Origin of the sequence: Streptomyces sp. NPDC058289, from assembly GCF_042880975.1 — a bacterium.
Classification (GTDB): domain Bacteria; phylum Actinomycetota; class Actinomycetes; order Streptomycetales; family Streptomycetaceae; genus Streptomyces; species Streptomyces stoeckheimensis.
The window spans coordinates 1-112248 of sequence record NZ_JBHVYI010000016.1; the positions used below are offsets into that span (position 1 = coordinate 1).

General features: G+C 70.1%; 116 protein-coding genes, 4 tRNA genes and 1 pseudogene (1 of these 121 only partly in view). 89 read left to right on the forward strand and 32 right to left on the reverse strand.

The window, feature by feature from the left end; translation table 11 throughout:
- Positions 1–419: 419 nt before the first annotated feature.
- Entirely contained in the window at positions 420–3095 is a 2676-nt protein-coding gene (locus ACFVX6_RS10735; protein ID WP_389689990.1) for a fumarate reductase/succinate dehydrogenase flavoprotein subunit, read from the reverse strand.
- Between the two features lie 266 nt (positions 3096–3361).
- On the opposite strand from ACFVX6_RS10735, the gene ACFVX6_RS10740 reads away from it, so the two are divergent.
- Positions 3362–3580 carry a hypothetical protein gene (locus tag ACFVX6_RS10740; RefSeq protein WP_389689992.1) on the forward strand — a complete coding sequence of 73 codons (219 nt, stop codon included), beginning with the start codon at positions 3362–3364 and terminating at the stop codon, positions 3578–3580.
- On the opposite strand, the gene ACFVX6_RS10745 is transcribed toward ACFVX6_RS10740, so the two are convergent.
- The 6 genes from ACFVX6_RS10745 to fahA all read right to left on the reverse strand — a co-directional run bounded on the left by ACFVX6_RS10745 (position 3565) and on the right by fahA (position 9522).
- Positions 3565–4383: an ABC transporter ATP-binding protein gene (locus tag ACFVX6_RS10745; RefSeq protein ID WP_389689994.1), complete on the reverse strand. Its 819-nt coding sequence runs from the start codon at positions 4381–4383 to the stop codon at positions 3565–3567. The two genes, ACFVX6_RS10740 and ACFVX6_RS10745, sit on opposite strands and share 16 nt — an antisense overlap.
- A 342-nt stretch (positions 4384–4725) precedes the next feature.
- On the reverse strand, positions 4726–5730 hold the full coding sequence (locus tag ACFVX6_RS10750) for an ABC transporter permease (protein WP_389689996.1): 1005 nt from the start codon (positions 5728–5730) through the stop codon (positions 4726–4728).
- Positions 5727–7079: an ABC transporter substrate-binding protein gene (locus ACFVX6_RS10755; protein ID WP_389689998.1), complete on the reverse strand. Its 1353-nt coding sequence runs from the start codon at positions 7077–7079 to the stop codon at positions 5727–5729. Before ACFVX6_RS10755 ends, ACFVX6_RS10750 begins: the two co-directional genes overlap by 4 nt.
- 14 nt (positions 7080–7093) lie before the next feature.
- Positions 7094–7321, reverse strand: coding sequence for a ferredoxin family protein (locus ACFVX6_RS10760; RefSeq protein ID WP_030710222.1), 228 nt, complete (start codon positions 7319–7321; stop codon positions 7094–7096).
- A 40-nt stretch (positions 7322–7361) separates the two neighbouring features.
- Positions 7362–8132, reverse strand: a complete 771-nt coding sequence (locus ACFVX6_RS10765) for a GntR family transcriptional regulator (protein WP_389690000.1) — start codon at positions 8130–8132, stop codon at positions 7362–7364.
- 166 nt (positions 8133–8298) lie between these two features.
- The gene (fahA, locus tag ACFVX6_RS10770) at positions 8299–9522 is read right to left on the reverse strand and encodes a fumarylacetoacetase (RefSeq protein WP_389690002.1); all 1224 of its coding nucleotides are present in this window, start codon (positions 9520–9522) and stop codon (positions 8299–8301) included.
- Positions 9523–9663: 141 nt separating this feature from the next.
- On the opposite strand from fahA, the gene ACFVX6_RS10775 reads away from it, so the two are divergent.
- Complete coding sequence (locus tag ACFVX6_RS10775) at positions 9664–10470, forward strand: HAD family hydrolase (RefSeq protein ID WP_389690004.1); 807 nt, start codon at positions 9664–9666, stop codon at positions 10468–10470.
- Between the two features lie 53 nt (positions 10471–10523).
- Here the strand turns inward: ACFVX6_RS10775 and ACFVX6_RS10780 are convergent, their stop codons facing one another.
- Complete coding sequence (locus ACFVX6_RS10780; RefSeq protein ID WP_389690006.1) at positions 10524–11159, reverse strand: TetR/AcrR family transcriptional regulator; 636 nt, start codon at positions 11157–11159, stop codon at positions 10524–10526.
- 77 nt (positions 11160–11236) lie between these two features.
- On the opposite strand from ACFVX6_RS10780, the gene ACFVX6_RS10785 reads away from it, so the two are divergent.
- Positions 11237–11644, forward strand: coding sequence for a RidA family protein (locus tag ACFVX6_RS10785; protein ID WP_389690008.1), 408 nt, complete (start codon positions 11237–11239; stop codon positions 11642–11644).
- Between the two features lie 78 nt (positions 11645–11722).
- On the opposite strand, the gene ACFVX6_RS10790 is transcribed toward ACFVX6_RS10785, so the two are convergent.
- Positions 11723–13729, reverse strand: a complete 2007-nt coding sequence (locus ACFVX6_RS10790) for a CocE/NonD family hydrolase (RefSeq protein ID WP_389690010.1) — start codon at positions 13727–13729, stop codon at positions 11723–11725.
- 48 nt (positions 13730–13777) lie between these two features.
- Complete coding sequence (locus ACFVX6_RS10795) at positions 13778–15295, reverse strand: peptide MFS transporter (RefSeq protein WP_389690012.1); 1518 nt, start codon at positions 15293–15295, stop codon at positions 13778–13780.
- A 201-nt stretch (positions 15296–15496) separates the two neighbouring features.
- On the opposite strand from ACFVX6_RS10795, the gene ACFVX6_RS10800 reads away from it, so the two are divergent.
- The 4 genes from ACFVX6_RS10800 to ACFVX6_RS10815 all read left to right on the forward strand — a co-directional run bounded on the left by ACFVX6_RS10800 (position 15497) and on the right by ACFVX6_RS10815 (position 18744).
- A complete protein-coding gene (locus tag ACFVX6_RS10800; RefSeq protein ID WP_389690014.1) occupies positions 15497–16507 on the forward strand; it encodes a polyprenyl synthetase family protein in 1011 nt (336 codons plus the stop codon).
- Positions 16508–16784: 277 nt separating this feature from the next.
- Positions 16785–18017, forward strand: coding sequence for an outer membrane lipoprotein carrier protein LolA (locus ACFVX6_RS10805; protein ID WP_389690016.1), 1233 nt, complete (start codon positions 16785–16787; stop codon positions 18015–18017).
- A gap of 110 nt (positions 18018–18127) precedes the next feature.
- Positions 18128–18331, forward strand: a complete 204-nt coding sequence (locus ACFVX6_RS10810; protein ID WP_239516343.1) for a ribbon-helix-helix domain-containing protein — start codon at positions 18128–18130, stop codon at positions 18329–18331.
- Entirely contained in the window at positions 18328–18744 is a 417-nt protein-coding gene (locus tag ACFVX6_RS10815) for a hypothetical protein (protein WP_389690018.1), read from the forward strand. Before ACFVX6_RS10810 ends, ACFVX6_RS10815 begins: the two co-directional genes overlap by 4 nt.
- Before the next feature lie 108 nt (positions 18745–18852).
- Here the strand turns inward: ACFVX6_RS10815 and ACFVX6_RS10820 are convergent, their stop codons facing one another.
- A complete protein-coding gene (locus ACFVX6_RS10820) occupies positions 18853–20169 on the reverse strand; it encodes a M28 family metallopeptidase (protein WP_389690020.1) in 1317 nt (438 codons plus the stop codon).
- A gap of 192 nt (positions 20170–20361) precedes the next feature.
- Between ACFVX6_RS10820 and ACFVX6_RS10825 the strand changes: the two genes are divergently transcribed.
- Positions 20362–20760 (forward strand): DUF6193 family natural product biosynthesis protein, encoded by a 399-nt coding sequence (locus ACFVX6_RS10825; RefSeq protein ID WP_389690022.1) that lies wholly within the window; start codon positions 20362–20364, stop codon positions 20758–20760.
- Positions 20761–20843: 83 nt separating this feature from the next.
- Here ACFVX6_RS10825 and rarD read toward each other — a convergent pair whose 3' ends face one another.
- The 6 genes from rarD to ACFVX6_RS10855 form a co-directional block, all read right to left on the reverse strand.
- Entirely contained in the window at positions 20844–21803 is a 960-nt protein-coding gene (gene rarD, locus ACFVX6_RS10830) for an EamA family transporter RarD (protein ID WP_389690024.1), read from the reverse strand.
- A gap of 198 nt (positions 21804–22001) precedes the next feature.
- Positions 22002–23069 (reverse strand): 2-oxoacid:ferredoxin oxidoreductase subunit beta, encoded by a 1068-nt coding sequence (locus ACFVX6_RS10835; RefSeq protein ID WP_389690026.1) that lies wholly within the window; start codon positions 23067–23069, stop codon positions 22002–22004.
- Positions 23062–25080: a 2-oxoacid:acceptor oxidoreductase subunit alpha gene (locus tag ACFVX6_RS10840; protein WP_389690028.1), complete on the reverse strand. Its 2019-nt coding sequence runs from the start codon at positions 25078–25080 to the stop codon at positions 23062–23064. Before ACFVX6_RS10840 ends, ACFVX6_RS10835 begins: the two co-directional genes overlap by 8 nt.
- A gap of 143 nt (positions 25081–25223) precedes the next feature.
- A complete protein-coding gene (locus ACFVX6_RS10845; RefSeq protein ID WP_308313410.1) occupies positions 25224–25883 on the reverse strand; it encodes a response regulator transcription factor in 660 nt (219 codons plus the stop codon).
- Positions 25884–26190: 307 nt separating this feature from the next.
- Positions 26191–27495: a sensor histidine kinase gene (locus ACFVX6_RS10850; protein WP_389690030.1), complete on the reverse strand. Its 1305-nt coding sequence runs from the start codon at positions 27493–27495 to the stop codon at positions 26191–26193.
- Between the two features lie 1027 nt (positions 27496–28522).
- Positions 28523–29716 (reverse strand): sensor histidine kinase, encoded by a 1194-nt coding sequence (locus tag ACFVX6_RS10855; RefSeq protein WP_389690032.1) that lies wholly within the window; start codon positions 29714–29716, stop codon positions 28523–28525.
- Positions 29717–29871: 155 nt separating this feature from the next.
- On the opposite strand from ACFVX6_RS10855, the gene ACFVX6_RS10860 reads away from it, so the two are divergent.
- The 14 genes from ACFVX6_RS10860 (at position 29872) to ACFVX6_RS10925 (ending at position 43692) form a co-directional block, all read left to right on the forward strand.
- Positions 29872–30279 carry an NADH-quinone oxidoreductase subunit A gene (locus ACFVX6_RS10860; protein ID WP_250740903.1) on the forward strand — a complete coding sequence of 136 codons (408 nt, stop codon included), beginning with the start codon at positions 29872–29874 and terminating at the stop codon, positions 30277–30279.
- Positions 30270–30905 carry an NADH-quinone oxidoreductase subunit B gene (locus ACFVX6_RS10865; protein ID WP_389690034.1) on the forward strand — a complete coding sequence of 212 codons (636 nt, stop codon included), beginning with the start codon at positions 30270–30272 and terminating at the stop codon, positions 30903–30905. The genes ACFVX6_RS10860 and ACFVX6_RS10865 overlap by 10 nt, the downstream gene beginning before the upstream one ends.
- Entirely contained in the window at positions 30902–32443 is a 1542-nt protein-coding gene (locus ACFVX6_RS10870) for an NADH-quinone oxidoreductase subunit C (RefSeq protein ID WP_389690036.1), read from the forward strand. Before ACFVX6_RS10865 ends, ACFVX6_RS10870 begins: the two co-directional genes overlap by 4 nt.
- Positions 32440–33408, forward strand: coding sequence for an NADH-quinone oxidoreductase subunit H (locus tag ACFVX6_RS10875; protein ID WP_389690038.1), 969 nt, complete (start codon positions 32440–32442; stop codon positions 33406–33408). The genes ACFVX6_RS10870 and ACFVX6_RS10875 overlap by 4 nt, the downstream gene beginning before the upstream one ends.
- Entirely contained in the window at positions 33409–34014 is a 606-nt protein-coding gene (locus ACFVX6_RS10880; RefSeq protein ID WP_389690040.1) for a NuoI/complex I 23 kDa subunit family protein, read from the forward strand. It begins immediately after the preceding gene.
- The gene (locus ACFVX6_RS10885) at positions 34011–34601 is read left to right on the forward strand and encodes an NADH-quinone oxidoreductase subunit J (protein ID WP_389690042.1); all 591 of its coding nucleotides are present in this window, start codon (positions 34011–34013) and stop codon (positions 34599–34601) included. The genes ACFVX6_RS10880 and ACFVX6_RS10885 overlap by 4 nt, the downstream gene beginning before the upstream one ends.
- Positions 34601–34984, forward strand: coding sequence for an NADH-quinone oxidoreductase subunit NuoK (gene nuoK / locus ACFVX6_RS10890; protein ID WP_389690044.1), 384 nt, complete (start codon positions 34601–34603; stop codon positions 34982–34984). Before ACFVX6_RS10885 ends, nuoK begins: the two co-directional genes overlap by 1 nt.
- Entirely contained in the window at positions 34981–37026 is a 2046-nt protein-coding gene (locus ACFVX6_RS10895) for an NADH-quinone oxidoreductase subunit L (protein ID WP_389690046.1), read from the forward strand. Before nuoK ends, ACFVX6_RS10895 begins: the two co-directional genes overlap by 4 nt.
- Positions 37027–37064: 38 nt before the next feature.
- On the forward strand, positions 37065–38633 hold the full coding sequence (locus tag ACFVX6_RS10900; RefSeq protein ID WP_266960135.1) for a NuoM family protein: 1569 nt from the start codon (positions 37065–37067) through the stop codon (positions 38631–38633).
- The gene (locus tag ACFVX6_RS10905; protein ID WP_389690048.1) at positions 38630–40282 is read left to right on the forward strand and encodes an NADH-quinone oxidoreductase subunit N; all 1653 of its coding nucleotides are present in this window, start codon (positions 38630–38632) and stop codon (positions 40280–40282) included. The genes ACFVX6_RS10900 and ACFVX6_RS10905 overlap by 4 nt, the downstream gene beginning before the upstream one ends.
- Positions 40283–40548: 266 nt before the next feature.
- On the forward strand, positions 40549–41412 hold the full coding sequence (gene htpX / locus ACFVX6_RS10910) for a zinc metalloprotease HtpX (RefSeq protein WP_250740894.1): 864 nt from the start codon (positions 40549–40551) through the stop codon (positions 41410–41412).
- Positions 41409–41801 carry a YccF domain-containing protein gene (locus tag ACFVX6_RS10915; protein WP_274549068.1) on the forward strand — a complete coding sequence of 131 codons (393 nt, stop codon included), beginning with the start codon at positions 41409–41411 and terminating at the stop codon, positions 41799–41801. The genes htpX and ACFVX6_RS10915 overlap by 4 nt, the downstream gene beginning before the upstream one ends.
- Before the next feature lie 102 nt (positions 41802–41903).
- On the forward strand, positions 41904–42920 hold the full coding sequence (locus ACFVX6_RS10920; RefSeq protein ID WP_389690051.1) for a glycosyltransferase family 2 protein: 1017 nt from the start codon (positions 41904–41906) through the stop codon (positions 42918–42920).
- Positions 42921–43011: 91 nt separating this feature from the next.
- On the forward strand, positions 43012–43692 hold the full coding sequence (locus tag ACFVX6_RS10925; RefSeq protein ID WP_389690053.1) for an SMI1/KNR4 family protein: 681 nt from the start codon (positions 43012–43014) through the stop codon (positions 43690–43692).
- 15 nt (positions 43693–43707) lie between these two features.
- On the opposite strand, the gene ACFVX6_RS10930 is transcribed toward ACFVX6_RS10925, so the two are convergent.
- Positions 43708–44931 (reverse strand): APC family permease, encoded by a 1224-nt coding sequence (locus ACFVX6_RS10930; protein WP_389690130.1) that lies wholly within the window; start codon positions 44929–44931, stop codon positions 43708–43710.
- 48 nt (positions 44932–44979) lie between these two features.
- Positions 44980–46407, reverse strand: coding sequence for a SulP family inorganic anion transporter (locus ACFVX6_RS10935; RefSeq protein ID WP_389690055.1), 1428 nt, complete (start codon positions 46405–46407; stop codon positions 44980–44982).
- Positions 46408–46453: 46 nt separating this feature from the next.
- On the opposite strand from ACFVX6_RS10935, the gene ACFVX6_RS10940 reads away from it, so the two are divergent.
- Positions 46454–46627 (forward strand): hypothetical protein, encoded by a 174-nt coding sequence (locus ACFVX6_RS10940; protein WP_389690057.1) that lies wholly within the window; start codon positions 46454–46456, stop codon positions 46625–46627.
- Positions 46628–46647: 20 nt separating this feature from the next.
- On the opposite strand, the gene ACFVX6_RS10945 is transcribed toward ACFVX6_RS10940, so the two are convergent.
- On the reverse strand, positions 46648–47136 hold the full coding sequence (locus tag ACFVX6_RS10945; RefSeq protein ID WP_266905515.1) for a YajQ family cyclic di-GMP-binding protein: 489 nt from the start codon (positions 47134–47136) through the stop codon (positions 46648–46650).
- A 198-nt stretch (positions 47137–47334) separates the two neighbouring features.
- Here ACFVX6_RS10945 and ACFVX6_RS10950 point away from each other — a divergent pair.
- The 3 genes from ACFVX6_RS10950 to ACFVX6_RS10960 all read left to right on the forward strand — a co-directional run bounded on the left by ACFVX6_RS10950 (position 47335) and on the right by ACFVX6_RS10960 (position 48531).
- Positions 47335–47416, forward strand: a tRNA-Tyr gene (locus ACFVX6_RS10950).
- A 158-nt stretch (positions 47417–47574) separates the two neighbouring features.
- A complete protein-coding gene (locus tag ACFVX6_RS10955) occupies positions 47575–48006 on the forward strand; it encodes a hypothetical protein (protein WP_389690059.1) in 432 nt (143 codons plus the stop codon).
- A gap of 87 nt (positions 48007–48093) precedes the next feature.
- The gene (locus ACFVX6_RS10960) at positions 48094–48531 is read left to right on the forward strand and encodes a DUF3574 domain-containing protein (RefSeq protein WP_389690061.1); all 438 of its coding nucleotides are present in this window, start codon (positions 48094–48096) and stop codon (positions 48529–48531) included.
- Positions 48532–48701: 170 nt separating this feature from the next.
- Here ACFVX6_RS10960 and ACFVX6_RS10965 read toward each other — a convergent pair whose 3' ends face one another.
- Both ACFVX6_RS10965 and ACFVX6_RS10970 read right to left on the reverse strand, forming a co-directional pair.
- Positions 48702–49358 carry an SDR family oxidoreductase gene (locus ACFVX6_RS10965; protein WP_389690063.1) on the reverse strand — a complete coding sequence of 219 codons (657 nt, stop codon included), beginning with the start codon at positions 49356–49358 and terminating at the stop codon, positions 48702–48704.
- 54 nt (positions 49359–49412) lie between these two features.
- Positions 49413–50741 (reverse strand): amidohydrolase family protein, encoded by a 1329-nt coding sequence (locus tag ACFVX6_RS10970; RefSeq protein ID WP_389690065.1) that lies wholly within the window; start codon positions 50739–50741, stop codon positions 49413–49415.
- Between the two features lie 1920 nt (positions 50742–52661).
- Here ACFVX6_RS10970 and ACFVX6_RS10975 point away from each other — a divergent pair.
- From ACFVX6_RS10975 to ACFVX6_RS11020, 10 genes are all read left to right on the forward strand, one after another.
- Positions 52662–52734, forward strand: a tRNA-Thr gene (locus ACFVX6_RS10975).
- A 48-nt stretch (positions 52735–52782) separates the two neighbouring features.
- Positions 52783–52855 (forward strand) — tRNA-Met (locus tag ACFVX6_RS10980).
- A gap of 88 nt (positions 52856–52943) precedes the next feature.
- Positions 52944–53108 (forward strand): 50S ribosomal protein L33, encoded by a 165-nt coding sequence (gene rpmG, locus ACFVX6_RS10985; protein ID WP_003956487.1) that lies wholly within the window; start codon positions 52944–52946, stop codon positions 53106–53108.
- 116 nt (positions 53109–53224) lie between these two features.
- On the forward strand, positions 53225–53716 hold the full coding sequence (locus tag ACFVX6_RS10990; protein ID WP_389690067.1) for a MaoC family dehydratase N-terminal domain-containing protein: 492 nt from the start codon (positions 53225–53227) through the stop codon (positions 53714–53716).
- A 1-nt stretch (position 53717) separates the two neighbouring features.
- Complete coding sequence (locus tag ACFVX6_RS10995) at positions 53718–54149, forward strand: MaoC family dehydratase (RefSeq protein ID WP_389690069.1); 432 nt, start codon at positions 53718–53720, stop codon at positions 54147–54149.
- Between the two features lie 173 nt (positions 54150–54322).
- Positions 54323–54877, forward strand: coding sequence for a TetR/AcrR family transcriptional regulator (locus tag ACFVX6_RS11000; protein ID WP_389690071.1), 555 nt, complete (start codon positions 54323–54325; stop codon positions 54875–54877).
- A gap of 185 nt (positions 54878–55062) precedes the next feature.
- A complete protein-coding gene (locus tag ACFVX6_RS11005; protein WP_389690132.1) occupies positions 55063–56574 on the forward strand; it encodes a DHA2 family efflux MFS transporter permease subunit in 1512 nt (503 codons plus the stop codon).
- Between the two features lie 21 nt (positions 56575–56595).
- Entirely contained in the window at positions 56596–56865 is a 270-nt protein-coding gene (locus ACFVX6_RS11010; RefSeq protein ID WP_389690073.1) for a hypothetical protein, read from the forward strand.
- A gap of 92 nt (positions 56866–56957) precedes the next feature.
- Complete coding sequence (locus tag ACFVX6_RS11015) at positions 56958–58013, forward strand: UDP-N-acetylmuramate dehydrogenase (protein ID WP_351440552.1); 1056 nt, start codon at positions 56958–56960, stop codon at positions 58011–58013.
- Positions 58014–58030: 17 nt separating this feature from the next.
- The gene (locus ACFVX6_RS11020) at positions 58031–58447 is read left to right on the forward strand and encodes a hypothetical protein (protein ID WP_383948079.1); all 417 of its coding nucleotides are present in this window, start codon (positions 58031–58033) and stop codon (positions 58445–58447) included.
- Between the two features lie 36 nt (positions 58448–58483).
- Here ACFVX6_RS11020 and ACFVX6_RS11025 read toward each other — a convergent pair whose 3' ends face one another.
- Entirely contained in the window at positions 58484–59503 is a 1020-nt protein-coding gene (locus tag ACFVX6_RS11025) for an adenosine deaminase (protein ID WP_266955934.1), read from the reverse strand.
- A 256-nt stretch (positions 59504–59759) separates the two neighbouring features.
- The gene (locus tag ACFVX6_RS11030) at positions 59760–60986 is read right to left on the reverse strand and encodes a pyridoxal phosphate-dependent aminotransferase (RefSeq protein ID WP_266905489.1); all 1227 of its coding nucleotides are present in this window, start codon (positions 60984–60986) and stop codon (positions 59760–59762) included.
- 190 nt (positions 60987–61176) lie between these two features.
- On the opposite strand from ACFVX6_RS11030, the gene ACFVX6_RS11035 reads away from it, so the two are divergent.
- The 10 genes from ACFVX6_RS11035 (at position 61177) to ACFVX6_RS11080 (ending at position 74630) form a co-directional block, all read left to right on the forward strand.
- A tRNA-Trp gene (locus ACFVX6_RS11035) sits at positions 61177–61249 on the forward strand.
- 107 nt (positions 61250–61356) lie between these two features.
- Complete coding sequence (gene secE, locus ACFVX6_RS11040; RefSeq protein WP_030298162.1) at positions 61357–61638, forward strand: preprotein translocase subunit SecE; 282 nt, start codon at positions 61357–61359, stop codon at positions 61636–61638.
- Positions 61639–61722: 84 nt separating this feature from the next.
- Positions 61723–62682, forward strand: a complete 960-nt coding sequence (nusG, locus tag ACFVX6_RS11045) for a transcription termination/antitermination protein NusG (protein ID WP_389690076.1) — start codon at positions 61723–61725, stop codon at positions 62680–62682.
- Positions 62683–62852: 170 nt separating this feature from the next.
- Positions 62853–63287 (forward strand): 50S ribosomal protein L11, encoded by a 435-nt coding sequence (rplK, locus tag ACFVX6_RS11050; protein WP_053682632.1) that lies wholly within the window; start codon positions 62853–62855, stop codon positions 63285–63287.
- Positions 63288–63373: 86 nt separating this feature from the next.
- Positions 63374–64102 carry a 50S ribosomal protein L1 gene (gene rplA, locus ACFVX6_RS11055; protein ID WP_243333339.1) on the forward strand — a complete coding sequence of 243 codons (729 nt, stop codon included), beginning with the start codon at positions 63374–63376 and terminating at the stop codon, positions 64100–64102.
- Between the two features lie 228 nt (positions 64103–64330).
- The gene (locus tag ACFVX6_RS11060; RefSeq protein ID WP_389690079.1) at positions 64331–65266 is read left to right on the forward strand and encodes a hypothetical protein; all 936 of its coding nucleotides are present in this window, start codon (positions 64331–64333) and stop codon (positions 65264–65266) included.
- Between the two features lie 274 nt (positions 65267–65540).
- The gene (gene rplJ, locus ACFVX6_RS11065) at positions 65541–66071 is read left to right on the forward strand and encodes a 50S ribosomal protein L10 (protein WP_215023401.1); all 531 of its coding nucleotides are present in this window, start codon (positions 65541–65543) and stop codon (positions 66069–66071) included.
- Between the two features lie 110 nt (positions 66072–66181).
- Positions 66182–66562: a 50S ribosomal protein L7/L12 gene (rplL, locus tag ACFVX6_RS11070; RefSeq protein WP_385374967.1), complete on the forward strand. Its 381-nt coding sequence runs from the start codon at positions 66182–66184 to the stop codon at positions 66560–66562.
- Positions 66563–67150: 588 nt separating this feature from the next.
- Entirely contained in the window at positions 67151–70633 is a 3483-nt protein-coding gene (rpoB, locus tag ACFVX6_RS11075) for a DNA-directed RNA polymerase subunit beta (protein WP_243333342.1), read from the forward strand.
- Between the two features lie 97 nt (positions 70634–70730).
- On the forward strand, positions 70731–74630 hold the full coding sequence (locus tag ACFVX6_RS11080; protein WP_389690081.1) for a DNA-directed RNA polymerase subunit beta': 3900 nt from the start codon (positions 70731–70733) through the stop codon (positions 74628–74630).
- 107 nt (positions 74631–74737) lie between these two features.
- On the opposite strand, the gene ACFVX6_RS11085 is transcribed toward ACFVX6_RS11080, so the two are convergent.
- From ACFVX6_RS11085 to ACFVX6_RS11110, 6 genes and pseudogenes are all read right to left on the reverse strand, one after another.
- On the reverse strand, positions 74738–77194 hold the full coding sequence (locus ACFVX6_RS11085) for a YfhO family protein (RefSeq protein WP_389690083.1): 2457 nt from the start codon (positions 77192–77194) through the stop codon (positions 74738–74740).
- Positions 77195–77294: 100 nt separating this feature from the next.
- Positions 77295–77558: a hypothetical protein gene (locus ACFVX6_RS11090; RefSeq protein ID WP_383948051.1), complete on the reverse strand. Its 264-nt coding sequence runs from the start codon at positions 77556–77558 to the stop codon at positions 77295–77297.
- A gap of 116 nt (positions 77559–77674) precedes the next feature.
- Positions 77675–77887, reverse strand: a pseudogene (locus ACFVX6_RS11095) (hypothetical protein); the annotation flags it as partial.
- A gap of 45 nt (positions 77888–77932) precedes the next feature.
- A complete protein-coding gene (locus tag ACFVX6_RS11100) occupies positions 77933–78826 on the reverse strand; it encodes a peptidoglycan-binding protein (protein WP_389690085.1) in 894 nt (297 codons plus the stop codon).
- A gap of 261 nt (positions 78827–79087) precedes the next feature.
- Entirely contained in the window at positions 79088–79459 is a 372-nt protein-coding gene (locus ACFVX6_RS11105) for an ATP-binding protein (protein WP_389690087.1), read from the reverse strand.
- 13 nt (positions 79460–79472) lie between these two features.
- A complete protein-coding gene (locus tag ACFVX6_RS11110) occupies positions 79473–80171 on the reverse strand; it encodes a hypothetical protein (RefSeq protein WP_389690089.1) in 699 nt (232 codons plus the stop codon).
- A 302-nt stretch (positions 80172–80473) separates the two neighbouring features.
- Here ACFVX6_RS11110 and ACFVX6_RS11115 point away from each other — a divergent pair, with 302 nt between their 5' ends.
- The 5 genes from ACFVX6_RS11115 to tuf all read left to right on the forward strand — a co-directional run bounded on the left by ACFVX6_RS11115 (position 80474) and on the right by tuf (position 85707).
- On the forward strand, positions 80474–80944 hold the full coding sequence (locus ACFVX6_RS11115; RefSeq protein WP_389690091.1) for a helix-turn-helix domain-containing protein: 471 nt from the start codon (positions 80474–80476) through the stop codon (positions 80942–80944).
- Between the two features lie 405 nt (positions 80945–81349).
- Positions 81350–81721, forward strand: a complete 372-nt coding sequence (gene rpsL / locus ACFVX6_RS11120) for a 30S ribosomal protein S12 (RefSeq protein ID WP_007265893.1) — start codon at positions 81350–81352, stop codon at positions 81719–81721.
- A 3-nt stretch (positions 81722–81724) separates the two neighbouring features.
- Positions 81725–82195 (forward strand): 30S ribosomal protein S7, encoded by a 471-nt coding sequence (gene rpsG / locus ACFVX6_RS11125; RefSeq protein WP_215023410.1) that lies wholly within the window; start codon positions 81725–81727, stop codon positions 82193–82195.
- A gap of 39 nt (positions 82196–82234) precedes the next feature.
- Complete coding sequence (gene fusA, locus ACFVX6_RS11130) at positions 82235–84364, forward strand: elongation factor G (protein WP_266905471.1); 2130 nt, start codon at positions 82235–82237, stop codon at positions 84362–84364.
- A gap of 149 nt (positions 84365–84513) precedes the next feature.
- Complete coding sequence (gene tuf / locus ACFVX6_RS11135; protein WP_389690094.1) at positions 84514–85707, forward strand: elongation factor Tu; 1194 nt, start codon at positions 84514–84516, stop codon at positions 85705–85707.
- Between the two features lie 217 nt (positions 85708–85924).
- On the opposite strand, the gene rfbC is transcribed toward tuf, so the two are convergent.
- Entirely contained in the window at positions 85925–86524 is a 600-nt protein-coding gene (gene rfbC / locus ACFVX6_RS11140) for a dTDP-4-dehydrorhamnose 3,5-epimerase (RefSeq protein ID WP_266955895.1), read from the reverse strand.
- Positions 86521–87396 (reverse strand): glucose-1-phosphate thymidylyltransferase RfbA, encoded by an 876-nt coding sequence (rfbA, locus tag ACFVX6_RS11145; RefSeq protein WP_389690096.1) that lies wholly within the window; start codon positions 87394–87396, stop codon positions 86521–86523. The genes rfbC and rfbA overlap by 4 nt, the downstream gene beginning before the upstream one ends.
- A 104-nt stretch (positions 87397–87500) precedes the next feature.
- Here rfbA and rfbB point away from each other — a divergent pair, with 104 nt between their 5' ends.
- The 38 genes from rfbB to ACFVX6_RS11335 all read left to right on the forward strand — a co-directional run.
- Complete coding sequence (gene rfbB / locus ACFVX6_RS11150; protein WP_389690098.1) at positions 87501–88478, forward strand: dTDP-glucose 4,6-dehydratase; 978 nt, start codon at positions 87501–87503, stop codon at positions 88476–88478.
- Positions 88479–88567: 89 nt separating this feature from the next.
- Complete coding sequence (gene rfbD, locus ACFVX6_RS11155) at positions 88568–89437, forward strand: dTDP-4-dehydrorhamnose reductase (protein ID WP_389690134.1); 870 nt, start codon at positions 88568–88570, stop codon at positions 89435–89437.
- On the forward strand, positions 89434–90765 hold the full coding sequence (locus ACFVX6_RS11160) for a lipopolysaccharide biosynthesis protein (protein WP_389690100.1): 1332 nt from the start codon (positions 89434–89436) through the stop codon (positions 90763–90765). The genes rfbD and ACFVX6_RS11160 overlap by 4 nt, the downstream gene beginning before the upstream one ends.
- Positions 90766–90833: 68 nt before the next feature.
- A complete protein-coding gene (locus tag ACFVX6_RS11165) occupies positions 90834–91523 on the forward strand; it encodes a glycosyltransferase family 2 protein (protein ID WP_389690102.1) in 690 nt (229 codons plus the stop codon).
- Positions 91520–91969 (forward strand): DUF2304 domain-containing protein, encoded by a 450-nt coding sequence (locus ACFVX6_RS11170; protein WP_389690104.1) that lies wholly within the window; start codon positions 91520–91522, stop codon positions 91967–91969. The genes ACFVX6_RS11165 and ACFVX6_RS11170 overlap by 4 nt, the downstream gene beginning before the upstream one ends.
- 9 nt (positions 91970–91978) lie before the next feature.
- Positions 91979–92878 carry a glycosyltransferase family 2 protein gene (locus ACFVX6_RS11175; RefSeq protein WP_389690106.1) on the forward strand — a complete coding sequence of 300 codons (900 nt, stop codon included), beginning with the start codon at positions 91979–91981 and terminating at the stop codon, positions 92876–92878.
- 39 nt (positions 92879–92917) lie between these two features.
- On the forward strand, positions 92918–94732 hold the full coding sequence (locus ACFVX6_RS11180) for a hypothetical protein (RefSeq protein ID WP_389690108.1): 1815 nt from the start codon (positions 92918–92920) through the stop codon (positions 94730–94732).
- 117 nt (positions 94733–94849) lie between these two features.
- Complete coding sequence (locus tag ACFVX6_RS11185; RefSeq protein WP_389690136.1) at positions 94850–95989, forward strand: N-acetylmuramoyl-L-alanine amidase; 1140 nt, start codon at positions 94850–94852, stop codon at positions 95987–95989.
- Between the two features lie 62 nt (positions 95990–96051).
- Positions 96052–97182: a hypothetical protein gene (locus ACFVX6_RS11190; protein WP_389690110.1), complete on the forward strand. Its 1131-nt coding sequence runs from the start codon at positions 96052–96054 to the stop codon at positions 97180–97182.
- A 466-nt stretch (positions 97183–97648) separates the two neighbouring features.
- The gene (gene rpsJ, locus ACFVX6_RS11195; protein ID WP_003948644.1) at positions 97649–97957 is read left to right on the forward strand and encodes a 30S ribosomal protein S10; all 309 of its coding nucleotides are present in this window, start codon (positions 97649–97651) and stop codon (positions 97955–97957) included.
- A 14-nt stretch (positions 97958–97971) separates the two neighbouring features.
- Positions 97972–98616 carry a 50S ribosomal protein L3 gene (rplC, locus tag ACFVX6_RS11200; protein ID WP_112447750.1) on the forward strand — a complete coding sequence of 215 codons (645 nt, stop codon included), beginning with the start codon at positions 97972–97974 and terminating at the stop codon, positions 98614–98616.
- A 4-nt stretch (positions 98617–98620) separates the two neighbouring features.
- Positions 98621–99271 (forward strand): 50S ribosomal protein L4, encoded by a 651-nt coding sequence (gene rplD / locus ACFVX6_RS11205; RefSeq protein WP_327254486.1) that lies wholly within the window; start codon positions 98621–98623, stop codon positions 99269–99271.
- A complete protein-coding gene (rplW, locus tag ACFVX6_RS11210; RefSeq protein WP_030154694.1) occupies positions 99271–99594 on the forward strand; it encodes a 50S ribosomal protein L23 in 324 nt (107 codons plus the stop codon). Before rplD ends, rplW begins: the two co-directional genes overlap by 1 nt.
- Before the next feature lie 39 nt (positions 99595–99633).
- Positions 99634–100470, forward strand: coding sequence for a 50S ribosomal protein L2 (gene rplB / locus ACFVX6_RS11215; RefSeq protein WP_112447748.1), 837 nt, complete (start codon positions 99634–99636; stop codon positions 100468–100470).
- Positions 100471–100482: 12 nt separating this feature from the next.
- Positions 100483–100764, forward strand: coding sequence for a 30S ribosomal protein S19 (gene rpsS / locus ACFVX6_RS11220; RefSeq protein WP_023539342.1), 282 nt, complete (start codon positions 100483–100485; stop codon positions 100762–100764).
- 43 nt (positions 100765–100807) lie between these two features.
- Positions 100808–101155, forward strand: coding sequence for a 50S ribosomal protein L22 (gene rplV / locus ACFVX6_RS11225; RefSeq protein ID WP_007265904.1), 348 nt, complete (start codon positions 100808–100810; stop codon positions 101153–101155).
- Positions 101155–101997 (forward strand): 30S ribosomal protein S3, encoded by an 843-nt coding sequence (gene rpsC / locus ACFVX6_RS11230; RefSeq protein WP_266955875.1) that lies wholly within the window; start codon positions 101155–101157, stop codon positions 101995–101997. The genes rplV and rpsC overlap by 1 nt, the downstream gene beginning before the upstream one ends.
- 5 nt (positions 101998–102002) lie before the next feature.
- Positions 102003–102422, forward strand: coding sequence for a 50S ribosomal protein L16 (gene rplP, locus ACFVX6_RS11235; protein ID WP_030026326.1), 420 nt, complete (start codon positions 102003–102005; stop codon positions 102420–102422).
- The gene (gene rpmC / locus ACFVX6_RS11240) at positions 102422–102646 is read left to right on the forward strand and encodes a 50S ribosomal protein L29 (RefSeq protein WP_008739703.1); all 225 of its coding nucleotides are present in this window, start codon (positions 102422–102424) and stop codon (positions 102644–102646) included. Before rplP ends, rpmC begins: the two co-directional genes overlap by 1 nt.
- On the forward strand, positions 102646–102927 hold the full coding sequence (gene rpsQ, locus ACFVX6_RS11245) for a 30S ribosomal protein S17 (protein ID WP_243333368.1): 282 nt from the start codon (positions 102646–102648) through the stop codon (positions 102925–102927). Before rpmC ends, rpsQ begins: the two co-directional genes overlap by 1 nt.
- 124 nt (positions 102928–103051) lie before the next feature.
- Positions 103052–103420, forward strand: coding sequence for a 50S ribosomal protein L14 (gene rplN / locus ACFVX6_RS11250; protein ID WP_003956455.1), 369 nt, complete (start codon positions 103052–103054; stop codon positions 103418–103420).
- 2 nt (positions 103421–103422) lie between these two features.
- Entirely contained in the window at positions 103423–103746 is a 324-nt protein-coding gene (rplX, locus tag ACFVX6_RS11255; RefSeq protein ID WP_215023444.1) for a 50S ribosomal protein L24, read from the forward strand.
- Complete coding sequence (rplE, locus tag ACFVX6_RS11260; RefSeq protein WP_030388859.1) at positions 103746–104297, forward strand: 50S ribosomal protein L5; 552 nt, start codon at positions 103746–103748, stop codon at positions 104295–104297. The genes rplX and rplE overlap by 1 nt, the downstream gene beginning before the upstream one ends.
- Positions 104298–104302: 5 nt before the next feature.
- Positions 104303–104488, forward strand: a complete 186-nt coding sequence (locus ACFVX6_RS11265; RefSeq protein ID WP_003956452.1) for a type Z 30S ribosomal protein S14 — start codon at positions 104303–104305, stop codon at positions 104486–104488.
- Positions 104489–104711: 223 nt separating this feature from the next.
- Entirely contained in the window at positions 104712–105110 is a 399-nt protein-coding gene (gene rpsH, locus ACFVX6_RS11270) for a 30S ribosomal protein S8 (protein WP_008739698.1), read from the forward strand.
- Between the two features lie 20 nt (positions 105111–105130).
- On the forward strand, positions 105131–105670 hold the full coding sequence (rplF, locus tag ACFVX6_RS11275) for a 50S ribosomal protein L6 (protein ID WP_243333369.1): 540 nt from the start codon (positions 105131–105133) through the stop codon (positions 105668–105670).
- A gap of 2 nt (positions 105671–105672) precedes the next feature.
- A complete protein-coding gene (rplR, locus tag ACFVX6_RS11280) occupies positions 105673–106056 on the forward strand; it encodes a 50S ribosomal protein L18 (protein ID WP_030008471.1) in 384 nt (127 codons plus the stop codon).
- A 46-nt stretch (positions 106057–106102) separates the two neighbouring features.
- On the forward strand, positions 106103–106705 hold the full coding sequence (rpsE, locus tag ACFVX6_RS11285; protein WP_008739695.1) for a 30S ribosomal protein S5: 603 nt from the start codon (positions 106103–106105) through the stop codon (positions 106703–106705).
- The gene (gene rpmD / locus ACFVX6_RS11290; RefSeq protein ID WP_112447741.1) at positions 106705–106887 is read left to right on the forward strand and encodes a 50S ribosomal protein L30; all 183 of its coding nucleotides are present in this window, start codon (positions 106705–106707) and stop codon (positions 106885–106887) included. The genes rpsE and rpmD overlap by 1 nt, the downstream gene beginning before the upstream one ends.
- A 1-nt stretch (position 106888) precedes the next feature.
- On the forward strand, positions 106889–107344 hold the full coding sequence (gene rplO, locus ACFVX6_RS11295) for a 50S ribosomal protein L15 (protein ID WP_243333371.1): 456 nt from the start codon (positions 106889–106891) through the stop codon (positions 107342–107344).
- 186 nt (positions 107345–107530) lie between these two features.
- Positions 107531–108847: a preprotein translocase subunit SecY gene (gene secY, locus ACFVX6_RS11300; protein WP_389690117.1), complete on the forward strand. Its 1317-nt coding sequence runs from the start codon at positions 107531–107533 to the stop codon at positions 108845–108847.
- Positions 108847–109494, forward strand: a complete 648-nt coding sequence (locus ACFVX6_RS11305) for an adenylate kinase (protein WP_389690119.1) — start codon at positions 108847–108849, stop codon at positions 109492–109494. The genes secY and ACFVX6_RS11305 overlap by 1 nt, the downstream gene beginning before the upstream one ends.
- A 100-nt stretch (positions 109495–109594) precedes the next feature.
- The gene (gene map, locus ACFVX6_RS11310; protein WP_266912804.1) at positions 109595–110446 is read left to right on the forward strand and encodes a type I methionyl aminopeptidase; all 852 of its coding nucleotides are present in this window, start codon (positions 109595–109597) and stop codon (positions 110444–110446) included.
- Positions 110447–110632: 186 nt separating this feature from the next.
- Positions 110633–110854 (forward strand): translation initiation factor IF-1, encoded by a 222-nt coding sequence (infA, locus tag ACFVX6_RS11315; protein WP_003956442.1) that lies wholly within the window; start codon positions 110633–110635, stop codon positions 110852–110854.
- Positions 110855–110928: 74 nt separating this feature from the next.
- Positions 110929–111042 (forward strand): 50S ribosomal protein L36, encoded by a 114-nt coding sequence (gene rpmJ, locus ACFVX6_RS11320; protein ID WP_003956441.1) that lies wholly within the window; start codon positions 110929–110931, stop codon positions 111040–111042.
- Between the two features lie 201 nt (positions 111043–111243).
- Complete coding sequence (rpsM, locus tag ACFVX6_RS11325) at positions 111244–111624, forward strand: 30S ribosomal protein S13 (protein WP_053682609.1); 381 nt, start codon at positions 111244–111246, stop codon at positions 111622–111624.
- Between the two features lie 54 nt (positions 111625–111678).
- Positions 111679–112083 (forward strand): 30S ribosomal protein S11, encoded by a 405-nt coding sequence (rpsK, locus tag ACFVX6_RS11330; RefSeq protein WP_006376016.1) that lies wholly within the window; start codon positions 111679–111681, stop codon positions 112081–112083.
- 157 nt (positions 112084–112240) lie between these two features.
- On the forward strand, positions 112241–112248 hold the 5' end (the start) of the coding sequence (locus ACFVX6_RS11335; protein ID WP_008739666.1) for a DNA-directed RNA polymerase subunit alpha. Its footprint extends 1015 nt past the window's final position; 8 of the gene's 1023 nt are visible here — the first part of the coding sequence; its start codon is at positions 112241–112243; its stop codon lies off the right edge, out of view.

Sequence of the window (112248 nt, forward strand, 5' to 3'; positions counted from 1 at the left end):
GGTATCGGCCCTGTCTTTCAGCCGTCCGGCGTTTGAGGACCGGGGTCTGGGGCGGAGCCCCAGGGGGTCCGGGCGCAGCCCGGTACCCCCCAGCCCGTCCGGCGTTTGAGGACCGGGTCCGGGCTGGCCCGGGGGCACGCTCAGCCTCGCCGGCGTTTGAGGCGCGGGTCGGGGCGGAGCCCTGGGAACGGTGGAAGGGCGGGTAGGGGATTTCCCCCGCGCAGCGGCAAGGGTCGCCGTGGGGACTTTGCCCCGCGCAGCGGCGAGGGGTGCTGCGGGGACTTTGCCCCGCGCAGCGGTGACGGGTGCTGCGGGGACGTTGCCCCGCGCAGCGGCGAGGGGGCTGCGGGGGCTTCGCCCCCCCCGCAGCGGAGCGTCCGCGGCCGGGGCTGCGGGGGCATCGCGTGCGCCGGGCGGAGTTACAGGCGGGTGGCGTAGGCGCGGACGTCCGCGTCGGGGTCGGTGGCGGCCGTGGCCAGGGCCGCCGTGGCGGACGGGTCGGGGCGATGGGCCCGCAGGGCGAGCACCGCGGCCTTGCGGACGTCCGCGTTCGGGTCGGACAGCGCGAGGGAGAGGGGCGGCACCGCCACCGCGGCAGGGGCCGAGGACAGCCCGGCGGCAGCCCCCGCGCGGACCTGCCACGCCGGGTCGGAGAGGGAGGAGACGGCCCGCGCCGTGTGGCCGCCGGTGGCGGCGAGAGCAGCCAGCGCCGCCGCCCGGACCAGCGGGTCCGCGTCGAAGAGGAGCGGGGCCAGCGCGGGGCCCGCCCGGAGGGTGCCCAGTGCCTTGGCCACGGCGACCCGGACCTCCCGGGAGGAGTCCCCGGCGGCCGGAGCCAGCGCAGCCACCGCGTCCACCGAGACCAGCGCCCGCACCGCCTGGATGCGGACGTCCACGTCGGCGTCCCGCAGGGACAGCTCGTACAGGCCGGGCTCCCCGAGCCGCAGGACCCGTAGGGCTTCGAGCGCCGCCGACCGGACCGCCGGATCCGCCACCGCGAGGCCCGCCCGCAGGGTGGCGCCCAGTTCGGGGTCGGGCTCGAGCACCTCCAGCAGTTCGCGCAGCGCGGCCGCCGCGGCCGCGCGGACCGCCGGGTCGGGGTCGGCGAGCCGCCCCCCGAGGGCGGGGCCGGCCCCCGCCGGGACGGTTTCGCCGAGCACCGCCACCGCCGTGGCGCGGACCGCCGGGTCGGGGTCGTCCAGGTAGGGGAGGAGGGCGTGCAGGCCCGGGGCTTCCTCCGCGAGGGAGAGGAGTTCCAGGATCCGGGGTGAGCCCGGCGCGGATCCGGTGTCCCGGCCGGCCGCCACGGGGGCCGCCGCCCGGCCGTCGCCGCCCGCCAGGGCCACGCCGACCAGCTCGACCTCGCCCAGGTGCCGGGAGGGCCCGCCCGTCGGGATGAACTCCGGGACGGGGACGAGGTAGGGATCGACCGGGCGCGCCGTGAACTCCATGGCCCCGGACGGGGACTTGCGCAGGTCCAGGTGGTGCAGCCAGCCCGCGTCATCGCGCCGGGGGTGGTCGAGGCGCTCGTGGTACAGCCCCCAGCGGGACTCCGTACGGGCCAGCGAGGCCCGCGCCGCCATCTCCGCGCAGTCCCGGATGAAGGAGACCTCCGCGCAGCGCATCAGCTCGTGCGGGGTCGTGGCGCCCATCTCGCCGATCTCCCGCTCCATCCGGGTGAAGGCCTCCACGGCGAGGGACAGCTTCGCGCCCGTCTTGGGCGGGGCCACGTAGTCGTTCACGAACCGGCGCAGCTTGTACTCGACCTGCGGCTGGGGCGGGCCGTCCGGGTGGCGCAGGGGGCGGTAGATCAGCTCGTGGGCGGCGGCGAGCTGGTCGGTGGGCAAGTCGCCCTCGTACGGCTCGTACTGCGCGGCATCCGACCCCGCCAGGTCGCCGAAGACGAAGGCGCCGATCATGTAGTTGTGCGGTACGGAGGCCAGGTCCCCGGCCGCGTAGAGCCGGGGAACGGTGGTGCGGGCGTGGTCGTCGACGCGTACGCCGGAGGCCGAGTGGCCGCCGCACAGGCCGATCTCCGAGATGTGCATCTCGATGTCGTGCGTGCGGTAGTCGTGGCCCCGGTTCGCGTGGAAGGTGCCGCGGGTCGGCCGCTCGGTGGTGTGCAGGATCGATTCGACGGCGGCGACGGTCTCCTCGGGGAGGTGGCTGAGCTTGAGGTACACCGGGCCCCGGTCGGAGGCGAGTTCGGCGGCGAACTCGGACATCATCTGCCCCGACCAGTAGTCGGAGTCGACGAACCGCTCCCCGTGCCGGTTGACCTGGTAGCCGCCGAAGGGGTTCGCGACGTACGCGCAGGCCGGGCCGTTGTAGTCCTTGATCAACGGGTTGATCTGGAAGCACTCGATGCCGGTGAGCGCGGCGCCCGCGTGGTAGGCCATCGCGTAGCCGTCACCGGCGTTGGTGGGGTTCTCGTACGTCCCGTAGAGGTATCCGGAAGCGGGCAGTCCGAGGCGGCCGCACGGGCCCGTCGCCAGGATCACGGCCCCGGCGCGGACGGTGACGAAGGCGCCGGTACGGGTGTTGAAGGCGGCCGCGCCGATCGCCCGGCCGTCCTCGGGGGAGGTCAGGACGCGGACCGGCATGACCCGGTTCTCGATCCGGATCAGCTCGCGCATCTCGCGGCGGCGCAGCTGCCGGTAGAGGACCTTCTTGACGTCCTTGCCCTCCGGCATGGGCAGCACGTACGAGCCGGAGCGGTGGACCTGGCGGACCGCGTACTCGCCGTGCTCGTCCTTCTCGAACTTCACCCCGTACGACTCCAGGCGCCGCACCATGTCGAACCCGCGGGTCGCCGTCTGGCGGACCGTGGACTGGTCGACGATGCCGTCGTTGGCACGGGTGATCTCGGCGACGTAGTCGTCGGGCTCGGCGCGGCCCGGGATGACCGCGTTGTTGACCCCGTCCATGCCCATGGCGAGGGCGCCGGAGTGCCGTACGTGCGCCTTCTCCAGGAGCAGCACCCGCGCGCCGGCCTCGGCGGCGGTCAGCGCCGCCATCGTTCCGGCGGTGCCGCCGCCGATGACGAGGACGTCGCAGGTCAGTTCCTCGGCGTCGGCGATCGCGGGGAGGTCCATGGGGATGTCCACGGGGGGCCTTTCAGAGGGAGTCGAGTGGCTTGCTTCACGAGTGGTCGAGCCGTGACGGCGGTCGTTCACGCGTGCGGGAGGCGGGTGTTCAGGCCCGATCTGCTCGGGCCGGGTTCACGAGGACGGGAGGCCCCGGTGGCGGCCGGCTCCCCCGTGCGGGGGAGGCGGCCGGGACCTGCGGACGATCCCCGGGCACCGGATCGGGCGCGAGGATCGGGACGCACGCCATCACCCGTCCGGATCGGAGCCCCATCGTGCTGAAGTGGACCCTGCGCACGGTCGCAGTCCTCGCCATCGCCGCCGCCCTCGCCGGCCCGGTCGCAGTGCCCGCGCCCGCGGCGCCGCCCGAAGCGGCCGTCGCCGCATCCGCTGTCGTAGTTACGGCCGCGGCCGACCCGGGCCACGGGCCATCGGGGAGCGTGCTCGCCTCCGCCGTGGAGGAGAAGACGGAGGCCGGTCACCTGGTGGCCTGACCTCGATGCCCCGGCGCCTCCCGAACCGGTGCCGACGTGCCGTCCCTCCTCGTCTGCGAGGCCAGGTCGAGGACGTGCCGGCGCAGCGCGGAACGGTCCGCCGTCCGCGAGCGCGGGTGCGGTACGTCGATCAGCTCGCCGGTGGCGATGAGCGCGACGCGGTCGCCGAGGTGGAGGGCCTCGTCCACGTCGTGGGTGACGAAGACGACGGTGGCTCCGGTACCGGCGAGGACGGTGACGAGGAGGTCCTGCATCTCGGCGCGGGTCTGGGCGTCGAGCGCGCCGAAGGGTTCGTCCATGAGGACGGCGCGGGGCGCGGCCGCGAGGGCGCGGGCCAGCTGGACGCGCTGGCGCTGGCCGCCGCTGAGCTGGTGCGGGTGCTTGTGCGCGTGGTCGGCGAGTCCTACGCGCTCCAGCCAGTCGGTGGCGGTGCGGCGGCGGTCCGCGCGGGGCGTTTTGCGGATGGCCAGGGGGAGTTCGACGTTGGCGCGGACCGTGCGCCAGGGGAGGAGGGCGTCGTCCTGGAAGACCAGGGCACGGTCGGCGTGCGGGCCCGTGACCGGGGCGCCGTCCTGCTGGACTGCACCGCGGAGTGGCGGCAGGAGGCCGGCCAGGGTGCGGAGCAAGGTGGACTTTCCGCAGCCGGACGGGCCGACGACGGTGAGGATCTCGCCCGCGTTGACGGTCAGGTCGAGGCCGTCGAGGACGGGTGCGGTGGTGGGGTGGCCCAGGCTGACGCCGGTGAGGTGGAGGGCGGCGCCGGTGGGTGGGGCGGGGGTGAGGGTGCGTACGGACATGGTCATCCCTTCCTGTCCTGTGGTCGCCGTGGACTTCGGCGGCGTTGCCGTGCGGGTGGTTGGGCCCTGCGGGGCTGTCCCCTACCCGCCCTTCCCCCGTTCTCCGGGGCTCCGCCCCGGACCCCCGCGCCTCAATCGCCGGCGGGGCTGGATGTCCCAGGGAGGTGCGTGCACGTACACGGCGTGCACGTGGAGGCCGGCGCGGCCAAAATCCAGCCCCGTCGGCGATTGAGACGCGGGATCTGGGGCGGAGCCCCAGGGGCCTCGGGCGCAGCCCGGGCCGGACGGGTCAGGGCGGAGCCCTGGGAACGGTGGAAGGGCGGGTAGGGGACCCAGCCCGCGCAGCGCCTAGCCGGGCCCGCCGTCTGCGGCGGCCGGGGACGGGCTGCGCACGGCCGGGGCGGGAGACCCGGGTGGGGCGGGGGCCGGGCCGCGCGACTTCGGTTGGCGCGACTTCGGCTGGCGGGACTCCGGCCGGTCGGGGCCCACCCGGTCGGGGCCAGGGAGGCCGGCCCCAGGGAGGCCAGGCCCCGGCCAGCGGTGCCCCGGCCCGCGGGGGCCCGGGAGGCGGGGGCTGCCGGCCCCCGGGGTGCGGGACGGGAGCCAGCGGGTCAGGTGGCGGCCCGTGCGTTCGACTGCCGTCGAGGTGAGCCAGCCCAGGGCGCCGATCGTGGCCATGCCGACGAAGACCCCGGGGTAGTCCACGACCGTGTAGTCCTGCCAGGTGCGGTAACCGACCCCGTACTCACCGGAGATCATCTCGGCGGAGATCACGCAGATCCAGGACACCCCGATGCCGACCGAGAGCCCGCCGAAGATGCCCGGGAGGGCTCCGGGGAGGACCACCGAGAAGAGGATCCGGGCGCGGCCGCCGCCCATCGTCAGGACGGCCTCCTCCCACACCGGGGACAGCGCGGACACCGCGTGCCGGGTGGAGACGAGGACCGGGAAGAACGCCGCCGCGCAGGTGATGAAGACGATCCCCTGCTCGTTGGACGGGAAGAGCAGGATGGCCACCGGGACCAGCGCGATCGCCGGGATCGGGCGCAGGACTTCGAGGACCGGGCCCAGCAGGTCCGCCGCGAGCCGGGAGCGGGCGATCGCCGTGCCCGCCGCCACGCCCAGGACGGACGCCAGCGCGAAGCCCGTCACGATGCGCCGCAGGCTGAAGCCGAGGTCCTGCCAGTAGGGGCCGGTCGTCGCCCGGTCCGCGAACGTCGAGGCCACCTCGCCCACGGTCGGGAACTGCTCGAAGCGGAGCCACAGGTTGACGTCGAGGGAGGTCAGGAGCTGCCAGGCGAGCAGCGCCGCGGCGAGCGAGGCCAGCCGTAGGAGCCGGCGGCGGGCCGTCATGAGGCCAGGGTCCCGGCTTCGGCGAAGGAGACGATCCGCGCTCCGGACCCCGCGTGCTGGTCGGCGTACGCCTTCGCGCCCGACGGGGTGACGAACGCGCGCAGTTCGGAGCCCTCCGCCACCCAGACGGCCTTGTCGGCGAACCAGAGCGTGCCCGTCACCGCGTCAGGGACGTAGGCGGCCCGGACGCCTGTGCCGGCGGCCTTGAAGGCCTTCAGCAGGGCCGCCGGAGTGTCGAAGCTCTGGGTGCGGTTGCCCTCCTTCAGCCACAGCTCCGGGCGGCCCGGTGCGGCCGCCGGGTAGTCCTGGGTGCCCGCTGCGGCGCGCCGCAGCGGCTCCGGGTCCACGAAGGCGTCCACGTCGACGGAGTCCACCAGCTTCGCCGCCTTGAGGACGGGGACGTCCTCCTTCAGCGCCGCCAGCAGCTCGGGGCGCAGGGCCGGGTCGAAGGTGGCGATGCCGTTGGCCCCGTTGTAGAGGTACACCACCTCCGCCGGCAGCCCGGTCTCCTTGGCCACCGACTCGGCCGCCGCGACCGGCTGGGTGCGCAGGTGCTCGGTCGCCTTGCGCTGGGCCCGCAGGAAGTCCTCCAGGACCGCGGGGCGTTCGGCTGCGAACTTCTCGCGGACCGTGACCCCGTGGAAGGTCGGCAGGTTCAGCTCGGCCCCGTCGTACAGGGCCTTGGCCCGTCCCTCGAAGGCCAGTTGGCCCGGCCAGGCGACGAACTGCGACAGGGCGTCGACGCTGCCCGCCTGGAGGGCCGAAGCACCCACGCTGGGCTGCTGGTTGAGCTTCTCGATGCCCTTCTCGGGATCGATCCCGGCGCGCTGCAGGGCCCGTACGAGCGTCCCGTCGGCCGCCGAACCGACCGAGGTGGACACCTTCTTGCCCCGCAGGTCGGCGAGCGACTCCAGCTTCGCGTCGGGCGCGGTGACCACGGTGTTGAGGCCGCCGCGCAGGTTGTAGCCGGTGACGGAGACGAGGCGGGTGGGCTGCTTCAGCTCCTTGCCGCGCGCAGCATTGATGAGGAGGGGGAAATCGCCCATCGAGCCGATGTCGATCTTCCCGGCGGTCATCTGGGCGGTGATCGGGGCGCCGGTGGCGTAGTCCTGCCAGTCGACCTCGTAGGTGACCCCGTCCTTCTTGCCGCGCGCCGCGAGCTCCTGCTCGAAGTATCCGAGGGAGCGCAGGAGCGTACCGGCGGTGACGGTGTTGATGGTCTTGGACTGGTAGCCGACGGTCACCGTGACCGTCTTGCTGCCGCCGCCGCCCGTACCGGAGGACCCACCGCACGCGGTGGCCAGCGGGAGGATCAGCAGGAGGGCGGGCGCGAGGGTTCTCGTGCGCATCGGGAGAGGGCCTTTCACCGGAGCAGGTAGGGCATGTTGACGGTCACCGCGCCGGTGGGACAGCGGGCGGCGCACGGGCCGCAGTACCAGCACTCGTCCACGTGCATGTACGCCTTGCCGTTGTCCTCGCGGATCGCGAGCGAGTCGAGCGGACACATGTCGACGCAGAGCGTGCAGCCGTCGATGCACAGGGACTCGTCGATGGTCACGGGCACGTCGCCGCGCTGGGGGACCAGAGGCATGGCTGTCTCCAGGAAGGGGGGATGAGGGGGCTACGAGGGCTTACGCGCTGCGGTGCAGCAGGCCGCTCATGGTGATCCGGTCGCCGCGGAAGCGGATGAATTCCAGGTCCACGGGCCGGCCGTCGCCGAGGTGGGTGAGGCGCTCCAGCATCAGGACGGCGGCCCCGCGCGGGGCCTGCAGGACGGCGGCGGAGTGCGCGTCGGCGTTGACGGCTTCGAGGGTGATCTCGGCGTGGCCGAGCGGCTGCCCGGTCAGGAACTCCAGCAGCCGGAAGACGTCGGTGTTCTCCAGGTCGCAGCCGATCAGGTCCGCGCCGATGTCCAGGGGGACGTACGTGAGGTCGAGCGAGAGCGGCAGCCCGTTCAGGCGGCGCAGCCGCTCGATGTACAGCACGTCGGAGTGCTCGGGCAGGCGCAGCCGGCCGGCGACGGGGGCCGGGGCGCGGACGGGGCCGACGGTGCGGACCTCGTTGGTGACCCGGCCGTGTTCGTGGAGGGTTTCGGCGAGGCCCTGGAGGCGGTCGAGGCCGTGCGGGTACTTGGCGCAGACGATGACGGTGCCGACACCGGGGCGGCGCTCGACGAGCTGCTCGCCGCGCAGCAGGTCCAGGGCCTGGCGCACGGTGTTGCGGCCGGCGCCGTAGTCGGCGGCGAGGGCGTCCTCCAAGGGGAGGACGCCGGTGGGATAGCCGCCCGCCAGGATCTGGTGGCGCAACAGGTCGGCGAGCTGTCGCGCCTGGTCCGCGCGCAGCCGCCGGCGGCGCGCGGCGGCGACCGGGACGGTGTGTTCGCGGGTGCGTTCGGCTGGCATGGCACGGAACATACCGAGGGAGCCGGGCCGGTGGTGTTGCCGCAGTGTTGCGCCACCCGCGGGTGTCCGCGTACGGCTATGACCTGCGAGAACGGCGGGGCCGCGGAAAGATCCGCCACCCCGCCGTCGATGCTCGTCCCGCGATGTGGACGCGCATCCGTCTTGACTACATGGTGCCCACGATGCGGCCGGCGACCTCGCCGAGGCCCACGCGGGTGCCGTCGGCGCCCGGTGCCCACGCGGTGAGCGTGACGGTGTCCCCGTCCTCCAGGAAGGTGCGCTTGCCGTCGGTGAGCTCGATGGCGTCGCGGCCGTTCCAGGTGAGCTCCAGCAGCGAGCCGCGCTGGTCGGTCTCCGGGCCGCTCACCGTCCCCGAGCCGTACACGTCGCCGGTGCGCAGGGAGGCGCCGTTGACGGTCATGTGGGCGAGCTGCTGGGCGGCGGTCCAGTACATGGACGCGAACGGCGGCTGCGCCACCTCCTGCCCGTTGATGGAGACGGTGATGTGCAGGTCGAAGCCGCCGGGCCGGTCGGCGGCGGAGTCGTCGAGGTAGGGCAGGAGCGGGAAGTCACGGGCGGGCGGGGCGACCCGGGCCGCGTCCAGGGCCTCCAGCGGGGTGACCCAGGCGGAGACGGAGGTGGCGAAGGACTTGCCGAGGAAGGGGCCGAGCGGCACGTACTCCCAGGCCTGGATGTCGCGCGCGGACCAGTCGTTGAGCAGGAACAGCCCGAAGACGTGCTCCTCGAAATCGGCGAGGGCCACGGGGCGGCCCTGTTCCGAGGGGGTGCCGACGACGAAGCCGACCTCGGCCTCGATGTCGAGCTTCACGGACGGCCCGAAGACGGGCGCAGGGTCGGCGGGCGCCTTGCGCTGGCCCGCGGGGCGCACGACGTCGGTGCCGGACACGACGATCGTGCCGGCCCGGCCGTGGTAGCCGATGGGCAGGTGCTTCCAGTTGGGGGTCAGTGCGTCCCCGTCCGGCCGGAAGATCTTGCCGACGTTCGTCGCGTGGTGCTCGCTCGCGTAGAAGTCGACGTAGTCGGCGACCTCGTACGGGAGGTGCAGGACGGCCTCCTCCAGCGGCAGCAGGTGCGGTTCCACGGAGGGCCGGTGGCCGGGGTCGGTGACCCAGGCGGTCAGCGCGCGGCGCACGTCCTTCCACGCGGTGCGGCCCGCGGCGAGCAGCGGGTTGAGGGAGGGCTGCCCGAGCAGTCCGGCGTACGGGGAGCCGAGCGCGGCCGCGGCCGCTCCGGCGTCGAGCACGTACCCGCCGATGCGGACACCGATCCGGCGCCGCTCCTCCCCGGCGGTGGAGAACACGCCGTAGGGGAGGTTGTGCGGCCCGAACGGGTCGCCCTCGGGGATGTCGAGGGGGCTCTGCTGGGGCATGGGGTGCTGCCTCGCTTTCGACGCGGCCCGGGGGTGTCCCGGGGGCTTGTTGACACGTTACGGGGCTGGTGGGGCGTGCGGGAGGCCGGATTCGGGCAGTATTTGTAGGACTTGTCCGCGCGGGTCCGTATCCTTGAACGCGTGACTTCCGCCCTCCCCTATGCACTCGTGGCCACCGACCTGGACGGGACTCTGCTGCGCGCCGGAGACACCGTCTCGGCCCGCTCCTACGCCGCTCTCGCCGCCGCCCGCGCGGCCGGCGCCCGGCACATCATCGTGACAGGCCGCCCCGTCCCGCAGGTCCGCCACGTCCTGGACGGCCTCGGCTACACGGGACTCGCGGTGTGCGGGCAGGGAGCGCAGGTCTACGACGCGGCGGCGGGTCGGATGCTGCACTCCGTGTCCCTGGACCGGGAGTTGGCGGAAGTCGCCCTCGGGAAGATCGAGGCGGAGGTCGGCGAGGTCTGGGCCGCGGTCAATCAGGAGGGCGTCGACGCGGAGATGCTGATAGGGCCGGGCTACCGGATGTGGCACCCGCACCTGCCGACGGTGGCGGTGGCCCGGCGGTCCGACCTCTGGGCCTCCCCGATCAACAAGGTGCTCCTCCAGCACCCCCGCCTCTCGGACGACGAGCTGACGGAGATCGCCCGGGGCGTGGTCGGGGACCTGGTCAACGTCACGATGGCCGGCGAGCACACGGTGGAACTCCAGCCCCCGGGCATCGACAAGGCGAGCGGGCTGGCGGTGGCGGCGGCCCTCCTGGGCGTCTCCGGCTCCTCGACGATCGCCTTCGGCGACATGCCGAACGACATCCCGATGTTCGCGTGGGCGGCCCACGGGGTCGCCATGGCCGGCGCCCACCGGGAACTCCTCGCCGTCGCCGACGAGGTCACGCTCTCGAACGAGGCGGACGGCATCGCGGTGGTCCTGGAGCGGCTCTTCGGCTGAGGGCGGCCGCCCGGCGGGGCCTCAGGGATTCGCGGCCTCAGGGATTCGGGGCCTCAGGGATTCAGGGGCTCAGGGCCGGAGGGGATCCGTCCCCAGCCGCGCTCGACCGACCGGCGGCATCGGTCGGGTTCGTCCCCTGCGCTGGTGAACAGTGCGGTCAGCAGGGGCACGCCGTGAGCGAGTGCCCCGTGCGGCAGGGGGCCGGTGGCGACGAGGGAGGCGAGGCCGTGGCCGATGAGCCAGCTCTGTGTCGCAAGCTCCAGCGGGTCGACCTCGTTGCGGAAGCGGTCCTTCGTCTTGGCCCGTTCGACGGCGCGGACGAGGCGGTGCAGGGTTTCGTCCGCCGCGCCGGTGTCTTCCAGGTCGAAGCCGGCATCGAACATGACCCGGTAGAGGTCGGGGTTCTCCACCGCATTGGCCAGGTAGGCGGCGCCCAGGGCGGCGAGGTCCCGTACCGGGTCCGCGGACGTCTTGACGACCGCGAGCCGGGCGGCCAGGCGCGTGAAGCCTTCCTGTCGCAGTGCCTTCCACAGGCCGTCCATGCCGCCGAAGTAGGTGTAGACGGCCATCGTCGACACGCCTGTTCCGGAGACCAGGGTGCGGAGCGTGACCGGCTGCCTCGTCCGCAGCATCTGTGCGGCCCGGTCGAGCAGTCGGGAGCGGACCGCCGGATCCTTTGTCCTCGCCATGACCCCACAATACATAGCAGCGCTATGCTTACGGGGGCTGATCCCATTGCTCCCGCTGCCAAGAGGAAGGGCTGTTCATGTCCGTGACGCTGGTCAATCCCGAGGGACTGCCGAAGCCCGAGGTCTACCGGCAGCTGTCGGTCGCCACCGGATCGAAGCTGGTGTTCCTCGCGGGGCAGGTGGCCCGCGATGCCGAGGGCCGGCCCGTGGGCGAGGGGGACTTCGCCGCTCAGGTCGAGCAGTGCTATCTGAACATCGCCACCGCTCTGGCCGGGGTCGGCGGCTCCTTCGACGACGTGGCGAAGCTGACCGTCTACGTCGTCGACTGGAGCCCCGAGAAGATGCCGCTGCTGGGTGAGGGAGTGGGCCGGGCGGCAGCGAAACTGGGCATCGATCCGGTCAAGCCGATCACCCTGCTGGGCGTTGCGGCGCTGGGGGAACCGGACCTGCTGGTCGAGGTCGAGGCCACCGCGGTCATCGACTAGCCGTGCACCTGCCATGACCGCCCGCGATGACCGCCCCCGGGGCCCCGGGAAATAGACCCCGGGGCCCCGGGGGAACGGCTACACCGCCGCCCGCGGCAGCCGCCGTTCCCACGTGCGGTGGAAGAGGACCTCGTCGCCCTCGCGGCAGACCACCTCGTTCGAGGTGAGGAAGCCACCCTCGTCGCAGGTGATTTCCGAGCGGGTCACCACCGACACGTCCCAGGCCAGCTCCGGCCGGTGCAGGCGTACGGTCCAGGTGGAGTGGGTGCGGGCCGACAAGGGGTCCGCCTCCTGGATCTCGTAGATCTCCAGCGCGTCCTCGCTGAACTCCAGGCCGTCCGGGTACACGCGGGTTCCGCCGTAGCGCGGGTCGACCTCCAGGCGCCACATCCCGCGCGCGACGTCCCGTACGACCAGCCGCTCCGGACGGGGGGCGTCCAAGGTCGCGGGGTAGACGACCCCCAGCGGCTCCGACTGTTCCGGGGCCTCGAAGAGGATCGGGTCCTCCTCGGCAGAGGCATCGCGGATCGGGAGTTCCACCGCGCTGCCCGCCGGGTCCAGGGTCCAGCCGTGCTCCGAGCCGGCCCGCGGCCAGATCCACGGCCAGTAGGCCGAGGACAGGGCGACGCGGATGCGGTGGCCCGGCGGGAAGGAGTGGCCGATGCCGTTCAGCTCGAAGACCACGTCCTCGTACGAGCCCACCGGCCACGGCACCGCCTTGTCCCGGCCCCGCCGCGCGGACAGGTTCAGCGCGCCCCGGGTGACCAGCGTCGAGGAGCCGTCCGGGGCCACGTCGCACAGCCGGGCCACGACCTGCCCGTACGGGACGTCCATGCGCAGGCGCAGCCGGACCACCGGGCGGCCCAGGATCTCCACCGGGCCGGAGCCGTCACCCACCGGGAACTCGAAGCAGGCCGACTTCGCGTCCTCCTCGCGCTGGTCCGGAGGCAGGTCGGCGTCGTTGCCGAAGGGGAAGAAGCGGCCCGCGTCCAGGCCCGTGTGCTGCGGGGAGGCCACGACGACCGGCGCGCCCTGGAAGGCGTACGTGACCGGGTCCACGTGCGGCGAGGGCCAGGACGGGTCGCCGACCCACCGGCCGGGCAGGGTCGCGTAGCTGGTCGCCGGCGGGTGCGACTCGGAGATCCACGAGCGCAGGAGCGGCTCGGCCATGACGCCGGTGTCCTTGCCCTTGAGCCAGTGGTCCCACCAGCGCAGGGTCTCCTGGAGGAAGCCGATGGCGGGCCCCGGCGGCAGCCCCCGGTCGGGGTACTGGTGCGACCACGGGCCGATCAGGCCCCGGACCCGGTCGGCGGGGAGCGCGGCGACCAGCCGCAGCACGGTGTCGCGGTACGGGTCGTGCCAGCCACCGACGGCGAGGACGGCCGCGCCGATGGCGCCGTAGTCCTCGCACACCGACCCGTGGCGCCAGTACGCGTCGCGGGTCTGGTGGGAGAGCCAGGTGTGGACGAGGGGTTCGACCGCGCCGAGCCGCGAGAGCCACTGGTCGCGCCAGCCCTCGCCCGCGTAGAGCGGGTCCGGCGGGCGGGAGGCGAAGGCGAGCATGGTCGCCGCCCACGCGTGCATGTCGACGGCGAGCAGCGAGCCGCCCATGTAGTGCACGTCGTTGTCGAAGCGGTCGTCCGTGGAGCAGACGGTGACGACCGCCTTGAGCGCCTCCGGGGCGAGCGCCGCGATCTGCAGGCTGTTGAAGCCGCCCCAGGAGATCCCGAACATGCCCACGGACCCCGTGCACCAAGGCTGGGCCGCCAGCCACTCCACCACGGCGACCCCGTCGGCGAGTTCCTGCGCGTCGTACTCGTCGCCCGGGTCGCCGCCGCTGTTGCCGTGGCCGCGCACGTCGACCCGTACGGAGGCGTAGCCGTGGCCCGCGTACCAGGGGTGGCGCTGCCAGTCGCGCGGGGCGGTCCAGTCGGTGAGGCGGTACGGGAGGTACTCCAGCAGCGCCGGGACGGGCTCGTCGGTGACCGGCCGCCAGATGCGGGCGTACAGCTCGGTGCCGTCCGGCATCGGGATCCGGACGTCCTCGTGGGTGGTCCCGTAGGGGAATTCGGTACGGATGATCATCGAGGCTCTCTCGCCGATCGCCGGGGGGCGGTGAGTGAACAAGGGGTGTCAGTGAACGGGGTGCATCGTGCGCTTGAGCCACGGCGCGAGCGCAATCACGGCCAGTCCCACCGCGACGGCGATGGCGCCGTTGACGCCGAAGTAGGCGGGGGTGGAGACCTGGCCGTAGAGCTTGACCACCTGCGCCTGGATGCCGTTGGCCAGGGCGAGGGAGAGGAACCACAGGGCCATCGTCTGGCTGGCGAACGCCTTCGGGGCGAGCTTCGTGGTGGCCGACATGCCGGAGGTCTCCAGGAGGATGTCGCCGAGTCCGAGCAGCAGGTAGGAGCCGATGATCCACCAGGCGGCCATCTTGTACGTGTCGCCCGTGTGGCCCGAGGTGGGGATGACCATCAGGAGGAAGGACAGGCCGCCCAGGATCACGCCGATGGCGATCTTGTTGGAGGCGTGCGGCTGCTTGTGGCCCATCCGGACCCACAGCGCGGCGACGACCGGGGCCAGGAGCACCTCGAACGCGCCGAGCGCGGAGGCGTACCAGCCGGCCGGGAAGGTGAAGCCGAGGATCTCGGTGCGGGCGTTCGTCGACGCGAGCAGCATCATCGTCGAGTACGCCTGGAAGAGGATGAAGTTGAAGGCCACCGAGGCCAGGAAGAGCACCACGTACGGGCGCAGGCGCCCCCGCTCCTCGCCCGTCACCCGGGGGCTCCGGAACATGATCACGAAATACACGACCGGGGCGATCACCGAGACCAGGGTGAGCAGGTCGACGAACCGGCCCATCGTCAGCCAGCCCAGTACCGCCAGAAGAGTGGCGAGCGCCGCGAAGAGCAGGATCCCGGCGATGATCTTCGTCACGGCCGAGCGCATCGCGTCCGGCGCCAGCGCGAACTCGGCGGAGTGCTTGCGCCCCGCCAGGTGGCGGCGGCCGGCCACGTACTGGATCAGGCCCGCGGTCATGCCGATCGCGGCGGCCGAGAAGCCCCAGTGCCAGCCCTGGTGCTCGCCGAGCCAGGCGGTGATCAGGGGACCGGCGAAGGCGCCGATGTTGATGCCCATGTAGTAGAGGGCGAAGCCGGCGTCGCGCCGGTCGTCGTCCGTCTTGTACAGCTTGCCCACCATGCTGGCCACGTTCGGCTTCAGCAGGCCGGTGCCGGCGCTGATCAGGCCGAGGCCCACCCAGGTCATGGCGGCGGTGGGCACGGCCATGGCGTAGTGGCCGCATGCGATCAGGATGCCGCCCCAGAGCACGGCGCGGTACGAACCGAGGATCCGGTCGGCGAGCCACCCGCCGGCGACGGAGACGAGGTAGACCATGGTCCCGTAGGCCGCCGAGACGGAGGCCGCGGTGCCCGGGTTCATCCCCAGGCCGCCGTTGGCCACCGTGTCCGCGAAGTAGAGGACGAGGATGGCCTGCATGCCCAGGAACGAGAAGCGCTCCCAGACCTCCAGCCCGGAGAGCGTGGCCAGGCCCCTGGGGTGCCCGAGGAAGGCGTGGTCGTCGCCGGGCGGCGGCTGGTCGGCCTCCGGGTCCGAAGGCTCGTCTATATCGGTAGAAGTTCTGGACAAAACACATTCTCCGGTTGTTTCGGCTGATCTAGAACATACCGGGGCGCATGGGGCACCGCCCGGCCGGTACGGTGCGCGTGGCCGGACAGGCGCCCTGGGTGATCGAAAACAGACCGGATACGCTGGCTTGAGTGATGGCAGCGACACATCGACAATCCGTGTGATCGTCAAGGTGATCGTCAGCAGACAGGAGTACCCCTCGTGACCGTCGTCGGGCCGTTCGGACTGAGCGTGCGGGACCAGGCTCTTGAGACCGATGTCCAGGCCGGACTGGCCGCCGTCGAGGCGGGTCTGCTGGAAGCCACCAAGAGCGAAGTCCCCTTCATCACCGAGGCCGCACAGCACCTGGTCCGCGCCGGCGGCAAGCGGTTCCGGCCGCTGCTGGTGATGCTCGCCTCCCGGTTCGGCGATCCCTACGCGCCCGGGATCGTCCCCTCCGCAGTGGTCGTGGAGCTCACCCACCTGGCGACGCTCTACCACGACGACGTCATGGACGAGGCGGACGTGCGCCGCGGCGTGGAGAGCTCCAACGCCCGCTGGGGCAACTCCGTGGCCGTCCTGACGGGTGACTTCCTGTTCGCCCGCGCCTCGCACATCCTGGCGGACCTCGGCCCCGAGGCCGTACGGGTCCAGGCCGAGGCGTTCGAGCGGCTGGTGACGGGCCAGATCCTGGAGACGGCCGGCCCGCGCGACGGCCGCGACCCGGTCGAGCACTACCTCGACGTCATCGCAGGCAAGACCGGCTCGCTGATCGCGGTCTCCGGCCGCTTCGGCGCGATGATGTCCGGCGCCGACGAGTCCGTCGTCGACATCCTGACCCAGTACGGCGAGCGGCTCGGCACCGCCTTCCAGCTCGCCGACGACGTCCTCGACATCGCCTCCGACTCGCACGAGTCCGGCAAGACCCCCGGCACCGACCTGCGCGAGGGCATCCCGACACTGCCGGTCCTGCGGCTGCGGGAGATGGCGGCCCAGGGCGGCGACCCCGAGGACGTGGAGCTCGTACGGCTCCTGGACGGCGATCTGACGGACGACGCCCGGCACGCCGAGGTGCTCGCCCGGCTGCGGGTCCACCCGGCCCTGGAGCAGGCCCGCAAGGACACCGTGCGGTACGCGGAGGAGGCGCGGGCCACGCTGGCCCCGCTGCCCGAATGCTTCGCGAAGTCGGCGCTGGTGGAGCTCTGCGACGCCGTGGTCCACCGGGCGGGCTGACCTCGGGGCGAAGCCGAAAGGCACCCACCGAATGCAGGGGCGAGGGCCCGGCAACCCCTACGGGTGGGGGAGGCCGGGCCTTCGTCATGTCATCCCTGGGGCGTACGCACAGTTGGCTCCGGGGGCTGACGCCCCGACCCCCTCTTCTTTGGTCAGATAGAGGCACATCCCCACCAGATCGGGTGAGAGTGGCGGCGAGGGGTGGACGTGGTCGCATTTGTCGACCACACAAGACGGGTAGGTCGCCGCCGTACACACAGAGGTAGGGCAGACAGACATGGCAACGAACGCAAAGACCCGCAAGGCCGCTCGGTACGCCGTACCGGTCGCGGTGTTCGGTGTGGTCGCCGGCACGATCGCGATGGTTCCGGCCTTCGCGAACGCCGGTGGACCGGACCTTCCGAAGGTGACGGCCCAGCAGCTCATCGAGAAGATCGCGGCCTCGGACGTGCAGCAGCTGTCCGGCAGCGCCAAGATCAGCACGGACCTGGGTCTGCCGAGCCTTCCGGCCGGCCTGCTGGGCGGCGGTGGCGGCGTGACCGGCGGCTCCGCGGACCCGCAGGAGAAGCTCTCCCAGCTGGTGAGCGGCACCCACACCTTCCGCGTGGCCGCCGACGGACCGGACCGCCAGAAGCTCACCTTCGTGGACGGCAAGGACGAGTACAGCCTCGTCCACAACGGCGACGACGTCTGGGGATACGACTCCAAGTCGAAGGAGGTCTTCCACGAGAAGACGCCCACCGACAAGGGAGCCGCCGACAAGGGCGACAAGGCCGGCGACGGCCTCCCGGCCTCCCCGCAGGAGATCGCCCAGGAGGTGCTGAAGGCCGCCGGAACGACCACCGACGTCAGCGTCGGCGACACGGCCCAGGTGGCCGGGCGCGACGCCTACCAGCTGGTCCTGAAGCCGAAGGGGGCCGGTTCGACGGTCGCCTCGGTGAAGATCGCGGTGGACGCGAAGAACGGCGTGCCGCTGCGCGTGCAGGTGCTCTCCACCGACGGCGGCAAGCCGATCGTGGACGCCGGCTTCACCAAGGTGGACTTCGCCAAGCCCGCTGCCGACACCTTCGCCTTCACCCCGCCCAAGGGCGCCAAGGTGACCGAGGGCGCGGCCGGCGAGCACGGCAAGGGCAAGGGCGCGGCCGGCGAGCACGACAAGGGTCTGGGCGCGCTGGAGTCCATCCCGGGCCTGGGCGGCCTGACCGGCGGCGCCGAGGGCGCCAAGGGCGAGCCGAAGGTCCTCGGTGAGGGCTGGACCTCGATCGCCCGGATCGAGACCGGCGCGACCAACACCCTCAAGGGCATGGACGACGCCGCCAAGGACAAGAACGCGCCCAAGGGGGCCGCGCAGTTCCTCGACTCGCTCGGGGAGAAGGTCTCCGGGAAGTTCGGCGAGGGCCGCGTCCTGAAGACCCGCGTGGTCAACGCGCTGATCACGGACGACGGCAAGGTCTACGTCGGCGCGGTCACCAAGGCCGAGCTGGTGAAGGCGGCCGACGCGAACAAGTAGGCGCACGCGGAGCCGAAGCGGATGCCCGAGGGTGGGCGGGGACTGTGTCCCTGCCCACCCTCGGGCCGTTCCGGCCCTGTGTACAGCAGCCCCGCTGTACCGTGAAAAGCATGTCGAGACACGTCACCATCCGCCTGGAAGAAGAGTTCCACGAACGCCTGAAGGCGCGTGCGGCGGCCCTGGGCACGACGGTCACCGCGCTGATCACCGAAGTCACGGAACGCGAGCTCGACGAGGACCGGAAGAACTTCCTGTCCGGGATCGAGGAGTTCGCCGACCACTGGGGCTACTTCCAGGAGCGGTTCGGGCATTGAAGATCACCATGGAGTGGGCCTGGACCGCTCTGGCCCACCATCTCCCGTCCGATCCCGCCGTGTGGGATCCCTCCGGAGTGGCCGCCGCCGTGGCCCGGCACCAGAACGACCTCATCCTGGTCCCCGAACAGCCCGCCCCGGACACCGCGTGGCGGGCCGCGGCGTTTTTGCACACGCTCGCGGTGTGCCCGGCGCTGGAATCCCCGATGAACGAGTTCTACGCCGCCGCCGCCACCCGCTCGTACCTGCGGGTCGCCGGGGCCAAGCAGCTGCCGTCGCCGGAGGAACTCGGCGATCTGGTGGAGGCCGCGAAGCTGGGCCGCGCCGACGTCGCGGCGGTCGCGGAGGAACTGCGGGCCCGGATCCAGGAGCCGCTGTCGGCCTCGCTACGGGGCCGCGCGCAGGACTCGTAGGACACGGCGGGCACGCAGGGCGCGGCGGGCACGCGGGGCACGGCGAACGGGTGGGGGCTCCGGCGTGATCCCGTCGGATCGCGCCGGAGCCCCCGGGGAACTGCCGTCCTAGAAGGTGATCTTCCAGCTGTTGATGTAGCCGACGTCCTGCGCGGCCACGTCCTTGACCTGGAGCTTCCACACGCCGTTGGCGACCTCGGAGGAGGCGTTGACCGTGACGGACTTGACGATGTTGTCCGCGCTGCCGCCGGTGCGGTTGTGCAGGTTGTACAGCGTGCCGTCGGGGGCGACCAGGTCGACCACGAGGTCACCGATGTAGGTGTGGACGATGTTCACGTCGACCTTGGTGGTGGCCGGCGCGTTGCCCGTGACGCCCGAGACCGTGATCGGCGAGTTCACCGCGGCGGCGGGGGAGTCCGGGATCGTGACGTCCGCGGTGTTCTCGAAGGACGGGCCCGGCGGGACCGGGACGGCGTACCCGAGGTTCCAGATCGCGTAGGCGATGGCGTCGGAGTTGCGGTCCAGGGCGGTGTCGTTGATGTTCGCCGTGGTGTCGCAGGAGGAGTGGTAGCAGCGGTCGAAGGCCTGACCGGAGGTGCCGCCCCACTTCGTCGCCTGGGCCGCCGTCTTGGTGTAGTCGGCGCCGGAGAACAGGCCGCCGACCGGGATGCCCGCGCTCTTGAACGGCGCGTGGTCGGAGCGGCCGTCGCCCTCGGTCTCGATCTCGGTGGGGATGCCGAGGCCGGCGTAGTAGTTCTTGAAGGTCTGCTCGATCGTCGGGTCGTCGTCGTAGACGAAGTAGCCCGGGTTCGGCGAGCCGATCATGTCGAAGTTCAGGTAGCCGGAGAGCTTCGCCTTCTCGGCCGCCGGCAGGTTGTTCACGTAGTACTTGGACCCGATCAGGCCCAGCTCCTCCGCGCCCCACCAGCCGAAGCGCAGGTGCTTCGTGGGCGTGAGGCCGGCCCGGGAGACGGCGAGCGCGGTCTCCAGGACGGCCGCACTGCCGGAGCCGTTGTCGTTGATGCCCGCGCCCGAGGTCACCGAGTCGAGGTGCGAGCCGGACATCAGGACGGAGTTGGGGTCGCCGCCCGGCCAGTCGGCGATCAGGTTGTAGCCGGTGGCACCGCTGGAGGTGAAGGTCTGCAGGGTGGTCGTGAAACCGGCCGCGTCCAGCTTGGCCTTCACGTAGTCGATCGAGGCCTTGTAGCCGGCCCGGCCGTGGGCGCGGTTGCCGCCGTTGGCGGTGGCTATGGACTGCAGCTGCGTCAGGTGTGCCTTGACGTTGGCCAGCGGGATGTCGGGCGGCGTGGGCGCAGCGGCGACCGAGGTCGGCGAGGCGAGCGCGGCGGGGGCGGTGGCGGCGAACAGACCGGCGACCGCGAGGGCGGTCACGGCGGCCAGGCGCCGGGAGACGGACAGGCTCATGTGGGGGCTCCGGGATTCCGTACTGGGGATGTGTGCGGAAACGTGCGGGGTGGAACAAGTGAGCAACGTGCGTCAGTGCGAGCCTGATGGTCAGCGAGAGCATGACAGTCCGTCAAGACCTCAATCCGGTCACACCCGTTCGGAAAGCGGACGCAGCAGCCCGTGGCGCCGGGGCGGGAGCACACTGGGGGGATGAACGTGAACGAAGAGACCCGTGCGGCCGTCGTCGAGGCCCAGTGGGTCGACACACGGCGGGCATGGGCGGACCGCCTGGAGCGCCTCGGTCCCAAGGTCTGGCGCCTCGGCACCATCGCCGTGCTGGAGGAGGCCCACGAGGACCCGATCCTGCGGCAGCTGTACCCGTACACGAGCCATTGCCACGTGCACTTCAGCAGCACGACCCGCTTCCCCTACGAGGTGGCGGTCCCCTTCGTGATCCCGCTGCCCGACGGGCGGTTCCGCGTCATGCGGCGCGATCCCTCCGGGCAGGTCGGCGAGGTCGCCACGGCCGGCGAGGCCGTGGCCCTGGTGGTGGCGCACGTGCCGCCCCGCCTCCGGCTCGCCGCGACGGGGCTGCCGATGGACGGTTAGCCCCGGGGGCGGACATGCCGACGGGCGCGTCCGAAGACGCGCCCGTCGGTGCTCCGAGCGGTGCTCCGAGCGTGGTGCCGGTGTTACGCGGTCTCGCGCGCCGGTGTCGGCAGGGGCGCCGGCAGCGGCGCCGGCAGGGCTTCGAGGCGCAGGGCCCGGGAGCGGTGGGCGGTGCGCAGGGCGTCCCAGGTGAGGATCGAGAGGGCGACCCAGACCAGGGAGAAGCCGGCCCAGCGCGCGGGCGGCATGGCCTCGTGGAAGTAGAGGACGCCGAGGCCGAACTGGAAGACCGGGGCCATGTACTGGAGCAGCCCGAGGGTGGACAGCGGGACCCGGATCGCGGCCGCGCCGAAGCAGATCAGCGGGATCGCGGTGACCAGCCCGGCCGAGGCCAGCAGGACGGCGTGCCCCGGGCCCTGTGCGGTGAAGGTGGACTCGCCCCGCGAGCCGAGCCACAGCAGGTAGCCGAGGGCGGGCAGGAACATGATCACGGTCTCGGCGGTCAGCGACTCCAGGCCGCCCATGCCGAGCTGCTTCTTGATCAGCCCGTACAGGGCGAAGGAGAAGGCCAGGATCAGGGAGATCCACGGCGGCCGCCCGTACCCGACGGCGAGGACCAGCACGGCGGCGACGGCGATCCCGACCGCCGCCCACTGCGTGCGGCGCAGGCGCTCGCCCAGGACCAGGACGCCGAGCGCGATGGTGACCAGGGGGTTGATGAAGTAGCCGAGGCTCGCCTCGACGACGGCGCCGTTGTTGACCGCCCAGATGTACACGCCCCAGTTCACGGTGACCAGGGCGGCGGCCACCCCCGTGAGGGCGAGCTTGCGCGGCTGGCGCAGCAGCTCCGACACCCATCCCCAGCGCCGCAGGGCCAGCAGCGCCACGCCGACCACGGCCAGGGACCACACCATGCGGTGGGCGAGGATCTCGATCGCTCCGGCGGGCTGGAGGAGCGGCCAGAAGAGGGGGACGATCCCCCACATCCCGTACGAGGCGAATCCGTAGAGCAACCCCGTGCGCTGGTCGTTCTGTGCCTTCACGGGACCTCCAGAGCTACTTCAAGCCAACCTGACGACGGTAGCGCCGCCCGCGCCGAAAGTCATTAGCGTCTGGCGAGATGCTCATGACACTTGGGTGGCGGCCCGGCGGCCGGCACACGACGGAGCCCGGACCCTCCCTGCGGGTCCGGGCTTCGAAGGGCTGTAGCCGATGCCTCAGCGGATGCCTCAGCCGATGCCTCAGCCGACGACCGTCCAGGTGTCGTTCCCGCTCAGCAGCGCGCCCAGGTCGCCCTTGCCGCTGCGGTCCACGGCCGTCTCCAGCTGATCGGCCATGAGCGTGTCGTAGACGGGCCGCCGCACGTTGCGGAACACCCCGATGGGCGTCTGGTGCAGCGTGTCCGGGTCGGCCAGCCGGGACAGCGCGAACGCGTTGGTCGGGGAGGCCGAGGAGGCGTCGTGGACCAGGATCCGGGACTCGTTCTCCGGGGTCACGGTCACGACCTCCAGGTCCCCGGTGGCCACGTTGCGCACGACGCCCTTGGCGTTGTCCACGCCGAAGCGGATCGGCTGCCCCTGCTCGAGGCGGATCACGGCCTCCTGGGCCTGCTCGTGGTCCTTGAGGACCTCGAAGGCGCCGTCGTTGAAGATGTTGCAGTTCTGGTAGATCTCCACCAGCGCCGTGCCCTCGTGGTCGGCCGCGGCGCGCAGCACCTCCGTGAGGTGCTTGCGGTCGGAGTCGACCGTACGGGCCACGAAGGAGGCCTCCGCGCCGATCGCGAGCGAGACCGGGTTGAAGGGGGCGTCGAGCGAGCCCATCGGGGTCGACTTGGTGATCTTGCCGACCTCGGAGGTGGGGGAGTACTGCCCCTTGGTCAGCCCGTAGATCCGGTTGTTGAACAGCAGGATCTTGAGGTTGACGTTCCGCCGCAGGGCGTGGATCAGGTGGTTTCCGCCGATGGAGAGAGCGTCCCCGTCACCGGTGACGACCCAGACCGACAGGTCGCGGCGCGAGGTGGCGAGACCCGTCGCGATGGCCGGGGCGCGGCCGTGGATCGAGTGCATCCCGTACGTGTCCATGTAGTACGGGAAGCGCGAGGAGCAGCCGATGCCCGAGACGAAGACGATGTTCTCCTTCGCCAGCCCCAGCTCCGGCATGAAGCCCTGGACGGCGGCGAGCACCGCGTAGTCGCCGCAGCCGGGGCACCAGCGGACCTCCTGGTCCGACTTGAAGTCCTTCATCGACTGCTTGGCGGCCGCCTTGGGTACCAGCGAGAGCAGGGTGGGGCTGTCGGTCACCTCAGTCATTGATGGCCTCCTTGAGATGGTTGGCGAGCTGCTCGGCCTTGAACGGCATGCCGTTCACCTGGTTGTACGACGCCGCGTCGACCAGGTACTTCGCCCTCAGGAGGGTCGCGAGCTGCCCGAGGTTCATCTCCGGCACCACTACCTTGTCGTAACGCTTCAGGACCTCACCCAGATTCCTCGGGAAGGGGTTGAGGTGGCGCAGGTGGGCCTGCGCGATGGGGATCCCGGCGATCCGCAGCCGGCGCACGGCGGCCGTGATCGGGCCGTACGTCGAGCCCCAGCCGATCACCAGGGTCCGCGCGCCGTCCGGGTCGTCGACCTCCAGGTCGGGGACCCGGATGCCGTCGATCTTGGCCTGGCGGGTGCGGACCATGAGCTCGTGGTTGGCCGGGTCGTACGAGATGTTGCCCGTGCCGTCCTGCTTCTCGATGCCGCCGATCCGGTGCTCCAGCCCCGGCGTGCCGGGGACCGCCCAGGGGCGGGCCAGGGTCTGCGGATCGCGCTTGTACGGCCAGAAGACCTCGGTGCCGTCCGCGAGCTCGTGGTTGGGGCCCGAGGCGAACTGCACCTTGAGGTCCGGCAGGTCCGCCACGTCCGGGATCCGCCAGGGCTCGGAGCCGTTGGCGAGGTACCCGTCGGAGAGCAGGAACACCGGGGTCCGGTAGGTCAGCGCGATCCGGGCCGCGTCCAGTGCGGCGTCGAAGCAGTCCGCCGGCGTGCGCGGGGCCACGATCGGCACCGGGGCCTCGCCGTTGCGCCCGTACATGGCCTGGAGCAGGTCGGCCTGCTCCGTCTTGGTCGGCAGCCCGGTCGACGGGCCGCCGCGCTGGATGTCCACGATCAGCAGCGGCAGCTCCAGGGAGACCGCGAGGCCGATCGTCTCGGACTTCAGGGCCACGCCCGGGCCGGAGGTGGTGGTCACGCCCAGCGCGCCGCCGAAGGCCGCGCCCAGCGCCGCGCCGATGCCGGCGATCTCGTCCTCGGCCTGGAAGGTGCGTACGCCGAAGTTCTTGTGCTTCGACAGCTCGTGCAGGATGTCCGAGGCCGGGGTGATCGGGTACGAGCCCAGGTAGATCGGCAGATCGGCCTGCTGGCCCGCCGCGATCAGCCCGTAGGACAGGGCGAGGTTCCCGGAGATGTTGCGGTAGGTGCCGGCCGGGAAGGCGCGGGTGGCCGGGGCCACCTCGTAGGAGACGGCGAAGTCCTCGGTGGTCTCGCCGAAGTTCCAGCCGGCCCGGAAGGCGGTGACGTTCGCCTCCGCGATCTGCGGCTTCTTCGCGAACTTCTGCCGCAGGAAGGTCTCGGTGCCCTCGGTGGGCCGGTGGTACATCCAGGACAGCAGCCCGAGCGCGAACATGTTCTTGCTGCGCTCGGCCTCCTTGCGGGAGAGCCCGAAGTCCTTGAGCGCCTCGACGGTGAGGGTGGTCAGCGGCACCGGGTGGACGTTGTAGGCGTCCAGCGAGCCGTCTTCCAGCGGGGAGGTCTCGTAGCCGACCTTGGCCATCGGGCGCTTGGTGAACTCGTCGGTGTTGACGATGATCTCCGCGCCGCGCGGCACGTCCGCGATGTTCGCCTTCAGCGCCGCCGGGTTCATCGCCACCAGGACGTTCGGGGCGTCGCCCGGCGTCAGGATGTCGTGGTCGGCGAAGTGCAGCTGGAAGGACGACACGCCGGGGAGGGTGCCGGCGGGCGCCCTGATCTCGGCCGGGAAGTTCGGCAGCGTCGAGAGGTCGTTGCCGAAGGAGGCGGTCTCCGAGGTGAAGCGGTCACCGGTGAGCTGCATGCCGTCACCGGAGTCACCCGCGAAGCGGATGATCACCCGATCGAGTCGGCGTACTTCCTTCGCCGCGGCGTCCTTGGCGTATCCGGCGTCTCCGCGGCCTTCGGGGCCCGCGTGAGCTGTGTCGTCGCCGGGCTCACCGTTCGGGCTCGGGGGCGTGCGCTGCTCGCCGACGACTGCGCCTTCGGCCCCGTCGGACTGTTCGGCTGGGCTACTGACCTGGCTGGTCACTGAACTGGACCTCCTTCGAGGCGTGAGCACTGCCCAAGGTCAACCCTACGTCCGCAGGGATTCCTTCCCGGGGTGCTCATTTTCTGGACCGCCCCTTCGGCGGTCTGTCCGAATCCGGCCTTACCTGACAGAGTGTCAGTTGATCAAGATCTTAGGTAGGTGAGAACGGCCAGCACGCGCCGGTGATCCCCGTCACTGGGCGACAGGCCCAGCTTCATGAAGATGTTGCTGACGTGCTTCTCCACCGCGCCGTCGCTCACCACCAGCTGTTTGGCCACCGCGGAATTGGTCCGCCCCTCGGCCATCAGCCCGAGCACCTCGCGCTCGCGCGGGGTCAGCCCCGCCAGCACGTCCTGCTTGCGGCTGCGGCCGAGCAGCTGCGCCACGACCTCCGGGTCCAGGGCCGTACCGCCCCGGGCCACGCGGACGACGGCGTCGAGGAACTCGCGCACATCGGCCACCCGGTCCTTCAGCAGATACCCCACTCCGGTACTGGAGCCGGCCAGCAGCTCGGTGGCGTACTGCTCCTCCACGTACTGGGACAGCACGAGCACACCTATGCCGGGGTGATCGCGCCGCAGCCGTACGGCGGCCCGTACGCCCTCGTCGGTGTGCGTCGGCGGCATCCGCACGTCCGCCACCACCACGTCCGGCAGCGCGTTCTCGGCCGCCAGCTCCGCCACCGTCTTGATCAGGGCTTCCGCGTCCCCGACGCCTGCGACGACGTCATGCCCCCGGTCGGTCAGCAACCGGGTCAGGCCCTCACGCAGCAGCACTGAATCCTCGGCGATGACCACCCGCACCCTGTCTTCCACGACTCCGCTGCTCCCGCGTTTGCTCGTTCCCCGTGTTCCCTGACTCAGCCAAGCATCCCAGTCTTGAGCCCGGATATAGCCGGAGCGCGATCAACGCGTACCCCTGGAACGGCTGTTTTCGGCCCTGAGCGCCCCTCCGCGCCACCCACCCCCCGAAGTCAGGGCTTTGGCCCCCGCTCCCGGTGGGCCGAACGACACCCGGTGGGGGCGGACGGGAGGCGAGGGGCGACATACGGCCGCCGCACGGACACCCCTGCGGGGCATCCGTGCGGTGAGCAGGAGGGGTACGGGTGCCTCAGACGGCCCGCCAGGGGAGTTCCGCGGTGACGGTCGTGCCGCCCCCGGCGGGGGAGTCCACGACCAGCACCCCGTCCACGGCGTCGAGCCGCTCGGCCAGCCCCGCCAGTCCCGAACCGGCCAGGGTGCCGGCCCCGCCCACCCCGTCGTCGGCGACCTGGATCAGCAGCCGCTCGCCGGACTTCCACACGTCGACCCCGGCCGTACGGGCCCTCGCGTGCTTGCTCACGTTCTGCAGCAGCTCCGACACCGTGAAGTACGCGATCCCCTCGATGGCCGCCGCCGGCCGCGAGGGCAGATCCACTGCCACCCGTACCGGCACCGCACACCGGGAGGCCACCGAGGACAGGGCGGCGTCCAGCCCCCGGTCGGTCAGCACCGCCGGGTGGATCCCGCGGGCCAGGTCCCGCAGCTCCCGGAGGGCGATCTTCACCTCTCCGTGCGCCTCGTCCACCATCCGGGCGGCGGCCCGGGGGTCCTCCGTCAGCTTCTCCTTCGCCAGCCCCAGGTCCATGGCCAGCGCCACCAGCCGGGCCTGGGCCCCGTCGTGCAGATCGCGCTCGATGCGCCGCAGGTCCGCCGCGGCGGTGTCGACCACGACACCCCGGTCCGACTCCAGCTCGCTCACCCGGTTCGCGAGCCGGGACGGCCCGAGCAGCCCGCAGACGAGCACCCGGTCCACGGTGGTCAGGGCGCGGACCACCCAGGGGGTGGCCAGCGTGAGGGCGAGCCCGGTCGCGCAGGTCGCCGCGATCGCGAGCGGGGAGTCCAGGTAGAAGGAGTAGTCGTCGTTCTGGAAGAGCTGCAGCCCCGGCTGATCGGTGAACGCCGGGAACACCCAGAACCAGAGCGGGTACAGCAGCATGGCCCACCCGTAGGCCCAGAACGTCAGGGCCACGCAGAAGGCGAACACCGCCCACGGGAAGTGGATCACCGAGTACAGCACGTGCCGCCAGGCGCTCCCGCTCTTGAGCAGCGCCGCCATCCCGGCGATCGCCCCGCCCTTCTCCGCCCGGATCGGAGCCGGCTCCGCGATGTCGACGCCGAGCATGCCGCGTACCCGGGCCCGCTCCACGCGCCCGAACCCGCGGCACATGGCCAGCACCCCTGCCAGCACCGGGACTCCGAGGAAGGTGACGAGCAGCCCCGCGCCGAGGCTGACGCCGGTGATGGCGAGCGAGAAGTACAGGGTGCTGAGCGGCAGCCCGAGCATCAGGTACCCGAACTCCCGCCAGGTCCGCCCCTCGAAGGGAGCCCGCGCCACCCTGCCGATACCGCTGTCGCCGTGTGCGCCGCTACCCATGTCGCCGACCCGCCCTTCCTCCACTGTGTCCCCCCACCCTCCCGCGGAGCCCCCTCGCGGAACATCCGGCAGGTCGGTCTCTCCCCCGGGGGGTTAACCCCACCCCGGGCACGGCCCCGCGCCCGGAGCCTCCCGGGCACGGGGCCGATGCCCTTCCCGGCGCGGGGTTGCCCGGGACCTTCGGCCCGGGTGCCCTGGGGAGCCTGTCGACGGCCACGGCCACGGCCACGGCCACGGCCACGGCACTGGCGACGGCACCGGCACCGGCGACGGCACTGGCACTGGCACCGGCGACGGCACTGGCACTGGCACCGGCACTGGCACCGGCGACGGCACAGGCACCGGCCATGGCACCGGCGACGGCACAGGCACCGGCCACGGCACCGGCCACGGCACCGGCGACGGCACCGGCGACGGCCACGGCCTCTGCGATGGCCTCTGCGATGGCCACGGCGATGGCCACGGCGATGGCCACGGCGACGGCCACGGCCACGGCCGTGGCTACCGGCGCGGCCAGCCGTAGGCCGAGTCCCCTACCCGCCCTTCGCCCGTTCCCCTGGGCTCCGCCCAGACCCGCGCCTCAAACGCCGGCGGGGCTGGACCGCCCTGAGGACGATCCAGCCCCTACCTGCCACGTTCAGCCCCCACGAGGCCCATACCTGCACGCCGACGCCGGCCACCTCCAGGCCTGTCGGCCAACTGCAGCGTTGCCGGGCAATCCAGGCCCGCCAAATCCAGCCCCGCCGGCGTTTGAGGCGTGGGGGTCCGGGGGTTGGTCCCCGGGTACGGTGCCGCATCTGCTCGCGGCGGGCACTCGGTCCAGCCCGACCGGGCGGCTCCAGCCCTGTCGGGCAACTCCGGGCCCGCCAAATCCAGCCCCGCCGGCGTTTGAGGCGCGGGGGTCCGGGGCTGGTCCCCGGGAGCGGCGCCGCACCCGCCCGCGGCGGGTAGCCACACCCAGCCCCGCCGGCGCTTGAGGCGGACGGGGGCTCCCGCCCCGACGGGACCGGCCCCGCTGCGCGGAGCGTTATCGCGAGGCCCGCTCCCGCCAAGGCAGCTCCGCCGTGACCACGGTCCCCGCCCCCTCGGGGGACTCCACCACCAGCACGCCATCCACCGCGTCGAGCCGCTCGCCCAGCCCCGCCAGCCCCGACCCGGCCGACGCATCCGCGCCGCCCCGCCCGTCGTCCGACACCCGGATCAGCAGCCGCCCGTCGGCGGAGCCACCCGTGCGCCACACCTCGACCTCCGCGCACCGCGCCCCCGGCCCGGCGTGCTTGCTCACGTTCTGCAGCAGCTCCGAGACCACGAAGTACGCGATCCCCTCGATCGCCTCCGCCGGCCGCGCCGGCAGGTCCACCGCCACCTTCACGGGCACCAGGCACCGGGAGGCCACCGAGGACAGCGCCGCGTCCAGCCCGCGATCGGTCAGCACCGCCGGGTGGATCCCGCGGGCCAGGTCCCGCAGCTCCTGGAGGGCGATCTTCACCTCTCCGTGCGCCTCGTCGACCATCGCCGCCGCCCCCTCGGGGTCCTCCAGCAGCTTTTCCTTCGCCAGGCCCAGCCCCATCGCCAGCGCCACCAGCCGGGCCTGCGCCCCGTCGTGCAGGTCCCGCTCGATGCGCCGCAGGTCCGCCGCAGCCGTGTCGACGACGACACCCCGGTCGGACTCCAGCTCGGCGATGCGCCGCTCCAGCTCGTCGGAGGGCGACAGCAGGCCCCTTACCATCGCCCGGTCCACGTTCGCGAGCCCGCGGACCACCCACGGCAGCACCGGCCACAGCACGAAGAGCCCGGTCAGCGCCACGGTGAAGGTGACCACCGCCCACGGCAGCCGGATCAGCTCGAACAGCACGGTCCGCCACGCCACCGGGTCCTTGAGGCTCGCCCACAGCCAGGGGAAGAACCCCCCGGAGCGGCGCGGCCCGGGCATCGGCGTCGGCTCGTCGACCCGTACGCCCAAGAGGTCGCGCGCCCGCGCCCGTTCCAGCCGTCCCATTTGGCGAGACACGAACAGACCGCATGCGAACAGCGGCAGACCGATCGCGGTCACCGACAGACCGCCCGCGGTCGTCACCATCACCACCGTGAAGACGAACCCGATGAGGGCGGCGGGCAAATTGCTCAACAGGTAAGCGATTTCCTTCCACGTCACGGCACCGAAGGGTGCGCGTACGGGAGGAGGAGTGCCGTCGTCGGGGGTGTGCTTGCTCGCGGTCATGCGCCCACCCTGCCAAGCGCGCGGGCCCGATGCCATGGGGTAGCCGGGCCGAGGTAAACGGGGGATAACCCCACCCCGCGGAGCCCAGGCCCTAGACTCCCGTCCGTACCAGATCAACCTGATCGTCGACAGTGGCCGAGGAACGAGGAACGGACGTGCCCGAACCAACGGTATCGACCGTATCCGTGCTCGCTGCGGACTACTTCCGAACGTATTCGGTCGTCGGCCTCCTGGCCGCGCTCGGTGTGCTCTTCGTGGCCGTGGCGTTCGGCGCCAACCGCCTGCTGAGCCCGTCCGTCCCGACCCGCGAGAAGCTGCTGACCTACGAGTGCGGCGTGGACCCGGTGGGCGAGGGCTGGGCGCACACCCAGGTCCGCTATTACGTCTACGCCTTCCTCTACGTCATCTTCGCCGTCGACTCGATCTTCCTCTTCCCCTGGGCGACGGTGTTCGCCGCCGCCGGTTACGGCGCCACGACGCTGGTGGAGATGTTCATCTTCCTCGGCTTCCTGGCCGTCGGCCTGCTCTACGCGTACAAGAAGGGCGTCCTCGAATGGCTGTGACCCCGGCCGGTACCCCGGCCGTGCCGTCGGAGCCGCAGCTGCTCCCGGAGCCGAAGCGGCTGGGCGTCCTGTCCCGCCTTGCGCCCGAGCCCATGAAGGTGGTCCTCAACTGGGGCCGCCGCTACAGCCTGTGGGTCTTCAACTTCGGCCTCGCCTGCTGCGCGATCGAGTTCATCGCGGCCTCGATGGCCCGCCACGACTTCATCCGGCTCGGCGTCATCCCCTTCGCGCCCGGCCCGCGCCAGGCGGACCTCATGATCGTCTCCGGCACGGTGACGGACAAGATGGCCCCGGCCGTCAAGCGGCTGTACGAGCAGATGCCCGAGCCCAAGTACGTCATCTCCTTCGGCGCCTGCTCCAACTGCGGCGGCCCGTACTGGGACTCGTACTCGGTGACCAAGGGCGTCGACCAGATCATCCCGGTCGACGTCTACGTCCCCGGCTGCCCGCCCCGCCCCGAGGCCCTCCTCCAGGGCATCCTCAAGCTCCAGGAGAAGATCGCCCGCGAATCGCTGGCCGAGCGCTACGCGAACACGCCGACGCCGTCCCCGGCACAACTCACCAGCGGCCTGATCACCCCTCCCCCCGCTCCTTCCTCCACCCCCGCTCCCGGGACGGACGCGTGAACCTCTTCGACTCCCTCCCGGACGCGGCGGGAACGGTCTTCGGCGAGGAAGCCGTCGGCTCCTTCGCGTACTCCGTCCTCACGGTCGACGTCCCCACCGCGAGCTGGATCCCCGCGCTGGAGATCGCCCGCGACAAGCTGGGCTGCACCTACTTCGACTGGCTGAGCGCGGTGGACGAGCCGGGCACGGGCTTCCGCATCTGCGCGCACGTGGTCTCCCTCGAGAACCACCGCGTACGCCGCCTCCTGCTGCGGACCACCGTCCCGCACTCGGCGCCCTCCCTGCCCTCGGCCGTCGCCGTCTACGCCGGCGCCGAATGGCACGAGCGCGAGACCTTCGAGATGTTCGGGGTCGTCTTCACGGACCACCCCAACCTGGTGCCGCTGCTCCTCCCCGAGAACTTCGAGGGCCACCCGCTGCGCAAGGACTTCGTCCTCGCGGCGCGGGTCGCCAAGGCCTGGCCGGGCGCGAAGGAGCCGGGCGAGGCGCACGACCCGGACGCCCCGAAGCGCCGCCAGATGCTCCCGCCGGGCGTACCGGACCCCAACGACTGGGGCCCGATGAAGGGCCAGCTCCCCCCGGCCCCCACCCGCCCCGCCCGCACCCCCCGCGCCGCGGCCGGCGCCCCGGGCGACCGCCCCGCCCGCACCCCGCGCGCCGCGGCCGGCGCCGCCGGCGACCGCCCGGCCCGCACCTCACCCGAAGCCCTGACGCCCCCGTCCGAGGAGACCCCGGCCCGCCCGGTCCGCCGCTCCCGCTCGGTCGCGGACGGCTCCGCGAGCCAGACCGGGGCCCCGGCCTCCGGAACAACCCCGCCTTCGGCGGGCGCCCCGGCAGCTCCGGCCGACGCGGCAGCCGTCCCGGCCGAAGCCGAAGCCACGCCGACGACACCTGAAACGACCCCGGCCCCGCCCGAGTCGGCCCCGGGTGGCCCGGCGCGCCGTACCCGCTCGGCCGCGGAAGGCTCCGCGAGCCAGGCGGAGTCCCCGTCCGACCCGGCGGGCACCCCGCAGCCGGCCCCGGGCACGGGCGCAGCCCCTGCTCGCACGCCGCGCCGTACGCGCTCGGTCGCGGACGGCTCCGCGAGCCAGGCCGCCGCAGCCCCGGCCGAGGCCGAGGGCACGCCCGCGGCGGAACCCCAGGCCCCCGCACGCACGCTCCGCGGCAGCGCAGACGCCCCCTGGCACAACCCGAAGCCCGCCTTCGACACCTCGGCGGCGGAACCGACCGAACCGGCTGCTCCGGCCACCTCGGCCGACCCGGTCGACCCATCGGCTTCGGCCGCTCCGGCGACCCCGGCCCCTGCGGCGGCTCCGGCCGCGGCCGAACCGGCCGAACCGCCCGCTCCGGCGGACCAGGCCGCTTCGACCCACGGCCCGGCGGGTTCCGCCGAGCCCGAGTCCGAGCAGGAGCCCGGGTCCAAGTCCGCCCCCAAGCCGGACCCCTCCGAGACGGACCCCTCCGAGACGGACCCCTCCGACACGGACCCCTCCGAGACGAACCCCACCCCCAACGACCCCACCGGAGGCGCCGCGTGAACGACGTCCTCGACGTCGCCCTGCGGCTGATCGTCGTCTTCGCCGTCTTCCTCGTGCTCCCGCTCGTCGTCGGGCAGACCGAGCACAAGGTGATGGCCCACATGCAGGGCCGCCTCGGCCCCATGTACGCAGGCGGCTTCCACGGCTGGGCCCAGCTCGTCGCCGACGGAGTCAAGTTCGCGCAGAAGGAAGACATCGTCCCGGCCAACGCCGACCGCCGTGTCTTCCAGATCGCCCCCGCCGTCGCGCTCCTCCCGTACCTCCTGGTCCTCCTCGCCATCCCGATCGGCCCCGGCGAGGGCGCCGTCGGCCAGGTCATCGACGCGGGGCTCTTCTTCGCGCTCGCCGTCATGGGCGTCGGAGTGCTCGGCTCGCTCATGGCCGGCTGGGCCTCCGCGAACAAGTTCTCCCTCCTCGGAGGCCTCCGCACCGCCGCCCAGCTGCTCGCCTACGAGCTCCCCATGCTGCTCGCGGCGGCCTCGGTCGCCATGGCCGCCGGTACGGTCTCGCTCCCCGGCATCGTCGGCGCCTTCGAGTGGTGGTGGCTGCCCTGGCAGATCGTCGGCGGGCTCGTCTTCTTCACCGCCGGCCTCGCCGAACTCCAGCGGCCCCCCTTCGACATGCCCGTCGCCGACTCCGAGATCATCTTCGGCGCGTACACCGAGTACACCGGCCTGCGCTTCGCACTGTTCCTGCTCGCCGAGTACGCCGGCATCGTCGTCCTGTGCGCCTTGACCACCGTCCTCTTCCTGGGCGGCTGGCACGGCCCCTTCGGCGGCGACGGCTTCGGCTGGGTCTGGACCCTGCTCAAGATCGCCGCGCTCTCCTTCGTGGTGATCTGGCTCCGCGTGAGCTACCCCCGGCTGCGCGAGGACCAGCTGCAGAAGCTCGCCTGGACCGTACTCATCCCCCTCGCGCTCGCCCAGATCGCGCTCACCGGCATCGTGAAGGTGGCGATCCAGTAAATGCCTCCCATCCCCGGCTCCGGCCTCGCCAAGGGCCTGGCCGTCACGCTGCGCACGATGACGAAGCGCTCGCACACCGCCCAGTACCCCGAGGTACAGCCCGAACTCCCGCCGCGCTCGCGCGGGGTCATCGGCCTGTTCGAGGAGAACTGCACGGTCTGCATGCTGTGCGCGCGCGAGTGCCCCGACTGGTGCATCTACATCGACTCCCACAAGGAGACGGTTCCGGCGGCCGCCCCCGGTGGCCGTGAGCGCAGCCGCAACGTCCTCGACCGCTTCGCCATCGACTTCTCCCTCTGCATGTACTGCGGCATCTGCATCGAGGTGTGCCCCTTCGACGCGCTGTTCTGGTCGCCGGAGTTCGAGTACGCCGAGACCGACATCCACGAACTGACCCACGAGCGCGACAAGCTGCGCGAGTGGATGTGGACCGTCCCGGCCCCGCCCGCCCTGGACCCGGCCGCCGAGGAGCCCAAGGAAATCGCGGCCGCCCGCAAGGCCGTGGAGAAGGCGGAGACCGCAGCTGCGGCAGCCGCCGCAGCAGCAGCCGCCGAGGCGAACCCCGACACCACGGCCCCGGACCCGGCCCCGGAAGGAGACGCGTGATCACCGCAGCCGCCCAAGGCAACGGCTTCCTCTCCCCGACCGGCGTCGAGATCGCCTTCGTCCTCGTCGGCCTCGCCACCCTCGGCGCGGCCGCCGTCACGGTCACCACCAAGCAGCTCGTGCACGCCGCCCTGTGGCTGGTCGTCGCCCTCGGCGGGATCGCCGTCGAGTATTTGCTGCTGACCGCCGAGTTCATCGCCTGGGTCCAGGTGCTGATCTACCTCGGTTCCGTGGTCGTCCTCCTCCTCTTCGGGTTGATGCTCACCAAGGCCCCCATCGGCCGCTCATTGGACGCCGACTCGGGCAACCGCCCGGTCGCGCTCGGCGTCGCCCTCGTCGCGGCCGCCGCGCTCGTCTGGGTGGTCGTCGACGCCTTCCGCACCACCTGGATCGACCTCGACGGCCCCGCCCAGGGCTCCACCAAGGTCTCCGGAGAGATCCTCTTCCGGCACTGGGTGCTGCCGTTCGAGGCGCTCTCCGTCCTCCTCCTCGCGGCCCTGATCGGCGCCATCGTGCTGTCCCGCAAGGACGCCCCCGACACCGCGCCCCCCACCGCGCCCGGCACCGACAAGAAGGGGCAGCGCTGATGCACCTCGCCTACCCCGCCGTGCTGGCGGCGCTCCTCTTCTGCACGGGCCTGTACGGAGTGCTCGCCCGCCGCAACGCCATCCTGGTCCTGATGTCCGTCGAGCTGATGCTCAACGCCGTCAACCTCAACCTGGTGGCCTTCGACGTCTGGCTGCGCGACAGCCTGCACGCCGGCCAGGCCCTCACCCTCTTCACCATCGCCATCGCCGCCGCCGAGATCGGCATCGGCCTCGCGATCGTGCTGATGGTCTACCGCAACCGGGGCACCGCGGACGTGGACCGACTGCGCGACACCGCCGAGGGCCATGAGCGGGACGGCATGACCCCAGACAGCGCGGACAGTGCGCACAGCGCGAACCCTGCGACCGGAGCCGCCGCGTGAGCACCCCGACCCTCGCCGTACTGGTCCCCCTCCTGCCCTTCCTGGGCGCACTGGCGGGACTGCTGCTCGGCCGCACCGCCCCCGGCTTCGTCAAGCCGCTCGCCGTCCTGCCGACGCTGGCGGCCGCCGTCATCGCGGTCCTGGTCGCCTTCCGCCAGGGCGGCGGCAAGGCGATCGACACGGCGACCGAGCTGACCCCGACCGGCTCGGTGCCCATCGAGCTCTCGCTCCACCTGGACGGCTTCGCCGTCATGGTGGCCGTCCTCGTCGGCCTCGTCGCCACCTGCGTGCAGATCTACTCGACGGCGTACCTGCGCGAGGACCCGCGCTACCCGTCCTACGCCGCTCTGGTCTCACTGTTCACCTCCGCCATGCTGCTCGTCGTCTACTCCGGCGACCTGATGGTGCTGCTGGTCGGCTGGGAGATCATGGGCATCTGCTCGTACTTCCTGGTCGGCCACTACTGGGAGACCGAGGCGGCCCGCTCCGCCTCCCTGAAGGCCTTCCTCGTCACCAAGCTCGGCGACGTCCCCTTCCTCATCGGTCTGTTCGCGCTCGCCACCGACGCCGGGTCCTTCCGGATCACCAAGATCCTGGGTACGGTCGCCGCGGGCGGGCTCGACCACCCGACGCTCATCGCGCTCCTCCTGCTGGCCGGAGTCGCGGGCAAGTCCGCGCAGTTCCCGCTGCACACCTGGCTTCCGGACGCCATGGCGGGCCCCACCCCGGTCTCCGCACTGATCCACGCGGCGACGATGGTCGCCGCCGGCGTCTACTTCGTCGCCCGCCTCCTCCCCGTCTTCGCGGCTTCCCGGGCCGCACTGGTGGTCCTGGCCGTCATGGCGGCCGTCACGATGGTCGGCTCCGCCCTCGCCGCCCTGGCCCAGGACGACATCAAGCGGGTGCTCGCCTACTCCACGATCGGCCAGCTCGGCTACATGACCGGGGCCCTGGCCGTCGGCGACCGCGCGGCCGCCGTCTTCCACCTCCTGTCCCACGGCGCCTTCAAGGCGCTCCTGTTCCTCGGCGCCGGCGTGATCATCCACGCCGCGGGGACGAACTCCCTCGCCGCCATGTCCCGCATGGACGGCCTGGCCAAGCGCATCCCCGACGCCTTCTGGACGATGACGATCGCGCTGCTCGCGCTCGCCGCCTTCCCGCCCTTCGCCGGCTTCTTCTCCAAGGAAGCCGTCCTCGTCGCCGCCGAGCACACCGCCGGCGGCCACTCGGAGCTCGCCCCGAGCGCGGCCGGCTGGGTGGTCCTCGTCGCCGGCGTGCTGACCGCCCTGCTCACCGCCGCCTACGCCACCCGGCTGTGGCTGATGGCCTTCCGCGGCCGGGGCGCAGCCGCCCCCGACCACGGCAAGGAGCCCGTTGCCATGACCGGCGTGCTGTGGCTGCTGGCGATCCCGTCCGTCGGCTTCGGGCTGCTGGCCGGCCCCCTCTCCGACTTCTTCGACGGCCGCGAGCTCACCCCGTCGCTGACGACCTCGGTCCTCGGTACGGGCGCCGCCGCCGTCGGCGCGGTGCTCACCTACGCCCTGTGGCAGCGCGCCCAGGCCCAGGCCGCCCTTGCCCCGGCAGCCCCGTCCGGAGCCGCCGCCGGATCGCACGCCACCGCCGGCGCCACCGCCGCAGTGTCCGCGGCCGTCGTCGCCGCCGAGTCCGCTGCCGAGAGCCCCGAAGTCGCCGAGGTCACCCACGACCACCCGGTCGTTTCCACGGCCCCCGCCGCCGACCCCGGCCGCGCGCTCCTCGGCCCGCTGCACCGGCACGCCGCCGTCGGCTTCCACCTCGACGCCGTCTACGACCGCCTGTTCGTCCGCCCCGTCCGAGCCACCGCAGCCCTCGTACGCTTCCTCGACCGCGAGGTCGTGGACTCGTACGTCCGTGGCGCGGGCCTCGGCCCCCGGCTGCTCGGCGGCCTCGTACGCCGCGCCCAGACCGGCAACGTGCAGAGCTACCTGAGTGCCCTGCTCGCCGGCGCCGTGGTCCTGGCGATCGCCACCGCCGTCCTCGCCAACGTCAACGCCGGATCGTGAGCCGTGAGTCAGCCGTGATTGATATCAGCCCGTCCGTGATGCAGTTCCTTCTGGCGTTCGTCGTGGCCGGCCCGCTCGTCGGCGCCGTCGCCGCCCTCCTGCCGGCCCCGCCCGGGCTGAAGGGCAAGAGCCCCGAACAGGCCGTACTGCGCCACGGCGTGACCGTGACCGGTGCCATCCTCGCCGCGGCGATCGTCCTCGCCGTCGGCTTCGACCACGACGCCCCGTCCCGCTTCCAGGCGACGACGGACATCAGTTGGATCCAGGCCCTGAACGTCCGGATCCACCTCGGCATCGACGGCATCTCGCTCCCCCTCCTCCTGATGACCGCGCTGCTGTTCTTCCTCTGCGCGCTCTACAGCTACTTCAAGCTCCCCGCGGGCCCCTCCGCGAAGGCCTTCGTCGCCCTGCTCCTGGTCCTGGAGTCCGGCACCCTCGCCACCTTCGCCGTCCTCGACCTGCTGCTGTTCTTCCTCGCCTTCGAGATGGTCCTCATCCCGATGTACTTCCTCATCGCCCGCTGGGGCGGTGCTCAGCGGCAGGCAGCCGCCTGGAAGTTCATCCTCTACACCCTCCTCGGCTCCGTGGTGATGCTGCTCGGCCTGCTGCTGATCGGGCTGAACAGCGGCACCTTCGACATGGTGGCACTCGCCTCCGACAACGGCCGCGAACTGTCCCACACCACCCAGGTCCTGGCCGTTCTCGCCATCGGGATCGGCCTCGCCGTGAAGACCCCGATGTGGCCGCTGCACAGCTGGCTGCCGGACGCCCACACGGCCGCACCCACCGTCGGTTCCGTCCTCCTCGCGGGCGTCCTGCTGAAGATGGGCACCTACGGGTTCGTCCGGATCCTGCTGCCCGCCACCCCCGACGGCATGGCCACCTTCGCCCCGTACCTGGGCGCCTTCGCCGCGGTCGGCATCGTCTACGGGTCCCTGGCCTGCCTCGCCCTCGCCCGCAAGGGCAACAAGGGCGACCTCAAGCGCCTCATCGCGTACTCCTCCGTCGGCCACATGGGCTTCGTCCTCCTCGGCATCGCGTCCATGACCCCCACCGGCGTGAACGGCGCGCTGTTCGCCAACGTCGCGCACGGTCTGATCACCGGCCTTCTCTTCTTTCTTGTCGGCGCGCTCAAAGACCGTTACAACACGGCCGATCTCGACACCCTCGCCGGGGCCACCGGAGCGGCCCTCTACGGCCGCGCCCCCCGCTTCGGGGCCCTCCTCGCCTTCGCCGCCATCGCCTCGCTCGGCCTCCCCGGCCTGGCCGGCTTCTGGGGCGAGATGCTGGCCCTCTTCGGCGCGTTCGACCCCGCCGAGGGCCTGTCGCGGCCGGCGTTCCTCACGTACATGTCCGTCGGCGCGTTCGGCACCCTGCTCACCGCCGCCTATCTTCTGATCGTCGTACGGCGGGTGTGCATGGGCGACCCGAAGGCCGCGCGCGAAGGGGCCGCCGCCCCCGTGGTCCTCGCGGACATCCAGCGCTACGAGTACGCCGCCTGGAGCCCGCTCGTCGCCCTCACCCTCCTCGCCGGCCTGTGGCCCGCGGTCCTCCTCGGCCTCACCGACCCGGCCGTCCAGAAGCTCCTCGCGGGAGGGAACTCATGACGGTCCTTCAGCCCATCGTCCAGCCCATCGTTCAGCCGCTCGTCCAGCCGCTCGTTCAGCCGCTCGTCCAGCCGCTCGTCATCGCCGCGGCCGGCGCCGACGCCACCAGCCTGGTCCAGTCCGTCGACTGGCTCGCCATCGCGCCGGTCGTCATCACCGCCGCCGTCGGCCTCCTCGTGCTGGTCCTCGACCTCTTCGTGCCGGAGCGCCGCAAGCCGCTGCTCGGCTGGATCTCCGTGGCCGGGCTGGCCGCCGCGACCGCCACCCTGCTGCCGCTGCGCGCCGGCGACCGCACCACCTTCTGCCTCACCGGACCCGGTACGGCGGACCCCGCGGCGTGCAGCTACGCCGCCGACCACTTCGCGCTCGTCGTGCAGTTCCTCGTCCTGGGCGGCGCCCTGGTCACCGCCCTGCTGTCGGTCACCGCCGTCCGCGAGGCGCGCATGCCGGCCGGCGAGTACTGGTTCCTGCTGCTCTCCTCCGCCGCCGGCGCGGCCCTGCTGCCCGCCTCCCGCGACCTCGCCACCCTGATCGTCGCCCTCGAAGTCGCCTCGCTGCCCGCCTTCGCCCTCGTCGGCATGCGCCGCGGCGACCGGCTCTCCTCCGAGGCCGCCCTCAAGTTCTTCCTGTCCTCCGTCACCGCCACCGCCGTGTCCCTGATGGGCGTCAGCTTCGTCTACGCCGCCACCGGCTCCCTGCACCTCACCCAGGTCGCCGACCGGCTCGGACACGTCCCCGGACAGCTCGACACCCTCGCCATGGCCGGCGTCGCGCTCACCCTGGTCGGCTTCGCCTTCAAAACGGCCGCCGTCCCCTTCCACTTCTGGGTCCCGGACACCTACGTCGGCGCTCCGCTGCCCGTCGCCGGATACCTGTCGGTCATCGGCAAGGCCGTCGGCTTCACCGGCCTCATCCTCGTCACCGTGATCGCCTTCCCCGCGTACTCCGACGTCTGGGGCCCGGCCCTCGCCGTCCTCGCCGCGCTCACCATGACCCTCGGCAACGCCGCGGCCCTGCGCCAGTCCGCCGACCGGCCGGGCGGCGCCGTACGGCTGCTCGCCTGGTCCTCCGTGGGCCAGGCCGGCTACCTGCTGGTCCCGATCGCGGCCGCCGCCTACGCAGGCCGCGACCAGATCGGCTCCACCGTCGCCTACGCCCTCATGTACGCCGCCGTGAACCTCGGCGCCTTCGCCGTGGCCGCGCTGGTGGCCCGCACGAAGCCGCTGCACCGGCTCTCCGACTACCGGGGCCTGTACGCCGAGAGCCCGCTCGCCGCCCTCGCGATGGCCTTCTTCCTGCTCTGCCTGGCCGGTCTGCCGCCGGGCATCATCGGGCTCTTCGCCAAGGTCACCGTCTTCCGCTCGGCGGTCGACGCGGGACTGGGCTGGCTCGCCGTGGTCATGGCCGTCAACGTCGTCGTCGCGCTGTACTACTACCTGCGCTGGACCGCCCTGCTCTTCCGCACCCCCGACGGGGACGCGGCGCAGGAGGGGGTACGGGAAGGCGCACAGGAGGGCGCGCAGCCCCGTACGGGCACCCCCTGGCCGGTCACGGCGGCCATCGTGCTCACCGCCGCCACCGCTCTGGTCCTCTCGGGTGCCCCGCAGCTCGTCCTGCGCTTCGCCACCGGCAGCCTCTTCCCGCTGTAGAGCCGCTCCGGAGGTCCGCCGGGAGCCCCGTCAGCGCCGCGACCGGCCCGCGCCCATAACCCGTACGGCCTAACCTCCACGGCGCCCGCCGCGGCCCCGCCCCAGCCGCGCCCCCCGGTCCACCGGGGCGGCGGGGACGGGCGTGCCCGGGGAACCTGCCGCCCTCACCTCGCGTTGACCAGGAAGGAAGGGTCCACTGGACCGTAGGCCCTCCGATCCCCAGATCCTGGACGGGTCCCCCTGCCGCACCACTTGGAGGGCGCACCGTGCACCGCCGGCACAACGGGCTGAAGACCGCCGTACTCCTCGGTGGTCTGTCGGCCCTCATCATCCTCATCGGAAGCTTCTTCGGCCGGGGCGGCCTGATCGTCGCCGTCCTCGTGGCCCTCGGCACCAACGCGTACGCGTACTGGAACAGCGACAAGCTGGCCCTGCGCGCGATGCGGGCCCGCCCCGTCAGCGAGTTCGAGGCGCCCGAGCTCTACCGCATGGTGCGCGAGCTCTCCACGTCCGCGCGCCAGCCCATGCCCCGGCTCTACATCTCCCCGACCGAGGCCCCCAACGCGTTCGCCACCGGCCGCAACCCGCGCAACGCCGCGGTCTGCTGCACCGAAGGCATCCTGCGCATCCTCGACGAGCGCGAGCTGCGCGGGGTCATCGGCCACGAGCTCAGCCACGTCTACAACCGCGACATCCTCATCTCCTCCGTCGCGGGCGCCCTGGCCTCCGTGATCATGTTCCTGGTCAACTTCGCCTGGCTGATCCCCATCGGCCGCTCCAACGACGACGAGGGACCGGGCCTCTTCGGCATGCTGCTGATCATGATCCTGGGCCCGCTGGCGGCCTCCGTGATCCAGCTCGCCATCAGCCGCTCGCGCGAGTACGAGGCGGACGCCTCCGGGGCCCAGCTCACCGGGGACCCGCTCGCCCTCGCCAGCGCCCTGCGCAAGCTGGACGCCGGCACCAAGCAGCTCCCGCTGCCGGCCGAGCCGCGACTGGAGACCGCGAGCCACATGATGATCGCCAATCCCTTCCGTCCCGGCGAAGGATTGTCCAAAATGTTTTCCACGCACCCTCCGATGGCCGAGCGCATCGCCCGGCTCGAACAGATGGCAGGCCGCAGTCAGTGAAGACCATCCTGAACCTCATTTGGCTCGTCCTCAGCGGAGTCTGGCTCTTCCTGGGCTACTGCCTGGCGGGTGTGATCCTCTGCATCACCATCATCGGAATCCCCTTCGGCATAGCCTCGTTCCGCATCGCCGTGTACGCCCTGTGGCCCTTCGGGTACACGACCGTCGAGCGGCGTGACGCGGGCGCCGCGTCCTGCGTCGGGAACGTGCTGTGGCTGGTCCTCGCCGGCTGGTGGCTGGCCCTCGGCCACATCGTCACCGGCATCGCGCTGTGCATCACGATCATCGGCATCCCGTTCGGCATCGCCAACTTCAAGATGGTCCCGCTCTCCCTGCTCCCGCTGGGCCGCGAGATCGTCCCCACGGACGCTCCGTTCGCCTCGCGCTGAGCCGCGCTGAGCCCGGATCCGGTAAATCCACTCGTATTAAAGTTCCGGGTTGCGGACGAGTGACGCGGACGAGCGGCACGCACGATGGGCAGGGAAGAACCGATGTCGACTGAGCCCTCTGAGCCCTCTGAGCCTTCCGAGTTCTCCGAGCACTCCGAGCCCTCCACGACCCTCTCGGTGGTCGTGCCGATGTACGACGAGGAGGACGCGCTGCCGGCCCTGGTCGGCAGACTGCGCCCGGCACTCGACGCCATGGCCGTCCGATACGAGGTCGTCGCCGTCGACGACGGCAGCAAGGACCGCACGGCGGAACTGCTCACCGAGTTCCAGACCAAATGGCCCGAACTGCGGATCGTGCGGCTGCGCGGGAACTCCGGCCACCAGGCCGCCCTCACCGCGGGCCTGCACAGCGCCTCGGGCGCCTACGTGGCCAGCATCGACGCGGACCTCCAGGACCCGCCGGAGAAGATCCCGGAGATGCTCGACCTGGCCCGCGCGGACGGTCTCGACATCGTCTACGGGGTCCGGTCCGACCGGAGCACGGACACCGGGTTCAAGCGGCACACGGCCGGCGCGTACTACTGGCTCATGCGCCGCCTGGTCGGCAAGCAGGTGCCCGCGCAGGCGGGCGACTTCCGGCTGCTGAGCCGCGCGGCGGTCGACGCGGTCAAGGCCATGCCCGACCAGCATCAGGTGTACCGCCTGCTCGTGCCGTGGCTCGGTTTCCCCAGCGGCCAGGTCACCTACCAGCGCGAGGAGCGGGTGGCGGGGGAGACCAAGTACCCGCTGAGCAAGATGCTCCGGCTCGGCGTCGACAGCGTCATCAACTTCTCCGCCGCCCCGCTGCGCCTGGCAACCTGGCTGGGCGTGGCCAGCTTCTTCGGCTGCCTGCTGATGGTGGGCGCCACCCTGGCGATCTACCTGAAGGGCCAGACCGTCCCCGGCTGGACCTCGCTGTTCATCGTGATGCTGTTCCTCGGCGGCGTGCAGCTGATCTGCGTCGGCCTGCTCGGCGAGTACATCGGCCGCATCTACACGGCAGTGCAGCGCCGACCCACCTTCTTCGTGGGGTACGACTCGCATGCCCCGGCGCGGAACACGGAGCGCCAAGCGGACTGAGGTCGCGCCCTCTTAGCTCCCTCGTCGCCCCTTGTCGAGGCTTAAATCGCAGGTCAGGGCGATTGTCAGTGGGGAGTGTCACTCTGTGTGCATGGATGACACCGAGCAGTTGCTGAAGCAAGTCGCCGGCCGCGCCCACAGCTCCCACCCGGAGCGGTACGCGGCCACCGGCACCCCCACCCTGCCCCTTCCGGCGCCCCTTCCGGCGTCCCTGCCCACCGCGGAACTGCACCGGGCCGAGGCCGCCTTGGGCTTCGCCCTGCCGCCCCTCCTGGCGGCCCTCCACACCCGCGTGGCGGACGGCGGCTTCGGCCCCGAGCACGGCCTGCTGCCCCTGGAGCGCGCCGTCGCCGAATACACCGCGATGCGCGTTTCGGCCTGGCGCCGGCCCGAGGGCGTACTGCCCATAGCCGACTTCGGCTGCGCCCTGCGCGCCTGCGTGGACTGCCGCTCGGAAGCCGCCCAAGTCCTGCTGTTCGAACCGAACTCGGGCGAGCCCGACCTCGCCTGGTTCCTCGAATCGCCCATGCTCGCCGACTGGCTGCGCGGCTGGCTCGACGGCAGCGCCTGGTTCAGCGAGGAATCGGGCGCGGGGGGGGGGGGGGGGGGGGGGCCCGGGGACATAACCCCCGGGGGGGGTAACGGCCCCCGGGTGGTGCCCCCCGCCCCACCCCAAGGCCGGCCCCGCCCCCGCCGCCTTCGCCCCCCCCCCCCCCCCGCCGGGCCGCGGCCGGCCGCGCGCCCCCCCCCCCCCCCCGGCCCCTGGAGCTGACCCCCTGGGCGGGCTTCAGAGCCCGGGTGTGAGCCGCCGGCGCACACCGTAGGCCAGCGCGCCCAGTGCCAGCACCGTGGCCCCCGCGACCGTCGACGCGGCGGGCAGTGCGCAGGCCAGCACCACGCAGCCGGACAGTCCCGCCGCTGCCACGGCCCGGTCCTTGACACCTGAATCGAGAGTCCACGCGGAGGCGTTCGCGATCGCGTAATAGGCGAGCACGCCGAAGGAGGAGAAACCGATCGCGCCCCGCAGATCGGTGGTGGCCGCGAGCACCGCCACCACCGCGCCCACCGCCAGCTCGGCGTGGTGCGGCACCTGATGCCGGGGATGTACGGCCGCCAGCGCGCGCGGCAGATGGCCGTCCCGCGCCATCGCCAGGGTGGTCCGCGACACCCCGAGTACGAGCGCCAGCAGCGAGCCCAGCGCCGCCAGCGCGGCGCCCACCCGGACGACGGGAGTCAGTCCGGGCCACCCGGCCGCGCGCACGGCGTCGGCCAGCGGGGCCGCCGACCGCCCCAGACCGTCGGAGCCGAGCACCGACAGCGCCGCCACCGAGACCGCGGCGTAGACGAGCAGGGCGATCCCCAGGGCGAGGGGCACCGCCCGCGGGATCGTGCGCTCCGGGTCGCGCACCTCCTCGCCCAGGGTGGTGATCCGGGCATACCCCGCGAAGGCGAAGAACAGCAGCCCGGCACCCTGGAGCAGTCCGGCCGCTGCCCAGTCCGAGCCGCCGAGACGGCCGGCGTCGGCCGCGCCGGAGGACAGGCACGCCACGACGACCCCGGCCAGGACGGCCAGTACCACCGCCACGATCACCCGGGCGATCCGGGCGGACTTCTGCACGCCTCCGTAGCTCGCGGCGGTCAGTGCCACCACCGCCGCCACGGCCACCGCGTGCTGCTGCCCGGGCCACGCGTAGGCCCCGACCGTGAGGGCCATCGCCGCGCAGGAGGCCGTTTTGCCGACGACGAAGCCCCAGCCGGCCAGGTATCCCCAGAAGGGCCCGAGCCGTTCGCGCCCGTACACGTAAGTGCCCCCCGAGGAGGGGTAGCGGGCGGCCAGCCGCGCCGAGGAGTGTGCGTTGCAGTACGCCACCAGGGCCGCGAGCGCGAGAGCTGCGAGGAGCGCCCCGCCGGCCGCGCGCGCCGCCGGGGCCAGCGCGGCGAAGATCCCGGCGCCGACCATCGCGCCGAGCCCGACGACGACCGCGTCGAAGACGCCCAGGGTGCGCTTCATCTCGTTGTGCTCGGGGTTCGTGGCGTTCACGGGCGGAGGGTATCCGGGCTAGGTGACGCCTTCCCGGCCGGGGACCGGCGTGCGGCTCCGCTCCCAGCCGTCCAGCGCGGTCAGGCAGGCGTGGTCGAGGTGGCGCAGCCCGCTCAGGTCGAGGCGGACGACACCGCCGCGGGGCAGCGCGTCCAGCTCGTCGAGCAGTTTGGGCAGCCGCAGGAAGCTGGCGTTGCCCAGGATCCGCACTCGCAGTTCGTCGCCCTCCCACACCGGCTCGATGTGCACGTGGGAGGTCTCCCAGGCCGCCTTGGCGACGGCGAGCCCCAGCCCGGCGAGCACCCCCTCGAAGAGGTTCGTGGCCACGATCGCCGCGGCCGTCGCCACCAGGACGACCGCCTCGCCCCGGTGCGACCGCCACAGGGCGGCCACCGCCCGCACCGGAAGCAGCTTCCAGCCGGCGTGCAGCAGCACCCCGGCCAGCGCGGCGAGCGGGACGGACTCCAGCAGCCCGGGGACGGCCACGGCGAACAGCAGCAGCCAGCCGCCGTGCAGGATCCGGGAGGCCCGAGTGCGGGCGCCGGCCTCGACGTTGGCGGCGCTGCGGACGATGACGGCGGTCATGGGCAGGGCCCCGAGCAGCCCGCAGAGGGTGTTCCCGACACCTTGGGCGACCAGTTCGCGGTCGTAGTCGGTCCGGTCTCCGTCGTGCATGCGGTCCACGGCCGCCGCACTGAACAGCGTCTCGGCGGAGGCGATCAGAGCGAGCGCCACCACGGTCCCGACGGCCCCCGCGGAGGCGAGCACCCCGAAGTCGGCCCAGCCGGGCGGGGTCACGGCCGACAGGACGCCGGTGACCCGGACCCGCTCCACGGGCAGCCGTAGCAGCACGGCCGCGGCGGTCGCGGCCGCGACCCCGACGAGCGCCCCCGGCACGAGCCGCAGTCGGTCGGGCATCCGCCGCCAGGCCACCAGGACCGCGACGGTCCCGGCCCCGAGGGCCACGGCGGTCCAGTCGGCGCGCCCGCCGAGCTCCAGGGCTCCGGCCAGCTTCTCCAGGGTGCGCGCCGGGGCCTCCACACCGGCCAGGGCGTACAGCTGACCGGCGATCAGCACGAGCCCGATGCCGGCCAGCATCCCGTGCACGACGGCCACGGAGATCGCCCGGAACCACCGCCCGAGCCGCAGCACGCCCATGCCCAGCTGCACCAGGCCGGCTGCCAGGACGAGCACGCCGAGCGCGGGCAGCCCGTACGTCCGCACGGCCTCGTAGACGAGCACGGTGAGCCCGGCGGCCGGGCCGCTCACCTGGAGGGAACTGCCCCGGAACCAGCCGGTGACCAGCCCGCCCACCACCCCGGTGAGGATGCCGAGTTCGGCCGGCACCCCGGAGGCGACGGCCACTCCGACGCAGAGCGGTAGCGCGACCAGGGCGACCACCACGGACGCCCCGAAGTCTTCACGTAACGTGCCGGCCCCAGGCATGCGGGAACCCTCCCTGTCGAGGCGCTGACGGACACCCCTCACCCTGGTGGGCGCACTCCAGCCCGCCCAAGTGCACACGGAGGGCGGCACGGGCGCGTACGCCGCTCACGCCGGGCACACACCCGCCGAGCGCCGGTCCCGCAACACCGTCACCACCGCCCGCCGCAACGACCGCGGCCCGGCGGTCCTCGAAGGACCGCCGGGCCGACGTGCGGGCTGAACCGAGGCCGAAGCCGGTGATCAGCGGTAGTTCACGTACTGGATCGCGAAGTCCAGGTCCTTGCCCTTGAGGAGGGCCTGGACTTCCTGGAGGTCGTCGCGGCTCTTGGAGCTGACGCGCAGCTCCTCGCCCTGGACCTGGGCCTTGACGCCCTTGGGGCCCTCGTCACGGATGATCTTCGCGACCTTCTTGGCGTTCTCCTGGGAGATGCCTTCCTCGATCGTGGCGAAGATCTTGTACTCCTTGCCGGACAGCTGCGGCTCACCGGCGTCGAGCGCCTTGAGGGAGATCCCGCGCTTGACCAGCTTGGTCTCGAAGACGTCCAGGACGGCCTTGACGCGCTCCTCGGAGTTCGCCTCCATCAGGATCTTCTCGCCGGACCAGGCGATCGTGGCGCCGGTGCCCTTGAAGTCGTAGCGCTGCGAGAGCTCCTTGGCGGACTGGTTGAGGGCGTTGTCGACCTCCTGCCGCTCGACCTTCGAGACGATGTCGAAACTGGAGTCGGCCATGTGCTGTGGCTCCTTGAAGTCGGTAGTGACGGCCCCGAAGGGCGCGGCCGGACATCCCCGGACCGCTCGGCAAAGCCTAGCCACCGCGCCCACGTGCGGTGCTGATCAATCCGGTGGCGAAGCACCCCCGGTCATCGGGTATCGTTTACGTCGTTGCCACGGAGCGCCGCCGCAAAGCGGAAAGATGGCAGCGATCATGGCGGTGTGCCCGAGTGGCCAAAGGGAGCAGACTGTAAATCTGCCGGCTCAGCCTACCCAGGTTCGAACCCTGGCGCCGCCACGCGAGTGAAACCCTCGCTCATTGCAGCAATGCAATGGGCGGGGGTTTTCTCGTACACCCGGAACCGGAACGCCCCACGGAAAACCACTGGGCGGCGAAGCGGACCGGGGCGCATGCTGTCCGCATGATCCGCATCAGCATCAGCGGCCGAAAGGGCCATGGCGCGTAAGGCGCCCTCGCAGGTCCGGTCGGACCTGCCACGCCGGCCGTCCCGAGAGGGCGACCGAGCCGTCGTTCCGGGCGTCTCCTCCCGCACCCTTGTGGACATCGCCCGCGTCGAACGCCACCGGTACGAGCCCGGCGCTGCCTACCGGGCCCTGTCCGCCTGGCGCGCGACGGTGTACGGCAGAGGACCGTCGTGGATCCTCTACCCGAGCTGGGACGACGACTACCCCTGCTGCCAACCCGTCTGGGGCAGCGATCACCGGGAGGCCTTGGAGGTCTTCTGCCTCTCCCTGCCGCGTCGCGCCGCGCGGGAGCTGCGGGCCGTACTCGCGCCGCTCGACGCGCGGTTCCTCGCCCGGACGCTCCCCGATCCGTACGCCCCGCCGGGGGATCCGTGGTGGCGGCGTCGGCTGGAGAGGCCATGAGGGGCCTGACGGGGCGGGCACGGGCGCGGGGTGAGCCCATCGGGCGGATCGTGCGTACCGATGTGGGGCTCCGGTCGTTCATCCGGCGTGAAATGGACTTCTGACACGCGCGGAAAGGTCGGCGGCGGGGTGCTCCTCGCCCTGCTCGGAGCGGGGATCCCGGCTCTGGTCGGAGCGGCGCTGAACGGCCATGTGGGGGATCCCTACCAGGAGACCCGGCTCTACTTCGGCACCGAGCGGCCGGACGGCCGTCCACCGGTCGGGGAGGGGGAGTTCATGGGGTTCCTCGAGCGGGAGATCACCCCCGCCTTCCCCGAGGGGCTGACCCTCCAGGACGGACGCGGCCAGTGGCAGCGGGACGGGAAGATCATCCGCGAGATCTCGTACGAGGTGGTGCTGCTGTATCCGGAGAAGGAGGCCGACGAGCGCGGTGCGCGCATCGAGCGGATCCGGGATGCGTACGAGCAGCGGTTCCAGCAGGATTCGGTCGGCCGCTCCGACGACCGCCTGACCGCCGATTTCTGACGGCCGATATCCGCCGCCCGGTCCTGAAGGCCGGCTTCTGACCGCCGGCTTCTTACCGTAGGCCTGCGCAGACCTCTGCCCCGTGCAGACCTCTGACCTGTGCAGACCCGTGAACGGCCGGGCCCGTCCCCGGCCGGGGTGCCGTGCGTGTCCCCGGCCGGGGGCGGCGGTTAGTTGCCCGCCACGTCCTTGACCGCCACCGGGACCGGGGTCGAGCCCGCGATCAGTTCCAGGGTGAGGCCCGCGGTCGCGGGCGTCTCGATCAGCTCGGCGAGGACCGCCGCCACGTCGTCGCGGGTGACCGGCCCGCGGCCCGTCTGCGCCTCCAGGCGGACCAGGCCCGTCCCCGCGTCGTCGAGCAGCGAGCCCGGGCGCAGGATCGTCCACTCCAGGCCCAGACGGGTGCGGACGTGCTCGTCGGCCTCGCCCTTGGCGCGGAGGTAGGCGTCGAAGACCTCGTCGCCCTCGCGGCGGGTGTCCGCGCCCATCGAGGAGACCATCAGGAAGCGGCGTACGCGGGCCCGTTCGGCGGCGTCCGCGAACAGCACCGCCGCGCCCCGGTCCACCGTGTCCTTGCGCCCGACCCCGCTGCCGGGACCCGCGCCCGCCGCGAACACCGCGGCGTCCGCGCCCTGCAGGATGCCCGCCACGTGCTCGACCGACGCCGATTCCAAGTCGCACAGCACCGGTTCGGCGCCCATCTCCCTGAGGTCGTCGCCCTGTGCCGGATCGCGGATGATGCCCGCGACCTCGTACCCGCGCGCGGCGAGCAGGCGCTCCAGCCGCAGCGCGATCTGACCGTGTCCACCCGCGATGACGATGCGCATGCCACGACCGTACGACGAGCCGGGCGAGCGCGCCCGGGAACATGCGGTGAACGCTCAGGGACCGGGCTCCATACGGCCCTGCCGGGGCAGGTCCAGGGCCACCGCGACGGCGGAGTCGCAGTACTCCCGTACGGCACTCGTCCGGGCTACCACCCGCCCGCGGTGGATCACGATCCGGCTGTACGCGAGGGAGAGCACGCTCGCGATCCGGTCCCCGCGCACGGCGAGCAGCTCCGCCGGGAACCCGGCCTCCACCCGCACCTCCGGCAGGCCCATCGCCTCGCGGGCGGCGCCGGCGACCGAGTGGTAGGCCTCGGTGGCGCGGAGCCCGCCCTGGGAGGCCAGGAGGTACGCGGCTTCGAGCGGGTCTCCGCGCCCGACCGGGTTGCCCGCGTCGCGCAGGGCCCCGCTGCCCGCCGCGACGCGCACCCCGGCGGCGCGCAGCAGCCGTACGGGGGCGGTGCGCAGGCCCCGCCGTTCCAGGGCCGCGCAGTCGCCCTGGGGGAGGCAGGTCACCCGTACGCCGGCTGCCGCCAGCTGGTCGGCGGCCCGGGTCGCCACGTCCAGCGGGAGCCGGGACAGGCCACCGCAGGGCCCGATGGAGACCCCGGGCCGCAGTCCGCCGGCCATCGCCGCGAGCCGGGACAGGCGGGCGGGGTCGTCGCCGTCGGTGTGCAGGTCGACGGGGCAGCCGTGCTCGGAGGCGAGTTCCAGTACGGCTTCGAGGAAGCCGGTGGGGTCCGGGTCGAGGTCGGGGCAGCCGCCGATGACGGAGGCGCCCATCTTCACGGCGTCCCGCAGCATGGCGAGCCCGTCGGCCCCGGCCACCCCGGTCAGCAGGCGGGGAACGGCGACGGCGGTGAGATCGGCGAGCCCGCGCAGGGAGCGGCGGGCTTGGAGCACGGCCTCCAAGGGGCCTAGGCCGTGTACGTCGCCGATGCGCACGTGGGACCGGACGGCCGTGGCGCCGTGCCCGAGCTGGAGCAGGGCCGCCTCGGTGGCGCGGCGCTGCACCTCGTCGGGGGAGTAGGAGACGGGCCCTTCGCTGTCCGCGGTCAGGGCGGTGTCCCCGTGGGAGTGGGGCTCGGCGGGCGCGGGGAGGAGCAGGTAGCCGGTGAGGTCGACGCGGGCGCCCGCGGCGGCGGGCAGGCTGCCGGCCGTGCCGACGGCCTGGATCCGGCCGCCGCCGAGCCGGACGTCGACGGTGCGGCCGTCGGTGAGGCGGGCGCCGGTGAGGAGCAGGGTGGTGGACTCGGGGGCCGCCGGGCCGGGGCTTCCTTGAGTGCCCTCGGGGCCGTGCCCCTGTCCAGGTCCCTGCCCCTGGCTGCTGCCGGGGCGGTTGCGAGGGGAGTGGGACGGCTGCTGCGGCGGGCTGTCGGACATCGCGCTCCTGCGGTGGCTCGGGCGGTTCCTGGGGCCGTGGCCGCGGCCCGCGGCCCAAGATCACGCAGCGTGCTCAGAGCCTAGGGGGCAGGGGTGCCCGCTTCGCGGAAGAGGGCAATAGTCGTACCGGTGCGTCTGTGCGGACCGCCCCCGAGGCCGCCCCTGGCGGGCTGCACCCGGGTCCCGAACCCGGATCCTGAACCCGGATCCCGAACCCGGGTCCCGAACCCGGGTCCGCTCCGGGCCCCCCGGACCCCGGACCCCGGTCCCGACCCCGGTCCCGACCCCGACCCCGGCCCCCGGCCCCCGGCCCCGGCCCCCGGCCCCGGTCCCGGACCCCGGCCCCGGACCCCGGTCCTCGGCCCCGACCGGCCCTGCCCCGGGTCTCGATCCCGGCCCCGAGTCCTGCCTCTGGCGTGGACTTGGCGGTCGGCGGAGGTGCCTGTCCGGAGCGGACACCGCCCGGCCCTGCTGTGGCCTCGGCGATGCGGCTGTCGCCCGTCCCGGCCTGCGCCCCCGTTCCGGTTCCGCAGCTGCCGGGGCCTGCCTGTGGCACCCGCCCATGCTGCTGGCCGGCCCCTGGCCCGGGCCCCGCAGGCTCGCGCAGGGCCTTGCCTCCGCGGACCTGCGCCTGGCCCGGGCTCCGCCGGCCTCGGGCCCGTTCCCGCCCCTCTGGCGTGGACTCCGGGGGTCGGGTCCGGTGCAGGTCCTGAGTGCCCCCGTGTCCGTAGCTGCCCGCCTGGTTGTGGGGTCGCCTCAATGCGGTTGCGGGCCCGCGTCCACAGGGCTCGGGTGATGTCCCGGCCTGCGGCGTGGACTCCGCGGTCGGCTCAGGAGCCGCCGGGGGCCGCCTGTGGCACCCGCCCATGCTGCTGCTGGCCGGTCCCTGGTCCGGGTTCCGCAGGCTCGCGCCTGGCCCCTCGCCTCCGAGGACCTGTGCCTGGCCCCGGCTCCGCCGGACTCGAGCCCGTCCCGCCTGGCCCCGGCTCCGCCGGACTGGAGCCCGTTCCGCCTGGCCCCGGCTCCGCCGGACTGGAGCCCGTTCCGCCTGGCCCCGGCTCCGCCGGACTCGGGCCCGTCCGCGCCTTCGGCGTGGACTTCGCGGTTTGCTCCGATGCTGGTCCGGAGCCGTCCCCGCGTCCGTAGCCGCCTGGGCCCGGCTGCGGGCTCGCCCCCATGCAGCTGAGGATCCGGGGCCGGCGCCGGTACGGCCCCGCCTCCGGCGTGGGCCCTGCGGTCGGCTGCGGTGCCTGTCCGGAGGGGACCCCGCCCGGCCTTGTTGTGGCCTCGGCCGTGCGGCTGCCGCCCTGCGCCTGGCCCCGTCGCCCTGGGCTTGCCGGTCCGGAGCGGATCCGCCCTGCTGGGCCTGGCTGTGCCTCGCCTCATGGGCGCTGCGGACCTGCGCCCGGCTGCCCCGGCTGTGCGGGCCTTGTGCCTGGCCCCGGCACGCACTCCACGAGCTGCTCCGATGCCGGTCGGGTCCGGCTGTGGCCTCGCGCCATGCGTGCCCCGGACCCCGCGCGCCTGCCCCCGCTTCTGGGACTGGCCCGGGGCAGAGCCCGTCCTCGGGTCTGGTGTCCGTGCCTGCGTGCCCGTACCCGTACCCGTAGTCAGTCCTTCGGGCCTTGCGCCTTCGAGCCGGTCCTCGCCCTCCCGTGGTCGGCCTCGCGCCCGACCCCGTGTCGTCCGCCGGTCCCGGATTTGTTTCGGGGCGGTTTGGGGCGGGGTTTCGTGGTGACTCAGGGTGGGGGCGGGTGATCGGGGATGTGATGCCTGACACCTTTCGGGGTGAAAGGTGCTCCGAGGGGGGCCCGGGACGGGTTTCGCGGGGATCAAGAAAGGCGGCGGTGGTGCTCCGAGGCCAGGCCCCGCAAAGGATTTGGGCGATCGGCGGGCGACCGTGTAATGTCTTCCTCGCTCGCCCCAATAGCTCAGTCGGTAGAGCGTCTCCATGGTAAGGAGAAGGTCTGCGGTTCGATTCCGCATTGGGGCTCTGGTGAGAGAGGTTCCCCACCCTCGGGTGGGGAACGGATCTCATCAAAGCGGCGTAGCTCAGTCGGTAGAGCAAGCGGCTCATAATCGCTGTGTCACCGGTTCAAGTCCGGTCGCCGCTACACACAGTAGCCGATTGCGGGGTCGGTCTCCCGATCGGCTACTCTTTTATGCGTTCATCCGTCCAATTGTCCGTCAAGGAGCACTCACGTGGCTGCCACCGACGTCCGCCCGAAGATCACGCTGGCCTGCGTGGAGTGCAAGGAGCGGAACTACATCACCAAGAAGAACCGGCGTAACAACCCGGACCGTCTTGAGATGAAGAAGCACTGCCCGCGTTGCAACTCGCACACCGCGCACCGCGAGACCCGCTAACAACTAGCGAAGTCTCGTACAACAGGCACAGTCATACCGTCATGAGGTCGTCCCCTTCATTGGGGGGCGGCCTTGTGTCGTTTCGACAGATCGTTTCAACAGGGAGGTAGGGAGTCATGGCGCTCGACCAGTCCTTCGTGGGGCGGAGCTACCCGCCCACCGATCCGTACGAGGTCGGCCGGGAGAAGATCCGCGAATTCGCGGTCGCCGTGGGTGACGCCAATCCGGTGTACACGGATCCCGAAGCAGCCAAGGCGTTCGGTCACCAAGACGTGATCGCCCCGCCGACCTTTGTGTTTGCCATCACGTTCGCGGCAGCCAGCCAGGTCGTGGACGACCCGCAGCTGGGGCTGGACTACAGCCGCGTCGTGCACGGTGACCAGAAGTTCGCGTACACCCGTCCCGTGCAGGCCGGAGACCGGCTGACGGTGACCTCGACCATCGAGGCCATCAAGTCGCTCGCGGGCAACGACGTCATCGACATCCGCGGTGAGGTCCACGACGAGTCCGGCGAGCACGTGGTGACCGCCTGGACGAAGCTCGTCTCCCGGGCGCCCGAGCCCGCCGCCGCTCCTGCCGCCGCCGGTTCCGCCCCCGAGGAGGCCTGAGATGGCTGCCCAGATCCAGTACGACGACGTCGAGGTCGGCACCGAGCTGCCGGCGGCGTCCTTCCCCGTCACGCGGGCGACGCTGGTGCGGTACGCGGGTGCGTCGGGTGACTTCAACCCGATCCACTGGAACGAGAAGTTCGCCACCGAGGTCGGACTGCCCGACGTGATCGCCCACGGCATGTTCACCATGGCCGAGGCGATCCGCGTGGTGACCGACTGGGTCGGCGACCCGGGTGCGGTCGTCGAGTACGGGGTGCGGTTCACGAAGCCGGTCGTCGTCCCGAACGACGGGCAGGGCGCGCTGATCGAGGTCACGGCCAAGGTCGCGGCGAAGCTGGACGACAACCGGGTGCGGGTCGACCTGACCGCCACCAGCGCCGGGCAGAAGGTGCTGGGGATGTCGCGCGCGGTGGTTGCTCTCGCGCCGTAAAGAGCCCCCGGGCACCCTGTGCCCCGGTCCTCCGGGAGTCGCTCGGGGCTCATGCGTTTCTTGCGTTACCGACAAGGCCCTGGCCGGCGAGGAAACTCGCAGGTCAGGGCCTTGTCGCTGGTCGGGTCGGCGTGAGGCTTGCCAAGTTAGTGATTGAGCACTAACTTCGAAACATGGCAAGGATGAGTGCGGAAGAGCGGCGCGAGAGCGTCATCCTGGCGGCGATGGGCGAGTTCGCGCGGGGCGGGTACTACGGGACCTCCACCGAGGCGATCGCCAAGCGGGTCGGGGTGTCCCAGCCGTACCTCTTCCGGCTCTTCCCGAACAAGCAGGCCATCTTCCTGGCCGCCGCCGCTCGCTGCATGGAGGACATCCGGCGCGTCTTCGAGGAGGCCGCCAAGGGCCTCCAGGGCGAGGATGCGGTCCAGGCGATGAGCGTGGCGTACATGAAGCTGATCGCCGAGCAGCCCGAGAAGCTGCAGATGCAGCTCCAGACGTACGTGACCGTCGCCGCCGCCGAGGCTGCCGGGGAGCCCGAGTTCGGCGAGATGGTGCGGGCCGCCTGGATGGAGTTGTGGGACACCCTGCACGTGCCGCTCGGGGCGGACGTGAAGGAGACGACCAGCTTCCTCGCGTACGGAATGCTGATCAACACCCTGTCCGCCATGGGGTTCCCTCCGGGGCACCGGGTCTGGGACGGCTGCTATCCGGGCGTCCGGCCCGAGTAGCGGGTACGCCCCTCCGTCCATCCCCGCCTCCACCGCTCTACCCCTTCACCCCTTCACCGCTCCACTCCTCCGTCCGTCGTGCGCCGGCCGCGCGTCCTGCGCCTCCCGTCGTGTCCTGCGCATCGGCCGGTGTAGGGCTCAGCTCTGTCCGTTGAAGTTAGTGATCAATAACTAGTTTTGGGGGAATCGTGCAAGACACCAAGCTTCGCGGGCCTGCGGTCTGGGCCCTCGTCATCACCGGGGCCGCCAGCTTCATGGCCGCGCTCGACAACCTCGTCGTCACCACCGCGCTCCCCTCCATCCGCGAGGACCTCGGCGGGAAGCTGGAGGACCTGGAGTGGACGGTGAACGCGTACACGCTCACCTTCGCCGTCCTGCTCATGTTCGGCGCGGCCCTCGGTGACCGGTTCGGCCGCCGGCGGCTCTTCATAGCGGGTACGGCCGTGTTCACCGTCGCCTCCGCCGCCGCGGCCCTCTCGCCCGGCATCAACGAGCTCATCGCCGCCCGAGCCGTCCAGGGAGTCGGCGCGGCGATCATGATGCCGCTCTCGCTCACGCTGCTGACCGTCGCCGTCCCCGCCGCCCGGCGCGGAATGGCCCTCGGCATCTACGGAGCCCTCACCGGCCTCGCCGTCGCGAGCGGGCCGCTCATCGGCGGCAGCCTCACCGAGCACATCTCCTGGCAGTGGATCTTCTGGCTGAACGTCCCGATCGGGCTGGCCCTCATGCCGCTCTCCCGGATGCGGCTCGGCGAGTCCACCGCCCCGCAGGCGAAGCTCGACGTCCCCGGCACCCTGCTCATCAGCGGCGGGCTCTTCGGCATCGTCTACGGGCTGGTCAACGCCAACGCGCACGGCTGGACCAGCCTTCCCGTACTCAGCGCACTGCTGGTGGGGGCGGCGCTCGTGGGCGGGTTCATCCACCACGGCTTCCGCAACGCCAACCCGGTGCTGCCCATGCGGCTCTTCCGGGACCGGGGCTTCTTCGGCATCAACATGGCGAGCCTGCTGATGTTCGTCGGGATGTTCGGCTCGATCTTCCTGCTGAGCCAGTTCCTCCAGGGCGTCCTCGGCTACTCGCCCACCGAAGCCGGGCTGCGCATGCTCCCCTGGACCGCGATGCCCATGATCGCCGCCCCGATCTCCGGGATCCTCTCCGACCGGATCGGCAGCCGCCCCGTCGTGGTCGCCGGGCTGGCGCTCCAGGCCATCGGCCTCGGCTGGTTCGCCGTGATCCTGGGCACCGAAGTCTCCTACGGCGCCCAGCTCCCCGCGATGATCATCAGTGGCATCGGGATGGGCCTGTTCTTCGCCCCCGCCTCCAACGCCCTCATGTCCACCGTCGCCCCCGCCGACCAGGGCAAGGCCGCCGGCGCCAACAGCGCCCTGCGCGAAGTCGGCGGAGCCCTCGGCGTGGCCGTCCTCGCCTCCGTCTTCTCCGCCCAGGGCGGCTACCAGTCCGGGCAGTCCTTCACCGACGGCACCGTCCCCGCCCTCTGGATCGGCGGCGCCGCCGTCGCAGTGGCGGCCGCCCTGGCCCTGCTGCTCCCCGGCCGGGCCGCGGAGAAGGCCCGGGCCGCGGCGTCCCTGCCGACGGCGGACAGCCCGGTCGGAGCCCTGCCGGCGGACGGGCTCCCGGCGGACGGCCAGGGTGCGGCCCCGGCCGGCGGGCGCGTCACCGAGAAGGTGGCCGTCTGAGCGGGTCCCGCTCGCCGGCCGGTGCCTGCGCGGCGGCCGGCGGGGGAACCGCAGCCGCCGCGCCGCACGCAGTTCCGTACGACACGACACGAGCGAGGAAAGGCCCGTCGTGCCCGACATCCGGCCGCGGCCTATACGAAGGAGGCCGCGTTCGTCTTCTGGACCGTCCCGGCGAGCGAGCTCCCCATCGGCTGGGCCGAGGCGGAGCGCCGCCTCGCCGAGCAGGAGAAGAAGCAGGCGCAGAAGCAGGCGGAGAAGCAGGAGAAGGGGCAAGAGTCGGAGCGCGGGTGACGTGGGCCGTTTCGGCCCCGTACGGCCCTGCGGTACGCGTACGGTCCGTGGCCCCGCCTGCTCGCGGGGACGCGGACCGTACTCTTGTCCACGTGCAGGAACTCCACGACGCCCCCCTCGCCCCGCTGACCACCTTCCGGCTCGGCGGCCCCGCCGCCCGGCTGGTCACCGCGACCACCGACGCCGAGGTCGTCGCCACCGTGCGCGCCGCGGACGAGAGCGGCACCCCGCTCCTGGTCATCGGAGGCGGCAGCAACCTGGTCATCGGCGACCAGGGCTTCGACGGCACCGCCCTGCGGATCGCGACCACCGGGTTCGCGCTCGACGGGACCCGGCTGGAGCTCGCGGCCGGCGAGAACTGGAGCGAGGCCGTCGCCCGCGTGGTCGACGCCGGGCTCGCGGGCATCGAATGCCTCGCCGGGATCCCCGGCTCGGCCGGCGCCACCCCGATCCAGAACGTCGGGGCGTACGGCCAGGAGGTCTGCGACACGATCACCGAGGTCGTCGCCTACGACCGCACGCGCGGGGAAACGGTCACGCTCTCGGCCGCCGACTGCGCGTTCGCGTACCGCGACAGCCTCTTCAAGCACCAGCCCGACCGGTACGTCGTCCTGCGCGTCCGCTTCGCCCTGGAAGACGCGGGCGGCCTGTCCGCGCCGGTCAAGTACCCCGAGACGGCCCGCGCCCTCGGCGTCGAGGCCGGCGACCGGGTGCCCGCGGCGCAGGCCCGCGAGACCGTCCTGCGGCTGCGCGCCGGCAAGGGCATGGTCCTCGACCCCGCCGACCACGACACCTGGTCGGCCGGCTCCTTCTTCCACAACCCGATCCTCGGCGACGAGGCGTACGCCGCCTTCCTCGCCCGCGCCCAGGAGCGGCTCGGCCCCGAGACCGCCCCGCCCGCGTACCCGGCCGGCGAGGGCCGTACGAAGACCAGCGCGGCCTGGCTGATCGACAAGGCCGGCTTCACCAAGGGCTACGGCGACGGCCCCGCCCGCATCTCCACCAAGCACACCCTCGCCCTCACCAACCGGGGCGAGGCCACCACCGAAGACCTCCTCGCCCTGGCCCGCGAGGTCGTCGCGGGCGTCCACGCGGCCTTCGGCGTCACCCTGGTCAACGAGCCGGTGACGGTCGGCGTCAGCATCTGAGGAGTCCCGGCCCGCCCATGCTCTGTCCCCTGCACGGGGCCGGTACGGACCCCACCCGGCTGGTGGGACGCACGATCAGAAGGGTCGTCGCGTCCTGGCACATCAGCGACGGCGAACGCTCCGAGGCGCCCCTCGACGTCTGGCTCCTCGACAGCGACGGTGAGTCCACCCGGATCACCACCGGGTCCGACGCCTGCCTCATCGTGGAATCCGAGGCGCCGCACGAGCCCTACGACATGGGGGAGTGGGGCCGCATCGAGGTCGGCGAGGACCTCGGAGACCACCCCTTCCTGCGCCACCTCGGCGACACCGTGGAATCGGTCGCCGAGTTCGCCCTGCCCGCGCAGGGGCGCACCCACCTGGAGATCGGCTTCCCGGACGGCGCGCGGGTGCGCGCCGACTGCCACGAGGGCGACCTGCGGCTCACGCGCTGACCCGCTGATCCCCTGGAGGGCTCCCGCCGCCGCCCCTTACGAGGCGATCCAGTGGTCGATGCCGGCCAGCAGCTTCTCCTGTACTCCGGCGGGCGCGGCACTGCCGCGCACCGACTGGCGGGCCAGCTCGGCGAGCTCCGCGTCCGTGAAGGCGTGGTGCCGGCGGGCGATCTCGTACTGGGCCGCGAGCCGGGACCCGAAGAGCAGCGGATCGTCCGCACCGAGGGCCATCGGGACCCCGGCCTCGAAGAGCGTGCGCAGCGGCACGTCCTCGTGGCGTTCGTAGACCCCGAGGGCGACGTTGGACGCCGGGCAGACCTCGCAGGTGATCTGGCGGTCGGCGAGCCGTTTGAGCAGGCGGGGATCCTCGGCGGCCCGTACGCCGTGCCCGATGCGGGCGGCGTGCAGATCGTCGAGGCAGTCCCGGACGGAGGACGGGCCGGTGAGCTCGCCGCCGTGCGGGGCCGCGAGGAGTCCGCCCTCGCGGGCGATGGCGAAGGCCCGGTCGAAGTCGCGGGCCATGCCGCGGCGCTCGTCGTTGGAGAGGCCGAAGCCGACGATGCCGCGGTCGGCGTAGCGAACGGCGAGCCGGGCCAGGGTGCGGGCGTCGAGGGGGTGCTTCATGCGGTTGGCCGCGATGACGACCCGCATGCCGAGGCCGGTCTCGCGGGAGGCGGCGTCCACGGCGTCGAGGATGATCTCGACGGCGGGGATCATCCCGCCGAGGAGGGGGGCGTAGGAGGTGGGATCCACCTGGATCTCCAGCCAGCCGCTGCCGTCCCGCACGTCCTCCTCCGCGGCCTCGCGGACCAGGCGGCGGATGTCGTCGGGCTCGCGGAGGCAGGAGCGGGCGGCGTCGTAGAGCCGCTGGAAGCGGAACCAGCCGCGTTCGTCCGTGGCGCGGAGCTTCGGTGGCTCGCCGGAGGTGAGGGCGTCCGGGAGGCGGACGCCGTACTTGTCGGCGAGCTCCAGCAGGGTCGACGGGCGCATCGAGCCGGTGAAGTGCAGGTGGAGGTGGGCTTTCGGCAGAAGCGTGAGATCGCGTGCGTGCTCCATCTGGTGATCCTGCCGCACTTGTCACCCGATCGGCAGCCCGATTCCCTGAACGGGTCCTTGCCCGAACGTAAATCCGGGGGGGGCGGGGGCGCTGGAGTGGCGCTGCGCGGGGCTGTCCCCTACCCGTCCTTCCACCGTTCCCCGGGGCTCCGCCCCGGACTCCGCGCCTCAAACGCCGGCGGGGCTGGGTTCGGTAAACGCCTGAGCGGCGGCTCCCCGGAGGGAAACCGCCGCTCAGACCTGCCTTCGAGCCGCTCTAGGCCTTCGCCTCCGCGAGGAGCTTCTGGATGCGGGAGACGCCCTCGACCAGGTCCTCGTCGCCCAGGGCGTAGGAGAGGCGGAGGTAGCCGGGGGTGCCGAAGGCCTCGCCCGGGACGACCGCGACCTCGGCCTCGTCCAGGATCAGGGCCGCGAGCTCGACGGAGGTCTGCGGGCGCTTGCCGCGGATCTCCTTGCCGAGGACGTCCTTGACCGCCGGGTAGACGTAGAAGGCACCCTCGGGGGTCGGGCAGAAGACGCCGTCGATCTCGTTCAGCATCCGCACCATCGTCTGGCGGCGGCGGTCGAAGGCGGTGCGCATCTCGTGGACGGCGTCCAGGTTGCCGGAGACGGCGGCCAGCGCCGCGACCTGGGCCACGTTGGAGACGTTGGAGGTGGCGTGCGACTGGAGGTTGGTCGCGGCCTTGACCACGTCCTTCGGGCCGATGACCCAGCCCACGCGCCAGCCCGTCATGGCGTACGTCTTGGCGACGCCGTTGACGATGATGCACTTGTCGGCCAGCTCGGGAACGATCGCCGGGAGGGAGACGAACTTCGCGTCGCCGTAGACCAGGTGCTCGTAGATCTCGTCGGTCAGGACCCACAGGCCCTTCTCGACGGCCCAGCGGCCGATCGCCTCGGCGTCGGCCTCGGTGTAGACGGCGCCGGTCGGGTTCGACGGGGAGACGAAGAGGACGACCTTCGTGCGCTCGGTGCGGGCCGCCTCGAGCTGCTCGACGGAGACCCGGTAACCGGTGGTCTCGTCGGCGACGACCTCGACCGGGACACCGCCTGCGAGCCGGATCGACTCCGGGTACGTGGTCCAGTACGGCGCCGGGACGATGACCTCGTCACCCGGGTCCAGGATGGCCGCGAACGCCTCGTAGATCGCCTGCTTGCCGCCGTTGGTCACCAGGACCTGGGACGCGTCGACCTCGTAGCCGGAGTCGCGCAGCGTCTTCGCGGCGATGGCGGCCTTCAGCTCGGGCAGACCGCCGGCCGGCGTGTAGCGGTGGTACTTGGGGTTGCGGCAGGCCTCGACCGCGGCGTCGACGATGTAGTCCGGGGTGGGGAAGTCGGGCTCGCCCGCTCCGAAACCGATCACCGGACGCCCGGCGGCCTTGAGGGCCTTGGCCTTGGCGTCGACGGCGAGGGTGGCGGACTCGGAGATGGCACCGATACGGGCGGATACGCGGCGCTCGGCGGAAGGCGTTTCAGAGGTCATGGGCCAATCGTCCCAGACGCGAAACGAGCGCCGCACTCCGTTTCAGTTACCGGACGGCCGCTCTCCGGACGGTGCTGTTCGACGTCAGGGCCCGGACCACGTACACTCAACCGTCGTTGGCCCAAGTCAACCGCTGCAGAGCGTGAGCACACCGTGCACTCGTCTGGATGCGGTAGGTTGGGGCACGCAAAGGGTCGTAGCTCAATTGGTAGAGCACTGGTCTCCAAAACCAGCGGTTGGGGGTTCGAGTCCCTCCGGCCCTGCTCCACACTCCTTCTCGGACGTGTGTGCGCAGGTACGTACTTAGATGCAGTGCCGTGCGGCGCAACCGGGCGCGGCTACGGCCACGACCCGGATTCAGGTGAGAGACGTGACGGACGCCCTGGGCTCCATCGACATGCCTGACGCCGAGGATGACACTCGCGAGAAGAAGGCCCGCAAGGGCGGCAAGCGCGGCAAGAAGGGCCCTCTGGGTCGTCTCGCGCTGTTCTACCGCCAGATCGTCGCGGAACTCCGCAAGGTTGTATGGCCCACTCGCAACCAGCTGACGACGTACACCACTGTGGTGATTGTCTTCGTCGTCATCATGATCGGTCTGGTGACCGTGATTGACTATGGGTTCCAGGAAGCCATCAAGTTCGTCTTCGGCTGATCCCCGCGGAGGGCGGCGCCTTGATGGGTGCCGCCCGTTTTCGCATGTTCGACCACCTTTTGTATCCAGGAAGAAGCAGCCACCGTGTCTGACCCGAACCTGAACGTGAGCCCCGACTCCGTCGAGTCCGTCGAGGACGAGCTCGACATCGTCGAGGCTGCAGACGCCGTGGACCCCGACGAGGCCGAGCTCGCCGACGCCGAGGCGGGTGTCGCCGCCGAAGAGGCTGCGCTGCACGTCGAGGAAGAGGTCGACGCCGAGGCTGAGGACGACGCCGAGGTCGAAGAGGCCGACGACGAGTCCGACGAGGACGAGACCGACGAAGAGGCTTCCGACGAGGACGCCTCCGACGAGGACGACGCCGCCGAGGCCGAGGCCGAGGCCGACGTGGAGGCCGAAGAGGCCGACGCGGAGCCCGCCGAGCCCGTAGACCCCATCCAGGCCCTGCGCGAAGAGCTGCGCCTCCTGCCCGGCGAGTGGTACGTCATCCACACCTACGCCGGCTACGAGAAGCGCGTGAAGGCCAACCTGGAGCAGCGCGCCGTCTCGCTCAACGTCGAGGACTTCATCTACCAGGCCGAGGTGCCCGAGGAAGAGATCGTCCAGATCAAGAACGGCGAGCGCAAGAACGTCCGGCAGAACAAGCTGCCCGGTTACGTTCTCGTCCGCATGGATCTGACGAACGAGTCCTGGGGCGTCGTCCGCAACACCCCGGGCGTCACCGGCTTCGTGGGCAACGCGTACGACCCGTACCCGCTGACCCTGGACGAGATCGTCAAGATGCTCGCCCCGGAGCTGCAGGAGAAGGCCGCCAAGCTGGCAGCGGAAGAGGCCGGTCTGCCGGCGCCCGCCGTCAAGCGCGCCATCGAGGTCCTGGACTTCGAGGTCGGCGACTCGGTCACCGTCACCGACGGCCCGTTCGCGACGCTGCAGGCGACCATCAACGAGATCAACCCGGACTCGAAGAAGGTCAAGGGTCTCGTCGAGATCTTCGGCCGCGAGACCCCGGTCGAGCTCAGCTTCGACCAGATCCAGAAGAACTGATCCACAGCCTTCTGGCACGCGCTTCCGGACAGGTCAGATTGCCCCCTTGCGGGCGGTCTGACCTGCTCGGTTTTCAGCCTCGCACCGATACCCGTTATCGTGGTGCGGTATGCCTCCATCCGGATGACCGGATTGGCGGCGAAAACTCTCACTAGGACCCGGAGAGAGCAATGCCTCCCAAGAAGAAGAAGATCACGGGGCTTATCAAGCTCCAGATCAAGGCCGGTGCGGCCAACCCGGCTCCGCCGGTCGGCCCCGCGCTCGGTCAGCACGGCGTCAACATCATGGAGTTCTGCAAGGCCTACAACGCCGCGACCGAGTCGCAGCGTGGCATGGTCGTGCCGGTGGAGATCACGGTCTACGACGACCGCTCCTTCACCTTCATCACCAAGACGCCGCCGGCCGCGCGCCTCATCCTGAAGAGCGCCGGCGTGGAGAAGGGCTCTGGCGAGCCGCACAAGACGAAGGTCGCGAAGCTTACGCGTGACCAGGTTCGCGAGATCGCCACGCTCAAGATGCCTGACCTGAACGCCAACGACATCGACGCCGCCGAGAAGATCATCGCCGGCACCGCGCGTTCGATGGGCATCACGGTCGAAGGCTGATTCAGCCACCCCAGCACCACAGTGGTAGGGCCAAGCGCTGGTCCGCACCACGACTCCACACCTGAAGCCACAACACAGGAGCAGAAGTGAAGCGCAGCAAGACTCTCCGCGCTGCGGACGCCAAGGTCGACCGGGAGAAGCAGTACGCCCCGCTCGAGGCCGTCCGTCTCGCCAAGGAGACCTCCACCACGAAGTTCGACGGCACCGTCGAGGTCGCCTTCCGCCTGGGTGTAGACCCGCGCAAGGCCGACCAGATGGTCCGCGGCACCGTGAACCTCCCGCACGGCACCGGCAAGACCGCCCGGGTCCTGGTCTTCGCGACCGGTGACCGTGCTGCGGCCGCGGAAGCCGCCGGCGCCGACATTGTCGGCGACGACGAGCTCATCAACGAGATCGCCAAGGGCAACCGCCTCAACGAGTTCGACGCCGTTGTCGCCACGCCGGACCTCATGGGCAAGGTCGGCCGCCTCGGCCGCGTGCTCGGTCCCCGTGGCCTGATGCCGAACCCGAAGACCGGCACCGTCACGATGGACGTCGCGAAGGCTGTCACCGAGATCAAGGGTGGCAAGATCGAGTTCCGCGTCGACAAGCACTCGAACCTGCACTTCATCATCGGCAAGGTCTCCTTCTCCGATGAGCAGCTGGTCGAGAACTACGGCGCGGCCCTGGACGAGATCCTTCGTCTGAAGCCGTCCGCCGCGAAGGGCCGCTACATCAAGAAGGCCGCCCTCAGCACCACGATGGGTCCCGGCATCCTGCTGGACTCCAACCGCACCCGGAACCTCCTCGTCGAGGAAGACCCGGCCGCGGTCTGATCAGCCCGAGCCTTCGGGCTCTGAGCCTCACGGCTCGCTGAACGGCTGAATCCGGGCCCTTCGTCCCCTTCCAGGGGGCGGGGGGTCCGGATTTTTTTGTCCCTGGACATCGGCGGCTCGAGCCTCAAACCTGCTCGACAGGCGATCCCCGAGTGGTTCACAGTGAGTTGCCTGCGATGTGCAGGTAGTTCGCGATGCTTCCGCAGCGCAGTACCCAAGGGGTGGGGAATGAAGAAGAAGTCCGTATGGACGCGTGCCGGTGTCTCGGTGGCCGCGGTCACCGTCGTGGTCGGCGTCGCGGGATGTCAGGACGGCGCTACGAAGGCCGCAGACGAGCCCGCGGCCCAGTCACCGGTCTCGGCGAAGCAGAGCCCCGTCGAGGTCATCCAGGCCGCTTACAAGAAGACGGCGGCGGCGAAGTCGGCCAAGGTCCGCATGACGATGTCGCTGCCGGCGGACAGCAAGGCCGGTGGCGGCACGGTGGAGCTTTCCGGGGTCCAGGGGTGGGATCCGGCCGTCATGGACATCACCATGAAGGGCTCGATGTTCAAGGACCTCGCGGCCGCGGGCGGCGGAGAGGCCCCCGACGCCATCCGCATGGTGGTCACGAACAACGTCATGTACATGGACATGGGCACCGCGAACGCCGCCCAGCTGGACGGCAAGCGCTGGATGAAGCTGGACCTGAACGCCGCCGCGCAGGCCGGGGGCGCGGGCCCTGCCGACCTCGGCGGCATGAGCAACATGAACCAGGACCCGGCACAGCAGATCGCGCTGCTGCTCGACTCGAAGAACCTCAAGCACGTCGGTACCGAGCAGGTCGAGGGCGCGAGCGCGGAGCGCTACCAGGGCACGCTGAGCTTCGAGGAGATGCTCGCCGCCAACGAGTCCTCCAAGGTGCTCTCCGAAGCCGACCGTGCGGCGCTGGTCGAGAAGGTCAGGAAGGCCGGCCTCAAGGGCTACGACACGAACCTCTGGGTCAACAAGGACGGCTACCCGGTCCGCATGAGCGTCTCCATGGAGATGGCCGACGGCAAGGTGGACCTGGATGCCTACTACTCGGACTACGGCTCGGCGGCCACCGTGCAGACCCCGGCCGACAGCGAGACCTTCGACCTGTTCGGCATGCTCAAGGAGATGGGCGGGGCGGGCGCAGGGGCCTGACCCCAGCCGGCCGCCGGCCCCGGGCTGACCGATTTGCCTGACCGGCGAACGGTCACGTACTCTTCCGGAGAAGCCAAAGACCGCTGGTCGTTGCCGTGCCTGCAAGGGTGCGGTGGCCGAAGGATCCGCTAACTGCGGACGTCCTGCGCAGGTGTTCAAGGAAAGTTCCCGGAACTCGTTTCGGTTGAGCTACGCCCTGGCGCCTGCGCCGGGGCGTTTCGTATTTATGCCCCTTCTGAGCGGTCCTCATCACCCGGAAGGAGGCCGACGCACTATGCCGACGCCCAACAAGGCTGCCGCGGTAGCCGAGCTCACGGACCAGTTCCGCGACTCGAACGCCGCCGTGCTGACCGAGTACCGGGGTCTCACCGTCGCGCAGCTCAAGACGCTGCGTCGCTCTCTCGGTGAGAACGCCCAGTACGCCGTGGTGAAGAACACGCTGACCAAGATTGCGGCCAACCAGGCCGGGATCACCGCGCTGGACGAGCACTTCGCTGGTCCCACCGCGGTCGCCTTCATCACCGGTGACCCGGTGGAGTCGGCGAAGAGCCTGCGTGACTTCGCCAAGGAAAACCCGAACCTCATCATCAAGGCGGGTGTCCTTGATGGTAAGGCGCTCACCGCCGATGAGATCAAGAAGCTTGCGGACCTCGAGTCCCGCGAGGTTCTGCTCAGCAAGCTGGCCGGCGCGTTCAAGGGCAAGCAGTCTCAGGCTGCCTCGCTCTTCCAGGCGCTGCCGTCGAAGTTCGTCCGCACTGCGGAAGCGCTTCGCGTCAAGCTCGCCGAGCAGGGCGGTGCCGAGTAATTCGGCTCGCGCACTGATCCACGCCGCCTAGTGCGTGGGTCAAAGCGGGCCGTTACGCCCGCCTCTATATACATCCGGCACCTGCCGATTTAGTGGAAGGATCGCCCATCATGGCGAAGCTCAGCCAGGAAGACCTGCTCGCTCAGTTCGAGGAGCTCACCCTCATCGAGCTCTCCGAGTTCGTGAAGGCGTTCGAGGAGAAGTTCGACGTCACCGCCGCCGCGGCCGTCGCCGTTGCCGGTCCGGGTGCCCCGGCCGCCGCTGAGGCCGTCGAGGAGCAGGACGAGTTCGACGTCATCCTCACCGGTGCCGGCGACAAGAAGATCCAGGTCATCAAGGTCGTGCGCGAGCTGACCTCCCTCGGCCTGAAGGAGGCCAAGGACCTCGTCGACGGCGCTCCGAAGCCCGTCCTCGAGAAGGTCGCCAAGGAGGCCGCTGACAAGGCTGCCGAGACCCTCAAGGCCGCCGGCGCCACCGTCGAGGTCAAGTAACACCTCTGAGGCCTCTCTGAGGCCTCAACCAAGGGCGATCACCCGTAAGGGTGGTCGCCCTTTGGCGTACCCGGAGTGCCTGATTTGCCCCCGTCTCGTTGGGGAGTAGGGTGATCTTCGTTGCTCTGCGGCAGGGTCCTTCGATGATCCGCTCGGAGCAGGGGGCCTTGACGAACGGGACGCGGCGCGCAATTCTCAGATCCGTCGCGAGATCGGCGAACTCGATCCGAGATCCGAGGCATGGATCGGGCCCGTATCGGGCATGGATCGACTACGAAGAGGGCAGTACTGTTACGCGCTCTGTATGCGAGAGCCGAACCGTTGGACGCAGTTGAAACGACATGGGGAAGGCCTGTTGCCGGTTTCCGGAAACCTGGTCTGGACATCAGTGAGCCTGTTGGCTACACTGACCCTTTGCGCTGCCTGTTAGCTGCCCCCTGCCCGTCGCCAGGGGCATGCCCACGCATGAGCACACTTGATTGAACGGCCCTGAGCTGGTCCTTTTGACCAGATGGGGGGCGCTTGTCTTCTGTGTCAGCTGGGACCGGTACGCGCGTAGTGAGTCCGAGCCCTCGGAAGGACCCCCTCTTGGCCGCCTCGCGCAACGCCTCGACCAATACGAACAACGGTGCCAGCACCGCCCCGCTGCGCATCTCCTTTGCAAAGATCAAGGAGCCCCTCGAGGTTCCGAACCTCCTGGCGCTGCAGACCGAGAGCTTTGACTGGCTGCTCGGCAACGCCGCCTGGAAGTCTCGCGTCGAGTCGGCGCTTGAGAGCGGACAGGACGTTCCCACCAAGTCCGGTCTGGAAGAGATCTTCGAGGAGATCTCGCCGATCGAGGACTTCTCCGGGTCGATGTCGCTGACGTTCCGCGACCACCGTTTCGAGCCGGCGAAGAACTCGGTCGACGAGTGCAAGGACCGCGACTTCACGTACGCGGCGCCGCTTTTCGTCACTGCCGAGTTCACGAACAACGAGACCGGAGAGATCAAGTCTCAGACGGTCTTCATGGGCGATTTCCCGCTCATGACCAACAAGGGCACCTTCGTCATCAACGGCACCGAGCGTGTCGTCGTGTCGCAGCTCGTCCGTTCCCCCGGTGTCTACTTCGACTCCTCCATCGACAAGACGTCCGACAAGGACATCTTCGCCGCCAAGATCATCCCTTCCCGGGGTGCCTGGCTCGAGATGGAGATCGACAAGCGCGACATGGTCGGTGTTCGCATCGACCGCAAGCGCAAGCAGTCCGTCACCGTCCTCCTGAAGGCTCTCGGCTGGACCACCGAGCAGATCCTCGAGGAGTTCGGCGAGTACGAGTCCATGCGCGCCACCCTGGAGAAGGACCACACCCAGGGCCAGGACGACGCGCTGCTCGACATCTACCGCAAGCTGCGTCCCGGCGAACCGCCGACCCGCGAAGCTGCTCAGACGCTGCTCGAGAACCTCTACTTCAACCCGAAGCGCTACGACCTCGCGAAGGTCGGCCGCTACAAGGTGAACAAGAAGCTCGGCGCCGATGAGCCGCTGGACGCCGGCGTGCTCACCACCGACGACGTCATCGCGACCATCAAGTACCTGGTCAAGCTGCACGCCGGTGAGACCGAGACCGTCGGTGAGTCGGGTCGTTCGATCGTCGTCGAGACCGACGACATCGACCACTTCGGCAACCGTCGTCTGCGCAACGTCGGCGAGCTCATCCAGAACCAGGTCCGCACGGGTCTGGCTCGTATGGAGCGCGTCGTCCGCGAGCGGATGACGACCCAGGACGTCGAGGCGATCACGCCGCAGACCCTGATCAACATCCGGCCGGTCGTCGCCTCCATCAAGGAGTTCTTCGGCACCAGCCAGCTGTCGCAGTTCATGGACCAGAACAACCCGCTGTCGGGTCTCACCCACAAGCGCCGTCTGTCGGCGCTTGGCCCGGGTGGTCTGTCCCGTGAGCGGGCCGGCTTCGAGGTCCGAGACGTTCACCCGTCGCACTACGGCCGCATGTGCCCGATCGAGACCCCTGAAGGCCCGAACATCGGTCTGATCGGCTCGCTCGCGTCCTACGGTCGCGTCAACGCGTTCGGTTTCGTCGAGACCCCGTACCGCAAGGTCATCGAGGGTGTCGTCACCGACGAGGTCGACTACCTGACGGCCGACGAGGAAGACCGCTTCGTCATCGCCCAGGCCAACGCCGGCCTGTCCGACGACATGCGCTTCACGGAGAACCGCGTTCTGGTTCGCCGTCGTGGCGGCGAGATCGACTACATCGCCGGCGACGACGTCGACTACATGGACGTCTCCCCGCGCCAGATGGTGTCCGTCGCGACCGCGATGATCCCCTTCCTCGAGCACGACGACGCCAACCGTGCCCTCATGGGCGCGAACATGATGCGCCAGGCCGTTCCGCTCATCAAGGCGGAGGCGCCGCTCGTCGGCACCGGCATGGAGTACCGCTGTGCGGTCGACGCCGGTGACTCGATCCGTGCGGAGAAGGACGGTGTCGTCCAGGAGGTCTCGGCCGACTACATCACCGTCGCCAACGACGACGGCACGTACACCACGTACCGCGTCGCCAAGTTCTCCCGCTCGAACCAGGGCACCTCGGTCAACCAGAAGGTCATCGTCAACGAGGGTGACCGGATCATCGAGTCCCAGGTCCTCGCCGACGGTCCTGCGACCGAAGAGGGCGAAATGGCCCTCGGCAAGAACCTGCTCGTCGCGTTCATGCCCTGGGAAGGTCACAACTACGAGGACGCGATCATCCTGTCGCAGCGCCTCGTACAGGACGACGTCCTCTCCTCGATTCACATCGAGGAGCACGAGGTCGACGCCCGTGACACCAAGCTGGGCCCCGAGGAGATCACCCGGGACATCCCGAACGTCTCCGAGGAGGTCTTGGCGGACCTCGACGAGCGCGGCATCATCCGCATCGGTGCGGACGTCGTCGCCGGCGACATCCTGGTCGGCAAGGTCACGCCCAAGGGCGAGACCGAGCTGACCCCGGAAGAGCGCCTGCTCCGCGCGATCTTCGGTGAGAAGGCCCGCGAGGTGCGTGACACCTCGCTCAAGGTTCCTCACGGTGAGATCGGCAAGGTCATCGGTGTCCGCGTCTTCGACCGCGAAGAGGGCGACGAGCTTCCCCCGGGCGTGAACCAGCTGGTCCGCGTCTACGTCGCCCAGAAGCGCAAGATCACCGATGGTGACAAGCTCGCCGGCCGCCACGGCAACAAGGGTGTCATCTCCAAGATCCTTCCGATCGAGGACATGCCCTTCCTTGAGGACGGCACGCCGGTCGACATCATCCTGAACCCGCTGGGTGTCCCGTCCCGAATGAACCCGGGACAGGTCCTGGAGATCCACCTCGGCTGGCTCGCCAGCCGCGGCTGGGACGTCTCCGGCCTCGCGGAGGAGTGGGCCGAGCGACTGAAGGTCATCGGCGCCGACCGCGTCGAGCCCGGCACCAACGTCGCCACCCCGGTGTTCGACGGTGCCCGCGAGGACGAGATCTCCGGCCTCTTCGAGCACACGATCCCGAACCGTGACGGGGACCGCCTGGTCCTCCCCTCCGGCAAGGCCCGTCTGTTCGACGGCCGCTCCGGCGAGCCGTTCCCGGAGCCGGTCTCGGTCGGCTACATGTACATCCTGAAGCTCCACCACCTGGTCGATGACAAGCTCCACGCTCGGTCGACCGGTCCGTACTCGATGATCACGCAGCAGCCGCTGGGTGGTAAGGCGCAGTTCGGTGGCCAGCGCTTCGGTGAGATGGAGGTGTGGGCGCTCGAGGCTTATGGCGCCGCTTACGCCCTCCAGGAGCTCCTGACCATCAAGTCCGATGACGTGACCGGCCGCGTGAAGGTCTACGAGGCCATCGTCAAGGGCGAGAACATCCCCGAGCCGGGCATTCCCGAGTCCTTCAAGGTGCTCATCAAGGAAATGCAGTCGCTCTGCCTCAACGTGGAGGTGCTGTCCTCGGACGGCATGTCCATCGAGATGCGCGACACCGACGAGGACGTCTTCCGCGCGGCGGAGGAGCTCGGTATCGACCTGTCCCGGCGTGAGCCGAGCAGCGTCGAAGAGGTCTGACGGGCCTGACGGGGGGCTCGCTCAAGAGCCCCCCGTCATCCCCGGGACCGTTCAGACCATGATTGAGACTCGACCCCGAAAGAGGGATTGACGCACAGTGCTCGACGTCAACTTCTTCGACGAGCTGCGGATCGGCCTTGCCACCGCGGACGACATCCGAACCTGGTCCCACGGCGAGGTCAAGAAGCCGGAGACCATCAACTACCGCACCCTCAAGCCCGAGAAGGACGGACTCTTCTGCGAGAAGATCTTCGGTCCGACCCGGGACTGGGAGTGCTACTGCGGTAAGTACAAGCGTGTCCGATTCAAGGGCATCATCTGTGAGCGTTGTGGCGTCGAAGTCACGCGCGCCAAGGTGCGTCGCGAGCGGATGGGCCACATCGAGCTTGCCGCTCCCGTCACCCACATCTGGTACTTCAAGGGCGTCCCGTCGCGCCTCGGATACCTGCTGGACCTCGCGCCGAAGGACCTCGAAAAGGTCATCTACTTCGCCGCGTACATGATCACGTTCGTGGACGACGAGCGCCGCACCCGCGACCTCCCGTCCCTGGAGGCGCACGTCTCCGTCGAGCGCCAGCAGATCGAGAACCGACGCGACTCGGACCTCGAAGGCCGTGCCAAGAAGCTCGAGACCGACCTGGCCGAGCTCGAGGCCGAGGGCGCGAAGGCCGACGTACGCCGCAAGGTGCGCGAAGGTGCCGAGCGCGAGATGAAGCAGCTCCGTGACCGCGCCCAGCGCGAGATCGACCGCCTCGACGAGGTGTGGGCCCGCTTCAAGAACCTCAAGGTCCAGGACCTCGAGGGCGACGAGCTGCTCTACCGCGAGCTGCGCGACCGCTTCGGTACGTACTTCGACGGCTGCATGGGCGCCGCGGCGCTCCAGAAGCGTCTGGAGTCCTTCGACCTCGACGAAGAGGCCGAGCGCCTCCGCGAGATCATCCGTACCGGCAAGGGCCAGAAGAAGACCCGTGCGCTCAAGCGCCTCAAGGTCGTCTCCGCGTTCCTGCAGACCAGCAACAAGCCCAAGGGCATGGTTCTGGACTGCGTGCCGGTGATCCCGCCGGACCTGCGTCCGATGGTGCAGCTGGACGGTGGCCGCTTCGCGACCTCCGACCTGAACGACCTGTACCGCCGCGTGATCAACCGCAACAACCGTCTGAAGCGCCTTCTCGACCTCGGTGCCCCCGAGATCATCGTGAACAACGAGAAGCGCATGCTCCAGGAGGCCGTCGACGCCCTCTTCGACAACGGTCGTCGTGGTCGTCCGGTCACCGGTCCCGGCAACCGTCCCCTGAAGTCCCTCAGCGACATGCTGAAGGGCAAGCAGGGTCGATTCCGTCAGAACCTCCTCGGCAAGCGCGTGGACTACTCCGCGCGTTCCGTGATCGTCGTCGGTCCGCAGCTGAAGCTGCACCAGTGTGGTCTGCCCAAGGCCATGGCGCTGGAGCTCTTCAAGCCGTTCGTGATGAAGCGCCTGGTCGACCTGAACCACGCGCAGAACATCAAGTCGGCGAAGCGCATGGTCGAGCGCGGCCGCACGGTCGTCTACGACGTGCTCGAAGAGGTCATCGCCGAGCACCCGGTTCTGCTGAACCGTGCGCCCACGCTGCACCGCCTCGGCATCCAGGCCTTCGAGCCCCAGCTGGTCGAAGGCAAGGCCATCCAGATCCACCCGCTCGTCTGCACCGCGTTCAACGCGGACTTCGACGGTGACCAGATGGCCGTGCACCTGCCGCTTTCGGCAGAGGCGCAGGCCGAGGCCCGCATCCTGATGCTGTCCTCGAACAACATCCTGAAGCCGGCAGACGGTCGTCCCGTCACCATGCCGACCCAGGACATGGTGCTGGGTCTGTTCTTCCTCACCACCGACGGCGAGCTCCGTGACGTCAAGGGCGAGGGCCGTGCGTTCGGCTCGACCGCCGAGGCGACCATGGCGTTCGACAACGGTGAGCTGGCTCTCCAGTCGGCCGTGGACATCCGCTTCCCGGTGGGCACCATCCCGCCGCGCGGCTGGGTGGCCCCGATCGCCGAAGAGGGCGAGCAGGAGTTCCAGCCGGGCGACAGCTTCCGTCTGCGTACGACCCTGGGCCGCGCGCTCTTCAACGAGCTGCTGCCCGAGGACTACCCGTTCGTCGACTACTCGGTGGGCAAGAAGCAGCTCTCCGAGATCGTCAACGACCTGGCGGAGCGCTACCCCAAGGTGATCGTGGCGGCGACGCTCGACAACCTGAAGGCGGCCGGCTTCCACTGGGCGACCCGTTCGGGCGTCACCGTGGCCATCTCCGACGTCGTCGTGCCCGAGGCCAAGAAGGCCATCGTCAAGGGCTACGAGGAGCTGGACGAGAAGGTCCAGAAGCAGTACGAGCGCGGTCTGATCACCAAGGACGAGCGCACGCAGGAGCTCATCGCGATCTGGACCAAGGCGACCAACGAGGTTGCCGAGGCGATGAACGCGAACTTCCCCAAGACGAACCCCATCTTCATGATGGTTGACTCGGGTGCCCGAGGAAACATGATGCAGATGCGACAGATCGCCGGTATGCGTGGTCTGGTGTCGAACGCGAAGAACGAGACCATCCCGCGTCCGATCAAGGCGTCCTTCCGTGAGGGCCTCACCGTTCTGGAGTACTTCATCTCCACGCACGGTGCCCGTAAGGGTCTGGCGGACACCGCCCTGCGTACCGCCGACTCGGGTTACCTCACCCGTCGTCTGGTGGACGTCTCGCAGGACGTCATCATCCGCGAGGAGGACTGCGGCACCGAGCGCGGCCTGAAGCTGAAGATCGCCGTTCGCGGCGAGGACGGCGCGCTGCGCAAGGCCGACGACGTCGAGACCTCGATCTACGCCCGCATGCTGGCCGAGGACGTCGTCATCGACGGCAAGGTCATCGCGCCGGCCAACGTCGACCTCGGTGACGTGCTCATCGACGCCCTGGTCGCCAACGGCGTCGAGGAGGTCAAGACCCGCTCGGTCCTGACCTGTGAGTCCGCGGTCGGCACCTGTGCCTTCTGCTACGGACGCTCGCTCGCCACCGGCAAGCTGGTCGACATCGGTGAAGCGGTCGGCATCATCGCCGCCCAGTCCATCGGTGAGCCCGGTACCCAGCTGACGATGCGTACCTTCCACACCGGTGGTGTGGCCGGTGACGACATCACGCAGGGTCTGCCGCGTGTCGTCGAGCTCTTCGAGGCCCGTACCCCGAAGGGTGTCGCCCCGATCTCCGAGGCCGCCGGCCGCGTGCGGATCGAGGAGACCGAGAAGACGAAGAAGATCGTCATCACGCCCGACGACGGCAGCGAGGAGACGGCCTTCCCGATCTCCAAGCGCGCCAAGGTCATCGTCGGCGAGGGCGACCACGTCGAGGTCGGCCAGAAGCTGACCATGGGTGCCACCAACCCGCACGACGTGCTGCGCATCCTCGGCCAGCGTGCGGTCCAGGTCCACCTGGTCGGCGAAGTCCAGAAGGTCTACAACTCGCAGGGCGTGTCGATCCACGACAAGCACATCGAGATCATCATCCGGCAGATGCTGCGCCGCGTGACGATCATCGAGTCCGGCGACGCGGAGCTCCTGCCGGGCGAGCTGGTCGAGCGGTCGAAGTTCGAGACCGAGAACCGTCGTGTGGTCACCGAGGGCGGCCACCCCGCCTCCGGCCGTCCGCAGCTGATGGGTATCACCAAGGCCTCGCTCGCGACCGAGTCCTGGCTGTCGGCGGCGTCCTTCCAGGAGACGACCAGGGTTCTGACGGACGCGGCGATCAACGCCAAGTCCGACTCCCTGATCGGCCTCAAGGAGAACGTCATCATCGGTAAGCTCATCCCGGCCGGTACGGGCCTCGCCCGCTACCGCAACATCCGGGTCGAGCCGACCGAGGAAGCCAAGGCCGCGATGTACTCGGCCGTCGGCTACGACGACATCGACTACTCGCCCTTCGGCACCGGCTCCGGCCAGGCTGTCCCGCTGGAGGACTACGACTACGGCCCGTACAACGGCTGAGCTCGTTAGCTAGTACGAAGAAGCCCCCCGCCGCTCCGAGAGGAGAGGTGGGGGGCTTCTTCGTGTATCGACGGTGTGGTCGATGGTGTGGTCGATGGTGTCGTGGATCAGGCCCGTCGGCGGCGGCGCAGGCCCGCCACCGTGACCGAGGCCAGGGCCAGGAGGCCGAGGGTGGCGCCGGCCAGGCCGGGGGTGAGGCCCTTGGGGGTGAAGGTGCAGGAGACCTTGTCCGTGCCCGGCGTGATGTCCAGGGAGACCAGGCCGTGGAAGCTCTTCACCGGGGCCGAGCACTGCCAGCCGGGGACGTCGGTCATGGCGAAGACGGCGGTGCCGGAGGCCTCCTTCGGGAGGGTGGCCTCGATGGTGTGGCCGCCCGCGCTGACCTGGGTGGCGCCCGTGACGGTGAGGCGGCTCACCGCCTGGGTGAGCGCGGCCCGGTCCAGGCAGCCGATGGGGTGCTCGCCGGCGGTGGCGTCGCGGGTCCGGGTGTCCACGGTGACGTCGACGGTGCCGGACGCGGGGACCTCGCCGAGGCTCACGACCCCGGTCATGCGGTCCTCCAGGGGCCTTGCGGTGCCGCCGGAGGTCAGGGTTCCGTACAGCTGGGGGGAGAACCAGAAGGCCTCGGAGCCGGGCTCGCAGCGGGCGGCGTACGTCTGTTCCGTGGCGGTGCCGCTCCGGGTTACGGGCGGGACCCGGTAGACGGTGGCGCCGAGGACCTGCTCCTGGTGGGCGTAGACGCTGGCCGGCGGGTTGGGGGAGGAGTACGGGGCGCTGCGGACGGTGACCAGGGGCGGGGTGGGGAAGGTGTGGGCCGTCCAGCTGTTCTTCTCCGGACCCGGTTCGGCGCGGGCGCCGATCGAGAAGATCGCGTCCAGGACGGGATTGCTGGCGCCGAAGAAGGTCCGGCCGTCGTTCTTGTAGCCGTAGCCGAGGGGTTCGAGGGCCTTGTACGTGCTCTCGGGGAGGTAGCTGCTGTAGTACTGCGGGCCCTCGGCCCGGAGCGAGAGCGCGTCGTTGTACGAGGTCTGCGGGGCGCCCGAGTCGGTCCGGTACGCGGGCCAGCCGTCGACCGAGCGGACGGCGTCGAACTGGTTCGTGATCGACTGGCTGGACGTGGCGATCGGCTTCGCCCAGCGTTCGCGGGCGCGGCGGGCGTCCGCGTTGACCGCGGCGGCGGTGGATTCGGCGAAGACGACGCCGACCATGAGGACGGCGGCCACGGGGATCAGTACCCGGCGCTTCTCGCCCAGCGCCAGCAGGACCAGGGCGAGGAGCGACACCGCGCCGCCGCCGAGGACGGCCGGCCAGGTGGTGCCGCCGAAGTCGTTGGTGTGGCGCAGTACGAAGGTCGCGGCGACCAGCAGGGCGGCGGTCAGCGCCAGGTGTAGCGGGCGCGGCCTGTTGGCCAGTGAGAGCCAGGCGACGATCACCACCATGCCGCTGAAGACGAAGGCCTCGCGGTAGGGATTGCCGTTCGGCACCGCCAGCCCGTGCCACACGTACTGGGTGGGCGGGAACTGGAAGGAGAGGACGACGAGCAGGGTCGCCGCAGCCCACACCAGGCGGGTCCGGCGGGCGACGGCCGTGTTGAGGAGGAAGGACCCCGCCAGGATCAGGCCGAGCGAGGCCACGTACAGCCGGGGCCGGCCGCCCCACAGGTAGGTGCCGGGGAGCATGCCGGTCAGGAAGACCTCGATCCGGACGGGATCGAAGGCGGCCGCCCGGGTGGGCTGGGCGGCTCCGCTGGAGAGGAACGAGGGAAGGAGGAGGGGGAGCGTGAGCAGGATGCCCGTCGCGGCGGCCGTCCCGGCCCGCCATACGGCGCGCAGCCGCTGGGATCGGGTCAGGTCGAGGACGATCAGGCGGATGGCGAGCAGTACGCAGGCGGCCATCGTCGCCATCATCGCGGTGTAGAAGTTCCCGAACCAGGCGAGCGCGACCAGCAGCGCCACGCCCGGCCAGCGGCGTTCCTCCAGGCACCATTCGACGGCGATGCCCAGGAGCGGGAGCGCGACCAGGCCCCACATCCACATGGGGATGTACGAGGCGTCGCTGAGCGCCCAGCCGCACAGTCCGTAGACGGCTCCGAGCACGCCCCGCTGCCACCACGGGCCCGGCTGCAGCTTGCCGAGGTAGACGGCCATCAGGGCGGCGGCGGTGCCCATCGTGATCGGGGTGATCACGAAGACGGCGAGGTCCACGTGCGCGCGGGGGACGAGGACGGCCAGCCAGGAGAAGGGGTTGCCGAGGTAGGTGTAGTAGTCGGACAGGAACTGCTGGCCGAAGCCGCCGCGCCAGGTGAAGAGGAGGTCGCCGGCGGCCTGGCCGTGGACCAGGTCCCACAGGGCGCGGTGGAACGGGACGTACTGGTTGGCCTGGTCGTTGACGGCCCGGCCGGTGGTGCCGAAGGGGAAGGTGCCCCGGGCGGCCCAGGACGCGCAGAAGGCGCCCGAGGTGATGAGGAAGGCGAGGAGCGGGCCGTAGAACCGGCCGGCGCGGCGCGGCGCCGGCCGGTCCTGTCCGGGGGGTGGACTGCTGTGCTTGGCGGGCTCCTCGGCCACGGTCCCCAATGCTCTGCTCCCTGCTGGTCGAGTGCTGCCGACGGAGGTTTGTCCGACTCGCCAGTCTAGATCGACCGCGGGGGCCCGCCGCGTGCCCCGGTCAGCGGGCGGTGATCTGCCAGGCCGTCATGGCGATCGCCGAGACCGCCGCCATGGCGGTGACGCTGGCGAGCGGCCAGCGGGCCCGCTCCAGGGCGTCCAAGCGGGATTCGTGGTCGGCGAGCTGACGGTCGGTCTGGTCGCTGCGCTGGACCAGGAGGGCCAGCGATCCGTCGACCCGGGCGAATCCGGCCTCCATGGTGCCGCGCAGGCGTTCCAGTTCGACGGCGACGGAGAGCGGGTCCGGCATGTGGGGTTCCGTCATGCGCGCTCGTCCTCCGGGTGCGGGGTCCGGGCGTCGGTGTCGGCGTGTCCGTCGGTGTCGCGGGCGTCGTGGGCGTCGCGGGCGATGAGGGCGAGCAGGGTGCGGTCGGGGTCGTACGGCCACTCGGTACGGAGCCAGCCGGGCAGTACGGCCTGTACGCCGGGCAGCGCCATCACCCGGGTGAGCGCGCATGCGGCGGTGAGGGCGGCGGCCACCCAGGGCAGAGCGGCGGGGATGCCGGCCGCATCGACCAGGGCGGGTAGCAGGACGGCCATCGCCAGGGCGGTCTGGACGAGGGTGCGCAGGGTGCGCTTGCCGGCTTCGGACATGGGTGGTGCCTTCTTTCGGTGGGGCGGGGGTGGGGGGACCGGTCGTCAGCCGGAGTGCGGGACCTTGAGGGCGTTCCAGGAGGTGCGGCCGGGCCAACCGTCGGCGTCGGCGCCGGTGAAGCCGAGCTTGCGCTGCCACTTCGCGTACGAGCGGCGGTCGGCCTCCGTCCACTGGGGGCCCGGGCCCTCGACGTAGGCGGAGCAGCCCTCGGCGACCAGGCGCTTGCCCATGGCGGTGACGATCGGGGAGCGGGGGGCTGCGGTGAAGAAGGCGGCGCCGGGGAAGGGCTGGTACCCGCCGTTGCCGCCGGCCGGCGGGGTGGGGTGGCCGCCCTGGCCGCCCGGGGCGGAGGCGAGGCGGGCGGCGATGCGGGTGCGCAGGTCCTGCATGGTGAACCCGCGCGGGTCGACCTTGGTGTTGGTCCACTCCTTGTGGCCGATGACCGACGGGGCGCCCCAGCCGTGGGCCCGGCACAGGGCGGCCGAGGCGCGCTCGATGGCATCGAGCTGGGCGGCGGGCCACGGGTCGCGGCCGTCGCCGAGGTTGACGCACTCGAAGCCGTAGAAGTGGGCGTTGCCGTCGGTGTCGTTGCGGCGGGGGGCGGGGAGGGAGGTCTCGGCGGCGACGGCGTCCAGGACGTCGCCGTCGCCGAGGCCCGCGTGGTTGGTGCGGCCGTGGCCGATCAGGTGGACGCCGCCGTCCTTGTCGATCACGCCGTGGCAGAGGGGGCCGGGGAGTTCGGCGTAGCCGTCGCGGCAGAGGGCGACGCTGGCGGCGGTGCCGGTGCTGACGGTGTGGTGGATCACGACGCCGTTGACCGGGCCCCACGCGCCCTTGTGATTGCGGCTGTGGGTGCGCCAGCCGGCGTGCTGAATGACGGTCACCCCCTCGGCGTGGAGGGCGGCGAGGAGGGTGTCGGCGGTGAGGGGGGTGGCCATGTAGGGCTCCTTCGGACATGCGGAAGCCCCGGGCCGGGGGTGGCTCGGGGCTGGGTGGTGGTGCGGTTGCCGTGCCGGGGCCGGGGAGGCCGTGCGGGTCGGTGACTCGGGGCTCCGCCCCGGACCCCGCGCCTCGAAGGCCGGCGGGGCTGTGGATCGGCTCAGCGCCGGCGGGGCCGAAAGACCGCCCGCCGGGGCTGAGGGTCGCCTCGAACGCCGGCGGGGCTGGATCGGCTCAAGCGCCTGCGGGGCTGGATTGGCTCAAGCGCCTGCGGGGATCGGGAGCCAGGTCGTGCACAGGGCTGCGTAGGCCGTGACGCGGGATTCGAAGTCCGTCAGGGCCGTGGCTATCGCGGTGGGGATTGCCGACTGGTTCGGGAGGACCGGGCCTTCCGGCGGGGGGTTCAGGACGGTCTGGCCGGTGCCGCGGAGTTGGGCGCCGAACTCGCCCGTCTCCGTGAGCTGGGCGGTGACGTACACCGCCGGGTAGCCGCTGACCGGGTCCGGTTCCAGGGTGTCGCCCAGGCCGGCGTCGTGGACGCGGATCTGGAGGGTGTGGCCGGCCTCGGTGACCGTGGCGCGGCCCGCGTAGTCGAGGGCGATGCCCCAGGGCTGGGTCGGATCGATGTTCACGGGGTGGGTCTCCTCAGCTCTGGGTGCCGTACATCATGAGCGGCTGGGCGTGGACGAGCCCGGTGCCGCTGGTGACCATCGCCTGGATCTCCACCTTGACCAGGCTGCCGAAGCGGGCGTTGAAGTCGTCGGTGACCGCGGCGGTGCGGTCGAAGACCGTGCCGGTGGTGACCGGGTCGCCCCACTGGACCCCGTCCACGAGGATCCGTACCTGCCCGGTGACGCCCGCCGCCGCGGCGGTGGTGCAGTACACCCGCAGACGGGGCTGCCACAGCGGGTTGAAGGAGCGGGCGACGGTGGTCCAGGCGGTGGCGTTGGTCTGCGGCCAGCGGGCGGTCGCGAGGTCCTGCGGGGGCAGCATGGCGAGCCAGGGGCGGGCCAGGCCGCCGGTGACCACGTCGTCCGAGAGGATCTCGTGGCCGTACGCGTCGAACACGCGGACGGCCTGGTCGTAGGTGCCGGTGACGGCGTTGCGGATGCTCAGCGCGGTCTTGCCGCTCTGCCGCTTGATCTCCAGGCCGTACTCGGTGGCGGACCAGAAGCCGACGCCGAGGATCCGGGTGCCGTTCGGCTCCTCCACGGACAGCGAGCCGCCGTCCTTGATCGTCAGTGCGCCGCCGGTGACGGTGTCGAGCGCGGGGCGCGGCGCGCAGGGCGGGCGCGGCGTCTTTGGCCCGGCGGGCGAAGACCACGGCCGGGGAGAGGGCGGCACAGGCGGCGGCGGACTGCCACGGGACTGCGTGGGGGCGGGGCGGCGGGGAGCGGAAGGGCATGGCGACTCCATGACTGAGGAGCTGGGCGGCGACGGGGTGCGGGTGCTCGGTGCTGCCGTGACCGCGGGAGAAGACGTGTTCGGTGTGGCAGGTGGGGCGTGGCCGCCACTCTGACACGTTGCGCGCGAGCGCGCAATTAACAATCTTGTGAGGGGATCCTGTATGCCCTGTGTAAGGTCTGATTCTGTGCGCGCAAGCACGCTAGGGTGAGTTACCCATGGGGTGGACTGAGGAGCGACACATGAGCACTCGCGAATTGGACGCGTTCGCGGCCTGGGTGGAAGACCTGATGCGGCAGCGCGGCTACGACATCGACAGCCCGCGCGGCGGAGGCAAGTCCCGGATCGCCGACGAGGCCGGCGTGCACCGCGCCGCGGTGACCCGGCTGCTGCAGCGGCAGAGCATGCCCGACCTCGAAACGATGCGGCGCATGGCCCCGTTCCTCGGGGTCTCCGTACGGGACATGCTGATCCGCTCCGGCCGGGTCAGCCCGGAGGAGCTGCCGCTGGCGCCGCTCCCGCTGCCGGCCGACGGGCAGCGGCCCGCCATCGAGGACTTCGCGCGCTGGCTCGGAGTGCCGGAGGAGCGCCGCGCGGTGTTCGTCAAGGTAGTGAGCCAGTTCCTGGAGCCGGCCGAGGGCGATGGAGCCGCCGCGGCCGCGCCCGCCGCCCCCGAGCAGCCCGCCGAGGGCCGCCGCACCGCGCGGGAATGACCGCGGGAACCGCTCCGGAACGACCCCGCGCACGACCGGGAGCCGCCGTGGGCGAGGGGCGGCGGCGGCTTCCGTGTAGCACACGTGCACCACGGCCGCACGTCGGAGGGACTGCATCCCGGCCTCGACCTTGTGGCGACTGGCCGGAGGGCCCTTAGGGCTCCCGGGGCAGGGGCTTTTGTTTTGACCGGAGTGGATGCGGTGGGTACGCTCAGACCTTGTGCCTGGGGTGTGCCTGGGCTCCTGTGCGTGTCCATCAACCGCACTTGAGCCGTAATCAGCCACCGCGATTCATGCGTTTCCGCGCTTGCGTGGAGGTCCGCCGGATCCGACACACCCGACCGCGTGGGTCGGCAAATGTTCCAGGTTAGCTTCACTACACGGCACACAGAAACCGGAGAAGTAGTGCCTACGATCCAGCAGCTGGTCCGTAAGGGCCGGCAGGACAAGGTCGAGAAGACAAAGACCCCCGCGCTTGAGGCTTCGCCCCAGCGTCGCGGCGTCTGCACGCGAGTGTTCACGACCACCCCGAAGAAGCCGAACTCGGCGCTGCGTAAGGTCGCGCGTGTGCGTCTGACCTCTGGCATCGAGGTCACCGCTTACATTCCGGGTGAGGGACACAACCTGCAGGAGCACTCCATCGTGCTCGTGCGTGGTGGCCGTGTGAAGGACCTGCCGGGTGTTCGTTACAAGATCATCCGCGGTGCGCTTGACACCCAGGCTGTCAAGAACCGCAAGCAGGCCCGCAGCCGCTACGGCGCCAAGAAGGAGAAGTAAAAAATGCCTCGTAAGGGCCCCGCCCCGAAGCGCCCGGTCATCATCGACCCGGTCTACGCATCTCCTCTGGTGACGTCGCTCATCAACAAGATCCTCCTGAACGGCAAGCGCTCCACCGCCGAGCGCATCGTTTACGGCGCCATGGAAGGCCTCCGCGAGAAGACCGGCAACGACCCGGTCATCACGCTGAAGCGCGCGCTGGAGAACGTCAAGCCGTCGCTTGAGGTCAAGTCCCGCCGTGTCGGTGGCGCCACCTACCAGGTGCCGATCGAGGTCAAGCCGGGTCGTCAGTCGACCCTCGCGCTGCGCTGGCTCGTGGGTTACTCCCGCGCCCGCCGCGAGAAGACGATGACCGAGCGCCTCATGAACGAGCTGCTCGACGCCTCCAACGGTCTTGGCGCTGCCGTCAAGAAGCGCGAGGACACGCACAAGATGGCCGAGTCCAACAAGGCCTTCGCGCACTACCGCTGGTAGTCCCAACCCACATCGAGACCGAGAGAAGACTGAGCCGATATGGCTACCACTTCGCTTGACCTGGCCAAGGTGCGCAACATCGGCATCATGGCTCACATCGACGCGGGCAAGACGACCACCACCGAGCGCATCCTGTTCTACACCGGTGTGTCTTACAAGATCGGTGAAGTCCACGACGGCGCTGCCACGATGGACTGGATGGAGCAGGAGCAGGAGCGCGGCATCACGATCACGTCTGCCGCGACGACCTGCCACTGGCCGCTCGAAGACGTCGACCACACCATCAACATCATCGACACCCCGGGTCACGTGGACTTCACGGTCGAGGTGGAGCGTTCGCTCCGCGTCCTCGACGGTGCCGTCACCGTGTTCGACGGTGTCGCCGGTGTGGAGCCGCAGTCCGAGACCGTTTGGCGTCAGGCGGACCGCTACGGCGTGCCGCGCATCTGCTTCGTCAACAAGCTGGACCGCACGGGCGCCGAGTTCCACCGCTGTGTCGACATGATCAAGGACCGCCTCGGTGCGGTTCCGATCGTCATGCAGCTCCCCATCGGTGCCGAGATGGACTTCCAGGGCGTTGTCGACCTGGTCACCATGAAGGCGTTCGTCTGGTCCGCCGAGGCGACCAAGGGCGAGATGTACGACATCGTCGACATCCCGGCCACGCACACCGAAGCCGCTGAAGAGTGGCGTGCGAAGCTCGTCGAGACGGTCGCCGAGAACGACGACCAGATCATGGAGCTGTTCCTGGAGGGCGTCGAGCCCACCGTCGAGCAGCTGCACGACGCTGTGCGTCGCATCATCATCGGCTCCAAGGGCGACAAGGGTGCCACCGTCACCGCGGTGTTCTGTGGCACGGCGTTCAAGAACAAGGGCGTTCAGCCCCTGCTCGACGCCGTCGTCCGCTACCTCCCGTCGCCCCTGGACATCGAGGCCATCGAAGGCCACGACGTCCGGGACGCCGAGGTCGTCGTGAAGCGCAAGCCCTCGGACGACGAGCCCCTCGCGGCGCTCGCGTTCAAGATCATGCGTGACCCGCACCTCGGTAAGCTCACCTTCGTCCGGGTTTACTCGGGCCGCCTGGAGGCCGGCACCTCGGTGCTGAACTCCGTCAAGGGCAAGAAGGAGCGCATCGGCAAGATCTACCGCATGCACGCGAACAAGCGTGAAGAGATCGAAGCGGTGGGCGCCGGTGACATCGTCGCCGTCATGGGCCTGAAGCAGACCACCACCGGTGAGACGCTGTGTGACGACAAGAACCCGGTCATCCTGGAGTCCATGGACTTCCCGGCCCCGGTCATTCAGGTCGCCATCGAGCCCAAGTCCAAGGGTGACCAGGAGAAGCTGGGTGTAGCCATCCAGTCTCTCGCGGAGGAGGACCCCTCCTTCCACGTTCACTCGGACGAAGAGACCGGCCAGACCATCCTCGGTGGTATGGGCGAGCTGCACCTCGAGGTGCTGGTCGACCGTATGAAGCGCGAGTTCAAGGTCGAGGCCAACGTCGGCAAGCCGCAGGTCGCTTACCGCGAGACGATCCGCCAGACGGTGGAGCGTCACGACTACACCCACAAGAAGCAGACCGGTGGTACCGGTCAGTTCGCCAAGGTGCAGATCGCGATCGAGCCGATCCTCGAGGCCGACGGTCCGGCGTACGAGTTCGTGAACAAGGTCACCGGTGGCCGCATCCCGAGGGAGTACATCCCCTCGGTCGACGCGGGTGCGCAGGAAGCCATGAAGTTCGGCATCCTCGCCGGCTACGAGATGACTGGCGTCCGCGTCATTCTTCTCGACGGTGGCTACCACGAGGTCGACTCCTCCGAGCTCGCCTTCAAGATCGCCGGTTCGCAGGCCTTCAAGGAGGCCGCGCGCAAGGCTTCTCCCGTGCTCCTCGAGCCGATGATGGCCGTCGAGGTCACCACGCCGGAGGAGTCCATGGGTGACGTCATCGGTGACATCAACTCCCGCCGTGGCCAGATCCAGGCCATGGAGGAGCGTCACGGCGCTCGCCTCGTGAAGGGCCTCGTGCCCCTCTCGGAGATGTTCGGCTATGTCGGAGACCTCCGCAGCAAGACCTCGGGTCGCGCCAGCTACTCGATGCAGTTCGACTCCTACGCCGAGGTTCCCCGGAACGTCGCTGAGGAGATCATCGCGAAGGCCAAGGGCGAGTAACTCTTCCGAGTACACGCTTTAGGCTTGTCACCGGAGCCTCAGGGGCAACAGGAGCAACCCTCCCGTTGCCCCCGGGGTACCGGCTATCCAGCAAAGATCACCTGGCGCCGATCTGTAAGGCGTACAGAACCACTCTCCAGGAGGACCCCGTGGCGAAGGCGAAGTTCGAGCGGACTAAGCCGCACGTCAACATCGGCACCATCGGTCACATTGACCACGGTAAGACGACCCTCACGGCCGCCATTACCAAGGTGCTGCATGACGCGTACCCGGACCTGAACGAGGCCTCGGCCTTCGACCAGATCGACAAGGCTCCCGAAGAGCGCCAGCGCGGTATCACCATCTCCATCGCGCACGTCGAGTACCAGACCGAGGCGCGTCACTACGCCCACGTCGACTGCCCGGGTCACGCGGACTACATCAAGAACATGATCACCGGTGCCGCGCAGATGGACGGCGCGATCCTCGTGGTCGCCGCCACCGACGGCCCGATGCCGCAGACCAAGGAGCACGTGCTCCTGGCCCGCCAGGTCGGCGTTCCGTACATCGTCGTCGCCCTGAACAAGGCCGACATGGTGGACGACGAGGAGATCCTGGAGCTCGTCGAGCTCGAGGTTCGTGAGCTCCTCTCCGACTACGACTTCCCGGGCGACGACCTTCCGGTCGTCCGCGTCTCCGCGCTGAAGGCGCTCGAGGGCGACAAGGAGTGGGGCGAGAAGCTTCTCGGCCTCATGACTGCCGTCGACGAGGCGATCCCGACCCCGCCGCGTGACACCGAGCTGCCGTTCCTCATGCCCGTCGAGGACGTCTTCACGATCACCGGTCGCGGTACCGTCGTCACCGGCCGTATCGAGCGTGGTGTCCTGAAGGTCAACGAGACCGTCGACATCATCGGCATCAAGGAGACCAAGACCACCACCACGGTCACCGGTATCGAGATGTTCCGCAAGCTGCTCGACGAGGGCCAGGCGGGCGAGAACGTCGGTCTGCTCCTCCGTGGCATCAAGCGCGAGGACGTCGAGCGCGGCCAGGTCATCATCAAGCCCGGTTCGGTCACCCCGCACACCGAGTTCGAGGCCCAGTCGTACATCCTGTCGAAGGACGAGGGTGGCCGTCACACCCCGTTCTTCAACAACTACCGTCCGCAGTTCTACTTCCGTACCACCGACGTCACGGGTGTTGTCACCCTGCCGGCCGGCACGGAGATGGTCATGCCGGGCGACAACACCGAGATGACGGTCACGCTGATTCAGCCGGTCGCCATGGAGGAGGGCCTCAAGTTCGCCATCCGTGAGGGTGGTCGTACCGTGGGCGCCGGCCAGGTCACCAAGATCACGAAGTAATTCGTGTTCTGACCTGGTAGCTCGTGCGAACGAGCACCATGTTTGACAGGAGGGCCCCTTCCCCGTCGTTCACGCGACGGGGGAGGGGCCCTCTTCGTCGTACGGGCCCGCGTTCGCGCCTGCCGTACGGGCCTGCGTGCCGACGGGCGGGCATGCGAAGAGGGCCGCACCCCGGGGGGTACGGCCCTCTTCGCCTACGTCGCTCCGTGCGCGGTGGTTACTTCACCCGCAGGGACTCCGTGAACTCCATGCAGGCGGCGTAGTCCGGCAGCAGGCCGGACGCGGCGGCGTCGGCCAGCGAAGGCGCCGCGTCGTCGCGGGCGGACAGCAGCGGGACGTCGGCCGGCCAGTCGATGCCCAGGTCGGGGTCGAGCGGGTGGACCGAGTGCTCGCCCGTCGGGTTGTACGTCTCCGAGCAGAGGTAGGACAGGGTGGCGTCATCGGTGAGCGCGCAGAAGCCGTGGCCCATGCCCTCGGGCAGGTAGACGGCGCGGCGGTCCACGTCGTCCAGCCGGACGCCCTCCCAGCGGCCGAAGGTCGGGGAGCCGACCCGGATGTCCACGATGATGTCCAGCACGGCGCCGCGCACGCAGGTGACGTACTTGGCCTGGCCGCGCGGGACGTCGGCGAAGTGGATGCCGCGGACGACACCGCGCTGTGAGACCGAGAGGTTGGCCTGCGCCAGGTTCAGCGGGTGCCCGACGACCTCGGCGAGGTGGTCGAAGCGGTACCACTCCATGAACATGCCGCGCGGGTCACCGTGCTGCTGGGGCGTTATCTCGAAAACGCCCTCGATGGAGAGTTCGCGGAACTTCATCGTGCGGCCTCCTCTTCGAGCAGACCGATCAGGTAGTCGCCGTAGCCGCTCTTGATCAGCGGTTCGGCCAGCGCGCGCAGCTGCGCGGAGTCGATCAGGCCCGCCCGCCAGGCGGCCTCCTCGATGCAGCCGATCTTGAAGCCCTGGCGCTCCTCGATCACGCGCACGAACTCCGAGGCCTGCACCATCGATACGAAGGTGCCGGTGTCCAGCCAGGCGGTACCGCGGTCGAGGATGGTGACATTCAGCTCACCGGCCTGGAGGTACGCGTCGTTGACGGCGGTGATCTCCAGTTCGCCGCGGGCGCTGGGCTTCAGGCCGCGGGCGATCTCCACGACCCGGTTGTCGTAGAAGTACAGGCCGGGCACGGCGTACCGGGACTTGGGCTGGGTCGGCTTCTCCTCGATGGAGATGGCCTGGCCGTTCTCGTCGAACTCGACCACGCCGTACGCCGTCGGGTCCGCCACCGGGTACGCGAAGACCCGGCCGCCCTTGGAGTCGGTGTGCTGCGCGAGGCGGGTGCCGAGGCCACTGCCGTGGAAGATGTTGTCGCCGAGGATCAGGGCGACGGAGTCGTCGCCGATGAAGTCGGCGCCGAGCACGAAGGCCTGGGCGATGCCCTCGGGGCGCTCCTGGACGGCGTACTCCAGCCGGATGCCGAACTGCGAACCGTCGCCGAGCAGGCGCTCGAACTGGTCGCGGTCTTCCGGGGTGGTGATGACGAGGATCTCGCTGATCCCGGCCATGACCAGCGTCGAGAGCGGGTAGTAGATCATCGGCTTGTCGAAGACGGGCAGCAGCTGCTTCGACACTGCCCGCGTCAGCGGCCAGAGTCGGGATCCGGTGCCGCCGGCCAAGAGAATTCCACGCATAGGCACAACCCTATGCGAGACCGGCGGAGGCGCGCCGTCCGGGCCCGGGCGGGAGCGGGCGGGCGGCCGTGGGGGAGTAGGCGAGCGGCTAGACTGTTTGTATTATGCGCATCCTTGTGACCGGCGGCGCCGGCTTCATCGGTTCAGAATTCGTCCGCCAGCAGCTCGGTTCGGACCCCACGGCCCAGATCACCGTCTTCGACAAGCTGACGTATTCCGGCGTCGAAGCCAACCTCGCCCCGGTCGCCGGTCATGCCGGCTACTCGTTCGTCAAGGGTGACATCTGCGACGCCGAGGCCGTCGACCAGGCGATGCCCGGCCACGACGTCGTCGTGCACTTCGCAGCCGAGTCCCACGTGGACCGCTCGATCGCCGGCGCGGGCCCCTTCGTGATGACCAACGTGGTGGGCACCCAGGTCCTCCTGGACGCCGCCCGCAAGCACGGCGTCGGCCGCTTCGTCCACATCTCCACCGACGAGGTCTACGGCTCGATCAGCGAGGGCTCCTGGACCGAGGAGTGGCCGCTGGTGCCCAACTCCCCGTACTCCGCCTCGAAGGCCTCCTCCGACCTGCTCGCGCTGGCCTACGCCCGCACGCACGGCATGGACGTCGTGGTCACGCGCTGCTCCAACAACTACGGGCACTACCAGTTCCCGGAGAAGGTCATCCCGCTGTTCGTCTCCAACCTGATGGACGGCAAGAAGGTCCCGCTGTACGGCAACGGCGGCAACGTGCGCGACTGGCTGCACGTCTCCGACCACTGCCGCGGCATCGACCTGGCCATGCGCAAGGGTCGCGGCGGCGAGGTCTACAACATCGGCGGCGGCGTCGAGCTCACCAACAAGGAGCTCACCGGCGTCCTGCTGGAGGCCGCGGGCCTGGGCTGGGAGATGGTCGAGCGCGTCGAGGACCGCAAGGGCCACGACCTGCGCTACTCCATCGACATCAGCAAGATCGGCTCGGAGCTCGGCTACGCCCCGCAGGTCACCTTCGAGGAAGGCATCGCGTCGACCATCGCCTGGTACCGCGAGAACCGCGCCTGGTGGGAGCCCCTGAAGGCCAAGGCAGCGCTGCAGAAGTGACCGCCGCGGACGTGAGCAAGAGCACCAACAGCGCCGAGGGCGCAGCCGGTACCGCGGGCGCCCGCTGGCTCGTCACCGGCGCCGCCGGCATGCTCGGCCAGGACGTCCTGGCCGTCCTCAAGGACGCCGGCATCGCGGCGACGGGCCTGCGCCGCACCGACCTCGACATCACCGACCCGGCCGCCGTCCGGGCCGCCGTCGAGGGCGCCGCCGTGGTCGTGAACTGTGCCGCCTGGACCGACGTCGACGGTGCGGAGAGCGCCGAAGAGGCCGCCACCGCCGTCAACGGCACCGGCGTACGCGTCCTGGCCGAGGCCTGCGCCGCGGCCGGAGCCCGCCTCCTGCACGTCTCCACCGACTACGTGCTGCCCGGCGACGCCGAGCAGCCGTACGCCGAGGACTCCGCGACCGGCCCGGTCAACGCGTACGGCCGCTCCAAGCTGGTCGGCGAGCAGGCCGTGGCCGAACTGCTGCCGCAGCACGGCTACGTGGTCCGCACCGCCTGGCTGTACGGCGAGCACGGCCCGAACTTCGTCGCCACCATGCTCAAGCTCGCCGCCCAGCGGGACACCCTCGACGTGGTCGACGACCAGCACGGCCAGCCCACTTGGTCCTACGCGCTGGCCGGCCGCCTCGTCGAGCTCGGGCAGGCCGCCCTGGCGGGCCGCGCCCCCGGCGGGGTCTACCACGGCACCGCGAGCGGCCGGACCACCTGGTTCGGGTTGGCCCGCGAGACCTACCGGCTGAGCGGCCTGGACCCCGAGCGGATCCGGCCCACCGACTCCTCCGCGTTCGTACGCCCCGCCGTCCGGCCGGCGTTCAGCGTGCTCGCGCACGACCGCTGGGCCGAGGCCGGCCTGCCCCCGCTCGCCGACTGGCGCGAGCAGCTGGCAGCGGCCCTGGCACTGCCCGCCTTCGCAGCGCCCGAGGGCGCGGACAGGAACGGCAGCTCGGGATGAAGAGCCTGCTGAGCAAGATCAGCGCGGCCCTGCCGCCGGGCACCGTTGCGGTGGCCGGCGGCACCGTCGTGCTCGGGGCGGCCTCGTACGTCCACCTCGGCGTGGCCGGCCACAGCCTGTCCACGGAAGCCATGGCGAACGTCTCGGTGCTGTGGACGATCGTGATGGCGATCGGGCTCGGCATCTTCTTCCCCATCGAGCAGGAGCTCACCCGGATCGTCGCCGCCCGCGCGGTCGACGGGCACGGAGCGGCCCCCGTCCTGCGCCGGGCCACCCTGCTCACCGCGGCGATCCTCGGCGCGACCCTGCTCGTGCTCACCGCCGCCGCCGGCCCCATCGCGGACCTGCTCTTCCACGGGGACCGGGCCCTGGTGGCGGCCCTCGGCGGTGCCTTCACCGGCATGGCCGTCTGCTACCTCACCCGCGGGGTACTGGCCGGCCTCGGCCGGTTCGGCGCGTACGGCACCCAGCTCGCCATCGACGGCGGGCTGCGGATCGTGCTCGCCTTCGGCTGCGCCGTGGTCGTACCGGACTCCGCGCTCGCCTTCAGCCTCGTACTGGCGCTGGCGCCGGTCATCGCCGCCCTGGTCACGCTGCCCGCACTGCTGCGCGTCGTCGAACCCGGCGAGGAGATCGCCTGGCGCGAGCTGACCTCCGGGCTGGGCCTGCTCATCTGCTCGACCCTGCTGTCCCAGGTCGTGGTCAACGCCTCCGTGATGAGCACCAAGCTGCTCGCGCCCACGGACAGCGTGCTGATCGCGGCCCTGCTGAACGCCCTGGTCCTGGCCCGGGTACCGCTCTTCGTCTTCGGCTCGCTCCAGGCCTCCCTGCTCAACGGGCTCAGCGCCGCGTTCCAGGCCGGCGACCGGGCCGCCTTCTCGGCGATGCTGCGCCGGATCGGCATGGTCGTCGGGGCACTCGGCCTGCTCGGCGGCATCCCCGCCACGGTGCTCGGACCCTGGCTGATCGGCGTGCTCTTCGGCGCAAAGCCGGCCCTGGGCTGCTTCGACTTCTTCCTGTTGTCCGCGGGGACCGTGGCGTACATGTTCGCGATGGTGCTCGGTCAGGCGCTGATGGTATTCAAGCGACACAACCTGCAGCTGCTCTGCTGGGCCGTCGGAACCGCCGTACTGGTCGGCGTCACCTTCGCCCCCGGTGACGTGGCTCTGCGTGTGATCCTGGCCTATGCTCTCGGCTCCGTCGCCACCGTCGTCGCTATGCTGACAGCGCTGAGACTGAAGTTCCCGGAAGCCGTTCCGGGAGCCGGCGACGCTCACGGGCGGACGGACGTCGCGAGCCCGCTGGGCGCCGGCGCAGCCGGGAAGTGACCGTGGCCGCCTCCGAAGTCCCTCAGATCCCCGAGCACTCGTATGTGCCACATTCCGCTGGAGCTACCGTGTCCCAATACGACGATGTCTGGCTGGTCATACCGGCCTATAACGAGGGCCAGGTGATCGCCGATGTCGTCGAGGGAGCGCGCAAGACCTTTCCGAACATAGTCGTCGTCGACGACGGCAGCTCGGACGACTCCGCGAAGCACATCGCCTCCACCGGTGCCCACCTGGTGCAGCACCCGGTCAACCTCGGCCAGGGCGCAGCCCTGCAGACCGGCCTGAAGTACGCCCTCTCCCAGCCGGGATCCCGCTACTTCGCCACGTTCGACGCGGACGGCCAGCACCAGACCCACGACGTCGAGAAGATGGTCGCCGTCCTGCGCTCCGACGAGGCCGACGTGGTGCTCGGCTCACGCTTCATCGAGCAGAACGGCCAGGTGCCGTGGATCAAGCGGGTCGTGCTGCGCACCGCCGCGGCCGTCAGCCCGACCGCCCGCAAGCTCAACCTCACCGACGCGCACAACGGCCTGCGCGTCCTGGGCCGCGCGGCTGCGGAGCAGGTGCAGATCACGCACAACGGCATGGCCCACGCCTCCGAGATCGTCGGCTACCTGGCCGGCTCCGGACTGCGCGTCGTCGAGGTCCCCGTGGACATCCTCTACACCGAGTACTCGCGCGCCAAGGGTCAGTCCCTGATCAACGGCGTCAACATCCTCTTCGACATCACCCTGCGGGAGCGTGGCCGCCGATGAAGTACTTCTGGATCCAGCTGGTGCTCATCCTGGGCTCCGTGTCGCTGGCCCTCATGTTCATACGCAACTGGGACCAGGCGAAGACCCGTGCCTGGAAGCGCATCGCCTTCTCGGTGTTCGTCCTCGTCAACGTGTACGCCGTCCTGCGGCCCACCGACGTGACCTGGCTGGCCCACCAGCTCGGCGTCGGCCGCGGCACCGACCTGGTGCTGTACGTGATGGTCCTGGCCATGGGCTTCCTCACGCTCAACACCTTCCTGCGCTTCCGCTCGCTCGAGAAGAAGATCACCGACCTGGCCCGGACGGTGGCGCTCAGCGAGGGCGCGCGCCACAACGACGAGCGCCTCGGCCCGGACGCCGTCCGTCAGCCCGCCCCGGTCGAGCCCGCCACCCCGGCCGAGCCCGAGGCGCCGGCCACCGAACCCGCAGACTCCGTCAAGGCCTGAGGAATCACCGTGGTGACCTTCGACTTCATGCTCCCCTACTACGGGGACGTCCAGCTGATGCAGGACGCGGTCCGCAGCATCCTGGCGCAGACGGACCCGGACTTCCGGCTCGTCGTGATCGACGACGGCAAGGAGCCGGACGTACCCGGCTGGTTCGCGGAGCTCGGCGACGAGCGGGTCCACTACACCCGCAACGAGCAGAACCTCGGCATCAACGAGAACTTCAAGAAGTGCGTGCACCTCTCCGAGGCCGACTACGTCGTCATCATGGGCTGTGACGACGTGCTCCACCCGAACTACCTGAAGACCGTACGGGGCCTGGCCGAGGCCCAGCCCGGCATCGGCATGATCCAGCCCGGCGTCGAGGTCATCGACGGCGAGGGCCGGGTCACCGCCGGTCTCGCCGACAACGTCAAGCGCAGGCTCTACGCCCCGCAGGTGAAGGGCAACCGCACCATGGCGGGCGAGGAGCTGGCCGTCAGCGTGCTGCGCGGGAACTGGCTGTACTTCCCGTCCATCGCCTGGCGCGGTGAGGCCCTGCGCAAGGTGAACTTCCAGTCCGAGTACTCGGTGGTCCAGGACCTCGCGCTCGTGGTCGACCTGCTCGAACTCGGCGAGGCCATGGTGATCGACGCCTCGGCCACCGTCTTCCAGTACCGCCGGCACGCCGTCAGCGAGTCCTCGGTGCAGGCCTTCACCGGCACCCGCTTCACCGAGCAGGCGCGTTACTTCGAGGCGGTCGCCGACCGGATGGAGGCCCGCGGCTGGCCCAAGGCCGCCCGCGCCGCCCGCATCCACAGTGCCTCCCGCTTCCACGCGATCACGATGCTCCCCGGCGCGCTGCGCCGCGGGAACCGCGAGGGTGCCAAGAACCTGGCCCGGCACGCTTTCACCTCCGGGCAGAGCTGAGCCTGCCCCGCAGTCCAACCAGAACAGGAAGTGCCCGGGGTGCAGTCGGGAACCGAAACGATCGACGCGGCCGGAGCGAGGGACGCGTCCGCCCCTGAACGGAGCGGCAAGCCCGCCGGGACCGAGCGGCTGCTCGCCCTGCGGGACTCCGCTCTGCGCCGGCGGTGGTTCTGGCCCGCGGCGCTGGTCACCGGGTACCTGACGCAGGTGCTGTTCCGGCTCTCCCTGGTGTGGGGCAACAGCTACCCCTCGGTCCACGCGGACGAGCCCTCGTACCTCGTCCTCGCCAGGGTGCTCGCGGGGCGGCCGACGACCGAGATGCCGGTCGGCTCGGTCATCCCCGGCGGCTACCCGCTGCTGCTCTCCCCGGCCCTGCGGATCGCGGACGACCCGGTCACCGCGTACCAGCTGGTCATGGGCATCAACACGCTGCTCAACGCGCTGGTCTTCCCCCTGGCCTACGTGGCCCTGCGCAGGCTCGACCTGCCCAGGGGGCTCTCGTTCCTGATCGCCACGGCGGCCGCGCTGATGCCGCCCGTGGTCTTCTACTCCGAGTTCGCGATGTCCGACACCGTGCTCCCGGTGGTCCTCCTCGGCTGGCTGATCACCCTGCACGGCTGGCTCAGCGAGGGCGAGCCGCGCCGCCGCACCTGGTACGGAGCGGGGGCCGGGCTGCTGGCCGGCTACTCCATGGCGGTGCACGACCGCGGCGGCGTGGTCGTGGCCATCACGGCGGCCGTGTTCCTGGGCGCCCTGGTCTTCAAGTGGGCGCCGCTGCGCTCCACGCTCGCCGCCTGGGGCGGCCTCGCCGTCTCCGTCCTGGGCGCCAAACTCCTCGCCACCTGGCTGGAGGCGCAGTTCAAGGACACCCCGCCGAGCTCGGTGGGCACGCAGGTGATGGACAACCTCGTGGAGCCCGAGCTGCTGCGCCGCACGGTGACCCGCACGATCGGGCAGCTCTGGTACTTCTCGGTCTCCTCCTGGGGCTTCGGCGCGATCGCCCTCGCCCTGTGCGTGTTCGCGGTGTTCAGCCCCCGCTTCACCCGGGCCTCGCGGGTGGTCTCCTTCGCGATGGTCGCGCTGCTGTGCGGGATCGCGCTCGCGGCGGCGGCCGGACTGCCCGGGGACAAGCGCATCGACAACTGGGTCTACGCCCGGTACCTGGCCGTGCTCGTGCCGGCGTTCTTCGTGGTCGGCGTCGCCGCGCTGTGGCGCGCACGGACCGGAGCCCTGCTGCGGCTGGTGCTGAGCGCGGTGGTGTTCACCGCGGTCACCGCCGAGTTCGTGATCGTGGTGGTCGGCAAGGGCCTCTACGCGCGCTGGATCATCCCGTGGGCCATGCCGGACGCGCTGTTCCTGGCCTCGGAGTGGACGAAGCTGCACATGTGGCGGACCATCGCAGGCGCCCTGCTGGTGCTCGCCGCCTGCGTGATGTTCCGGCTGGCCGGCGGACGCCGGGTGGTGTGGGCCGTGGCGGTGTCGCTGGCCCTGTTCGCCACGTACGCGACGACCACGGTCACCTCGAACGTGGCCGAGCCGCACCGGAAGATCCGCAAGTACCTGGCCACCGGCTTCACCCAGTCCGCGGAACTCAAGCCGGGGGAGAACCTGGTGATGGACGAGGACGTCGACTGGGGCCTGCGGATGGCCCAGGCGTACGAGGTGTACGACGGCCGGGTCTGGACGAGGAAGCTGGAGCACGGCGACCAGCCGCCGGCCGCGGCGGACGCGGCCGTACTGCGGCTGACCGCGAAGGACGCCAAGCCGGAGGACTCCTGGCCGGATGCCCCCCGGGGCTGGTACGTGGCCAAGGTGAACACGGTGCACGAATGGGTGCTCTGGCGCCACCGCTGAGGCCGCCGCTCGCCTCGTCCCGCCCGTCGGCCAGTAGCATCCGGGCGTTCGGGTGGGACGCCTGAGGTGCTCGGTACAGGGGTCGGGGACAAGTTGAGACTGGGTCGTGTGCGCGGTATGGCGCCGGCCGCCGCATTCGGTGTGGCGGCGGTGCTCGGGTTCCAGGGGGTGGCGGGCGGATCCGGCCCGGGCGCTTCCGAGACGAAGGCGCCGGGGGAGGCGCGGGGCAAGGCGAAGGCCTACGGCGCCGCGGCCGGTCAACCCGGCAAGGCGAAGACCGAGGTCGACCGGCTCGCCCTGAAGCCCGAGGGCTCCGGCGAGGCCGTGCTCGCCCAGCAGGACACGGACCTCTTCGGCCTCCTCGGGGTGTCCTGGACGGACCCCGAGGCCAGGGTGAACGGCGCCATCGAGGCCCGTTCCCGCAGCTCGGAGACCGGGAAGTGGTCCCGGTGGATCACCCTGGACCCGGTGCAGCCCGGGCTCGACGGCAAGCGCCTCGGCGCACCCGGCGCCACCGAGCCGGTGTGGGTCGGCCCGTCGAACGCTGCCGAGGTGCGCGTGAAGGGCGGCGCGGCCCTGCCGGCGGGCCTGACCCTGAACCTGGTGGACCCCGGCACCGCCGGCGCCGCCACGAAGAAGGGCGAGCCGCCCGCCCAACCGGCCGCCCTCGCCACGGAGGCGCTGCCGCCCGGACCGAATTCCACCGCACCGCAGCCCCCTGTGGTCACCCGGGTGGAGTGGCAGGCCGACGAGAGCCTGAACGACGAGGCCCCCGGCTACCTCCCCGGCGGCAGCGTCAAGGCCGCCTTCGTCCACCACACCGCGAGCGCGCAACCGTACGACTGCTCGCAGTCCGCGGCCATCGTGCGGGGCATCCACGAGTACCACGTGAAGGTCGAGCTGTGGCGCGACCTCGGCTACAACTTCCTGATCGACAAGTGCGGCACGATCTTCGAGGGCCGCAAGGGCGGCATCGACCAGCCCGTCCAGGGCGCACACACCCTCGGCTGGAACGCCGAGTCGATGGGCATCGCCGTCCTCGGCGACCACCAGACGGCGCAGCGGCTGAAGATCGCCAAGGTGAACGGCACGGTCCCCGAGCCGGGCGCGGCCGCCACGTTCGTTCCGGTCCCCCCGAAGCGGCTGATGGACACGCGCGCGGGCCTCGGCGTACCGAAGGCGAAGGTGGGCGCGCAGGGTGTGGTGACGCTCCCGGGAAGATCAGCTTCTACGACAACGACGGTACGGTCGATCTGATCGCGGACATCACCGGCTGCTTCGCCGAGTGACACGGGGTTCCGCAGGCGGGGGTGGGGGACATGGGGAAGAACGACGAGGGCATACCGGCCGTCTCCGACGAGGAGTGGGCGCAGTTCCTGGCACAGGCCGAGGCGGGCGCGGGGGAAGCCCCCAAGGAGCCGTCCGCGCGGGCGCGCATGGTGGCCGCGCGGCTGCGCGAGGAGGACGCCCGGCGCGGGTCCGCCGGGCCGCCCGCCTGGCGGGCCGGTGTCACCCGGCGGGAGCGGGGGAGGGGCGGGCGCCGGCTCAAGGCGGCCCTGGCCATCGCCTTCGTCGGCGCGCTCGCGCTGATCGCCGTACGGCCGGAGCTGGTCATCGACAAGCTCACCGGCGAGGCATCGCAGGACGCGAAGGCCGGGCAGCCGCTGCCGGCCGAGACGGCCCGCCCGACCGCCCCGCCCACCTCGGTGGACCCGGACCGGCCGACCCTCTCCGACCCCTTCCGGGGCTCCCCGGCCCTCCAGTGGGCCGACGGGGCCGCCGGCATCGAGGTCCCGGAGGCCCAAGCCGTCGGCGGCATGAGCAAGGAGAAGGTCGCCGACGCGCTGGCGAAGGCCAAGCAGTTCCTGGTCGCGGCCAACCTGGACCCGGCGACCCTGCGCGGTGAGCGCCCCGCGGTGGTGCTGGACCTGCTCGATCCCAAGCTGAAGCAGGGCCCGAGCAACCTGGAGCAGTCCCTGGCCGCCCCGAGCGCGGAGAACGACCCGCTGGAACTCGTCACCCGGGCCGAGCCGGCCGAACTGAAGCCCGTGGGCGACGTGGTCAAGGTCCGCGGCCGGATGTGGGTGGAGCCCGGCCAGGGGCCGGGTAGGGCCAGCGTGCTGGTCGACTACACGTTCGTGTACCCGTTCGTGAAGGCGGCGCCCGGCGCGGACGAGGTCAAGCGCACCATCGTGCGACGCGTGATCACCTTCTCCGTGGCCGACCCGCGCAAGTGGCAGTCCACCGAAGGCAAGCTCTGGCTCGACAAGGTCGACGTGGAACTGGCCAACAGCGCGTGTGACGTCCACGACGGATTCCTGCACCCCGTCTTCGACGAGGACGCTCCCACCGGGCCCACGCCCTCCGGCACCCCGATGGACCCGTACGACCGCAGCACGAGCCCGGAAGCCGGACCACAGACGGGATGCGGCGCGATTTCGCGCTCCTGAGAAGGCGCCGGACAAGGGACCGGGACCCCCGCCGCGTGGTGCAGTTTGACCACTCAGCGTGGCGGGGTATTCTCTTCCGCCCGATTGGCGCCATACGTGTCTCGTATGGCAGACTACTCAAGTTGCTCGGCCGTGTGCCGATGCTGCGCGCCTCCCGCCGGGAGGACCGGAAGCGAGTCCCACAGTACTCGTCGCCTTACCTGCCTCTCGGGGCAGCAATGGGGCGGACGTACGGGAATCTTCTGGGAAGCGTCAGCACGGTGCCTGCCAGGTACTCGGTGGGTGTTTGCCCCCGATCTGCGGTCTTGGGACCGCGCCCCCTTGGACGAGGGAATTTCCGTATGGGAATTTTCTGTAGAGGGAGCGCGACACGCCCGACCGCGTGGGTCGGAGGAGAGCAGCGGAGCGATCCGCAGCCGGCCGAGAACCAGAGCGTTTCCACAACAGACAGGACTACGGAGTAGCCATGGCGGGACAGAAGATCCGCATCCGGCTCAAGGCCTACGACCACGAGGTCATCGATTCGTCGGCGAAGAAGATCGTCGAGACGGTGACGCGCACTGGTGCGTCGGTCGCGGGCCCGGTGCCGCTGCCCACTGAGAAGAACGTGTACTGCGTCATCAAGTCGCCGCACAAGTACAAGGACTCGCGCGAGCACTTCGAGATGCGCACTCACAAGCGCCTGATCGACATCCTCGACCCGACGCCCAAGACCGTTGACTCGCTGATGCGCCTGGACCTTCCGGCCGGCGTTGACATCGAGATCAAGCTCTGAGAGGCACGGAGAAGATGGCAAAGCAGATCAAGGGCGTCCTGGGCGAGAAGCTCGGCATGACCCAGGTCTGGGACGAGAACAACCGTGTCGTCCCGGTGACCGTGGTCAAGGCCGGGCCCTGCGTTGTTACCCAGGTCCGTAAGAACGAGATCGATGGCTACGAGTCGGTCCAGATCGCCTTCGGCGAGATCGACCCGCGCAAGGTGAACAAGCCCCTCAAGGGTCACTTCGCCAAGGCCGACGTCACCCCCCGCCGCCACCTGGTGGAGCTCCGTACCTCCGACGCCAGCGAGTACACGCTCGGCCAGGAGATCACGGCTGCCGTGTTCGAGTCCGGCGTCAAGGTTGACGTCACGGGCAACAGCAAGGGCAAGGGCTTCGCCGGTGTCATGAAGCGTCACAACTTCAAGGGCCTCGGCGCCGGGCACGGCGTCCAGCGCAAGCACCGCTCCCCCGGTTCGATCGGTGGCTGCGCCACCCCTGGGCGTGTCTTCAAGGGCATGCGCATGGCCGGTCGTATGGGCAACGAGCGCGTCACCACCCAGAACCTGACCATCCACGCGGTTGACGCGGAGAAGGGTCTGCTCCTCATCAAGGGCGCGGTCCCCGGTCCGAACGGCGGCCTCGTCCTGGTCCGTACCGCGGCCAAGGGGGCTTGAGGTAATGAGCACCATTGACATCCTTTCGCCGGCAGGCGACAAGGCCGGTACCGTCGAGCTCCCCGCGGAGATCTTCGACGCGAAGACCAGCGTTCCGCTGATCCACCAGGTCGTTGTCGCTCAGCTGGCTGCTGCCCGTCAGGGCACGCACAAGACCAAGCGTCGTGGCGAAGTCCGTGGTGGTGGCCGCAAGCCGTACCGCCAGAAGGGCACCGGCCGCGCTCGCCAGGGTTCCACCCGCGCTCCGCAGTTCGTCGGCGGTGGCGTCGTCCACGGCCCGCAGCCGCGTGACTACTCGCAGCGGACCCCGAAGAAGATGAAGGCCGCCGCCCTCCGCGGTGCCCTCTCGGACCGTGCGCGTCACTCCCGCATCCACGTCGTCACCGGCGTGGTCGAGGGTGCCGCCTCCACGAAGGCCGCCAAGACGCTGTTCGGCAAGATCTCGGAGCGCAAGAACGTGCTCCTGGTCGTCGAGCGCGCCGACGAGGCTGCGTGGCTGTCCGCCCGCAACCTGCCCCAGGTGCACATCCTGGAGCCGGGCCAGCTGAACACGTACGACGTGATCGTCTCTGACGACGTGGTCTTCACTCAGGCCGCTTTCGAGTCCTTCGTGTCTGGCCCCAAGGCCGATGAGACCGAAGGGAGCGACGCCTGATGTCTGAGGCGACCGTTACCAGCAAGACCTTCACTGACCCGCGCGACCTGCTGATCAAGCCGGTTGTCTCGGAGAAGAGCTACGCGCTGCTGGACGAGAACAAGTACACGTTCATCGTCGCGCCCGGCTCCAACAAGACCCAGATCAAGCAGGCCGTCGAGGCGGTCTTCGGGGTCAAGGTCACCGGGGTCAACACGATCAACCGTCAGGGTAAGCGCAAGCGCACCAAGACCGGTTTCGGCAAGCGCGCTGACACCAAGCGCGCCATCGTGACCCTCGCTGAGGGCGACCGAATCGACATCTTCGGCGGCCAGGCCTCCTAACGGAGGTCTAGTCGTCCGGAATCGGACGAGGACTGAGAAATGGGTATCCGCAAGTACAAGCCGACGACCCCGGGCCGTCGTGGCTCCAGCGTCGCCGACTTTGTCGAGATCACGCGGTCCACGCCGGAGAAGTCGCTGGTCCGCCCCCTGCACAGCAAGGGCGGCCGTAACAACACCGGTCGGATCACGGTTCGACACCAGGGTGGCGGCCACAAGCGCGCCTACCGTGTGATCGACTTCCGTCGTCACGACAAGGACGGCGTGCCGGCGAAGGTCGCGCACATCGAGTACGACCCCAACCGCACTGCGCGCATCGCGCTCCTGCACTACGCCGACGGTGAGAAGCGCTACATCATTGCGCCGAAGAACCTGAAGCAGGGCGACCGGATTGAGAACGGCCCCACGGCCGACATCAAGCCCGGTAACAACCTGGCGCTCCGCAACATCCCGGTCGGTACCACGATCCACGCGATCGAGCTCCGTCCCGGTGGCGGCGCCAAGTTCGCCCGCTCCGCTGGTGCCTCCGTGCAGCTGCTGGCGAAGGAGGGCACCATGGCCCACCTTCGTATGCCGTCCGGTGAAATCCGTCTCGTCGACGCGCGCTGCCGCGCGACCGTCGGTGAGGTCGGCAACGCCGAGCAGTCGAACATCAACTGGGGCAAGGCCGGCCGCATGCGCTGGAAGGGCGTTCGCCCCTCCGTCCGCGGTGTCGCGATGAACCCGGTCGACCACCCGCACGGTGGTGGTGAGGGTAAGACCTCCGGTGGTCGTCACCCGGTCTCCCCGTGGGGTCAGAAGGAGGGTCGTACTCGCTCGCCGAAGAAGGCTTCGAGCAAGTACATCGTCCGCCGCCGCAAGACGAACAAGAAGCGCTAGGAGCGGGTTTAGATGCCGCGCAGTCTCAAGAAGGGACCCTTCGTCGACGGACACCTCATCAAGAAGGTGGACGTACAGAACGAAGCCGGTACCAAGAACGTCATCAAGACCTGGTCCCGTCGCTCGATGATCATCCCGGCCATGCTGGGTCACACCATCGCGGTGCACAACGGCAAGATCCACGTCCCGGTGTTCGTCACCGAGTCGATGGTCGGCCACAAGCTCGGCGAGTTCTCGCCGACTCGCACCTTCCGCGGCCACGTCAAGGACGACCGGAAGTCGAAGCGCCGCTAAAGGCGGGGTGGTTACGACTATGACTTACACCGAAGGGACAACCATGGAAGCCAGGGCCCAGGCGCGGTACATCCGCGTCACGCCCATGAAGGCCCGCCGAGTGGTGGACCTTATCCGTGGCATGGATGCCACGGAGGCTCAGGCGGTCCTGCGTTTCGCCCCGCAGGCCGCGAGCGTGCCGGTTGGCAAGGTGCTCGACAGCGCCATTGCCAACGCCGCACACAACTACAACCACCCGGACGCCTCCACGCTGGTCATCAGCGAGGCGTACGTGGACGAGGGCCCGACCCTGAAGCGGTTCCGTCCGCGTGCCCAGGGCCGTGCCTACCGGATCCGCAAGCGGACCAGCCACATCACCGTGGTCGTCAGCAGCAAGGAAGGTTCCCGGTAATGGGCCAGAAGGTAAACCCGCACGGGTTCCGGCTCGGCATCACCACCGACTTCAAGTCGCGTTGGTACGCCGACAAGCTGTACAAGGACTACGTCAAGGAAGACGTCGCCATCCGCAGGATGATGACGTCCGGCATGGAGCGCGCCGGCATCTCGAAGGTTGAGATCGAGCGCACCCGTGACCGCGTGCGTGTGGACATCCACACCGCTCGTCCGGGCATCGTCATCGGTCGCCGTGGCGCCGAGGCCGACCGCATCCGCGGTGACCTCGAGAAGCTCACGGGCAAGCAGGTCCAGCTGAACATCCTCGAGGTCAAGAACCCCGAGGTCGACGCTCAGCTGGTTGCCCAGGCCGTTGCCGAGCAGCTCTCCTCCCGCGTCTCCTTCCGTCGCGCCATGCGTAAGAGCATGCAGGGCACGATGAAGGCCGGCGCCAAGGGCATCAAGATCCAGTGTGGCGGTCGCCTCGGCGGCGCCGAGATGTCCCGCTCCGAGTTCTACCGCGAAGGCCGTGTGCCGCTGCACACCCTCCGCGCGAACGTGGACTACGGCTTCTTCGAGGCCAAGACCACCTTCGGTCGTATCGGTGTGAAGGTCTGGATCTACAAGGGCGACGTCAAGAACATCGCCGAGGTTCGCGCCGAGAACGCTGCGGCCCGTGCGGGTAACCGCCCGGCCCGTGGTGCCGCCGGCGCTGGCGACCGTCCCGCAGGCCGTGGTGGCCGTGGTGGCGAGCGCGGCGGCCGTGGTGGCCGCAAGCCGCAGCAGGCTGTTGGTGCCGAGGCCCCCAAGGCCGACGCTCCCGCCGCCGCTCCGGCTGAGAGCACCGGAACGGAGGCCTGACCGACATGCTGATCCCTCGTAGGGTCAAGCACCGCAAGCAGCACCACCCGAAGCGCCGCGGTATGGCCAAGGGCGGTACTGAGGTCTCGTTCGGCGAGTACGGCATCCAGGCGCTTACCCCCGCCTACGTGACGAACCGCCAGATCGAGGCGGCTCGTATCGCGATGACCCGCCACATCAAGCGTGGCGGCAAGGTCTGGATCAACATTTACCCGGACCGTCCCCTGACGAAGAAGCCTGCCGAGACCCGCATGGGTTCCGGTAAGGGTTCTCCCGAGTGGTGGATCGCGAACGTGCACCCGGGCCGGGTCATGTTCGAGCTGTCCTACCCGAACGAGAAGATTGCTCGTGAGGCGCTCACCCGCGCTGCTCACAAGCTTCCGATGAAGTGCCGGATTGTTCGGCGCGAGGCAGGTGAGTCGTGATGGCGACGGGAACCAAGGCGTCCGAGCTGCGTGAGCTCGGTAACGAGGAGCTCGTTGGCAAGCTGCGCGAGGCCAAGGAAGAGCTGTTCAAGCTGCGCTTCCAGGCGGCCACGGGTCAGCTGGAGAACAACGGCCGGCTCAAGTCCGTCCGTAAGGACATCGCTCGCATCTACACCCTGATGCACGAGCGTGAGCTCGGTATCGAGACGGTGGAGAGCGCCTGATGAGCGAGAAGAACGTGACTGAGACGACTGACCGCGGCTTCCGCAAGACCCGTGAGGGTCTTGTCGTCAGCGACAAGATGGACAAGACCGTCGTCGTCGCTGTCGAGGACCGCGTGAAGCACGCTCTGTACGGCAAGGTCATCCGCCGTACGAACAAGCTCAAGGCGCACGACGAGCAGAACGCTGCCGGCGTCGGCGACCGCGTCCTCATCATGGAGACGCGTCCGCTGTCGGCGAGCAAGCGCTGGCGCATCGTCGAGATCCTCGAGAAGGCCAAGTAATTATCTGAGGCCCTGGGCATCAAGCCCAGGGGCCCCTCAGGTTCGTTCCGCCAGGCTCGGTGGGGGCGGTAGCTCTTCGGAGTGATGCCCCCGCCGGGAACCGGCAGACAAACAGGAGATAGACGTGATCCAGCAGGAGTCGCGACTGCGTGTCGCCGACAACACTGGTGCCAAGGAGATCCTTTGCATCCGTGTTCTCGGTGGTTCCGGTCGCCGCTACGCGGGCATCGGTGACGTCATCGTTGCCACCGTCAAGGACGCGATCCCCGGTGGCAACGTGAAGAAGGGTGACGTCGTCAAGGCGGTCATCGTTCGCACCGTGAAGGAACGCCGCCGCCAGGACGGCTCGTACATCCGCTTCGACGAGAACGCCGCCGTCATTCTGAAGAACGACGGCGACCCTCGCGGCACCCGTATCTTCGGCCCGGTGGGCCGTGAGCTGCGCGAGAAGAAGTTCATGAAGATCATCTCGCTCGCGCCGGAGGTGCTGTAAGCATGAAGATCAAGAAGGGCGACCTGGTTCAGGTCATCACCGGTAAGGACAAGGGCAAGCAGGGCAAGGTCATTCTGGCCATCCCTACTGAGAACCGTGTCCTCGTCGAGGGTGTCAACCGGGTCAAGAAGCACACCAAGGCCGGCCAGACCGCTGGTGGCTCGCAGACCGGTGGCATCGTGATCACCGAGGCGCCGATCCACGTCAGCAACGTTCAGCTGGTTGTGGAGAAGGACGGCCAGAAGGTCGTTACCCGCGTCGGTTTCCGCTTCGATGACGAGGGCAACAAGATCCGCGTTGCCAAGCGGACGGGTGAGGACATCTGATGGCTACCACTCCGCGTCTCAAGACGAAGTACCGCGAGGACATCGCGGGCAAGCTGCGTGAAGAGTTCTCCTACGAGAACGTCATGCAGATTCCCGGCCTCGTGAAGATCGTGGTCAACATGGGTGTGGGCGACGCCGCCCGCGACTCCAAGCTGATCGACGGCGCCATCAAGGACCTGACGACGATCACCGGTCAGAAGCCGGCCGTCACGAAGGCCCGCAAGTCCATCGCGCAGTTCAAGCTGCGCGAGGGTCAGCCGATCGGCTGCCACGTCACCCTCCGTGGTGACCGCATGTGGGAGTTCCTGGACCGTACGCTGTCGCTCGCGCTGCCGCGTATCCGTGACTTCCGTGGTCTGTCGCCGAAGCAGTTCGACGGCCGTGGCAACTACACCTTCGGTCTCACGGAGCAGGTCATGTTCCACGAGATCGACCAGGACAAGATCGACCGTACCCGGGGTATGGACATCACCGTGGTCACCACGGCGACCAACGACGATGAGGGCCGCGCCCTCCTTCGTCACCTCGGCTTCCCCTTCAAGGAGGCGTAAGCGAGATGGCGAAGAAGGCTCTCATCGCGAAGGCTGCCCGCAAGCCCAAGTTCGGTGTGCGTGCGTACACCCGCTGCCAGCGCTGCGGTCGCCCCCACTCCGTGTACCGCAAGTTCGGCCTGTGCCGCGTCTGCCTTCGTGAGATGGCTCACCGTGGCGAGCTGCCGGGCGTGACCAAGAGCTCCTGGTAATTCCCTCTCGTCCGCAAGGACTTGGGAACTTCCAGGCACTCTCGGTAAGCATCTGGTCGGCGGATGCCCGGCCGCGCATGCCTTAGGCTTGTGTGGTTGGGCGTCCGCCGCCCATAACGACTTACTACGCCGTAGGTCCCCGCACCGCACCCGTCCCGCCACTGAGTGGGGAGAGGGATGGCGCATACAGGAAACCCCGGCGAGAGAGGCCGAAGGCCACTTCATGACCATGACTGACCCGATCGCAGACATGCTCACGCGTCTGCGTAACGCTAACTCGGCGTACCACGACTCCGTCGTGATGCCGCACAGCAAGATCAAGTCGCACATCGCAGAAATCCTCAAGCAGGAGGGTTTCATCACCGGCTGGAAGGTCGAGGACGCCGAGGTCGGCAAGAACCTCGTCCTCGAGCTGAAGTTCGGCCCGAACCGCGAGCGCTCCATTGCGGGCATCAAGCGGATCTCGAAGCCCGGTCTGCGTGTGTACGCAAAGTCCACCAACCTGCCGAAGGTGCTCGGCGGCCTGGGCGTGGCGATCATCTCCACGTCCCACGGTCTGCTCACCGGCCAGCAGGCAGGCAAGAAGGGCGTAGGTGGGGAAGTCCTCGCCTACGTCTGGTAGTCGGGAACGGAGGAAAAGCAATGTCGCGAATCGGCAAGCTCCCCATCCAGGTTCCCGCCGGTGTGGACGTCACCATCGACGGCCAGGCTGTGGCTGTGAAGGGCCCCAAGGGTTCCCTCGCGCTCACGGTCAAGGCGCCGATCGAGATCGTCAAGGGTGAGGACGGCGTTCTCAACGTCACCCGCCCCAACGACGAGCGTCAGAACAAGGCCCTGCACGGCCTGTCCCGCACGCTGGTGGCGAACATGATCACCGGCGTGACCACGGGTTACGTCAAGGCTCTTGAGATCAGCGGTGTCGGTTACCGCGTCGCCGCGAAGGGCTCCAACCTGGAGTTCCAGCTTGGCTACAGCCACCCGATCCTGATCGAGGCGCCCGAGGGCATCTCCTTCAAGGTCGAGTCGCCCACCAAGTTCTCGGTCGAGGGCATCGACAAGCAGAAGGTCGGCGAGGTCGCCGCCAACATCCGCAAGCTGCGGAAGCCCGACCCGTACAAGGCCAAGGGTGTCAAGTACGCCGGCGAAGTCATCCGCCGCAAGGTCGGAAAGGCTGGTAAGTAGCCATGGCATACGGTGTAAAGATCGCCAAGGGCGACGCGTACAAGCGTGCCGCCAAGGCCCGCCGCCACATCCGCATCCGCAAGAACGTCTCGGGTACGGCGGAGCGTCCGCGCCTCGTCGTGACGCGTTCCAACCGCAACATCGTTGCTCAGGTCATCGACGACCTCCAGGGTCACACCCTGGCGTCCGCGTCGACCCTGGACGCTTCGATCCGTGGTGGCGAAGGCGACAAGAGCTCGCAGGCCCAGGCCGTCGGCGCACTCGTCGCCGAGCGTGCCAAGGCTGCGGGTGTCGAGACCGTCGTGTTCGACCGCGGTGGCAACCGATACGCCGGGCGCATTGCCGCTCTGGCTGACGCCGCCCGCGAAGCCGGGCTGAAGTTCTAAGCCCCGTTTTCCGGGACTCACGGACGTAACAGAGAGAGGTAATCCAATGGCTGGACCCCAGCGCCGCGGAAGCGGTGCCGGTGGCGGCGAGCGGCGGGACCGGAAGGGTCGCGACGGTGGCCCTGCCGCCGAGAAGACCGCTTACGTTGAGCGCGTTGTCGCGATCAACCGCGTCGCCAAGGTTGTCAAGGGTGGTCGCCGCTTCAGCTTCACCGCGCTGGTCGTGGTGGGCGACGGTGACGGCACTGTAGGTGTCGGTTACGGCAAGGCCAAGGAAGTTCCCGCGGCCATTGCCAAGGGTGTCGAGGAAGCCAAGAAGTCCTTCTTCAAGGTTCCGCGCATCCAGGGCACCATTCCTCACCCGATCACGGGTGAGCGTGCCGCGGGCGTCGTGCTGCTGAAGCCGGCCGCCCCCGGTACCGGTGTTATCGCCGGTGGCCCGGTGCGCGCCGTTCTGGAGTGCGCCGGCGTTCACGACATCCTGTCGAAGTCGCTTGGTTCTTCCAACGCGATCAACATCGTGCACGCGACCGTGGCGGCCCTCAAGGGCCTGCAGCGTCCCGAGGAGATCGCGGCTCGCCGTGGTCTGCCCCTCGAGGACGTCGCCCCCGCGGCTCTGCTCCGTGCACGTGCTGGGGCGGGTGCGTAATGGCTCGCCTCAAGGTCACGCAGATCAAGTCGTACATCGGCAGCAAGCAGAACCACCGTGACACGCTGCGTTCGCTCGGGCTCAAGCGCCTGAACGACGTCGTCGTCAAGGAGGACCGCCCCGAGTTCCGCGGAATGGTTCACACCGTCCGCCACCTCGTGACGGTTGAGGAGGTTGACTAACATGGCTGAGAGCAGCCCGCTGAAGGCCCACAACCTCCGTCCCGCCCCCGGCGCCAAGACCGCGAAGACCCGTGTCGGTCGTGGTGAGGCGTCGAAGGGTAAGACGGCCGGTCGTGGTACGAAGGGCCAGAAGGCCCGTTACCAGATCCCGCAGCGCTTCGAGGGCGGGCAGATGCCCCTCCACATGCGTCTGCCGAAGCTCAAGGGCTTCAAGAACCCGTTCCGCACCGAGTTCCAGGTCGTGAACCTGGACAAGCTCGGCGCTCTCTACCCCGAGGGTGGAGAAGTCACGGTGGCCGACCTGGTCGCCAAGGGCGCGGTTCGCAAGAACAGCCTCGTCAAGGTCCTGGGCCAGGGCGAGATCTCCGTGGCGCTGCAGGTTTCGGTTGACGCCGTTTCCGGCTCCGCCAAGGAGAAGATTGCCGCCGCTGGTGGCTCTGTGACCGAGCTCGTCTAAGACGAACTCAGTGACAAATAGCTAGAAACCCGACCGGGGATGCCTCACATATGGGGCATCCCCGGTTGGTCGTTCCGCGGAAGGTGCAGACGCCGGTAAGGTGGCCTGCACCTTTGCTTGTACACATTCGTCGATCCCTCAGACCGTCACCTCTGACGCAGTAGCGCGGGGGTCGCAGGAGGCACCGTGCTCACCGCGTTCGCCCGGGCGTTCAAGACGCCCGACCTGCGCAAGAAGCTGCTTTTCACGCTCGCCATCATCGCGCTGTACCGACTCGGTTCCCACGTGCCGGTACCCGGTGTGAGCTACAAGAACGTTCAGATCTGCGTGGACCAGATGGGGGCGGGCAACAACAGCCTCTTCGGTCTCGTCAACATGTTCAGCGGTGGCGCGCTGTTGCAGATCACGATCTTTGCGCTCGGCATCATGCCGTACATCACGGCGAGCATCATCCTGCAGCTGCTGACCGTGGTCATCCCGAAGCTGGAGAACCTCAAAAAAGAGGGTCAGTCCGGCACGTCGAAGATCACTCAGTACACGCGCTATCTGACGGTCGCGCTCGCGATCCTGCAGGGCACCGGCCTCGTCGCCACCGCCCGCAGCGGCGCCCTCTTCCAGGGCTGCCAGGTCAAGGACCAGATCGTCCCCGACCGGTCGATCTTCACGACCGTGGTCATGGTGCTCACCATGACTGCCGGTACCTGCCTCGTCATGTGGCTCGGTGAGCTCATCACCGACCGGGGCATCGGCAACGGCATGTCGATCCTTATGTTCATCTCGATCGCCGCCGGCTTCGTCGGCTCCCTGTGGGCCATCAAGGAGCAGGGCAAGATCGCGGACGGCTGGGTCGAGTTCGGCGTGGTCATCCTGGTCGGCCTCGCGATGGTGGCCCTGGTGGTCTTCGTCGAACAGGCGCAGCGGCGGATCCCGGTCCAGTACGCGAAGCGCATGATCGGCCGGCGTGCGTACGGCGGTACCTCGACGTACATCCCCCTCAAGGTGAACCAGGCCGGTGTCATCCCGGTCATCTTCGCCTCGTCGCTGCTGTACATCCCGGCGTTGATCGTCCAGTTCAGCGGTTCCACCGCCGGCTGGGCCAACTGGATCAGCAAGCACTTCGTCAAGGGCGATCACCCGTACTACATCGCCACCTACTTCCTCCTGATCGTTTTCTTCGCGTTCTTCTACGTGGCGATCTCGTTCAACCCCGAGGAAGTTGCAGACAACATGAAGAAGTATGGTGGGTTCATTCCGGGCATCCGCGCCGGTCGGCCTACCGCCGAGTACCTCAGCTACGTACTCAACCGGATCACCTGGCCGGGGTCGCTGTACCTGGGTCTGATCGCTCTTGTGCCGACGATGGCGTTGGCCGGCTTCGGAGCGAACCAGAACTTCCCGTTCGGCGGGACGAGCATCCTGATCATCGTGGGTGTGGGTCTGGAAACCGTGAAGCAGATCGAGAGCCAGCTCCAGCAGCGTAATTACGAAGGGTTCCTCCGCTGATGCGAATCGTCCTCGTCGGCCCGCCGGGTGCGGGCAAGGGAACGCAGGCGACTGTCCTTGCCGAGACCTTGTCGATCCCGCACATCTCCACGGGCGACCTGTTCCGGGCCAACATCAGCCAGGGCACCGAGCTCGGCCGGCGTGCGAAGGCGTTCATGGACGCGGGTGACCTCGTCCCGGACGAGATCACCATCGGCATGGCCAAGGACCGCATGGAGCAGGAGGACGCCGCCGGCGGTTTCCTGCTCGACGGTTTCCCGCGCAACGTCTCCCAGGCGGAAGCCCTCGACGTGATGTTGAAGGCCGGGGCCATGAACCTCGACGCCGTCCTCGACCTGGAGGTCGAGGAGGACGAGGTCGTCAAGCGCCTCGCCGGCCGTCGCACCTGCCGCAAGGACAGCTCGCACATCTACCACGTGGACTACCGCCCGTCGAAGGTCGAGGGTGTCTGCGACGTCGACGGCGGCGAGCTGTACGTGCGCGAGGACCAGACCGAGGAAGCCGTGCGCAACCGGCTGGAGGTCTACCACACCCAGACCGAGCCGATCATCGACTACTACAAGGCCCAGGGCCTCGTGTCGACGATCCCGGCCCTGGGTGAGGTCAAGGACGTCACGCAGCGTGCGCTGGACGCCCTGAAGAAGTAGCCAGAAGCAGTTCACCTGTAGTGCAGCCCCGGCCGCGGTGTCCCCAGGACGCCGCGGCCGTACTGTTGAAAGACCCGATTCTGAAGGTGGCAGGTACGTCATGGTCCAGATCAAGACCCCCGAGCAGATCGCGAAGATGCGTGAGGCGGGGCTGGTCGTCGCTGCGATCCACGCGGCGACCCGTGAGGCGGCCGTGCCGGGCGCCACGACGCGGGATCTGGACATGGTGGCCCGCAAGGTCATCGCGGACGCCGGCGCCAAGTCGAACTTCCTCGGCTACGGCGGGTTCCCCGCGACCATCTGCACCTCGGTCAACGAGGTCGTGGTCCACGGCATCCCCGACGACAAGACGGTCCTCAAGGACGGCGACATCATCTCGATCGACGCCGGTGCGATCGTCGACGGCTGGCACGGCGACGCCGCGTACACCGCTTTCGTGGGCTCTGGGCACGCCCCTGAGCTCGTGGAGCTCTCCCGGGTGACCGAGGAGTCCATGTGGGCCGGTATCGCCGCCATGAAGCTCGGCAACCGCCTCGTGGACATCTCGAAGGCGATCGAGACCTACATCAAGCGGCAGCCGCGCCCGACCACGGGTGAGCACAGCCTCGGCAAGTTCGGGATCATCGAGGACTACGGCGGCCACGGCATCGGTTCCGAGATGCACATGGACCCGCACCTGCTGAACTACGTCTCGCGCAAGCGGGGCAAGGGCATCAAGCTCGTCCCCGGCCTGTGCCTGGCGATCGAGCCGATGGTCTCGCTGGGCACCGCCCAGACGGAGGTCCTGGCGGACGACTGGACGGTCATCACCACGGACGGCACCTGGTCCTCGCACTGGGAGCACTCCATCGCCCTGACCGAGGAGGGACCGATCGTCCTGACCTCCCCGGACTGCGGCAAGGCGAAGCTGGCGGAGTACGGCGTGTCCACCGCGCCGGACCCACTGGGCTGAGGCGGGTCGGCCCCGGCTGGGCCGACCGGTATGGGCAGGATTGATGATCTATCCTGTAGGGCACACTTTCCGGATTCGTCTTTCAGTGGGCCCTGACGTAGACTGACTCGTCGGCTCCTTTGCACCCGCATGTCCTCATGCGAAGGCGGGGGAGCTGATCAAGGTAGCCGATTCGAAAGGCGAAGCGTGGCCAAGAAGCAAGGTGCCATCGAAATCGAGGGCACCGTGATCGAGTCCCTCCCGAACGCGATGTTCAAGGTGGAACTCCAGAACGGTCACAAAGTCCTCGCGCACATCAGCGGCAAGATGCGCATGCACTACATCCGCATCCTCCCTGATGACCGGGTCGTCGTGGAGCTCTCTCCGTACGACCTGACGCGTGGCCGGATCGTCTACCGATACAAGTAGATCTTGTCTTCGCTCCCGTCCGGACGTCCTGTCCCGACGCGGGTGGTGGCACTGACCCGGAGAACCTCACCAACATGAAGGTCAAGCCGAGCGTCAAGAAGATCTGCGACAAGTGCAAGGTGATCCGCCGTCACGGTCGGGTCATGGTCATCTGCGACAACCTGCGCCACAAGCAGCGCCAGGGCTGACGCACGCCGACCGACCTGCACTACGCAGTTCTTCGCGCGACGTAAGAAAACGTACATACGCAGAACCCGCCCAGCCCTGACCAGGGCCGGCGGCACCTCCGGCGGGGGCCGGGGACCCGGGCGTACCACCACCCACACAGGAGTGGTCGGCGGTCGGGGTTCGGTTCTGCGGAAGACCCCCGAACACACAGGAGCCATTGAATGGCACGCGTTTCCGGTGTTGACATCCCGCGCGAAAAGCGTGTGGAGATCGCACTTACCTACGTCTTCGGTGTCGGTCGCACCCGGTCCAAGGAAATCCTTGCGGCCACCGGTGTGAACCCCGACACCCGCGTTCGTGACCTGGCCGAAGAGGACCTCGTCAAGATCCGCGAGTACGTGGACGCCAACCTCCGCACCGAGGGTGACCTCCGCCGCGAGATCCAGGCCGACATCCGTCGCAAGGTCGAGATCCAGTGCTACCAGGGTGTTCGCCACCGTCGTGGCCTGCCCGTGCACGGTCAGCGCACCAGCACGAACGCCCGTACCCGCAAGGGTCCGCGTCGCGCGATCGCCGGTAAGAAGAAGCCGGGCAAGAAGTAGTCCTGTTCAGCGGTCTTGCGCTGTAGGACCGACCACCTCCCGTAGGAGATTTAGATGCCCCCCAAGGGTCGTCAGGGCGCTGCCAAGAAGGTGCGCCGCAAGGAAAAGAAGAACGTCGCTCATGGGCACGCCCACATCAAGAGCACGTTCAACAACACCATCGTTTCGATCACGGACCCCGCGGGCAACGTGATCTCTTGGGCCTCCGCCGGCCACGTCGGCTTCAAGGGCTCGCGCAAGTCCACCCCCTTCGCCGCGCAGATGGCCGCCGAGTCGGCCGCCCGTCGCGCGCAGGAGCACGGCATGCGCAAGGTCGACGTCTTCGTCAAGGGTCCCGGCTCCGGCCGTGAGACCGCGATCCGCTCCCTCCAGGCCACTGGCCTCGAGGTCGGCTCGATCCAGGACGTCACCCCCACCCCGCACAACGGCTGCCGTCCGCCCAAGCGTCGCCGCGTCTGATTCGGCGACGCCGGGCTTCGCGCCTGTGCGTCTTTGAGTGTCCGGGCGGTACGAACCCCTCGCGGGGGACGTACCGCCCGTACCCTTGTAGTTCGTAGCTCTGTGCTGCACTCCGTCGGGCGTCAAATAGTGGGCGTCCACGAATGAAGGAATCCACATGCTTAT

Coding starts and splice junctions, on each gene's coding strand:
- ACFVX6_RS10735 (WP_389689990.1), bottom strand. CDS start 3,095: ATGGACCTCCCCGCGATCGCCGACGCCGAGGAACTGACCTGCGACGTC.
- ACFVX6_RS10745 (WP_389689994.1), bottom strand. CDS start 4,383: ATGACCATGTCCGTACGCACCCTCACCCCCGCCCCACCCACCGGCGCC.
- ACFVX6_RS10750 (WP_389689996.1), bottom strand. CDS start 5,730: ATGACGGCCCGCCGCCGGCTCCTACGGCTGGCCTCGCTCGCCGCGGCG.
- ACFVX6_RS10755 (WP_389689998.1), bottom strand. CDS start 7,079: ATGCGCACGAGAACCCTCGCGCCCGCCCTCCTGCTGATCCTCCCGCTG.
- ACFVX6_RS10760 (WP_030710222.1), bottom strand. CDS start 7,321: ATGCCTCTGGTCCCCCAGCGCGGCGACGTGCCCGTGACCATCGACGAG.
- ACFVX6_RS10765 (WP_389690000.1), bottom strand. CDS start 8,132: ATGCCAGCCGAACGCACCCGCGAACACACCGTCCCGGTCGCCGCCGCG.
- fahA (WP_389690002.1), bottom strand. CDS start 9,522: ATGCCCCAGCAGAGCCCCCTCGACATCCCCGAGGGCGACCCGTTCGGG.
- ACFVX6_RS10780 (WP_389690006.1), bottom strand. CDS start 11,159: ATGGCGAGGACAAAGGATCCGGCGGTCCGCTCCCGACTGCTCGACCGG.
- ACFVX6_RS10785 (WP_389690008.1), top strand. CDS start 11,237: ATGTCCGTGACGCTGGTCAATCCCGAGGGACTGCCGAAGCCCGAGGTC.
- ACFVX6_RS10790 (WP_389690010.1), bottom strand. CDS start 13,729: ATGATCATCCGTACCGAATTCCCCTACGGGACCACCCACGAGGACGTC.
- ACFVX6_RS10805 (WP_389690016.1), top strand. CDS start 16,785: ATGGCAACGAACGCAAAGACCCGCAAGGCCGCTCGGTACGCCGTACCG.
- ACFVX6_RS10810 (WP_239516343.1), top strand. CDS start 18,128: ATGTCGAGACACGTCACCATCCGCCTGGAAGAAGAGTTCCACGAACGC.
- ACFVX6_RS10820 (WP_389690020.1), bottom strand. CDS start 20,169: ATGAGCCTGTCCGTCTCCCGGCGCCTGGCCGCCGTGACCGCCCTCGCG.
- ACFVX6_RS10825 (WP_389690022.1), top strand. CDS start 20,362: ATGAACGTGAACGAAGAGACCCGTGCGGCCGTCGTCGAGGCCCAGTGG.
- ACFVX6_RS10835 (WP_389690026.1), bottom strand. CDS start 23,069: ATGACTGAGGTGACCGACAGCCCCACCCTGCTCTCGCTGGTACCCAAG.
- ACFVX6_RS10850 (WP_389690030.1), bottom strand. CDS start 27,495: ATGGGTAGCGGCGCACACGGCGACAGCGGTATCGGCAGGGTGGCGCGG.
- ACFVX6_RS10855 (WP_389690032.1), bottom strand. CDS start 29,716: ATGACCGCGAGCAAGCACACCCCCGACGACGGCACTCCTCCTCCCGTA.
- ACFVX6_RS10865 (WP_389690034.1), top strand. CDS start 30,270: ATGGCTGTGACCCCGGCCGGTACCCCGGCCGTGCCGTCGGAGCCGCAG.
- ACFVX6_RS10880 (WP_389690040.1), top strand. CDS start 33,409: ATGCCTCCCATCCCCGGCTCCGGCCTCGCCAAGGGCCTGGCCGTCACG.
- nuoK (WP_389690044.1), top strand. CDS start 34,601: ATGCACCTCGCCTACCCCGCCGTGCTGGCGGCGCTCCTCTTCTGCACG.
- ACFVX6_RS10900 (WP_266960135.1), top strand. CDS start 37,065: ATGCAGTTCCTTCTGGCGTTCGTCGTGGCCGGCCCGCTCGTCGGCGCC.
- ACFVX6_RS10905 (WP_389690048.1), top strand. CDS start 38,630: ATGACGGTCCTTCAGCCCATCGTCCAGCCCATCGTTCAGCCGCTCGTC.
- ACFVX6_RS10920 (WP_389690051.1), top strand. CDS start 41,904: ATGTCGACTGAGCCCTCTGAGCCCTCTGAGCCTTCCGAGTTCTCCGAG.
- ACFVX6_RS10925 (WP_389690053.1), top strand. CDS start 43,012: ATGGATGACACCGAGCAGTTGCTGAAGCAAGTCGCCGGCCGCGCCCAC.
- ACFVX6_RS10930 (WP_389690130.1), bottom strand. CDS start 44,931: ATGAAGCGCACCCTGGGCGTCTTCGACGCGGTCGTCGTCGGGCTCGGC.
- ACFVX6_RS10935 (WP_389690055.1), bottom strand. CDS start 46,407: ATGCCTGGGGCCGGCACGTTACGTGAAGACTTCGGGGCGTCCGTGGTG.
- ACFVX6_RS10945 (WP_266905515.1), bottom strand. CDS start 47,136: ATGGCCGACTCCAGTTTCGACATCGTCTCGAAGGTCGAGCGGCAGGAG.
- ACFVX6_RS10955 (WP_389690059.1), top strand. CDS start 47,575: ATGGCGCGTAAGGCGCCCTCGCAGGTCCGGTCGGACCTGCCACGCCGG.
- ACFVX6_RS10965 (WP_389690063.1), bottom strand. CDS start 49,358: ATGCGCATCGTCATCGCGGGTGGACACGGTCAGATCGCGCTGCGGCTG.
- ACFVX6_RS10970 (WP_389690065.1), bottom strand. CDS start 50,741: ATGTCCGACAGCCCGCCGCAGCAGCCGTCCCACTCCCCTCGCAACCGC.
- ACFVX6_RS10990 (WP_389690067.1), top strand. CDS start 53,225: ATGGCGCTCGACCAGTCCTTCGTGGGGCGGAGCTACCCGCCCACCGAT.
- ACFVX6_RS10995 (WP_389690069.1), top strand. CDS start 53,718: ATGGCTGCCCAGATCCAGTACGACGACGTCGAGGTCGGCACCGAGCTG.
- ACFVX6_RS11000 (WP_389690071.1), top strand. CDS start 54,323: ATGGCAAGGATGAGTGCGGAAGAGCGGCGCGAGAGCGTCATCCTGGCG.
- ACFVX6_RS11020 (WP_383948079.1), top strand. CDS start 58,031: ATGCTCTGTCCCCTGCACGGGGCCGGTACGGACCCCACCCGGCTGGTG.
- ACFVX6_RS11025 (WP_266955934.1), bottom strand. CDS start 59,503: ATGGAGCACGCACGCGATCTCACGCTTCTGCCGAAAGCCCACCTCCAC.
- ACFVX6_RS11030 (WP_266905489.1), bottom strand. CDS start 60,986: ATGACCTCTGAAACGCCTTCCGCCGAGCGCCGCGTATCCGCCCGTATC.
- rplK (WP_053682632.1), top strand. CDS start 62,853: ATGCCTCCCAAGAAGAAGAAGATCACGGGGCTTATCAAGCTCCAGATC.
- ACFVX6_RS11060 (WP_389690079.1), top strand. CDS start 64,331: ATGAAGAAGAAGTCCGTATGGACGCGTGCCGGTGTCTCGGTGGCCGCG.
- rplJ (WP_215023401.1), top strand. CDS start 65,541: ATGCCGACGCCCAACAAGGCTGCCGCGGTAGCCGAGCTCACGGACCAG.
- rplL (WP_385374967.1), top strand. CDS start 66,182: ATGGCGAAGCTCAGCCAGGAAGACCTGCTCGCTCAGTTCGAGGAGCTC.
- ACFVX6_RS11090 (WP_383948051.1), bottom strand. CDS start 77,558: ATGACGGAACCCCACATGCCGGACCCGCTCTCCGTCGCCGTCGAACTG.
- ACFVX6_RS11100 (WP_389690085.1), bottom strand. CDS start 78,826: ATGGCCACCCCCCTCACCGCCGACACCCTCCTCGCCGCCCTCCACGCC.
- ACFVX6_RS11115 (WP_389690091.1), top strand. CDS start 80,474: ATGAGCACTCGCGAATTGGACGCGTTCGCGGCCTGGGTGGAAGACCTG.
- rpsG (WP_215023410.1), top strand. CDS start 81,725: ATGCCTCGTAAGGGCCCCGCCCCGAAGCGCCCGGTCATCATCGACCCG.
- fusA (WP_266905471.1), top strand. CDS start 82,235: ATGGCTACCACTTCGCTTGACCTGGCCAAGGTGCGCAACATCGGCATC.
- rfbC (WP_266955895.1), bottom strand. CDS start 86,524: ATGAAGTTCCGCGAACTCTCCATCGAGGGCGTTTTCGAGATAACGCCC.
- rfbA (WP_389690096.1), bottom strand. CDS start 87,396: ATGCGTGGAATTCTCTTGGCCGGCGGCACCGGATCCCGACTCTGGCCG.
- rfbB (WP_389690098.1), top strand. CDS start 87,501: ATGCGCATCCTTGTGACCGGCGGCGCCGGCTTCATCGGTTCAGAATTC.
- rfbD (WP_389690134.1), top strand. CDS start 88,568: ATGCTCGGCCAGGACGTCCTGGCCGTCCTCAAGGACGCCGGCATCGCG.
- ACFVX6_RS11160 (WP_389690100.1), top strand. CDS start 89,434: ATGAAGAGCCTGCTGAGCAAGATCAGCGCGGCCCTGCCGCCGGGCACC.
- ACFVX6_RS11170 (WP_389690104.1), top strand. CDS start 91,520: ATGAAGTACTTCTGGATCCAGCTGGTGCTCATCCTGGGCTCCGTGTCG.
- ACFVX6_RS11185 (WP_389690136.1), top strand. CDS start 94,850: ATGGCGCCGGCCGCCGCATTCGGTGTGGCGGCGGTGCTCGGGTTCCAG.
- ACFVX6_RS11190 (WP_389690110.1), top strand. CDS start 96,052: ATGGGGAAGAACGACGAGGGCATACCGGCCGTCTCCGACGAGGAGTGG.
- rpsJ (WP_003948644.1), top strand. CDS start 97,649: ATGGCGGGACAGAAGATCCGCATCCGGCTCAAGGCCTACGACCACGAG.
- rplC (WP_112447750.1), top strand. CDS start 97,972: ATGGCAAAGCAGATCAAGGGCGTCCTGGGCGAGAAGCTCGGCATGACC.
- rplD (WP_327254486.1), top strand. CDS start 98,621: ATGAGCACCATTGACATCCTTTCGCCGGCAGGCGACAAGGCCGGTACC.
- rplW (WP_030154694.1), top strand. CDS start 99,271: ATGTCTGAGGCGACCGTTACCAGCAAGACCTTCACTGACCCGCGCGAC.
- rplB (WP_112447748.1), top strand. CDS start 99,634: ATGGGTATCCGCAAGTACAAGCCGACGACCCCGGGCCGTCGTGGCTCC.
- rpsS (WP_023539342.1), top strand. CDS start 100,483: ATGCCGCGCAGTCTCAAGAAGGGACCCTTCGTCGACGGACACCTCATC.
- rplV (WP_007265904.1), top strand. CDS start 100,808: ATGGAAGCCAGGGCCCAGGCGCGGTACATCCGCGTCACGCCCATGAAG.
- rpsC (WP_266955875.1), top strand. CDS start 101,155: ATGGGCCAGAAGGTAAACCCGCACGGGTTCCGGCTCGGCATCACCACC.
- rplP (WP_030026326.1), top strand. CDS start 102,003: ATGCTGATCCCTCGTAGGGTCAAGCACCGCAAGCAGCACCACCCGAAG.
- rpmC (WP_008739703.1), top strand. CDS start 102,422: ATGGCGACGGGAACCAAGGCGTCCGAGCTGCGTGAGCTCGGTAACGAG.
- rpsQ (WP_243333368.1), top strand. CDS start 102,646: ATGAGCGAGAAGAACGTGACTGAGACGACTGACCGCGGCTTCCGCAAG.
- rplX (WP_215023444.1), top strand. CDS start 103,423: ATGAAGATCAAGAAGGGCGACCTGGTTCAGGTCATCACCGGTAAGGAC.
- rplE (WP_030388859.1), top strand. CDS start 103,746: ATGGCTACCACTCCGCGTCTCAAGACGAAGTACCGCGAGGACATCGCG.
- ACFVX6_RS11265 (WP_003956452.1), top strand. CDS start 104,303: ATGGCGAAGAAGGCTCTCATCGCGAAGGCTGCCCGCAAGCCCAAGTTC.
- rpsH (WP_008739698.1), top strand. CDS start 104,712: ATGACCATGACTGACCCGATCGCAGACATGCTCACGCGTCTGCGTAAC.
- rplF (WP_243333369.1), top strand. CDS start 105,131: ATGTCGCGAATCGGCAAGCTCCCCATCCAGGTTCCCGCCGGTGTGGAC.
- rplR (WP_030008471.1), top strand. CDS start 105,673: ATGGCATACGGTGTAAAGATCGCCAAGGGCGACGCGTACAAGCGTGCC.
- rpsE (WP_008739695.1), top strand. CDS start 106,103: ATGGCTGGACCCCAGCGCCGCGGAAGCGGTGCCGGTGGCGGCGAGCGG.
- rpmD (WP_112447741.1), top strand. CDS start 106,705: ATGGCTCGCCTCAAGGTCACGCAGATCAAGTCGTACATCGGCAGCAAG.
- rplO (WP_243333371.1), top strand. CDS start 106,889: ATGGCTGAGAGCAGCCCGCTGAAGGCCCACAACCTCCGTCCCGCCCCC.
- ACFVX6_RS11305 (WP_389690119.1), top strand. CDS start 108,847: ATGCGAATCGTCCTCGTCGGCCCGCCGGGTGCGGGCAAGGGAACGCAG.
- map (WP_266912804.1), top strand. CDS start 109,595: ATGGTCCAGATCAAGACCCCCGAGCAGATCGCGAAGATGCGTGAGGCG.
- rpmJ (WP_003956441.1), top strand. CDS start 110,929: ATGAAGGTCAAGCCGAGCGTCAAGAAGATCTGCGACAAGTGCAAGGTG.
- rpsM (WP_053682609.1), top strand. CDS start 111,244: ATGGCACGCGTTTCCGGTGTTGACATCCCGCGCGAAAAGCGTGTGGAG.
- rpsK (WP_006376016.1), top strand. CDS start 111,679: ATGCCCCCCAAGGGTCGTCAGGGCGCTGCCAAGAAGGTGCGCCGCAAG.